Source organism: Streptomyces nymphaeiformis (assembly GCF_014203895.1).
GTDB classification, from domain to species: domain Bacteria; phylum Actinomycetota; class Actinomycetes; order Streptomycetales; family Streptomycetaceae; genus Streptomyces; species Streptomyces nymphaeiformis.
The window spans coordinates 169934-283121 of sequence record NZ_JACHJY010000003.1 but is presented as its reverse complement, the minus strand read 5'-3'; the positions used below and the strand labels follow the sequence as shown (position 1 = coordinate 283121).

Annotated in this window: 98 protein-coding genes and 2 pseudogenes (2 of these 100 cut by a window edge); 51 read left to right on the top strand and 49 right to left on the bottom strand. The window is 73.6% G+C overall.

Translation table 11 applies throughout. The features are described 5' to 3' along the window. On the bottom strand, positions 1–79 hold the 5' end (the start) of the coding sequence (locus GGE06_RS42465; protein ID WP_246532484.1) for a putative antibiotic biosynthesis monooxygenase. The gene continues 167 nt to the left of window position 1, outside the view; 79 of the gene's 246 nt are visible here — the first part of the coding sequence; its start codon is at positions 77–79; its stop codon lies beyond the left edge, outside the window. Positions 80–614: 535 nt separating this feature from the next. On the opposite strand from GGE06_RS42465, the gene GGE06_RS11505 reads away from it, so the two are divergent. Further along, positions 615–1085 (top strand): VOC family protein, encoded by a 471-nt coding sequence (locus tag GGE06_RS11505; protein ID WP_116162815.1) that lies wholly within the window; start codon positions 615–617, stop codon positions 1083–1085. Between the two features lie 54 nt (positions 1086–1139). On the opposite strand, the gene GGE06_RS11500 is transcribed toward GGE06_RS11505, so the two are convergent. The 3 genes from GGE06_RS11500 to GGE06_RS11490 all read right to left on the bottom strand — a co-directional run bounded on the left by GGE06_RS11500 (position 1140) and on the right by GGE06_RS11490 (position 4767). After that, a complete protein-coding gene (locus GGE06_RS11500) occupies positions 1140–2531 on the bottom strand; it encodes an FAD-binding oxidoreductase (protein WP_116162816.1) in 1392 nt (463 codons plus the stop codon). 142 nt (positions 2532–2673) lie between these two features. Further along, a complete protein-coding gene (locus GGE06_RS11495) occupies positions 2674–4143 on the bottom strand; it encodes a multicopper oxidase family protein (protein WP_184930745.1) in 1470 nt (489 codons plus the stop codon). A 159-nt stretch (positions 4144–4302) separates the two neighbouring features. Then, a complete protein-coding gene (locus GGE06_RS11490) occupies positions 4303–4767 on the bottom strand; it encodes a hypothetical protein (protein WP_246532483.1) in 465 nt (154 codons plus the stop codon). Positions 4768–4930: 163 nt separating this feature from the next. Here GGE06_RS11490 and GGE06_RS11485 point away from each other — a divergent pair, with 163 nt between their 5' ends. Together GGE06_RS11485 and GGE06_RS11480 are read left to right on the top strand one after the other, a co-directional pair. Next, positions 4931–6229 carry a sensor histidine kinase gene (locus tag GGE06_RS11485; RefSeq protein WP_184930744.1) on the top strand — a complete coding sequence of 433 codons (1299 nt, stop codon included), beginning with the start codon at positions 4931–4933 and terminating at the stop codon, positions 6227–6229. Next, positions 6214–6861 carry a response regulator transcription factor gene (locus tag GGE06_RS11480; RefSeq protein WP_116162822.1) on the top strand — a complete coding sequence of 216 codons (648 nt, stop codon included), beginning with the start codon at positions 6214–6216 and terminating at the stop codon, positions 6859–6861. The genes GGE06_RS11485 and GGE06_RS11480 overlap by 16 nt, the downstream gene beginning before the upstream one ends. 10 nt (positions 6862–6871) lie before the next feature. Here GGE06_RS11480 and GGE06_RS11475 read toward each other — a convergent pair whose 3' ends face one another. From GGE06_RS11475 to GGE06_RS11465, 3 genes are read right to left on the bottom strand one after another with little or no spacing between them, the layout of a single operon-like run. After that, on the bottom strand, positions 6872–7240 hold the full coding sequence (locus GGE06_RS11475) for a DUF952 domain-containing protein (RefSeq protein ID WP_116162824.1): 369 nt from the start codon (positions 7238–7240) through the stop codon (positions 6872–6874). Between the two features lie 28 nt (positions 7241–7268). Further along, a complete protein-coding gene (locus GGE06_RS11470; RefSeq protein WP_184930743.1) occupies positions 7269–8201 on the bottom strand; it encodes a LysR family transcriptional regulator in 933 nt (310 codons plus the stop codon). A gap of 20 nt (positions 8202–8221) precedes the next feature. After that, a complete protein-coding gene (locus tag GGE06_RS11465) occupies positions 8222–9226 on the bottom strand; it encodes a GlxA family transcriptional regulator (RefSeq protein ID WP_116162828.1) in 1005 nt (334 codons plus the stop codon). An 88-nt stretch (positions 9227–9314) separates the two neighbouring features. Here GGE06_RS11465 and GGE06_RS11460 point away from each other — a divergent pair, with 88 nt between their 5' ends. Further along, positions 9315–10253 (top strand): NADP-dependent oxidoreductase, encoded by a 939-nt coding sequence (locus tag GGE06_RS11460; RefSeq protein WP_116165689.1) that lies wholly within the window; start codon positions 9315–9317, stop codon positions 10251–10253. A gap of 31 nt (positions 10254–10284) precedes the next feature. Here the strand turns inward: GGE06_RS11460 and GGE06_RS11455 are convergent, their stop codons facing one another. Then, positions 10285–11061, bottom strand: coding sequence for a methyltransferase domain-containing protein (locus GGE06_RS11455; RefSeq protein WP_116162830.1), 777 nt, complete (start codon positions 11059–11061; stop codon positions 10285–10287). On the opposite strand from GGE06_RS11455, the gene GGE06_RS11450 reads away from it, so the two are divergent. The 3 genes from GGE06_RS11450 (at position 11060) to GGE06_RS11440 (ending at position 12899) form a co-directional block, all read left to right on the top strand. After that, the gene (locus GGE06_RS11450) at positions 11060–11608 is read left to right on the top strand and encodes a MerR family transcriptional regulator (protein ID WP_312883100.1); all 549 of its coding nucleotides are present in this window, start codon (positions 11060–11062) and stop codon (positions 11606–11608) included. The two genes, GGE06_RS11455 and GGE06_RS11450, sit on opposite strands and share 2 nt — an antisense overlap. Positions 11609–11657: 49 nt before the next feature. Next, the gene (locus tag GGE06_RS11445) at positions 11658–12497 is read left to right on the top strand and encodes a maleylpyruvate isomerase family mycothiol-dependent enzyme (RefSeq protein WP_116162834.1); all 840 of its coding nucleotides are present in this window, start codon (positions 11658–11660) and stop codon (positions 12495–12497) included. A gap of 102 nt (positions 12498–12599) precedes the next feature. Next, on the top strand, positions 12600–12899 hold the full coding sequence (locus tag GGE06_RS11440) for a DUF1876 domain-containing protein (protein ID WP_116162836.1): 300 nt from the start codon (positions 12600–12602) through the stop codon (positions 12897–12899). A 67-nt stretch (positions 12900–12966) separates the two neighbouring features. Here GGE06_RS11440 and GGE06_RS11435 read toward each other — a convergent pair whose 3' ends face one another. Next, entirely contained in the window at positions 12967–13569 is a 603-nt protein-coding gene (locus tag GGE06_RS11435) for a CBS domain-containing protein (protein WP_116162838.1), read from the bottom strand. Positions 13570–13721: 152 nt separating this feature from the next. On the opposite strand from GGE06_RS11435, the gene GGE06_RS11430 reads away from it, so the two are divergent. Then, on the top strand, positions 13722–14972 hold the full coding sequence (locus GGE06_RS11430; protein WP_184930742.1) for a YncE family protein: 1251 nt from the start codon (positions 13722–13724) through the stop codon (positions 14970–14972). Positions 14973–15043: 71 nt separating this feature from the next. On the opposite strand, the gene GGE06_RS11425 is transcribed toward GGE06_RS11430, so the two are convergent. The 5 genes from GGE06_RS11425 to GGE06_RS11405 all read right to left on the bottom strand — a co-directional run bounded on the left by GGE06_RS11425 (position 15044) and on the right by GGE06_RS11405 (position 20890). Then, entirely contained in the window at positions 15044–17116 is a 2073-nt protein-coding gene (locus tag GGE06_RS11425; RefSeq protein WP_184930741.1) for a galactose-binding domain-containing protein, read from the bottom strand. A gap of 122 nt (positions 17117–17238) precedes the next feature. Beyond that, positions 17239–17832, bottom strand: coding sequence for a TetR/AcrR family transcriptional regulator (locus GGE06_RS11420; RefSeq protein ID WP_116162844.1), 594 nt, complete (start codon positions 17830–17832; stop codon positions 17239–17241). A 94-nt stretch (positions 17833–17926) separates the two neighbouring features. After that, positions 17927–18649, bottom strand: coding sequence for a hypothetical protein (locus tag GGE06_RS11415; RefSeq protein ID WP_184930740.1), 723 nt, complete (start codon positions 18647–18649; stop codon positions 17927–17929). A 267-nt stretch (positions 18650–18916) separates the two neighbouring features. Beyond that, positions 18917–19597 (bottom strand): GntR family transcriptional regulator, encoded by a 681-nt coding sequence (locus tag GGE06_RS11410; RefSeq protein WP_116162848.1) that lies wholly within the window; start codon positions 19595–19597, stop codon positions 18917–18919. 66 nt (positions 19598–19663) lie between these two features. Next, positions 19664–20890 (bottom strand): CaiB/BaiF CoA transferase family protein, encoded by a 1227-nt coding sequence (locus tag GGE06_RS11405; protein WP_184930739.1) that lies wholly within the window; start codon positions 20888–20890, stop codon positions 19664–19666. Positions 20891–21117: 227 nt separating this feature from the next. Between GGE06_RS11405 and GGE06_RS11400 the strand changes: the two genes are divergently transcribed. Beyond that, positions 21118–22299, top strand: coding sequence for an acyl-CoA dehydrogenase family protein (locus tag GGE06_RS11400; RefSeq protein WP_116162850.1), 1182 nt, complete (start codon positions 21118–21120; stop codon positions 22297–22299). A 21-nt stretch (positions 22300–22320) separates the two neighbouring features. Here the strand turns inward: GGE06_RS11400 and GGE06_RS11395 are convergent, their stop codons facing one another. Together GGE06_RS11395 and yczR are read right to left on the bottom strand one after the other, a co-directional pair. Beyond that, positions 22321–22860 carry an FBP domain-containing protein gene (locus tag GGE06_RS11395; RefSeq protein ID WP_221517989.1) on the bottom strand — a complete coding sequence of 180 codons (540 nt, stop codon included), beginning with the start codon at positions 22858–22860 and terminating at the stop codon, positions 22321–22323. 108 nt (positions 22861–22968) lie between these two features. Beyond that, on the bottom strand, positions 22969–24438 hold the full coding sequence (gene yczR / locus GGE06_RS11390) for a MocR-like transcription factor YczR (RefSeq protein ID WP_116162854.1): 1470 nt from the start codon (positions 24436–24438) through the stop codon (positions 22969–22971). An 85-nt stretch (positions 24439–24523) separates the two neighbouring features. Between yczR and GGE06_RS11385 the strand changes: the two genes are divergently transcribed. Both GGE06_RS11385 and GGE06_RS11380 read left to right on the top strand, forming a co-directional pair. Continuing rightward, a complete protein-coding gene (locus GGE06_RS11385; RefSeq protein WP_184930738.1) occupies positions 24524–24709 on the top strand; it encodes a hypothetical protein in 186 nt (61 codons plus the stop codon). Continuing rightward, entirely contained in the window at positions 24706–25254 is a 549-nt protein-coding gene (locus GGE06_RS11380) for a universal stress protein (RefSeq protein ID WP_184930737.1), read from the top strand. Before GGE06_RS11385 ends, GGE06_RS11380 begins: the two co-directional genes overlap by 4 nt. 256 nt (positions 25255–25510) lie before the next feature. Here the strand turns inward: GGE06_RS11380 and GGE06_RS11375 are convergent. Next, positions 25511–26773, bottom strand: a pseudogene (locus GGE06_RS11375) (DUF6777 domain-containing protein); the annotation flags it as partial. 126 nt (positions 26774–26899) lie between these two features. On the opposite strand from GGE06_RS11375, the gene GGE06_RS11370 reads away from it, so the two are divergent. After that, positions 26900–28234, top strand: a complete 1335-nt coding sequence (locus GGE06_RS11370) for a streptophobe family protein (RefSeq protein WP_376773529.1) — start codon at positions 26900–26902, stop codon at positions 28232–28234. Here the strand turns inward: GGE06_RS11370 and GGE06_RS11365 are convergent. The 3 genes from GGE06_RS11365 to GGE06_RS11355 are packed head-to-tail and all read right to left on the bottom strand — an operon-like array spanning position 28218 to position 32524. Then, on the bottom strand, positions 28218–29198 hold the full coding sequence (locus GGE06_RS11365) for a serine/threonine-protein kinase (RefSeq protein WP_184930734.1): 981 nt from the start codon (positions 29196–29198) through the stop codon (positions 28218–28220). The two genes, GGE06_RS11370 and GGE06_RS11365, sit on opposite strands and share 17 nt — an antisense overlap. Then, positions 29195–29872: a hypothetical protein gene (locus GGE06_RS11360; RefSeq protein ID WP_184930733.1), complete on the bottom strand. Its 678-nt coding sequence runs from the start codon at positions 29870–29872 to the stop codon at positions 29195–29197. Before GGE06_RS11360 ends, GGE06_RS11365 begins: the two co-directional genes overlap by 4 nt. Before the next feature lie 30 nt (positions 29873–29902). Continuing rightward, positions 29903–32524: an FHA domain-containing protein gene (locus GGE06_RS11355; protein WP_184930732.1), complete on the bottom strand. Its 2622-nt coding sequence runs from the start codon at positions 32522–32524 to the stop codon at positions 29903–29905. A gap of 349 nt (positions 32525–32873) precedes the next feature. Between GGE06_RS11355 and GGE06_RS11350 the strand changes: the two genes are divergently transcribed. Beyond that, complete coding sequence (locus tag GGE06_RS11350; RefSeq protein WP_116165691.1) at positions 32874–33536, top strand: TetR/AcrR family transcriptional regulator; 663 nt, start codon at positions 32874–32876, stop codon at positions 33534–33536. Here GGE06_RS11350 and GGE06_RS11345 read toward each other — a convergent pair. Together GGE06_RS11345 and GGE06_RS11340 are read right to left on the bottom strand one after the other, a co-directional pair. After that, positions 33500–34306, bottom strand: a complete 807-nt coding sequence (locus GGE06_RS11345) for a class II aldolase/adducin family protein (RefSeq protein WP_116162868.1) — start codon at positions 34304–34306, stop codon at positions 33500–33502. The two genes, GGE06_RS11350 and GGE06_RS11345, sit on opposite strands and share 37 nt — an antisense overlap. Positions 34307–34480: 174 nt before the next feature. After that, on the bottom strand, positions 34481–35314 hold the full coding sequence (locus tag GGE06_RS11340; RefSeq protein ID WP_184930731.1) for a DUF3626 domain-containing protein: 834 nt from the start codon (positions 35312–35314) through the stop codon (positions 34481–34483). A 134-nt stretch (positions 35315–35448) separates the two neighbouring features. On the opposite strand from GGE06_RS11340, the gene GGE06_RS11335 reads away from it, so the two are divergent. Further along, a complete protein-coding gene (locus tag GGE06_RS11335) occupies positions 35449–36150 on the top strand; it encodes a ThuA domain-containing protein (protein WP_116162870.1) in 702 nt (233 codons plus the stop codon). 154 nt (positions 36151–36304) lie between these two features. Then, on the top strand, positions 36305–37702 hold the full coding sequence (locus tag GGE06_RS11330; protein WP_116162872.1) for an NADP-dependent succinic semialdehyde dehydrogenase: 1398 nt from the start codon (positions 36305–36307) through the stop codon (positions 37700–37702). Positions 37703–37714: 12 nt separating this feature from the next. Here the strand turns inward: GGE06_RS11330 and GGE06_RS11325 are convergent, their stop codons facing one another. Continuing rightward, a complete protein-coding gene (locus GGE06_RS11325; RefSeq protein WP_184930730.1) occupies positions 37715–38743 on the bottom strand; it encodes a PHP domain-containing protein in 1029 nt (342 codons plus the stop codon). Between the two features lie 10 nt (positions 38744–38753). After that, entirely contained in the window at positions 38754–40838 is a 2085-nt protein-coding gene (locus GGE06_RS11320) for a SpoIIE family protein phosphatase (protein WP_184930729.1), read from the bottom strand. Positions 40839–40964: 126 nt separating this feature from the next. Here GGE06_RS11320 and GGE06_RS11315 point away from each other — a divergent pair, with 126 nt between their 5' ends. Next, a complete protein-coding gene (locus GGE06_RS11315) occupies positions 40965–44456 on the top strand; it encodes a BTAD domain-containing putative transcriptional regulator (RefSeq protein ID WP_184930728.1) in 3492 nt (1163 codons plus the stop codon). Here the strand turns inward: GGE06_RS11315 and GGE06_RS11310 are convergent. Continuing rightward, positions 44439–45302 carry a siderophore-interacting protein gene (locus tag GGE06_RS11310; protein WP_184930727.1) on the bottom strand — a complete coding sequence of 288 codons (864 nt, stop codon included), beginning with the start codon at positions 45300–45302 and terminating at the stop codon, positions 44439–44441. The two genes, GGE06_RS11315 and GGE06_RS11310, sit on opposite strands and share 18 nt — an antisense overlap. 190 nt (positions 45303–45492) lie before the next feature. On the opposite strand from GGE06_RS11310, the gene GGE06_RS11305 reads away from it, so the two are divergent. Both GGE06_RS11305 and GGE06_RS11300 read left to right on the top strand, forming a co-directional pair. Further along, positions 45493–45696, top strand: coding sequence for a hypothetical protein (locus GGE06_RS11305; RefSeq protein WP_116162880.1), 204 nt, complete (start codon positions 45493–45495; stop codon positions 45694–45696). A 211-nt stretch (positions 45697–45907) separates the two neighbouring features. Continuing rightward, entirely contained in the window at positions 45908–47086 is a 1179-nt protein-coding gene (locus GGE06_RS11300) for an acyl-CoA dehydrogenase family protein (protein ID WP_116162882.1), read from the top strand. 9 nt (positions 47087–47095) lie between these two features. On the opposite strand, the gene GGE06_RS11295 is transcribed toward GGE06_RS11300, so the two are convergent. From GGE06_RS11295 to GGE06_RS11275, 5 genes are all read right to left on the bottom strand, one after another. Continuing rightward, positions 47096–47872: an alpha-ketoglutarate-dependent dioxygenase AlkB gene (locus tag GGE06_RS11295; protein ID WP_184930726.1), complete on the bottom strand. Its 777-nt coding sequence runs from the start codon at positions 47870–47872 to the stop codon at positions 47096–47098. Beyond that, on the bottom strand, positions 47856–49085 hold the full coding sequence (locus GGE06_RS11290; protein ID WP_184930725.1) for a hypothetical protein: 1230 nt from the start codon (positions 49083–49085) through the stop codon (positions 47856–47858). The genes GGE06_RS11295 and GGE06_RS11290 overlap by 17 nt, the downstream gene beginning before the upstream one ends. A gap of 14 nt (positions 49086–49099) precedes the next feature. Further along, entirely contained in the window at positions 49100–49381 is a 282-nt protein-coding gene (gene ppnP, locus GGE06_RS11285; protein ID WP_116162889.1) for a pyrimidine/purine nucleoside phosphorylase, read from the bottom strand. A gap of 149 nt (positions 49382–49530) precedes the next feature. Further along, positions 49531–50088, bottom strand: coding sequence for a YciI family protein (locus tag GGE06_RS11280; protein ID WP_116162891.1), 558 nt, complete (start codon positions 50086–50088; stop codon positions 49531–49533). Positions 50089–50140: 52 nt separating this feature from the next. Next, the gene (locus GGE06_RS11275; protein ID WP_116162893.1) at positions 50141–51031 is read right to left on the bottom strand and encodes a potassium channel family protein; all 891 of its coding nucleotides are present in this window, start codon (positions 51029–51031) and stop codon (positions 50141–50143) included. Positions 51032–51173: 142 nt separating this feature from the next. On the opposite strand from GGE06_RS11275, the gene GGE06_RS11270 reads away from it, so the two are divergent. The 3 genes from GGE06_RS11270 to GGE06_RS11260 all read left to right on the top strand — a co-directional run bounded on the left by GGE06_RS11270 (position 51174) and on the right by GGE06_RS11260 (position 55055). Further along, positions 51174–51698: a GNAT family N-acetyltransferase gene (locus tag GGE06_RS11270; protein WP_116162895.1), complete on the top strand. Its 525-nt coding sequence runs from the start codon at positions 51174–51176 to the stop codon at positions 51696–51698. Between the two features lie 226 nt (positions 51699–51924). Beyond that, the gene (locus GGE06_RS11265) at positions 51925–52839 is read left to right on the top strand and encodes an oxygenase MpaB family protein (RefSeq protein ID WP_116162897.1); all 915 of its coding nucleotides are present in this window, start codon (positions 51925–51927) and stop codon (positions 52837–52839) included. Next, positions 52821–55055, top strand: coding sequence for a serine/threonine-protein kinase (locus GGE06_RS11260; RefSeq protein WP_116162899.1), 2235 nt, complete (start codon positions 52821–52823; stop codon positions 55053–55055). The genes GGE06_RS11265 and GGE06_RS11260 overlap by 19 nt, the downstream gene beginning before the upstream one ends. Before the next feature lie 124 nt (positions 55056–55179). On the opposite strand, the gene GGE06_RS11255 is transcribed toward GGE06_RS11260, so the two are convergent. Continuing rightward, a complete protein-coding gene (locus GGE06_RS11255) occupies positions 55180–55842 on the bottom strand; it encodes a M15 family metallopeptidase (RefSeq protein ID WP_184930724.1) in 663 nt (220 codons plus the stop codon). Positions 55843–55913: 71 nt separating this feature from the next. Here GGE06_RS11255 and GGE06_RS11250 point away from each other — a divergent pair, with 71 nt between their 5' ends. From GGE06_RS11250 to GGE06_RS11235, 4 genes are all read left to right on the top strand, one after another. Next, positions 55914–57521 (top strand): phytoene desaturase family protein, encoded by a 1608-nt coding sequence (locus GGE06_RS11250; protein WP_116162903.1) that lies wholly within the window; start codon positions 55914–55916, stop codon positions 57519–57521. Positions 57522–57763: 242 nt separating this feature from the next. Then, on the top strand, positions 57764–58798 hold the full coding sequence (tdh, locus tag GGE06_RS11245) for an L-threonine 3-dehydrogenase (protein ID WP_116162905.1): 1035 nt from the start codon (positions 57764–57766) through the stop codon (positions 58796–58798). A gap of 3 nt (positions 58799–58801) precedes the next feature. Beyond that, the gene (locus tag GGE06_RS11240; protein WP_116162907.1) at positions 58802–60001 is read left to right on the top strand and encodes a glycine C-acetyltransferase; all 1200 of its coding nucleotides are present in this window, start codon (positions 58802–58804) and stop codon (positions 59999–60001) included. Between the two features lie 26 nt (positions 60002–60027). Then, a complete protein-coding gene (locus tag GGE06_RS11235; protein WP_116162909.1) occupies positions 60028–60951 on the top strand; it encodes a LysR family transcriptional regulator in 924 nt (307 codons plus the stop codon). A gap of 8 nt (positions 60952–60959) precedes the next feature. Here the strand turns inward: GGE06_RS11235 and GGE06_RS11230 are convergent, their stop codons facing one another. Continuing rightward, a complete protein-coding gene (locus GGE06_RS11230; RefSeq protein WP_184930723.1) occupies positions 60960–62780 on the bottom strand; it encodes a serine hydrolase domain-containing protein in 1821 nt (606 codons plus the stop codon). A gap of 117 nt (positions 62781–62897) precedes the next feature. Between GGE06_RS11230 and GGE06_RS11225 the strand changes: the two genes are divergently transcribed. From GGE06_RS11225 to GGE06_RS11215, 3 genes are all read left to right on the top strand, one after another. Further along, entirely contained in the window at positions 62898–64010 is a 1113-nt protein-coding gene (locus tag GGE06_RS11225) for an NAD(P)H-dependent flavin oxidoreductase (RefSeq protein WP_116162913.1), read from the top strand. Beyond that, complete coding sequence (locus GGE06_RS11220) at positions 64007–65566, top strand: acyl-CoA synthetase (protein WP_184930722.1); 1560 nt, start codon at positions 64007–64009, stop codon at positions 65564–65566. Before GGE06_RS11225 ends, GGE06_RS11220 begins: the two co-directional genes overlap by 4 nt. Before the next feature lie 91 nt (positions 65567–65657). After that, complete coding sequence (locus GGE06_RS11215) at positions 65658–66311, top strand: hypothetical protein (protein WP_312883099.1); 654 nt, start codon at positions 65658–65660, stop codon at positions 66309–66311. Here the strand turns inward: GGE06_RS11215 and GGE06_RS11210 are convergent. After that, complete coding sequence (locus GGE06_RS11210; RefSeq protein ID WP_116162919.1) at positions 66308–67147, bottom strand: nitroreductase/quinone reductase family protein; 840 nt, start codon at positions 67145–67147, stop codon at positions 66308–66310. The two genes, GGE06_RS11215 and GGE06_RS11210, sit on opposite strands and share 4 nt — an antisense overlap. Before the next feature lie 153 nt (positions 67148–67300). On the opposite strand from GGE06_RS11210, the gene GGE06_RS11205 reads away from it, so the two are divergent. After that, complete coding sequence (locus GGE06_RS11205; protein ID WP_116165693.1) at positions 67301–67705, top strand: MarR family winged helix-turn-helix transcriptional regulator; 405 nt, start codon at positions 67301–67303, stop codon at positions 67703–67705. Between the two features lie 55 nt (positions 67706–67760). After that, entirely contained in the window at positions 67761–68867 is a 1107-nt protein-coding gene (locus GGE06_RS11200; RefSeq protein WP_181924729.1) for a calcium:cation antiporter, read from the top strand. Here the strand turns inward: GGE06_RS11200 and GGE06_RS11195 are convergent. Beyond that, positions 68857–71298, bottom strand: coding sequence for a penicillin acylase family protein (locus GGE06_RS11195; protein WP_184930720.1), 2442 nt, complete (start codon positions 71296–71298; stop codon positions 68857–68859). The two genes, GGE06_RS11200 and GGE06_RS11195, sit on opposite strands and share 11 nt — an antisense overlap. A 156-nt stretch (positions 71299–71454) precedes the next feature. On the opposite strand from GGE06_RS11195, the gene GGE06_RS11190 reads away from it, so the two are divergent. Beyond that, positions 71455–72966 carry a fatty acyl-CoA synthetase gene (locus GGE06_RS11190; RefSeq protein WP_184930719.1) on the top strand — a complete coding sequence of 504 codons (1512 nt, stop codon included), beginning with the start codon at positions 71455–71457 and terminating at the stop codon, positions 72964–72966. Here GGE06_RS11190 and GGE06_RS11185 read toward each other — a convergent pair. Next, positions 72957–73340 carry a VOC family protein gene (locus GGE06_RS11185; RefSeq protein ID WP_116162927.1) on the bottom strand — a complete coding sequence of 128 codons (384 nt, stop codon included), beginning with the start codon at positions 73338–73340 and terminating at the stop codon, positions 72957–72959. The genes GGE06_RS11190 and GGE06_RS11185 overlap by 10 nt on opposite strands. Positions 73341–73363: 23 nt before the next feature. Next, positions 73364–74650 carry a phenylacetate--CoA ligase PaaK gene (paaK, locus tag GGE06_RS11180; protein ID WP_184930718.1) on the bottom strand — a complete coding sequence of 429 codons (1287 nt, stop codon included), beginning with the start codon at positions 74648–74650 and terminating at the stop codon, positions 73364–73366. Positions 74651–74937: 287 nt separating this feature from the next. Here paaK and GGE06_RS11175 point away from each other — a divergent pair, with 287 nt between their 5' ends. Beyond that, positions 74938–76359, top strand: coding sequence for a family 2B encapsulin nanocompartment shell protein (locus GGE06_RS11175; RefSeq protein ID WP_116162931.1), 1422 nt, complete (start codon positions 74938–74940; stop codon positions 76357–76359). Between the two features lie 70 nt (positions 76360–76429). After that, entirely contained in the window at positions 76430–77215 is a 786-nt protein-coding gene (locus tag GGE06_RS11170; RefSeq protein ID WP_116162933.1) for a GNAT family N-acetyltransferase, read from the top strand. 6 nt (positions 77216–77221) lie between these two features. Here the strand turns inward: GGE06_RS11170 and GGE06_RS11165 are convergent, their stop codons facing one another. Further along, positions 77222–77563, bottom strand: coding sequence for an ArsR/SmtB family transcription factor (locus GGE06_RS11165; RefSeq protein ID WP_116162935.1), 342 nt, complete (start codon positions 77561–77563; stop codon positions 77222–77224). 148 nt (positions 77564–77711) lie between these two features. On the opposite strand from GGE06_RS11165, the gene GGE06_RS11160 reads away from it, so the two are divergent. Further along, complete coding sequence (locus GGE06_RS11160; RefSeq protein ID WP_184930717.1) at positions 77712–78716, top strand: zinc-dependent alcohol dehydrogenase family protein; 1005 nt, start codon at positions 77712–77714, stop codon at positions 78714–78716. Between the two features lie 7 nt (positions 78717–78723). On the opposite strand, the gene GGE06_RS11155 is transcribed toward GGE06_RS11160, so the two are convergent. Next, positions 78724–79539: a pentapeptide repeat-containing protein gene (locus GGE06_RS11155; RefSeq protein WP_116162939.1), complete on the bottom strand. Its 816-nt coding sequence runs from the start codon at positions 79537–79539 to the stop codon at positions 78724–78726. 130 nt (positions 79540–79669) lie between these two features. Between GGE06_RS11155 and GGE06_RS11150 the strand changes: the two genes are divergently transcribed. Then, positions 79670–81190, top strand: coding sequence for an alpha/beta fold hydrolase (locus tag GGE06_RS11150; protein ID WP_184930716.1), 1521 nt, complete (start codon positions 79670–79672; stop codon positions 81188–81190). Here the strand turns inward: GGE06_RS11150 and GGE06_RS11145 are convergent. Next, on the bottom strand, positions 81187–82869 hold the full coding sequence (locus GGE06_RS11145) for an acyl-CoA synthetase (protein ID WP_116162943.1): 1683 nt from the start codon (positions 82867–82869) through the stop codon (positions 81187–81189). The genes GGE06_RS11150 and GGE06_RS11145 overlap by 4 nt on opposite strands. A gap of 172 nt (positions 82870–83041) precedes the next feature. Between GGE06_RS11145 and GGE06_RS11140 the strand changes: the two genes are divergently transcribed. From GGE06_RS11140 to GGE06_RS11105, 8 genes are all read left to right on the top strand, one after another. Beyond that, on the top strand, positions 83042–83842 hold the full coding sequence (locus GGE06_RS11140) for a crotonase/enoyl-CoA hydratase family protein (protein ID WP_184930715.1): 801 nt from the start codon (positions 83042–83044) through the stop codon (positions 83840–83842). A gap of 372 nt (positions 83843–84214) precedes the next feature. Beyond that, complete coding sequence (locus GGE06_RS11135; RefSeq protein WP_116162947.1) at positions 84215–85177, top strand: Zn-ribbon domain-containing OB-fold protein; 963 nt, start codon at positions 84215–84217, stop codon at positions 85175–85177. Further along, positions 85174–86229 carry a thiolase family protein gene (locus tag GGE06_RS11130; RefSeq protein ID WP_116162949.1) on the top strand — a complete coding sequence of 352 codons (1056 nt, stop codon included), beginning with the start codon at positions 85174–85176 and terminating at the stop codon, positions 86227–86229. Before GGE06_RS11135 ends, GGE06_RS11130 begins: the two co-directional genes overlap by 4 nt. Then, on the top strand, positions 86219–87388 hold the full coding sequence (locus GGE06_RS11125; protein WP_116162951.1) for a thiolase family protein: 1170 nt from the start codon (positions 86219–86221) through the stop codon (positions 87386–87388). Before GGE06_RS11130 ends, GGE06_RS11125 begins: the two co-directional genes overlap by 11 nt. Positions 87389–87417: 29 nt before the next feature. Continuing rightward, entirely contained in the window at positions 87418–87828 is a 411-nt protein-coding gene (locus tag GGE06_RS11120; protein ID WP_184930714.1) for an ACT domain-containing protein, read from the top strand. A gap of 106 nt (positions 87829–87934) precedes the next feature. Continuing rightward, positions 87935–91141 carry an ATP-binding protein gene (locus tag GGE06_RS11115; RefSeq protein WP_312883098.1) on the top strand — a complete coding sequence of 1069 codons (3207 nt, stop codon included), beginning with the start codon at positions 87935–87937 and terminating at the stop codon, positions 91139–91141. A 66-nt stretch (positions 91142–91207) separates the two neighbouring features. Continuing rightward, on the top strand, positions 91208–91708 hold the full coding sequence (locus GGE06_RS11110) for a hypothetical protein (RefSeq protein WP_116162955.1): 501 nt from the start codon (positions 91208–91210) through the stop codon (positions 91706–91708). 16 nt (positions 91709–91724) lie between these two features. Next, positions 91725–92090, top strand: a complete 366-nt coding sequence (locus tag GGE06_RS11105; protein WP_116162957.1) for an Hsp15 family ribosome-associated heat shock protein — start codon at positions 91725–91727, stop codon at positions 92088–92090. 91 nt (positions 92091–92181) lie between these two features. Here the strand turns inward: GGE06_RS11105 and GGE06_RS11100 are convergent, their stop codons facing one another. The 3 genes from GGE06_RS11100 to GGE06_RS11090 form a co-directional block, all read right to left on the bottom strand. Further along, positions 92182–94380 (bottom strand): terpene synthase family protein, encoded by a 2199-nt coding sequence (locus GGE06_RS11100; protein WP_184930713.1) that lies wholly within the window; start codon positions 94378–94380, stop codon positions 92182–92184. A 159-nt stretch (positions 94381–94539) separates the two neighbouring features. Then, positions 94540–96513, bottom strand: a complete 1974-nt coding sequence (locus GGE06_RS11095; protein ID WP_184930712.1) for an N-acetylmuramoyl-L-alanine amidase — start codon at positions 96511–96513, stop codon at positions 94540–94542. A 324-nt stretch (positions 96514–96837) separates the two neighbouring features. Continuing rightward, positions 96838–97965, bottom strand: a complete 1128-nt coding sequence (locus tag GGE06_RS11090; protein ID WP_116162963.1) for an aminoglycoside phosphotransferase family protein — start codon at positions 97963–97965, stop codon at positions 96838–96840. A gap of 233 nt (positions 97966–98198) precedes the next feature. Between GGE06_RS11090 and GGE06_RS11085 the strand changes: the two genes are divergently transcribed. Beyond that, positions 98199–99689: a DNA-binding protein NsdB gene (locus tag GGE06_RS11085; RefSeq protein WP_116162965.1), complete on the top strand. Its 1491-nt coding sequence runs from the start codon at positions 98199–98201 to the stop codon at positions 99687–99689. Between the two features lie 117 nt (positions 99690–99806). On the opposite strand, the gene GGE06_RS11080 is transcribed toward GGE06_RS11085, so the two are convergent. Then, positions 99807–101279, bottom strand: coding sequence for a PP2C family protein-serine/threonine phosphatase (locus GGE06_RS11080; RefSeq protein ID WP_184930711.1), 1473 nt, complete (start codon positions 101277–101279; stop codon positions 99807–99809). A 179-nt stretch (positions 101280–101458) separates the two neighbouring features. Here GGE06_RS11080 and GGE06_RS43395 point away from each other — a divergent pair, with 179 nt between their 5' ends. From GGE06_RS43395 to GGE06_RS11065, 3 genes are all read left to right on the top strand, one after another. Next, entirely contained in the window at positions 101459–103360 is a 1902-nt protein-coding gene (locus GGE06_RS43395) for a ribosomal eL19 family protein (protein ID WP_312883097.1), read from the top strand. Between the two features lie 98 nt (positions 103361–103458). After that, entirely contained in the window at positions 103459–104661 is a 1203-nt protein-coding gene (locus GGE06_RS11070) for a threonine synthase (protein ID WP_184930710.1), read from the top strand. Between the two features lie 37 nt (positions 104662–104698). Then, complete coding sequence (locus GGE06_RS11065; RefSeq protein WP_312883096.1) at positions 104699–105202, top strand: GNAT family N-acetyltransferase; 504 nt, start codon at positions 104699–104701, stop codon at positions 105200–105202. Between the two features lie 11 nt (positions 105203–105213). Here the strand turns inward: GGE06_RS11065 and GGE06_RS11060 are convergent, their stop codons facing one another. Continuing rightward, complete coding sequence (locus GGE06_RS11060; RefSeq protein WP_184930709.1) at positions 105214–105789, bottom strand: YdeI/OmpD-associated family protein; 576 nt, start codon at positions 105787–105789, stop codon at positions 105214–105216. Between the two features lie 131 nt (positions 105790–105920). Between GGE06_RS11060 and GGE06_RS11055 the strand changes: the two genes are divergently transcribed. Then, a complete protein-coding gene (locus GGE06_RS11055) occupies positions 105921–106859 on the top strand; it encodes a carbohydrate kinase family protein (protein ID WP_116162979.1) in 939 nt (312 codons plus the stop codon). Here GGE06_RS11055 and GGE06_RS11050 read toward each other — a convergent pair. The 3 genes from GGE06_RS11050 to GGE06_RS11040 all read right to left on the bottom strand — a co-directional run bounded on the left by GGE06_RS11050 (position 106837) and on the right by GGE06_RS11040 (position 109182). Continuing rightward, positions 106837–108126 (bottom strand): ATP-binding protein, encoded by a 1290-nt coding sequence (locus tag GGE06_RS11050; protein WP_116162981.1) that lies wholly within the window; start codon positions 108124–108126, stop codon positions 106837–106839. The two genes, GGE06_RS11055 and GGE06_RS11050, sit on opposite strands and share 23 nt — an antisense overlap. A 111-nt stretch (positions 108127–108237) precedes the next feature. Next, a complete protein-coding gene (locus GGE06_RS11045) occupies positions 108238–108597 on the bottom strand; it encodes a DUF805 domain-containing protein (protein ID WP_116162984.1) in 360 nt (119 codons plus the stop codon). A 225-nt stretch (positions 108598–108822) separates the two neighbouring features. Beyond that, entirely contained in the window at positions 108823–109182 is a 360-nt protein-coding gene (locus GGE06_RS11040; protein ID WP_246532478.1) for an SPW repeat protein, read from the bottom strand. Positions 109183–109563: 381 nt separating this feature from the next. On the opposite strand from GGE06_RS11040, the gene GGE06_RS11035 reads away from it, so the two are divergent. Continuing rightward, the gene (locus tag GGE06_RS11035; protein WP_116162989.1) at positions 109564–109932 is read left to right on the top strand and encodes a cupin domain-containing protein; all 369 of its coding nucleotides are present in this window, start codon (positions 109564–109566) and stop codon (positions 109930–109932) included. 66 nt (positions 109933–109998) lie between these two features. Here GGE06_RS11035 and GGE06_RS11030 read toward each other — a convergent pair whose 3' ends face one another. Then, positions 109999–110397 (bottom strand): hypothetical protein, encoded by a 399-nt coding sequence (locus tag GGE06_RS11030; protein ID WP_246532477.1) that lies wholly within the window; start codon positions 110395–110397, stop codon positions 109999–110001. A 145-nt stretch (positions 110398–110542) separates the two neighbouring features. Here GGE06_RS11030 and GGE06_RS11025 point away from each other — a divergent pair, with 145 nt between their 5' ends. Both GGE06_RS11025 and GGE06_RS42450 read left to right on the top strand, forming a co-directional pair. Further along, positions 110543–111985 carry a carboxylesterase/lipase family protein gene (locus GGE06_RS11025; protein WP_184930708.1) on the top strand — a complete coding sequence of 481 codons (1443 nt, stop codon included), beginning with the start codon at positions 110543–110545 and terminating at the stop codon, positions 111983–111985. A gap of 42 nt (positions 111986–112027) precedes the next feature. Beyond that, a pseudogene (locus GGE06_RS42450) lies at positions 112028–112363 on the top strand (transposase family protein); the annotation flags it as partial. 67 nt (positions 112364–112430) lie between these two features. On the opposite strand, the gene GGE06_RS11015 reads toward GGE06_RS42450, so the two are convergent. Continuing rightward, on the bottom strand, positions 112431–113188 hold the end of the coding sequence (locus GGE06_RS11015) for an MMPL family transporter (RefSeq protein ID WP_116165696.1). 1522 nt of this gene lie beyond the right edge of the window; the window shows 758 of its 2280 coding nt (coding positions 1523–2280); its start codon lies off the right edge, out of view; it ends in the stop codon at positions 112431–112433.

The following is a 113188-nucleotide window of genomic DNA, read 5'->3' as shown; positions in this document are numbered from 1 at the left end:
CCAGGGTCGCACTGATCGCCATCTTCCACCGGGGCGGCGCGGGCCGGGTCGATCCCGGCTTGGCGAACCAGGTCTCCATGCCGGTGAGCCTCCGCCGGGCGATCTCGGTGTGGTGGTGCCCCTGGCAGTCGGCGAACCAGGCGGCCCGCTCGGGTGACTCCTGCCAGGCCCGGCAGGCCTCCGCGTTCCGGAACCGGTGGACGAGGAACCAGGGGCGTCGCCGCCGGAGGAGCGGAAGAGCCCGTACCCGAGGTGGCCGGGGAACGTGGCCGCCGTGTCGAGGATGCCCTTCGCCCACACCTCGAAGGCCGCTTCGTGTCCGGGCTCCACCCGGCGGGCTATCAGCAGGGTCACCTCGCCGGTGTCGGCGGGCACGGTGGCGTGTTCAAGGCTGACCGCGGTCACAGATACTCCTCGTGATCACGTCGCGCCCGCCCTCACTCTACGCGGAGCCGGGCCGGGCCGGGAGGCACGGGCCCCCGCGCGGTCGGCCCTTCAGGGCATTCGGCGTCCCGGGCGCCGCGCGGCGTCGGAGCGGGGCCGAGGGTTCGGGATATCAGTGTCGGAGGCGGCGGTCGGCGGTGACCGCCACTGTCCGGAAAGGCGGGAGCCCCGTGGCCGTCCAGCCCATCCCCGAGGGATATCCGCGCGTCACGCCGTACCTCTGCGTCGACGGGGCCGCGGAGGCGATCGACTTCTACGTGTCCGTGCTCGGCGCGACCGAGCGGATGAGGATGCCGGCGCCCGACGGCAGGATCGGCCACGCCGAGCTGGAGCTCGGGAACGGGCTCGTCATGCTCGCGGACGAGTTCCCGGACATGGGCTTCCGCTCGCCGAAGTCCGTCGGCGGCACGCCCATCACCCTCCACGTGTACGTCGAGGACGTCGACGCGGTCTTCGCCGCGGCCCTCGCGCGGGGCGCCGAGGAACTGTCGCCGGTGAAGAACGAGTTCTACGGCGACCGCACCGGACAGATCGAGGACCCCTTCGGTCACCGCTGGAACATCTCCACGCACGTCGAGGACGTCCCCCCGGAGGAGATGGAGAAGCGGGCCGAGGAGGCCATGCGCTCCATGGAGCCCTGAGGACGGCACTCCGGGGAACCCTGAAGGGCCTCCCCGGAGTGCCGGCGGTCCGCGCTAGACCTCCGCGTCCGGGGCGATGTTCTGGTTGTGGTGGAAGACGTTGTCGGGGTCGTACGTCTTCTTCACCTCGGCCAGTCGGCCGTAGTGTCCCCGGTACGTCGCCCGGACCCGGTCCCGGCTCTCGTCCGCGCCGAGGAAGTTGACGTACGCGCCGCCCATCGACGTGGGGTGCAGGGCCTCCCAGTAGTCCACCGCCCAGGTGCGGAGCGCCTCCGCGTCGGACGGTTCGGTGCTGATGGCGCCGATCACGCCGGACCAGACCGCGTCCCGGTAGGCCCAGGCCGTGTCCATGGCTCCCACCCGGTGGGCCGCGCCGTCGACGGGGTAGAGGTGCATCGTCGACAGCTCGGTCGGGATGTTCTCCAGGAAGGTGCGGTGGACGTCGATCGCCTCCTCCGGGATGGCGTCGAAGAAGTCGCCGCGCCAGTACCACTGCAGGCCCTTCGGGATCAGGTCGTCGAACATCGTCTGGAGGGCCGGGTACGGGATCGGCGTCGCGAAGTGGAAGGCCGGCGGGGCCGGATCGGCCACCGCGGCGAAGGTCCTCGCGAGGCTCTCCTCGTCCGTCGGCCCCGTGCTGCACCAGACCACGCCGCACATCTTCTTGTGGTGGATCTCCTCGGGGAAGGGCGGTCCGGGAGCGACCGTCAGCGTGGCGAAGAAGCCGTTCAGCTCGTCGGGCGCCGCCGGCAGGAACTCCCGGTACCAGCGCAGCACCGCCCCGATGTGCTCCGGCTCCCACAGGGTGACGCCGAGCCCGACGTCGACCACCGGGTGCAGGGCGTACCTGAAGGACGTCGCCACGCCGAAGTTGCCGCCGCCACCGCGCAACGCCCAGAAGAGATCGGGGTGTTCGTCCGCCGACGCGGTGACGACCCTGCCGTCCGCGAGGACCACGTCCACCGCGAGCAGGTTGTCGACGGTCAGCCCGTACGCCCGGGTGAGGTGCCCGTGTCCGCCGCCCAGCGTCAGCCCGCCGACGCCGGTCGTCGACATGATGCCGGCGGGCGTCGCGAGCCCGAAGCCGTGCGCCTCGTGGTCCAGGTCCCCGAGCTGGCTGCCGCCGCCGACCAGGGCGGTCCGCGTCGCGGGGTCCACCCGCACCCAGCGGATGCCGGACAGGTCGATCATCAGCGAGCCGTCGACCAGGCACAGGCCGCCCCCGCTGTGCCCACCGCCGCGGACCGCCAGGTCCATGCCGGTCTCCCGGGCGTACCGCACCGCCGCCCGGACGTCCGTGGTGTCCGCGCACCGGGCGATGACGGCCGGCCGCCGGTCGATCATCGCGTTGTAGATCTGCCGGGCCTCGTCGTACCCCGCGTCCTCAGGGCCGATGACCTCGCCGCGCATCACCCCGCGCAAGGCCTCCACCGCCGTGCCGCCCATGGCCACTCCTTCAGGGCACCCCTGGCTGCCGGCCGTGCTACCCCTTCAGTCTCCCCCCGCCGCCCTGGGGCCGCGAGCCATGACGCACGACCCGCTCCCCGCGCCGTCGGCCACCGGCCGGGGCCGACGGCGCGGGGAGGGGTCACCGGACGCGGAAGGTGGCCATCATGCCCATGGCGGAGTGGTCGAGCATGTGGCAGTGGTACACGTAGTCGCCCCGGTACCCGTCGAACGTCACGTGGAGCTTCACCGTCTCGCCCGGCATCACCCGGACCGTGTCCTTCAGGCCCGTCTCCGTCGGGCCCGCGGGCCGCCCGCCGCGTTCGAGGACGCGGAACTGCACCAGGTGCAGATGGAAGTTGTGCGGGGCGCGCTTGTTGGAGTTGGTCACGTTCCAGACCTCGGACGACCCGAAGGCCACGGTGGTGTCGACGCGATCGGGGTCGTACATCCGCCCGTTGATGAACCCCCGGGGATCGGGGCGCCCGTCCTCGTCCATGCTGAGCTCGATGTCGCGGGTCACGGCGGCCTTGGGCAGCGCGGCGGCCGGCCGCAGGGTGCGCAGCACCTCGGGGACGCTGCTGGGGTCGTCGGCGGTGCGCACGACGTCGAACGCCAGCACCTTGCCGACCTGCTCGGGCCGGCCGGGGCCGGTGTTCGTGAGGACGAGGCGGGTGCCGACGGTGTGGCGGGAGAAGTCGACGACCACGTCGGCGCGTTCGCCGGGCGAGAGCGTGAGGACGGGCACGGCGACGGGGCGTTCGAGCAGCCCGCCGTCCGAGGCGATCTGGGTGAGCGGACTGCCGTCGGACAGACTCAGCGCGAAGAGGCGCAGGTTGGAGCCGTTGAGCAGACGGAAGCGGTACTTGCGGGCCGCGACCTCGAAGTACGGGGTCGGCCTGCCGTTCGCGAGGACGGTGGTGCGGTTCCGGTCGCTCATCGTGTACGCCAGCTGCCCCCGCTCGTCGAAGCGGGCGTCGCGGAGCGTGATGGGCACGTCGTACCGGCCCTTGGGCAGGGGCAGGCTCTGTTCGAGGTCGTCCGTGAGCAGATAGGTGCCGGACAGCCCGCGGTAGACGTGCTCGGCCTCCATGTGGTGGGCGTGGTCGTGGAACCAGAGCGAGGCGTGCGGCTGCCGGTTGGCGTACACGTACGTCCGCGCGGTCCCGGGCGCGAAGACGTCCATCGGGTTGCCGTCGGAGGCGGACGGGACGTTCCCGCCGTGCAGGTGGACGGTGACGGGCATGCCCAGGTCGTTGTGCTGGCGGACGAGGACACGGCGCCCGGAGCGGGCGTGGATGACGGGGCCGGGGAAGTGCCCGCCGTAGGTCAGGACGTCGGTGGCGATGCCGGGGAGGATCTCGGCGGTGGACCTGCGGATCGTGAGCTCGTAGCAGTCCACGGCACCCGTGGAGGAGAGCGGGCGCAGCACGGTCGGGACCGGCATGGCCGTGGTGAACGCGGGCGGCACGGGGTCCTTCGCACGGCGCGGGCCGGCCGGCGGCAGGGCCTCCGCCGCGTGCGCCTCGCCCCCGGCGAGTATGCCGGGGGCGAGGAGCGGCAGGCCTGCGGCGGCGAGAGCGCCGCCGAGCATGCTGCGACGGGTGATCATCTGCTTCCTCCCGGGAGATGGGCGGCCAGTGACGCCGGACGAGTGGCTTCCGGCGGGCCGGCCGACACCCTGTGAACCAGGTCTAACCGAGAGTGGAAGGAACCGCACACGGCGGCGGCGCCGACGTGACCCAAGCGGGTGGCCAGGTGCTTTGCGCGGTCATCGGCGCGACGGGGACGGCTTCACCCGGGGGAAGGCGGCACGCAGGGCGGAGCCGCGGGTGAGGAACGCGAGGCGGATGACGGGCAGCACGCAGACGGTCTGCATCACGGCGTACCACGGCGGGCACACGCCCGGGATCAGGTCGACGCCGATGATCGCGACCGGCAGGACACCGGCGAGGGTCCGCACCCGCTCGAAGGCCCGCCGGGATCCCCGGGAGGCGGAGACGACCAGGCGGTGGACCGCCACGGCGACCACGGGCAGCAGGACGGCCCGTACCCACATGAACGTGTTCACGGGATGGCCGCCGGCCGCCACCGCGACGACGGTGAGGAGGGAGAGGGCGCCGAGTGCGCCGTAGATCTTGACGCTCGTCCTCGCCGTGGCGAAGGCTCGTCGGGTGGGGGCACGGTCGAGCGGGGCGGCCGTGGACGGGGTGCTCGGGTTCAGGTCGGTTTCCATGTCACCGACCCTGCCGGGCGTCCGGCGGGGCCGGTATCCGTCTGGGCGCACGAGGGGGTGGGGCCAGACCCACTCCTCGGCCGACCGGGGGAGAGAGGGGCAGCCTCCGGTGCACAGTGGACGCACGGAGCGGATGCCCTGAACGGAAGGCGAAGGCGGAGGCATGAGACAGCTGGGCAGGTGGGCGGTGAGCGTCGGCGTGGGGTTCTTACGGGCGTGCGCCGTGGCGGGAGTCGGCATGCTCGTCCCGGCCGTGTGGGCGGCCGCCGTGGCGCTGGGCATCCGGTGGGGACCGGGCAACCCGTGGTCGTGGGTCGCGCCGGCCGTCCTGGTCTGCGCGGGCACACTGGCCCTGTCCCGGCCGGTCTGCCGGGCCGTCCGCGCCCTCGTCGCCCGGTGGACGGGCACCGTCGTTCCCGCCGGCTACCGGGAGGCCCCGCCGGTCACGCGGCTGTCCACGGGCTACTGGTGGAACGGTTTCGGCTACGAAAGCACCCGCCGCGACGCCCTCATGGACCAGCGGTGGCGCATCCGGTGGAACGACCCCGCGAACCTGCGCGACCTGAGGTTCACGGCGATCCTGCCGCTCACCGCGGGCCTGGTCGCACTCCTGCCACCGGCCGGGGTGGCCGCGGCCGTCCTCGGGTTCGCGGGCGGGTTCGGACCCGGATTCGGGTCCGGCCCGTCGGGGACTCCCGGCCGCCTCGTCGGAGCGCTCGGGCTGGCGACGGCCGTCGCCGTCTCCCCGTACGCCTGGCGGACGATCGAGCCGGTCGGCGTACGCTTCCTGCGTCCCTCGGCGGCCATGGCCCTGGCGGAGCGCGTGGAGCAACTCACCGCACAGCGCGCCGAGGCGACGATCGCCCAGGCCGCCGAGATCCGCCGGATCGAGCGCGACCTGCACGACGGTGCACAGGCCAGGCTCGTCGGCCTCGGGCTCTCCCTGGCGACGGCGGAGAAGCTGATGGAGACCGACCCCGACCGGGCGAAGGCGCTCATGCGGGAGGCGCGGGCGGGCGCCACCGCGTCCCTGACCGAACTCCGGGAACTGGTCAGGGGCATCAACCCGCCCGTCCTGAGCGACCGGGGACTCGTCGACGCCGTCCGCGCCCTCGCCCTGGACAGCCCGCTCGACGTCGCCGTCCGCGCGGACCTCCGCCACCGACCGGACCCTCCGGTCGAGTCGGCCCTGTACTTCGCCGTCGCCGAACTCCTGAGCAACGCGGTCAAGCACGCCGGGGCGACCCGGGTCCGGATCTCCCTCACCGAGGGCGCCACGGGCGCGGGAAGCGTCGCCGTCGAGGTCGCGGACGACGGCCGCGGCGGGGCCCTCGTCCGCGACGGCGGCGGCCTCGCCGGGCTGCGCCGCCGTCTCGCCGCCTTCGACGGCACCCTGGAGATCACCAGCCCGGTGGGCGGCCCCACCCTCGCGACCCTGGAGGTGCCGTGCGCATCGTCGTAGCCGAAGACCTCTACCTGCTGCGCGACGGAATGGTCCGGCTCATCGAGGCGTACGGCCACGAGGTGGTGGCGACGGCGGCCACCGGACCGGAGACGCTCCAGGCGCTGCGCACCTGGCGGCCCGACGTCGCCGTCGTCGACGTCCGCATGCCGCCGACGCACACGGACGAAGGCCTGCGGGCGGCCGTCGCGGCCCGCGCCGAACTGCCGGGACTGCCGGTCCTGATCCTCTCCCAGTACGTCGAGCAGCTCTACGCCCGTGAGCTGTTGGCCGACGGCTCCGGCGGGATCGGGTACTTCCTCAAGGACAGCGTGTTCGACGCCGACCAGTTCGTCGACGCGTTGGAACGCGTCGCGGCCGGCGGAACCGCGATGGACCCGGCCGTCATCGCCAAGCTGTTGGGCGGCGGGTCCTCGAACCGCCGTCTGGAGCGGCTCACCGAACGCGAGCACTCGGTCCTCGGCCTCATGGCCGAAGGACTGTCGAACCAGGTCATCGCCCAGCGCCTGTTCCTCAGCGAGAGCGCCATCGGGAAGTACACGACCTCCCTGTTCGGCAAGCTCGGCATCGTCGACGACGGCACCAACAACCGCCGGGTCCTCGCGGTCCTGGCCTATCTGAACAAGGACTGACCCCCTTCGGTCACGGTCGGCCGGTCTTCGCCAGCCCCGTGGCCAGGCCGTCCGCGTCCCGGGCGACCTCCAGGACGGCGTCGACGGCGGCGCGGTCGATCGGGCCGAAGACGTGCGGGAACAGGGTCTCCTCGGAGACACCGGGCGGCGGGGTGGGCGCGGCGGCCTCCCACTCCGTCCTCGCCGTGAGCCGGCTCTCGTCGAGGAGGAGGACGAGGAGCGGCCCGGTGACGCCGCGGAAGTAGGCGTTGACGACGGCGAGCGTGGTCGGCTCGTCGGGGGAGCAGTGCACGAACCCGTCCTCCGCGAGGGAGGCGGGGGCGTACGGCTCCTCCGGCCGGGCGGACCATTCGGCGGGCGTCACCACGTGGTAGATCATGCTCCGGTTATAGCAGCAGCGCCCGGCGTCACCAGGTGCGCCCGGCCTCGACGAGCACGTCCCTGACGCGGGTGACGTCGGGGTTGCCGGGCCGGCCCGGGCGCTGGACGAGGTAGCCGGTGTTGATGGGCGGGTCCTCCGGTTCGTGCAGGGACACGAGCGCGCCCGAGGCCAGTTCGGCCTGGCAGAGGTAGCGCGGCAGGACGCTGAAGCCCGCTCCGGCGACGACCGCCGCGAGCACCCCGCGCAGGTCGGGCACGGTCACGGCGGCGGGGCGGGAGAGGCGCGCCCCGAACACGTGGCGCCAGTAGCGGCGGGCTATCGGCAGGTCCTCGGCGTACGTGACGAGGGGGACGGGATGCAGCGCCGCCGGTCCCTCCAGGGCCAGCCGCTCCTTGACGCGGTCGGCCCAGACCGGGGCCGCGACCAGGACGAACTCCTCGTCGGTGAGCGGTACGGCGGTCAGCGCCCGCCCGCGCGGCCGGAAGGTGGCGATCACCAGGTCGTGCCGGCCCGCGCGCAGCTCGTCGAGGAGCGGCTCGGTCAGACCCGGGCTGACCCTGAGCCGTACGCCTTCGGCCGCCAGCGGGGCGAGGGCGGGCAGCACGCGGGCGCAGAGCAGTTCGGCGGGGCCCGCCAGGTGCACGGGGGCGGCCCGCTCGTGCGGTGCGGCCTCGTGCCCGGACACGGCGGCCAGCGCGTCGAGGGGCCCGGCCACCCGGGCCGCGAGCTCGTCGGCGACGGCGGTCGGGGCGACGCCGCGCGGCAGCCGCTCGAAGAGTTCGCGTCCCGTCTGCCGTTCGAGGGCGCGGATCTGGGTGGTCACGGTCGGCTGCGACAGACCGAGCAGCCCGGCGGCGGCGGTGAACGATCCGGAGCGGTGGACGGCGAGGAAGGTCCGCAGCAGGTTCAGATCGGCCACCGGCTGAACTGCTGCGCCATCGGAATCGTGATGTCTCACGGAGCGAAGCCTAACCAGGCCTATGACAGGGCGGCCTCGCCCCGGAAGGTGCGCCGGTACGCGAGCGGGGAGACGCCGATCGCCGCGTGGAGGTGCTGGCGCAGCGACGTGCCGGTCGCGAAGCCCACCTGGCCCGCGATGTCGTCCACGGCGAGGTCCGTGGACTCGAGGAGCTGCCGGGCGCGGGCCACCCGCTGCTGGATCAGCCAGCGGCCCGGGCTCATGCCCACCTCCTCGTTGAACCGGCGGGCGAAGGTCCGCAGGCTCATCCGGGCATGGGCGGCGAGCTCGCCGAGGGCGAGAGGCTCGTGCAGGTTCTCCAGCGCCCACTGCCGGGTCGCCGAGGTGTCGTTCGCGGTGGTCTCCGGCACGGGCTGCTCGATGTACTGGGCCTGCCCGCCGTCCCGCCAGGGCGGCACGACACAGGCGCGGGCCACGTGGTTGGCGACGGCGGCGCCGTGGTCCTTCCGTACGAGGTGCAGGCAGACGTCCACGCCGGACGCGGCGCCCGCCGAGGTCAGCACGTCGCCGTCGTCGACGAACAGCACGTCCGGGTCCAGGGCCACCTGCGGGAACCACTGGCGGAAGACGGCGGCGAGCGCCCAGTGCGTGGTGGCGGGGCGGCCGTCCAGGAGCCCGGCGGCGGCGAGGACGAACGCGCCCGTGCAGATGGACACGGTGCGGGCCCCGGCCGGCACGGAGGCCAGCGCCTCGGCGACCCCGGCGGGGAGCTCGCGGGAGAGGAGGGACAGGTCGAACGGCGGAAGGATGACGGTGTCGGCCGTACGGAGCGCCTCGGGGCCGTGCTCGACGGTCACCGAGAAGTCGGAGTTGGTACGGACGGGCCGGCCGTCCACCGAGCAGGTGAGGACCTCGTAGCGGTCGTCCACCGCGCCGAACACGCGGCTGGGGATGCCCAGTTCGAAGGGATAGACCCCGTCCATGGCGAGGACGACGACACGATGGCGATCACCCGCGACAGGGACCGGGGCAGGGCCCAGAGCGGGGCCCGTGGCAGAACTCATGGCAGGATCCCTTCGAAAGATGGCAATCATGCCATGGTACGGGGCGGGACGGCCCGCGAGTCTTGACGGCATGACGAACCACCCCACCATGCGAGCCATCAGCCAGGACACCCACGGCACCGCCGAGGTCCTCCGGGAGGTCGTGGTCCCGCGGCCCGTGCCCGGCCCCAGCCAGATCCTCGTCGCCGTCCGCGCGGCCGGCGTCAACCCGACCGACTGGAAGCACCGCGCGGGCGCCCTCTTCCTCGACCGCCTCCCCCTCGTCCTCGGCTGGGACGTCTCCGGCGTCGTGGAGGCCGTCGGCTACGGCGTGACCGTGTTCAAGCCCGGCGACGAGGTCTTCGGGATGCTGCCCTACCCGTACGGCGTCGGCTCCCACGCCGAGTACGTGACCGGCCCCGCCCGCGCCTTCGCCCACAAGCCGGCCGAGATCGACCACGTGCAGGCCGGCGCCCTGCCGCTCGCCGCCCTCACCGCGTACCAGGCGATCGTCGACACCGCCCAGGTCGGCCCCGGGCAGCGGGTCCTGATCCACGCGGCCGCCGGCGGCGTCGGCCACCTCGCCGTCCAGATCGCCAAGGCCCGCGGCGCGTACGTCATCGGCACCGCGAGCGCCCCGAAGCACGCGTTCGTCCGCTCCCTCGGCGCGGACGAGGTGATCGACTACCGCACCACCGACTTCGCCGAGGCCGTCCAGGACGTCGACATGGTCCTCGACCCGATGTCCGGCGACACCCGCAGCCGCTCCCTCGACGTCCTGCGCCCGGGCGGCACGCTCGTCTCCCTGCTGCCGCCCGCCGACCCCGACGAGCCGGCCAAGGCGGCGGCGCGGGGCGTCCGCGTGGAGACCCTCCTCGTCGAGGCCGACCACGCCGGCATGAACGCCATCGCCGCCCTCGCGGCCTCCGGCGCCCTCCGTCCTCACGTCGAGGCCGTGTTCCCCCTCGCCGAAGCCGCCAAGGCCCACAGCCTCGGCGAGACCGACCGCACCACCGGCAAGCTCGTCCTGACGGTGGACGGCCCCTGAACCCGGCTCACCGGCTCCGTCGAACCCGACTTCACCGGCTCCGTGTCCCGGAGGCCGTGAAGACGGGAACGGCCAGGAAGAAGCGGTCCGCGGCGGCGCGGGCGGCCTGGTCCGCGCTCCAGGCCGCCGCCTGCTCGCGGGTGACGGCCCCGCTCCGTACCGCCGACTCCGCCAGGCCCGTCGCGAGGGGGAGCCAGCGGGCGTCGGTGAGGACGGCGGTGGAGACCTCCACCGCCACCTCGCCGAACCCGTGGTCCAGGAGCAGGCCGCGGAAGCGGCGCGCGACGCGCGGTCCGGCGACCAGGTCGGCGCGCGCGTGCACGATCGTCCGGGTCAGGGCGCCGTCCTCGGCGTCCAGGACGCACGTGTCCCAGTCCTGTCCGGTGAGCACGGCCCGTCCGCCCGGCGCGAGGACCCTGCGGGCCTCGGCGAGCGCAGCCTCCGGATCGGGCAGTTCGTGGAGCACCTTGTCCGCACGGTACGCGTCCCACGCGCCGTCCCCGTAGGGGAGCGCGGTCGCCTCGGCTACGGCGAACGCGTGGTCCGGGTGCCGTCGCCGGGCCGCGGCGACCATCGCCCCGTCCCGGTCGACGCCGGCGGCGAGAGCCCCGCGCCCGCCGGCCTCCGCGACGGCCAGGCCCCCGCCGCAGCCGACGTCGAGCAGACGGGTGCCCGTCGTGATGCCCAGGAGGTCGTACGAGCGGGCGCGCAGCGCGGCCGCTCCCGGGGCGCGGTCGACGGCGTCGAGTACGGCGAGCAGGGCAGGACCGTGGTCGCGGCCGGAAGGGGCCGCAGGCGTGATGGACATGGCGACCACGCTCGTGGTTAATGCCGACATGAAGTCAAGCGGTGCACCTCCGACGGCTCCCACGCCCCCGACGACGGTGACGATCGGCGAACTCGCGGGCCGGTTCGGGCTCGCCACCCACGTGCTGCGGCACTGGGAGTCCGCCGGGCTCCTCGAACCCGCCCGCGACCCCCACGGCCGCCGCCGCTACGACGCCGCCCACCTCACCCGTGTCGCGGTCGTCCTCCGGGCCAAGGCGGCGGGTCTCGCCCTCGACGACATCCGGGAGCTGCTGCGGGCCGGTGATCCGGCCGTCCGCCGGCAGCGGCTCGAAGCGCACCGCGAAGAGCTGCGGCGCCGGGTGGCGGAGGCCCAGGCCTGTCTCGACCTGGTCGAATGCGCGCTGGGCTGCGCCCACGACGACCTCGCCGACTGCCCCCGCTTCCGGGAGGCCGTGGCCGCCACCGCCGGCGGCTCGGACCTTCCCGCCGTGGCCGCCACCGCCGGAGCCGAAGACCTCCCCGCCGTGACCGGTGCCGAAAGGCCTACTCGCTGGTACGGTCCCTGACCAGCCGGTGCTCCACGGGGAGCCGCCGGGCCAGGGGAGGGGCGGATCCATGACGCGGCGAACGGGCGGGGAGCTTTCCGGAGAGCCTTCCGGGGTGCTTCCCGAGGGGCTTGCCGAGGCGATACGCGGCACCGCCGACGACATCGCCGCGGTCCTGCGCACGGCGGAGCCGGACGGCTCACTGCTTCCCGTGCCGCGCTCCACCTGGACCGTCGGTGAGGCCGCCGCCCACCTGGCGCAGGCGAACGCCCTCATGGCCGATCTGGCCGCCGGCCACGAGCGCCCCTACGGCGACGGCACCCCCGACAGCCTGGCCGAGGCCAACGAACGCGCCCTCGCCGCCTTCGGCGAGCGGTCACCCGGTCCGCTCGCCGAGATGATCACGGACCAGGCCGCCGCCTTCCTCGCGAGCGTCGAGGAGCGCGACCCCGCCGAGCCGGTGTCCACGCCGCTCGGCCGTCTGAACCCGGCCGTCCTCGGCTCGTACCTGCTCACCCACATGCTCGGCCACGGCTACGACCTGGCCCTCGCCCTGGACCGTCCCCACATGCTCGACGCGCGCCGGGTCGAGCTCACGCTGCCGTTCATGGTCGAGGCGATGCCCCGGGTCGCCGACCCGGCCGCCGTCGCGGGCCTGACCGCGAGCTTCGCCGTACGGCTCCGCAGCGGTCCGAGCTTCGGCGTCACCGTCACGGACGGCGTGGTCCGGACCGGCCACGAGCCGCCGGCCCGGCCCGACTGCACGATCCTCACGGAGCCGGTCGCCTTCCTCCTCCTCGGACTCGGGCGGGTCGACCCCTGGCCGGTGATCGCCCGCGGCAAGGCGCTCGGCTGGGGCCGCAAGCCCTGGCTCGCCCCCCGCTTCCCCCGCCTCTTCCGCGCGCCCTGACCCCGTCCCCTGTGCATTCAGGCCCCCGCCGATGGATCCTGGAGGTATCGGAAGGGGCCGTGCCTCGGTTGCGCGCGACCCGGCGATGCGAGGAGGCGGACCATGAGCCGCACGCTGGAATGGACGGTCGGCGTGGAACTGACCGAGGACAGCGGCAGGACGAAGGCCGAGGCCCGGCTGAAGACCGGCACCTCGACCCTCACGGGACACGGCTCCGCCCGGTGCAACCCGGCGGACGTGGACGTGCCGGCGATCGGCGACGAACTCGCCGCGAGCAGGGCGATGAAGGACCTGGCGGGCAAGCTGATGAGGGAGGCCAACCGGGAGATGGAGGCGGTGGGCGCGGGGACCGTGCCCCAGCACACCGGCCCCGGATACGGCTGGCCGGAGGCGGTCTCCTGACGGAACCGCCGCCGTAGTGCCCGGAGCCCGACGGGACGGAGACGCCGCCGGGCTCCCAGGCCCTCTCTCAGGACGCGCCCGCGCCCTCCTCGTACGTCATCCGGTCCACGACCTCCACCACCCCGTCGACGGTCTCGCACAGGCGGACCAGGATCGGGCCGAGGCCCGGGCGCTCCAGGGTGCCGCTGAGCGTCACCCGGCCCTCGTCGACGTCGATGTGGACGGCCGAGGGCGAGAGCCGCAGGATGCGGACGATCACGTCCTCGCGGATCTCCTCCTGGATGGAGCGGTCCCTGCGCAGGAACAGCTGGAGCAGATCGCTGCGGCTGAGCACGCCGATCAGCCGGCCGTCCGCGTCCACGACCGGCAGCCGCTTCACCCGGTGCCGTTCCATCAGGCGGGCGGCCTCGACGGCCGTCCAGGAGGGCCGGGCCGTCACGGCCGGGCTCGACATCATGGCCTCCGCCGTGCTCGGCCCGTCCTTGGCCGTGTGCCGCCGCAGCAGGTCCGCCTCCGAGACGACGCCGACCGGCCGGTTCTCCTCGTCGACCACCGGGACCGCGGTGATGCCGTACTCGTCGAGGAGCCGTGCGATCTCCTTGAACGACGTCCCCCGCTGTACCGCGACTGCGGTGGGCGTCATCAGGTCCGCGACACTGCGGTGCCTCATCGTCCGTTCCGTCCCTTCTGCGTGCCTGCTTCCATGATCCCGCACCGGGCGGGACGGGCAGTGCGGAGGGGTGCGCCCCGGGGGCTTGTGGGCTCGACGTGACCATGGTTACCTCCGGTAAGTCGTCGTCGTGCCATGGAAGAAGGACCCCCATGCCCTCTCCCCGCCCGTCAGGGACCCGCCGCTTCCTCGGAGCCCTCGCAGCCGCCCTCGTGCTCGTCACCACCTCGGGCGGCACCGGAACCGCCGCCCCCGCCGGACTCCAGGAGGTGATGTTCGTCGGCAACAACTGGGACGGCACCGCCGACGTCATCGCCTCCCGCGGCGACTTCCACCGCGTCGGCCGCGTGAACGTGATCCCCGACAAGGAGGAGCGCCTCCGCGAGATCTACCTAAACCCGATCAAACTCGCCTACTTCCTCGGCGTCCGCAGCGGACCGGGCGAGGGTCACGACCAGTTCGTCGACGACATGTACGCGACCCCCGACGGTTCCGCCATGGTCGTCTCCCGCCCCAGCTTCGCCGACGTCGTCTCCCTCGACCTGCGGACCGGACGGATCAACTGGCGCTTCCCGGTGGCCGGTTACCGCGCCGACCACATGGCCGTCTCGCCCGACGGCACCTGCGTCGCGGTCTCCGCCTCCACCGCGAACACCGTGCACGTCCTGGACATCGCGACCGGACGGCAGCTGGGCTCCTTCAAGACCGGCGACAAGCCCCACGAGAACGTCTTCACCTCCGACGGCCTCCTCTGGAACATGTCCATCGGCGAGGTCACCACCGCGCTCGACGCACCCTGGCTCGACTGGACCAAGGGCGACCGGAGGATCACCGTCGTCGATGCCCGCACCTTCGAGACCGTCCGCGTCATCGACATGCGCGACCGCCTCGACGCCTTCGGCCGCGGCGACCTCTCCGACGCCGTCCGCCCGCTCGTCTTCACGCCGGACGAGAAGAAGATCTACTTCCAGGTCTCCTTCTTCAACGGCTTCCTGGAGTACGACGTCGACTCCGACCGCATCACCCGCCTCAAGAACCTCCCCGGCAACCCGGCGACCGACCCCGACCGGACCACCTGGGTCAACGACTCGCGCCACCACGGCCTCTCCATCAGCCCCGACGGCGACAAGCTCTGCGTCGCCGGGACGATGGACGACTACGCCACCGTGGTCGACCGCGCCACCCTCCAGGAGGGCCCGCTCGTCCCCGCCTCCAAGCCCTACTGGGCGACCGTGAGCGGCGACGGCCGCTCCTGCGTCATCTCCGAGAGCGGCGCCGACCGGGTCACCGCGATCGACTTCGCCACCGGGCGCCGGGTGACGAGCGTGGACGTCGGCGACCACCCGCAGCGCGTGCGCCTCGCCCGCGTCCCCGCCGACTGGACCGGCCCCACGGCGGGCTGACGTCCCGGGTACGACGGAAGGGGCCTGCCGGATCGGATCCGGCAGGCCCCTTCCGTCGTACTCCCTCAGGCTCAGGACCTGTTGACGGCCACCTCGTAGAGCGAGTAGCCCCAGTCAGTGGCCCGCTTCACCCCGTGGACACGCACGTAGCGCGCCGACTGCGAGTCGAACTCCGCCGTGTCGATGCCGCCGTCACCCGCGTCCGTGGACCACACGTCCCGCCAGGTCGTGCCGTCCTCCGACAGCTCGATCTTGTACGCGCGCGCGTAGGCCCGCTCCCAGTCGAGGGTGACCCGGCCGACCCGGCGCACCGAACCCAGGTCCACCTTCAGCCACTGGTCGTCGGACCACTCGCTGGCCCAGCGGGTCCCGGTGTTGCCGTCGACCGTGAGGCCCGGCGAGAAGTCCACGAACGGGTTCCACCACTCGGTGGTGGAGGCCGACACCGGGTGCCCGGCCGCCAGGTTCACACCCGGCTCGTGGTCCTCGGTCTTCTTCCACGTCGTCAGGTACGACTCCGCTCCCCGAGACAGGTCGTCCACGACGCTCTGACCGCCGGGGGAGAGCCGGATCTGCTCGACCCAGTCCGGCACGAGGCCGTTGTGCGCGGCGCCGTCGGTGTTGAGGTCCCAGGTGCGCTCACCGGTGACCTGGCGGTCGAGGACCGAGCCGCCGTCGAAGCTGCGGAACGGGTACTTCACCGCGTTCGGAGCGTCCGCGCCGACCGGGCCAGGATGGGCGCCGACGCCGTTCATGTCGGTGCCGTAGCCGAGGCCGACCCCGTACTTCTTGCGCAGCTCGGCCTTCTGGCCGGCCTCGCCGACGAAGCCCTGAGCGCTGCCCATGTACTGGGCGACGAATCCGCCGAGCCGGTAGACCCGGTCCGTCCAGTCCATGTCCATCCAGCTGTGGCTGGAGATGACGCCCGGGTACTCCTCGGCCTCCAGGATGTCGAGCGCCCGCCCGGCGGCCTTGACGCTCATGTGGTCGAGCTCCAGCATCATGCCGCGCTGGATCATGCCCTTCAGGGCGTACTCCCCGAGCCGCGTGAGACCCCGGGTGTTGCACTTGGCGTCGGAGTCGTACGAGGGGACGCTCACCCCGGCCGGCAGCTTCTCGGCCATCGCGGGCGGCGCGGCGGCGAGGCCGATCGGGTTGTCGTGCTGCGGGCCCGCGCACTTCTCGGTGGCCCAGAAGGTGCCGGTCGAGAGGAACTGGCCGATGTTGACCGCCACGCCCGTCGTGCCGCTGTCGAAGCGGACGCCGCACAACGCGTTGTCGAACTTGTGGCAGAGGAACATGCTGCGCACGCCGAGCGCGTACAGCTCGTCGAGGCCCTTGTCGATGTCCGCCTGACTGCACTGCGCGATGTCGAGGATCTGCTTGCAGCCGAAGGGCTCCGAGGTCTCCACGCCGAGGACGACGGCGAGCTTGCCCTGCTGGATCACCGAGCGGGCCTGCGCGGAGTCGGTCACGATGCGGAACCAGCCCTTGCCCGGACCGCCGTACATCTGGTCGATGTAGTCCTGCAGCTCGTAGCTCTTGCGGGCTTCGAGCCGGAGGGCGTCCATCTCGTCACAGCCGCGGTCACGCGGCAGGAGCGAGCAGATCAGGCCGTTGGTCACCAGGTCGTTGACCAGGACCCGCTGCCCGCCGCGCCAGGCCCGCTCGACCCACGCGTAGTAGTTCTGCTGGTGGCTCATCGAGTCGGGAGCGGGCCAGTCCTTGAACGTGGGCCAGCCGACCGGGTCGTGCTTCCCGTTGTCACCGCCCGTGAGGTGCTCGAAGAGCGCCCCCGAGCCGTCCGGGTAGTGCTCGGGGCAGTCCTTGAGGGCGTCGGCGACACCGGCCTGCGAGAACGTCGCCCCACAGATCATCCGGCCGCCGAAGCCCTCGTTGGACATCAGGTGGTTGTGCGCGTCGACGAAGCCGCGCACCTTCCCCTGCGCGTCCGTTCCCTTGAACGGCTCGCCCGTGACGTTGATCTGCGAGTCGGGCGCGGGTCGGGACGCGGGCTCCCACCACGCGCCGCCGGTCGCGGCGGCGGGGACGGGAGCGGAGCCGAACAGCACCGCGGCGAGGGCGATGAACAGCGCCAGGAGGGCGGATCTGCCGCCGTTCCCGCGCGAGAATGGTCGAGTCATGTTGAGCGATGCCTCCGGGCGGTGGGGGTGTACCGGCGCCCCGAGGATCGCGTTACCGTGGGTACGAGTCAAGAGTCCGGGTCAAATGACCTGTTGATGAATCGCGGAACCCCGATCGGGTTTCAACCCTCGATCAGGGATACGAGTTGATCGGCCGTCAGATCCAGGTGGTCGGCGGCCGCGCGTTCGTCGCCGAGGACCAGGAACTGCAGGGTGAGCCCGTCGATCGCCGCCGCCAGATACCGGGCAAGGACCTCCACGGGCACCGTGGGTTCGAGTTCCCGCACCTCGCGGACCTGATCGATCAGCGCCGTCGCCGACGCCACGTACTGCTCGTACTGGGCGCGCGCCAGATGCTCGAACCCGGGCTCCCGCAGCGCGTACTGGGTGAGGTCGTACGTCAGCATGTGCTCGCCCGGATGGGCCGTGACATGGTCCCAGTACGTCTGCAGCGCACCCCTGACGGTCTCGCGCAGCGTCGCGCCCGGCTCGACCGCCGACTTCACGCGCGCCACGTAGTTCCCGGTGATCGTCTCGATCGCGGCCTCCAGGAGCGCCTGCTTGGAGTCGAAGCAGTAGTGGAAGACGCTCAGTGAGACCCCCGCCTCCGCGCAGATCGACCGCGTCGTCGTCCGGGCGACCCCGTCCCTGGTCATCGCCCTGATCGCCGCCTCGACCAGCTGCCTGCGTCGTTCGGCCGACGGCATCCGCGCCATGGTTCCTCCTCGCGTCCGGCGCACAGGGTAACCGCAGCCTCCGCGCACCTCCCCCCGCCGGTCCCGTGCACGACGGGACCGGCCGGGAGAGCCGTCAGGGGGTGTACGAGGTGTCGCTGTGATGCAGTTCGGTCAGGGTGGGTTCCGTCACGCGGTACACGGCGGAGCGGCGGATCGTCACGGCGGCCGAGGGCTCGGAGTCCCCGCGCGTCAGGTAGACGACGGTCGCCCGACGTGGTGCCGGTGTCGAGACGTCGATCGACACCACGGGGGTGCGGTCGCCCAGCGAGACGGCTGCCACGGGCACCGGCGCGCCGGAGTCGTTGCGCCAGGTGACGAGGCCGTAGAACTTGCCCGTGCCGCCGGTGGTGACCTTGACGGCGGCCACGGCGTCCTCGGCGGCGTCGCCCGTCACGTCCCCGATGCCGCACTGCGGCTGAAGCTCGATCACCACGCCGTCGCCCTCCCACCGTCCGTCGGTGAAGGCGACCGTCCCGGCCGGGGCGTCGGGGAAATGGAAGGACGGTGTCTGCAGTGCCGCGTTCCGCAGCTGGTCACACGTCAGCGCGCCCGCCGAAGGCTCGTTGCCCGGCTGCGTCGGCTTCGCCGGCTCCTTCGACGTCGTCGGCGAAGGCTTGGCCGATTCCTTACCCTTCCCCGTCCCCGGCGCCTTCGAAGCTCCCGCGGACTTGTCGGGCTTGGGGTCCGCAGCCGCTCCGTCGCCTCCCGTGTCCTGGCAGCCCACCGTGACCGATGCCAGCAACAGGGTCGTGATCAGCCACGTTCCCCGTGTCGCCCGGCTTCTCTTCCCGTTCACCGCAGGACTCCCTTACGTCCGTCCGCGCCGTCCGCCCGCCGTCAGGCAGGTCCGAAGACGCGTTGTTCCGCACCGCGGTTGCGGGTGCGGGGCAGCGAGGAGGGCAGGGCGCCGTGGCCTGTACTCGTCCCCACGGCCGGAGATCATAAGCCTTCCGTTCTCCCGCCCCCGCCTCCCGAAGAGCCGCCGTGATCGACGGCACCACCCCACTCCCGCCCACCGGCGGGGCCGGTCCCGTACCGGGTTCGCCGGGTCCTCCGCGCGAGGTCAGTCCTCTTCCGGGGCCTTCACGTCAAGGACCTTGCGCAGCGCGGCCACCGCGTGGGCCCGGTGCTCGTCGAGCCAGCGGACGGTGTTCTCCTCGTCGCCGTGGCGGAGCGAGGAGATGACGGCGCGGTGCTCCCGTATGGCCTGCTTCCGGTGCCCGGACTCGGCGTAGTAGAGCGAGCGGTACGCGTCGGTGGCGTCCCACAGGGTGGCGATGAGGCGGACCAGGCGCGGCATCCCGGACGCCTCGACGAGGGTGAAGTGGAAGAGCCGGTTCGCCGCCGCCATCGCGGCCACGTCCCCTTCGTCGGCGGCCCGCTCCACGTCCCGCTGGATCCGTTCGAGCGCGGCGATCGTGCCGTCCGGCGTCCACCGCACGGCCATGCGGACCGCCTCGGTCTCCAGGAGCTGCCGGATCCGGTAGATCTCCTCCAGGTCGTTCAGGGAGAGCTCCGCGACGAAGTAGCCCCGGTGGACGTGATGGACCACCAGGCCCTCGGCCTCCAGGGCCTTCAGGGCCTCGCGCAGCGGCACCCGGCTCACCTCGAACCGGGCCGCCAGGGCCTCCTGGCGGATCGGCCCGCCCGGCCTGAGTTCACCGGTGGTGATGGCGCGCCGCAGTTCCTCCAGGACGAACTGCTGGGCGGTCTGCGGCCGCCGCCTCTGCTCCGCGCTGCTCATCGCCTGTGACCTTCCGTTCCCTCACGTCGCCGGCGGCGGACCCCGCCGCCGGTGCCGACCATCTTCCTACGCGCCGCCGTCCGCCGCTGACGGCCTGTGGACAACTCGTCCCAGCTCCGCCAGCACCCCGTCCGTGTGCTCGCCCAGGCGCGGGGGAGCGGTGCGGTAGGAGGGCGGGGTGGCGTCGAGCCGGATCGGGTTGGCGACCTGTCCGGGGCCGGCCGCCGACTCCGGGACGCGCGGCGCGAGCCCCAGCCGGTCGGCGAGCTCGAAGGCGGCCGCCAGGTCGTTGATGGGGCCGCAGGGCACGCCCGCCGCGGTGAGCTCCTCGAACCAGCCGTCGGCGGTACGGCCGGCGAGCGGGCCGGAGAGGGCCTCGACCAGCTCCTCGCGGTGGGCGACCCGGGCCGTGTTCGTCGCGAAGCGGGGATCCCCGGCGAGCTCCGGCCGGCCGAGCCGCTCGCACAGCGCCCCGAACTGCCGGTCGTTGCCCACGGCGAGGACGAGCGGCCTGTCCCCCGCCTCGAACACCTCGTACGGGGCGATGCTCGGGTGCCTGTTGCCCATCGCGCGCGGCACCACCCCGGCCCCGAGGTGCGCGGCGGCCTGGTTGGTGAGCGCCGAGAGGAGGGAGGTGAGCAGGGAGACCTCGACCCGCTGCCCCTCGCCGGTGCGCTCCCGGTGGCGCAGGGCGGCGAGCACCCCGAGGCCCGCGTGGAGGCCGGTGATGACGTCGACCAGGGCGACGCCCGCCTTCGTGCCCTGCCCGTCGGGTTCGCCCGTCACGCTCATCAGCCCGCCCATGGCCTGCACGAGCAGGTCGTAACCGGGCAGCCGGGCGCCCTCTGCGGTGCCGAAGCCGGTCACCGAGCAGTAGACGAGCCCGGGGTTGCCCGCCCGCACGTCCTCGTATCCGAGGCCGAGCTTCTCCATCGTGCCGGGGCGGAAGTTCTCGACGAGGACGTCCGCGCGGTCCACGATCGCGCGGGCCGTGGCGAGGTCCCCGGGGTCCGTGAGGTCGAGCGAGACGGAGCGCTTGTTCCGGTTCACGCCGAGGAAGTACGTGGCCTCGCCGGCGGCGAACGGCGGGCCCCACGCGCGCGTGTCGTCACCGGAGCCCGGCCGCTCGATCTTGATCACGTCCGCGCCGAGGTCGGCGAGGAGCATGGTCATGTACGGCCCGGCGAGCACCCGGCCGAAGTCGGCGACGACGATCCCGGACAGGGCACCGGCCGTCGGTGGCGTGCCCGGTGTGTCCGGTGCGCCCGGTGGGTCCGGCTGAGCTGCGCGCATGAGGCTTCCCTCGCTCCCGCTGGTGGATACCGGAGACTGGATCCGATATCCGGAGGTCGGATCCAGCCGATTGGAGATTGGATCCGGGCGATTGGATCCGGGTGGTTGGAGATTGGATCCAATCGGACCGTAGGGCTCGGGTGTGGGATTTTCAATACTGGATCCAATATCCGATCTGCCGCTACGCTTCGGCTCGCCGAGTTGCCACAGTCGCCAGGAGGCCGTCCGTGAAGTCGCCGTCCACCCCCGTCCACCCCTTCGACCTGCTCGCCATCGACGGACTCCTGACCGACGAGGAACGGGACATCCGGAACACCGTGCGCGCCGTCGCCGACCGCGAGCTGCGGCCGCACGTCGCCGGCTGGTTCGAGAAGGGCGAGATCCCCGCCCGCGAGCTGGCCCGCACCCTCGGCGGCGCCGGCGTGCTCGGCATGCACCTGGAGGGCTACGGCTGCGCGGGCACCAACTCCGTCGCGTACGGCCTGGCCTGCCTGGAGCTGGAGGCCGTCGACTCCGGACTGCGCTCCCTCGTCTCCGTACAGGGTTCCCTCGCCATGTACGCGATCTGGAAGTACGGCTCCGAGGAGCAGAAGCAGCAGTGGCTGCCGAAGATGGCGGCCGGCGAGTACATCGGGTGCTTCGGCCTCACCGAGCCGGACGCCGGTTCGGACCCGGGCGCGATGCGGACCAACGCCAAGCGCGACGGCTCCGACTGGGTGCTGAACGGCACCAAGATGTGGATCACCAACGGCTCGGTGGCCGACGTCGCCGTCGTCTGGGCGCGGACCGAGGACGGCGTCCGCGGCTTCCTCGTCCCGGCCGGCACCCCCGGCTTCAGCGCCCCCGAGATCAAGATGAAGCTCTCGCTGCGCGCGAGCGTCACCAGCGAACTGGTCTTCGAGGACGTGCGGCTCCCCGCCGACGCGATGCTGCCCGAGGCCCGCGGCCTCTCCGGCCCGCTCGGCTGCCTCAACGAGGCCCGCTTCGGCATCGTCTTCGGCGCGCTCGGCGCCGCCCGCGACTGCCTGGAGACGGCGATCTCCTACGCCAAGGACCGGGTCGTCTTCGCCCGCTCCCTCGCCTCGTACCAGCTGACGCAGCAGAAGCTCGCCGACATGTCCGTCGAGCTCGGCAAGGGCATGCTCCTCGCCCTCCACCTCGGCCGGCTCAAGGACGCGGGCACGCTCACCCCCGAGCAGGTCAGCGTGGGCAAGCTGAACAACGTCCGCGAGGCGATCGCGATCGCCCGCGAGTGCCGGACCATCCTGGGCGCCAACGGCATCACCCTGGAGTACCCGGTGCTGCGCCACGCCAACAACCTGGAGTCGGTGCTCACCTACGAGGGCACGAGCGAGGTCCACTCCCTGGTCATCGGCAAGGCGCTCACCGGCGAGCAGGCCTTCCGCTGAGCCCGGACACCCTCCGGTTCCTCAGCCCGCCGTCACCCGGTCGACGAACGCGTCCAGGTTGCCCGTCAGCCGGGCGACCTGCTCGTCGAGGGTGAGGGACTCCTCGTGGCGCCGGGCGCGCAGCTTCGGCTGCCGCCGGCCCCGGACGTAGAGGGAGCAGGCGAGGTCGGCGCAGAGGTAGATGCCGACCGTGTTCCCCTCGCGGCCGCGGCTGCCGGCCAGCGGCGCCACCAGGAGCGTGACGCCCGAGGACGCGTGCGCCGTCAGGCAGACCTGGCACATGCTGGACTTCACGGCACTGGTGCGTCCGGTGGCCGGGACCCGCAGGGTCACGCCGAGCGGCCCGTCCTCGCGCGGTACGACCAGGTGCGCCCGCAGGGGCGCGCCCGGGTCGACCCAGCCGAGGAAGTCCAGGTCCTCCCAGGGGAGTTCGGCGAAGTCGAGGGGCAGCTTGAGCCGCGCCGCCTCGCCCTTGGTGCAGTTCACGAAGGACGAGCGGATCTGTTTGTCGGAGAGCGCTTCCACTCGGTGGACCGTACACGGACCATCCCGGACGGGCATCCGAATATGAGGCCGCCACCGAGCCCGACCAGCCCACCCAGCCAGCCCGGCTCGCGCCGCCCACAGAGCCCGCCCGGCTCGCGCGGCTCGCGCGGCCCGCCGGGCCGGTCAGGCCACCCAGTCCGGCAGGGCCGGGTCGGCGACGTGCCCGGGGGCGTTCTCCAGGGCCGCCGCGAGCCGCTCCGCCGCCGGTTCGTACACGTCCAGGGGCAGCGTGAACGGGATCCGCAGCCGGTGCTCGTGCGTCCCCGGATCCACTCCGAACCGGGCCCCGCCCTCCACCCGCACCCCGTGCCGCAGGGCGCGGGACGCGAGGGCGGACGCGACCGGCCGGCCCAGGTCGATCCAGAGGCACATCCCGCCCGGCGGCACCTCCCACCGCCACTCCGGCAGATGCCGGGCCAGGGAGTCGCTCAGCGCGGACCGGCGCAGCCGCAGCTCGTCGAGGCGCTGCGGCAGGATCACGTCGAGACGGTCGATCAGGGCGACGGCCACCAGCTGGTCGAGCACGGAACCGGACAGGTCGGCCGTGATCCGGACCCGGGCCAGCTCGGTCACCACACGGGACGCGGCCCGCACCCAGCCGACCCGGAGCCCGCCCCAGCAGCTCTTGCTCAGCGAGCCGACGGAGATGATCTGCTCACCGTCGCCCCCGCCCGCAGCCGCGGCGAACGGCACCGGCGCGGGCACGTCGAGGGCGATGTCCGTCAACGTCTCGTCGACCACCAGCCACGTCCCGGTGGCCCGCGCGGACCGCGCGAGCTCCCGGCGCTGCTCCGTCGGCATGAGCCGCCCGGTCGGGTTGTGGAAGTCCGGGATCAGATAGGCGAGACGCGGCGCGGTCTGCCGGAGCGCGGCGTCGACGAGCCCGGAGTCCCAGCCTGCCTCCGTCACCGGGACCGGCGTCACCCGGAGCATGCGCCCCCGCATCGCGTCGAGGGCGTTCGTGTACGAGGGGTTCTCGGCAAGGACCCGGTCGCCGGTCCGGCCGAGCAGCGTGAGCACCAGCGAGACGGCCTGCTGCGCACCCGTCGTGACGAGGATCTGGTCCGGCAGGGTCGGCAGGCCCCGGGCCGTGTAGCGGTCGGCGATCGCGGCGCGCAGCGCGGGCAGCCCGTACGGGTGGTAGCCCTGCGCGCCGGCGTAGCGCGGCAGCTCGGCGGCGGCCGCCGCGAGCGCGGCGGTCAGCTCGGCCTCCGGCGCGTGCGGGGCGGCGAGCGCGAGGTCGATGACCGCGCCGGTGTCGTCCTGGAAGGCGCCGAGCGCGGTGGGCGCCTGCCCGTCCGGCAGTGCGGTCCACGTACCGGCGCCGCGCCGGCTGTGCGCGTAACCGCTCTCCCGGAGCAGGTCGTACGCCCCCGTCACGGTGGTGCGGCTCACGCCCAGGACCGCGGCGAGCTCCCGCTCGGCCGGCAGTCGCAGCCGCAGCGCCACCCGGCCGTCGAGCAGCGCCTCCCGTACGGCCCGCGCGAGCTCCCGGTACCCGAAGCGGCCGTCCGGGGGAGGGGTGAGCAGCGATGCGAGCTGGCGGCCCGTCAGGGTCCGGTCCGCGGTGTGGACCACACGTGCCACTGCCATGCCAATCACTCCTCATTGGCTCTGCTGTCCGGGCCAATAAGCCTACAGACTCCTCTCCAGTGGCCCTCATGGAAGGAAACGGTCGATGTTCGAACACTTCACCGACCGCGACGAGCGGATGTGGCAGCGGCGAGCGGAGGAGCGCGCGGCCCGCCCGGTGCCGATCGGAGCCTGGCTCCGGGCCCTGCGCGCGAGGACCGCGGCCCGCACCCCCGCGGAGCCCCGCGCCGCGACGCCGGCGCCCGGCGCCCACACCTGCGAACCGGCATGACCGGCCCGTTCCCGCGGGACGGCGGCCGGGTCGTCGTCGGGGTGACCGGTTCGCTCGCCTCACTCGCCGCTCTGCGGTACGCGGCCGCCCTCGCCCGCCGCGACGGAAGGGCGCTCCTGGCGGTGCTGGCCTGGGAACCTCCGGAGGGGGAGGCGTTGTTCGCCCGGATGCCGGACCGCGCCTGGGCGCGTCTGTGGGGCGAGGACGCCCGGCGGCGCCTGGAGGGCGCACTCGTCGACGGGCTCGGCGGCGCCCCCTCGGACCTTCCCTTCGAGGCGCGGGTGGTCCGGGGTGCCCCGGCGGGCGTGCTGTGCGCGGTGGCCGGCCGTCCGGGGGACCTGCTGGTCCTCGGCCGGGCGCCGGACGGGGGCCGGCTCGCCCGGCTGCGCCGGCGGCCGGTGCTGCGCGCGGTCCAGCGCCGTGCGCCGGGGCCGGTGCTGACCGTCCCGGGCCCGGTCCTCCTCCCGGGCGAGGCCCGGGTCCTGCGGCGGAACGCCCGTACCTCCGTACCGGAAGGACGGACCGGCACGGAGGTACGACCCTGACGACGCGGTCCTGGCAGGGCGCTCAGACGAGGGGCGTGGACCCGGACCCGGACCCGGGGCCGGGCGCCGGAGCCGAGGCCGAACCCGACGCCGAACCGGCCACGGAACGCGCCACCGAAGCCGATGCGGAACTCGAAGCGGAAGTGGAACCGGAACCCGGCTTCGAAGCCGACGGGAGTCGCGACCCCAGCGGCGACAGCGACGCCACCGGCGGGACCGCCGCCGCCGACTGCTCAGCCGGTTGCTGCGGTGGCGAGCTGTCCGAGGCCGGTTCCGACGCCGGGCTCGACGAATCCGTCGCCGGTGACGAATCTGTCGCCGGTGACGAGTCCGTCGGGCCGGAGGAATCGGACGACGGCGACTCCGGGGAGGACGTCGACGTCGACGGGGAGAGCGTCGAGGGGCACGGCGACGGGGTGACACCGTTGCTCGGCGTCGGGGTCTCCCCACCCGTCACCGTCACGCACGGCACGGGCGACGAGGGGGACGAACTGGAAGTGGAAGGAGAAGTGGACGTGGACGGCGCCGGAGAGAGCGTGGCAGGCGGAGGAGGCGTCGGCCTGTCGTGATTCCCCGTGTCGCCGTGGATCCGCGCGAACCAGCCGTCGTCCTCGGTGTCGTACACCACGAAGACGTTCACGACGGTCACCGAGGGCGCGACCACGACCACCTGCTGGGAGCTGTAGCCCGGCCACGGGGTGCCGGTCGTGCGCGGTGCCTTCTGCGCCACCGGGCCGGTGAGCGGGTTGCCGCAGGCGCAGCGGACCCGCGGCACGCCGTGGCCGTCGACCATGACCGCCGTGCCGGCCTGGAGCACCGACTGGTAGGCGGTGGCCGCGCCGTCGCGGAAGCCGTGGTTCGTCACCCGGGTGTCGACCCGGAGCTGAAGCGGGGTCAGGGACCGGAGATACGCGGGGACGTCGCCGGCCGGGACGCCGACGACCGAGGCGAAGGCCGCGTTCTTCGCGGGCTCGGCGGAGAGGTAGCGCACCTGCTGTTCGACGTCGCAGCTGGACACCGACCGCGTACCGCCGTACAGGCCGGGCGCCGATCCCGACACCTCGGGCACGGTCGAGGCGGTGCGGGGCGGCAGCGAGGGCGGCGGTGCGGAACCGCCGTCGGTGCGGGCCGTCGACCGGGTGAACGGGTCCGGGCCGGTCGCGGCGGCGTTCTGCAGGAAGACCTCGCCACCGCCGGAGCCCGCCGTGCCGCCCTTGTCGTCGGGGCGGTTGGTGAGGACGACCGCCAGCGCGGCGGCGGCCACGAGCACGGCCGTGATCGAGGCGACCTTCGGGACGGAACGCCACCAGGGGCGGCCACCACCCTTGCCGCCGCCCCCGCCCCCGCTTCCCGAGTCACCGCCACCGGAGCCGCCCCCGCCCCCCGAACCGTCGTGGGGCGGTCCGGGCGGCGGCGGGGGGCCGGCGCTTCCCGGGCGTGTGCTCGGACCCGAGAGGGGGCCCGAGGGGGGACCTGCGGGGGGAACCGACGGAGGGCCGGACGGCGGGTGGGAAGTCACGTTTTTCCCTTTCTTCCGTTCCGCGCCCATTGTGTGCGCCGAACGGTGCCCACCCGCAAGCGGAAGCACGCGGAAGCCCGAGCCGCCCGCAAGCGGGCACCCCGCCCCGGTACTAGCGTGGGCAGCGTGACGAGCAGTCGGCTCCCCGCCCCCGCGCGGACACCCGCGACCCCGACCGGGCTCTACGCCCGCGTCGTCCTCCAGGCCCTGGCCGCCGTGGTCGCCGGGTTCGTCGCGATGGGCGTCTTCGCCGGGCTGGGCCTCTGGGCCGCGGGCGCCGCCGACCTGCCCAGCGGCTTCGCGTCCGTCCTCGCCGCGGTCGTCGTCATGGCCTCGGGCGGCCAGGTGGAACTCTCCGGCGACGCGGGCGCCCTCGCCGGCACCCAGGCCGAACTGACCGCCATGCCGCTCACCGTCACCCTGGTGGGCGCACTGGTCACCGGTTTCTGCTTCCTGCGCCCCCTGCGCCACCACGCGGTGACCAGCGCCCGCGAACTCCTGCTCCGCGCGGCGAGCGTCGTCGTGCTCTGGCTGGCCGCCCTCGCGGGCCTCTCGGCCCTCGCCCGCCACGACTTCCCGATCACCATCGGCGGCGGCAACGCCGAGGACTCCCTCATGGACCTCTTCGGCCAGCTCCTGGACGCCGTGAACCCGACCGTCGGCTTCCGCACCGACCTCGGCCCCACCCTCTTCTACGGGCTGCTGTGGATCCTCGGCGTGCTCGTCATCGCCCTCCTCGTCTCCCGCAGGACCCCGCTGCCGTCCCGGCTCCTCCGCTACCAGGAACCCGTCCGGCCCGCCGCCTTCGCGATGCTCCTGCTGCTCCTCGCGTACGTCGTCGTCGGCCTGGTCATCGGGATCGTCGTCGCGGCGACCAAGGGCCATGTCGCGGAGACCCTCGCCGTCCTCCTCCTGGGCCTCCCCAACATCACCTGGCTCGCGTTGGGCGTCGGCATCGGCGGCTCCTGGCAGGGCAAGGCGGAAGGCCCCTTCGGCCTGCCCATGCCGGAGATCCTCGACACCGTCCTGCGGAGCAAGGGCGACAGCCCGGACCTCTCGACCGTCGACCTGTCCTCGCTCGCCGCCCAGGACGCGCGCGCGTGGTGGCTGCTGCCCGTCGCCGCCGTCCTGGTGCTCGGCGCCGCCTTCGTGGCGGCCGTCCGCTCCCCGGCCCGGATCACGCTCTGGCAGCACTCCCTGCACCTGGGCATCGCCTTCGCGCTCACCATGCTGGTGGCCGCACCGCTCACCCTGGTCGAGGCCCGCTTCGGCCTCTCGGTCATCGGCATCGGCGACCTCGCCTCGCTCGGCGGCGAGGTGATCCTCCGCCCGGACGTCTGGAAGACGGCCGGCTTCGCACTCCTGTGGGGCCTGGCCCTCGGATTCCTCGGCGGCCTCCTCGCCTCCCGGGTCCACCGCAAGGGCGAGGTCGACCGGACAGGCCCTAGTCCAGGTCCCTGAACACCGGCCGCGCCCACGCCGGCGGAGCGGGCGGCGCGCCGAGCCGGTCCGGCTCCGGCGGCACCACCACCGGGCCGCCGCCGCCCGCGCCCGTCAGGACGGCACGCAGCTCGGCGACGAACTCCAGGCACGTCCCGTACCGCTCCTCGGGCGTCTTCGCCAGCGCCCTGGCGAACACCGCGTTCGCCGCCGACGGCAGCCCCGGCCGCACCTCGGAGAGCGGCGGCGGCGGATCGTACTGCTGCGCCCACAGCACCGCCCAGTCGGTCTCGCGGCGGAACGGCGGCGCCCCCGTCAGGGTCTCGAAGACCACGCACGCCAGGCTGTAGACGTCGCACCGGCCGTCCACCGGCTTGCCGGAGATCTGCTCGGGCGCCACGTAGTCGAGCGTCCCGACGAACTCGCCCACCGTCGTGAAACCCGTGAGGGACAGCGACTTCTTCGTCAGCCCGAAGTCGGTCAGGTAGACGTGCTCCGGGTGGTCGCCGTCGGTGCCCTCGGCGACCAGGATGTTGCCCGGCTTCACGTCCCGGTGCACCAGGTCGTGCGCGTGCGCCGCGTCGAGCGCCGAGGCCACCTGCACCGCGATCCGGCCCGCCTTCACGGGCGGCAGCGGCCCCTCGCGGTCGAGCAGGGCCACCAGGTCCTGCCCCGCCACGTACCGCATGGCGATGTACAGCACGCCCTCCGTCTCGCCCGCCTCGAAGACCGGCACGATGTGCGGGTGGTCGATCGAGGCGGCGACCCGCGACTCGTGCGCGAAGCGCTTGCGGAAGGTGTCGTTGCGGGCCAGTTCGGGGGCGAGCAGCTTCAACGCCACCGTCCGGTCGAGGCGCAGGTCGAGGGCCCGGTACACGACCGCCATGCCGCCGCGCCCGATCTCGCCCTCCACGCGGTAGCCCGCGATCTCCTTGCCGACCAGCCCCGAGGGCCGCCCCGCCGGGATCTCCGGGTCCCCGGTCATCGGCCCTCACCCGCCGGTCCGTTCGGCCCCACGACCTGGGTGGGCGGCGGCCCCGCCGCCACCGCCGGGTCTACCTGGGGCACGACCTGCGTCGGCTCGTATCCCGGCGACGGCGCTCCGGCCCGCTCGCGGGCGTCCTCGACGGCGTCGTCGGGCGCCTGCGCGGGAGCGGGCGCCGCCGAGGCCGCGTACGTACTGAGCCCGATGCCGTCGCAGTACACCCAGCGCTCGTGCTCCGCGTCGTACAGCCACACCGACTCGCCGTCGACGACCACGCCGACCCGCAGGCCGCGGGTCCGCAGCCGGAAGCCCTCGCCGTCGAGACGGCCCGCGCCCAGCTCCTCCGCCGCCCGCCGGTAGCGGCCGAGCGCGTCCTCGGCGCGGGTGACGAGCGGCCGGGGATCGGCGGTCCTGGTGAGCGGCCGGCCCGCCGCCGGAGGGTCGTCGGGCACGCTCACGAGGAGGCGCGCGTCCACCCACGCGGTCCAGCCGTTGGAGCACAGCACCCGCCCCCAGTCGCCGGACCGCTCCACGAGGCACACCGGCAGGAAGGCGTCGAGCGGCGCCGTGGGCAGCCCCGGATCGGGCGCCTCCCAGGCGGAGAGCCCGGAGCGCGGCACCACATGGGTGGGCCGGAAGTCCGGCACGTCGTACTCGGGTACGGGGACGCTCACGCGCTCACCTCCGGCACGGGGGCCATGGGGCTACCTCCGCATGACGACCGGCTCGTGGCGGCGCAGCAGCCGCGCCACGACCAGGCCGAGGACGAGACAGAGCACCACCATCATGCCCATGTCGAACAGCCAGGCCTCCGCCGTGTGCCGCATCAGCGGGTCGGCGGTCTTCTCGCCCGGCGCGATCTTCCCGATGTCGATCGTCGCACCCATCGCAGCGAACGCCCACCGCGAGGGCACCAGCCAGGCCAGCTGCTCCAGGACGGGCGTGCCGCGCACCTTGAGCAGCGCCCCGCAGAACACCACCTGCACGATCGCGAGGAGGACGAGCAGCGGCATCGTCACCTCCTCCTTGCGGACGAGGGCCGAGACCAGCAGGCCGAGCATCATCGCCGTGAACGCGAGCAGCGCGACCGCGAGGGTGATCTCCACGAGCGGCGGCATCAGGACGCCCTTGCCGCCGGGCACGTTCAGCGGTACGCCGATCAGGGCCACCAGGGTCAGCACCACGGCCTGCACGACGGTGATCGAACCGAGGACCACCACCTTGGAGGCGAGATAGGCGGAACGCGAGAGGCCGACGGCTCTCTCGCGCCGGTAGATCGTGCGCTCCTTGACCAGTTCGCGCACGGCGTTCGCCGCGCCCGTGAGGACGCCGCCCACGCAGAGGATGAGCAGCACGTTCATCGTCGACTCGGGGTTGAGGCTGCCCTCGGAGAGCGCCCGGGCCATCGCGCCCATCACGAACGGCAGCGCGATCATGATGGCGAGGAAGGTCCGGTCGGCGGAGAGCGCCGCCGCGTACCGCCGTACGAGCGTCCGCAGCTGGGAGCCCCAGCTCTGCGCCTTCGGCGGCGGAGCCGGCTCCGCTTCCCCGACCCCGGCCGGGGAGGCGGGTACGGGGACGTCGGGGCGGACCGTCGCCTCCGCGATGTACCGGCGGTGGAAGAGGGAGGACCGGTACTGCCCGGCCCAGTCGCGGTCCCGGTCGTTCTCGAAGGCCTCGAAGGCCTCCGGCCACTGCGTGAAGCCGAAGAAGCCGAGCGAGTCGGCGGGCGGCCCGTAGTACGCGACCCGGCCGCCCGGCGCGAGCACGAGCAGCCGGTCGCAGACGTCGAGGCTGAGCACGCTGTGCGTGACCACGACGACCGTGCGGCCGTCGTCCGCGAGCCCGCGCAGCATGTGCATCACGGAGCGGTCCATGCCCGGGTCGAGCCCGGAGGTCGGCTCGTCCAGGAAGAGCAGGGAGGGCTTGGTGAGCAGTTCGAGGGCGACGCTCACCCGCTTGCGCTGACCGCCGGAGAGGCTGTGGATCGGCTGCTCGGCGCGCTCCACGAGTCCGAGTTCCCGGATCACCTCGTCGACCCGGGCCCGCCGTTCGGCCGCGACGGTGTCCTCGGGGAAGCGCAGTTCGGCCGCGTATCCGAGGGCCCGGCGGACGGTGAGCTGGAGGTGCAGGATGTCGTCCTGCGGGACGAGCCCGATGCGCTGACGCAGCTCGGCGTAGTCCTTGTAGAGGTCACGGCCGTCGTAGAGCACCGTGCCCCGGTCCGCCGGGCGCTGGCCCGTGAGCGCGCCCAGGAGCGTCGACTTCCCGGCGCCGGACGGCCCGACGACCGCGAGCAGGCACTTCTGGCCCACCGGGAACGACACCTCGTCGAGCAGCGTACGGCGCCCGCGGTCGACGGTCACCGCGAGCGACCGCACGTCCAGCGAGACCTCGCCGGTGTCGGTGAACTCGACGAGCTGCCCGCCGATCAGACAGAACGCGCACCTGCCGATGCCGACGATGTCCTCGGGTGTCACGCGCGCGTCCACGACGGGGGCGCCGTTGAGGAAGGTGCCGTTGTGACTGCCGAGGTCGTGGATCCAGTACGTGCCGTCGGGATGGGCGCGGAGCTCGGCGTGCCGCCGGGAGACGACCAGGTCGGCGACGACGACGTCGTTGTCGGGCGCGCGCCCGATCCGGATGCTGTGGGCCGGCAGCGGCCGCACGGACGTGGGCTGCCGGAAGGTCCCGGTCGCGGCGGGATACGAGACGGAGGGTGGCCGGAGCATCTTGGGCCCCGGCCCGGGGGCGGGCTCCGGGGCGGGCTCCGGCCGGAAGCCGACGGCCGGCGGCTCCGGCAGGGGGAGCGGCTGCGCCTCGGCCGGGAACCCCTCCACGACTGCCGGGGAGGGCGGGGCCTCGGGCGCCACTTCCCGTACGGCCTCCGGGGGAGGCGGGGGTGGCAGAAGAGGAGGGTCGCCCGGCTCCCGTACGACGGGGGGCGGTTCCGGTGCGACCGGTCGTCTCGGTACGTCGCGCGGGCCCGCGTCCCGGGCCGGGGCGCCCGTCGAGAGCACCGCGCGTGGTCCGTCGGCCGGATGCCCGAACCGTACGACCGTCCCGGGACCGACCTCCCGCACGGGGGCGACCCGCAGGCCGTCCGCGAACGTGCCGTTCGTACTGCCCTCGTCCGCCAGGGTCCAGTGGCCGCCGGCGGCGCTGAGCACCGCGTGGTGCCAGGACGCCCGGGCGTCCGCGAGCACGATGTCGCTGGTGGGGTCGCGCCCGATGCGATAGACGCGGCTCGGGTTCATGAGCGTCGCGTCCCCGTCGATCTCGAGGACAAGATCGGGCGCCGCGGGCACGACGGGCCGCTCTGCCATGCGTGAATTTTATCCGCCGCTGCCGACGGCCGCCCGGGATGAAGCCGTCGGTGCCGGTCGCAGTCCGGGGAAGGAGACGTCTGCGCTGGTCACCGTCCGGGAGGGAGGTGTCGATGCCGGTCGCCGTCCGGGGAGGGAGGCGTCTGCGCTGGCCGCCGTCCGGGAGGGAGACGTCGATGCCGGTCGCCGCCGGGCAAGGGGACGCCGGCACCGGTCGCCGCCGGGTAAGGGGGCACCGATGCCGGCCGCCGCCGGGGCGGAGCCGTCAGGACTCGTCGCCGCACGTGAAGGCGACGCCGGTAAGGTGGGCGTCCGCCGCGCGAGCGGCCCGATCGAGGAGGACGCACCCGTGCCGAAAGGTGTCACCAGGCGGCGGCCCCGCACCCGCGCGGCGCTCCTGAAGGCCGCCCTGGAGACCTTCGCCGAGCACGGCTTCCACGCGACGACGATCGAGCAGATCTGCGAGGCCGCCGGCTACACCCGGGGCGCGTACTACTCGAACTTCGCGAGCAAGGAAGAGCTCTTCCTCGCCCTCTTCGACGAGCACAGCGAGCGGACCGTACGGCGCCTCGCCGAGTCCATCGACGCGCTGACCCCCGACGAGTACACCCTGACCCGGCTCGCGGAGCTCGCCGCCCGCGTCGAACCGGACGAGCGCGCGTGGTACCTCGTCACCACCGAGTTCACCCTGCACGCCATCCGCGACCCGCAGGCCGCCTGGGTGCTCGCCCGCCACGACGAGCGGCTGCGGGCCGAGATCGCCCGCGGCCTCACCCTCGTACTGCGCCGGGCCGGGCGCGAACTGACCGTGGAGGCCGACCGGTTCGCCCGCCTCCTCATCGCCCTGCGCGAGGGCGGTCTCGCGCAGAGCTACGTGGAGCCGGCCGAGCTCCCGCCCGGCACCCTGGAACGGCAGTTCCTCGTGCCGCTCCTGGAGGCGACGACCCGCGAGCTCCCCGGCCCGGGCCCCGAGGGTCAGTCGAACAGGTCGGGGTCGGACGCGGTGATCTGATCCCACAGCGGGCGCGCCTGGAACCAGCCGGCCAGGTGCCCGCCGATCTGCCCCCGGGTGAGCAGGGCCGTCTCGCGGTCGATGAGCTGCGGGGTGCCCGCCGCCATCGCGAGGAGCTGCGCCTGGCAGGAGCGCTCCATGGTGACGAACCACCACACGGCCTCGGCGACCGAGTGGCCGACGGTCAGCAGCCCGTGGTTCTTGAGGATGACCGCCTTGTGGTCGCCGAGGGCCTTCGCGACCCGCTCGCCCTCCTCGGTCTCGTTCACGACGCCCCGGTAGTCGTCGTAGATCCCGTGGTCCTCGAAGAACGCGCAGGCGTCCTGGGTGATCGGGTCGAGCGGGATGCCGAGGCTGGAGAAGGCCTTGCCGTGCAGGGAGTGCGAGTGCGCGGCGGCGACCGCGTCGGGGCGGGCGGCGTGGACCCGGGAGTGGATGACGAACGCGGCCCGGTTCACCGGCCGGCGCCCTTCGAGGACGTTCCCCTCGTGGTCGACCAGGATCAGGTCCGAGGCCTTGATCTGGGTGAAGCTCATGCCGAACGGGTTGACCCAGAAGGCGTTCGGGTCGCCGGGGTCGCGGACCGTGATGTGCCCGGCGACGCCCTCGGAGAAGCCGAACCTCCCGAAGATCCGGAACCCGGCGGCGAGCTGCTCCTTGCGGTACGCGCGCTCCTCCTCGACGGACTCGAAGGTGGGCGGCAGCGGGATGACCGCTCCGTCGGGCAGGGGCCCGACGGCGGCGGCGATCGCGGGAGGCACGGTGCTCATGGCGGCTCCTCGGTGAGCGTGACGCGGGGGTGGTGCACGGCGCGCCAAAAGATACAGAGATGTATCCGATACGCCAATGCATCGGTTGACGTTGTGGCGTACGGCTCAGCCGGCGGGGTCCGGAACCGGGGGGCGGCGAACCCCGGCTCACGGCACCCGGCTCCCGCTCCGCCGTCAGCTCGTCGGCTTCCCGAAGCTCGTCGGCGCCCCGAACCGTGCCAGGTAGTGCCAGACCTTCTTCACGTCCTGCTGGTCGTACCGCCCCGACGCCGCCGCCTCCTGCACGATCCGCGGGTCGAGCGCCCAGTCGACGGCGATCCGGGCCGCGAGCTCCACGTACTCCGGCCCCCGGAAGTCGGGGTACCGCCGCAGCTCGTCGACGGAGACGCGGAAACCCCCGTGCCACTCCACGGGACACGGCAGCCGCCGCGCCGCCTCCTCCACCTCCGTACCCCGGTGGCTCGGGTCCAGAACCAGTGCCTCCACGTCCCGCCCGATCACGACGGGGCCGTGGACCTGCGCCTCGATGTAGTCGTCGAGCGGGTCATGGTCGTCGGCCTCGGCGAGGGCGATCAGCCGCATCCGGGACGCGACGCCGAAGTCCTCGGGCTCCAGGAAGCTGTCCGGGTAGCAGAAGCTCGCGCGTTCCGCGGCGGCCGCCGTGAGCCGCAGATGGGCGGAGCCGAAGCGGGGAGCGGCACCGAAGGGGCGGCGGCGGAAGTCGAGGGCGCCGTACACCGGGCGGGTGTCCGCCGGGGCCGCGTCGTACGCTCCGCCGAAGATGCGGCTCTCCCAGCGCCAGCGGTCCCCGCCGGGGCGGGCGGTGAGGCCGCCGTTGCTCGTACCGGTGACGAACTGGGAGCGGTAGACCCCTTCGTCCGCGAGCCGGTCCAGGAAGTGCGGATGGAAGTTGAGGGTGACCCGCAGGCCGGGGTCGAGCGGATCGCCGGTGGAGCGGTCGGCGACGTGGGCGAGGGCCTGCCGGGCATGATCGTGGAGGGGTGTCATCGGTGCAGTGTGCGGGAGGGGAAGGGGTTGCGGCTCGCGGTTTTCGATGGCTACGGTCGCGGAGCGAGGGGGGAAAGCGCTTTCTCCCTCTCTGGAGGACCCACCCGCCCCGCACCCGCCCTGGAGCCCACCGCGTGACCACCGCCGACGTCCTGATCTACACCCGCACGGCGGGATACCGCCACGACTCGATCCCCGCCGGCGCCACCGCCCTCGCCGAGCTGGCGGCGGAGCTGGGACGGGCGGCCGAGGTCACCGAGGACCCGGCGGCCTTCACCCCGGAACGCCTGGCGGGCTGCGCCGCCGTCGTCCTCCTCTCCACGACCGGCAACGTCCTGACGCCCGAGGGGCGCGCCGCCTTCGAGGCCTACCTCCGGGGCGGCGGCTCCCTCCTCGCCGTCCACGCGGCCGCCAACGCCGAGCCGGACTGGCCCTTCTACGGCGAACTGCTCGGCACCCGCTTCGACGGCCACCCGGAGATCCAGCCGGGCACGGTCCTCGTCGACGACCGCGACCACCCGGCGACCGCGCCGCTCCCGGAGCGCTGGGACTGGACGGACGAGTGGTACAACTTCACCTCGGACCCCCGGGATTCGGGCGGTTCCGTACGGGTCCTCGCCCGGGCCGACGAGACCACCTACCGGGGCGGCACGCACGGCGCCGACCACCCGCTGGTCTGGTGCCGGGGGATCGACCGGGGCCGCTTCTTCTTCACCGCCCTGGGCCATGCGCCGGAGACGTACGGCACTCCCGTCTTCCGGGCCCACCTCAGGGGAGCCCTGACCTGGCTGACGGCCGGTCACGGCAGCGGCGGCTCGCCCGCAAGGTCCTCCTGACGACGCGGGCCGCCGGAGGGGCCCGAGCGGACCGCCGGTGGCCGGGTCACCCCACCGCGTCACCCCTGTTGCGCCCCGCCCCCGGGAGAGCGGAAGGTTACGGACGGGGGCCGACAGCAGGAAGACGGGGGCCGATGGCAGGAGGAGACACGTCATGGGCATCGCCACCGTGAACCCGGCGACCGGCGAGACGCTGCGCACCTACGACGCCCACGGGCCCGAGGAGGTCGAGCGGCGCATCGCCGCCGCGCACGAGGCGTACCGCCAGTACCGCACGACGTCCTTCGCCGAACGCTCCCGGCTCCTGCGCGTCGCCGCGACCCTCCTCGACGAGGACAACGAGGACATCGCCCGCACGATGACCGTCGAGATGGGCAAGCCGATCGCCGCCGCCCGCGCGGAGGCCGCCAAGTGCGCCAAGGCCATGCGCTGGTACGCGAAGAACGCCGAGCAGCTGCTCGCCGACGAGCACCCGGCCGAGAGCGACGTCCAGGACTCCGGCGCCGACGTGGCCCGGGTCCACTACCGGCCCCTCGGCCCGATCCTCGCCGTCATGCCGTGGAACTTCCCGCTCTGGCAGGTGATCCGCTTCGCCGCGCCCGCGCTCATGGCGGGCAACACCGGCCTCCTCAAGCACGCCTCCAACGTGCCGAGGACCGCGCTCTACCTCGGCGACCTGTTCCGCCGCGCCGGCTATCCCGACGGCTGCTTCCAGACCCTCCTCATCGGCTCCCGCGACGTCGAGGCCGTCCTGCGGGACCCCCGCGTGGTGGCCGCCACCCTCACCGGCAGCGAACCGGCCGGCCGGGCCGTCGCCGCCGTCGCGGGCGACGAGGTGAAGAAGACCGTCCTGGAACTCGGCGGCAGCGACCCGTACATCGTCATGCCCTCGGCCGACATCGTCGGAGCCGTGAAGACCGCCGTCACCGCGCGCGTGCAGAACAACGGGCAGTCCTGCATCGCCGCCAAGCGGTTCATCGTCCACCGCGACGTCTACGACGACTTCTCGGAGCGCTTCACCGCCGCCATGAACGCCCTCACCGTCGGCGACCCGCTCGACGAGTCCACCGACGTCGGCCCCCTCGCCACCGAGCAGGGCCGGGCCGACGTGGAGGCGCTCGTCGACGATGCCGTCGCACGCGGCGCCACCGTCCTGTGCGGCGGACACCGCCCGGAGGAACCGGAGCTCCGGAGCGGCTGGTACTACCGGCCCACGGTCCTCACCGGCATCACCCCGGACATGCGGATCCACCACGAGGAGGCCTTCGGCCCGGTCGCCACCGTCTACCCGGTCAGCGACATCGAGGAGGCCGTGGCCGTCGCCAACGACTCGCCGTTCGGCCTGAGTTCCAACGTCTGGACGCGCTCCCAGGAGGACATCGCGTTCTTCGTCCGCGACCTGGAGGCGGGCGGCGTCTTCGTCAACGGCATGACGGCCTCGCACCCGGCGCTGCCCTTCGGCGGCATCAAGCGCTCCGGGTACGGACGGGAGCTCTCCGGCCACGGCATCCGAGAGTTCTGCAACGCGACCACGGTCTGGCAGCGCGCCTGACCCGCCGCCGGTTCAGGCCGCCGCCCACTCCAACAGCCGTTCCGCCGGCCAGGTGTTGACCACCCGGTCCGGCGGGACCCCGCACTCCTCCGCCCGCGCACAGCCCAGGATCTGCCACTCCAGCTGACCGGGCGCGTGGGCGTCCGTGTCGACGGCGAAGTACGTGCCCGCCGCGACCGCCGCCCGCAGCAGCCGGCGCGGCGGATCGAGGCGCTCCGGACGGCTGTTGACCTCCACCGCCGTCCCCGACCCGGCACAGGCGGCGAAGACGCGCTCCGCGTCGAACTCCGACTCGGGCCGCAGCCGTCCGCCCGCCACCAGACGTCCCGTGCAGTGTCCGAGCACGTCCACCAGCGGGTTGCGCACGGCCCGTTCGAGCCGGCGGGTCATCGACCGGGCGTCCATCCGGAGCTTCGAGTGGACCGAGGCGACCACCAGGTCCAGGCGATCGAGGAGCTCCGGTTCCTGGTCGAGCGAGCCGTCGTCCAGGACGTCGCACTCGATCCCGGTGAGCAGCCGGAACGGCGCCCACTCCTCGTTGAGCCGGGCCACCACGTCCAGTTGCTCCCGCAGCCGCTCGGGGGACAGGCCCCGCGCCACCGTGAGCCGCGGCGAGTGGTCGGTGAGCACCGCCCACTCGTGACCCAGCGCCGCCGCCGCACGCCCCATGTCCTCGATGGTCGCGCCGCCGTCGGACCAGTCCGAATGCAGATGGCAGTCGCCGCGCAGAGCCGCCCGCAGCGCCTCGCCGCCGCGCCCGTCCGACCCCGCCGGTCCGAGCGAGGCCTCCAACTCCTCCTCCAGGTGCGCCAGGTACTCCGGCACCCGCCCCTCCAGGGCCTCGCGCACCACCGCCGCCGTCTTAGGGCCGACGCCCTTCAGCGACTCCAGGGTGCCCGCGGCCGCGCGCCGCCCCGCCTCGCCCTCGGGCAGGGCGGCGACGGCCGTGGCGGCCGTACGGAAGGCGCGCGCCTTGTAGCCGGGCGCCCGGCCGCGTTCGAGCAGGAACGCGATGCGGTTCAGGGCGGCCACGGGATCCACGGCAACCTCCTCACCCACCACCGGGGGCGGACTCGGCACTCACCGGCGCGGGCCCGATCTCGCACCACACCGCCTTGCCCTCGCCCCGCGGCTCCACACCCCACCGCGAGGCCAGCGCGTCGACCAGGAGCAGCCCCCGGCCCGAGGTGGCGGCCTCGCCGGGGGTGCGCCGCCGGGGCCAGGCGCTCGACCGGTCCTGCACCGAGAGCCGTACCCGCCGCACCGGCTCCGGCAGCACCTCCAGGGTCAGCACCGCCCCGCCCTCGGTGTGCAGCAGCACGTTCACGAGGAGCTCGCCCGTCAACAGCTCGGCGTCGTCGACGAGTTCCGGCATGCCCCAGTCGCGCAGCGCCTGCCCGACGGCCGCCCGCGCGTCCGAGAGCCCCTGCGGGTCGGCCTGGTGGATGTACTGGTGGATGCGCGGCGCCCGGGGCGTGCCCGGGTCCGGGCTGCGCCGCAGCACCAGGAGCGCCACGTCGTCCCCGGAGCCCCACCGCTCCCAGAGCCGCTCGGAGAGGTGGTCGGCGAGCGCCTCCGCCTGCGGCGGACCGCTGCTGATCGCACTCGACAGCGCGGCGAGACCGGACTCGATGTCCGAGCCGGGCTGCTCGACGAGCCCGTCCGTGCACAGCACCAGCGTCTCACCGGGTACGAGGTCGAGCCGCGTCTCCGGGAACTCCTCGTCACCGAACACCGTCGCCAGGCCCAGCGGGAGCCCGCCCCGCAGCTTCGGCTGCCCGACCCGCCCGTCGGTGTGCCGGATCAGCGGACCCAGATGCCCGGCCCGTACGGCACGCAGGGTGCCGCTCGCCAGGTCCACCTGTGCGTACGTGCAGGTCGCGAAGCGGTTGGTGTCCAGCTCGGCGAGGAACCGGGAGGCCCGGGCGAGGACCGTCGACGGGGCGTGCCCCTCACCGGCGTACGCGCGCAGGGCGATCCGCAGCTGCCCCATGATCGCGGCGGCGTGCGTGTCGTGACCCTGCACGTCGCCGACGACGATCCCGACCCGGCCGCGGGGCAGCGGGATCACGTCGTACCAGTCGCCGCCGACCTGCCGTCCGCTCCACGCCGCGTGGTAGCGGACCGCGATCTCGCCGCCGGCGAACTGCGGGATCCGGCGCGGCAGCATCGTCGCCTGCAGCCCGGTGGCCAACTCCCGCTCCTCGTCGAAGAGGATCGCCCGCTGGAGCGACTGGGCGACGATCGCCGCCAGCCCGAGGGCGAGGTTGCGCTCGTCGGCGTTGAACGAGGTGCGGCCCCGGTAGAACAGCGCCATGCCGCCGAGCGAACGCGCCTGCGCCACGAGCGGGAGGTAGCACGCGGCCCGGAACTCCAGGCGCGCCAGGTACGGGGCGAGTTCGGGGAAGTCCCGCCCGAGCGAAGGGAACGAGGAGACGAACCGGGGCCGCCCGCTCAGTACCGCCTCGGCCAGCGGCAGTTTCCGGTCGAGCCGGCGGCTGCGGAAGTCGTTGAGCACGTCGGTGGACTCGCCGCTGAGCGCGATGAGGTTGAGCGAGCCGTTCTCGACGAGGCCGAGCGCGAGACCGTCCGCGCCGAGCCGGGCGAGGCCGCCCGGACCGGTCAGGGCGGCCGTCACGTCGTCCACCGTCACCGCCCGCGACAGCGCGTTCGTCGTCCGCTCGACGATGTTCGTCTGGACCTCGCGCCGCTTCTCCAGCTCCTGCACGAAGGCGAAGTGCGCGACCTCGGCGGTCGTGTCCCGCACGACGCCGACGATCCGCCGGGCCCGTCCGTCCGACGAGCGCAGGATCCGCGCCTGCACGTGCGTCCAGTGGGGTGATCCGTCGGCCTGCGGGATCGGGAAGTGCGCCGTGTACGAGACGGCGCCGCCCTTCACGGCCTGCCGTACGACACCCTCCAGCTTCTCCCGCTCGTCGGGGTCCAGACGCGCCACGATCGACGTCGGCCGCCCGTCGAAGGCGCCCGGGGTCACGCCGAAGACCAGCAGCCCGGACTCGTCGACATCGATGGTGCCCGTGTCGAGATCCCAGTCGAAGCTGCCGGTCCGGTTCATGGCGAGCCACTCGGCGGGCCCGATCTCGCCACTGCGCGTACGCCGGTCGTCATCGGTCATCCTCCCCATTGTCGAACCAGCACCCCGCCGACGCCATGGCGGTGACACGGCGTGGCGCGAGTTCGCCGTCCCGGAGGAACCCGGGGGCGTCGCACCCCGGCCACCGCACCGGGGCAGAATGGGCCGGTGCAGCCGCCCTACCGCGTTCTCGGTCCCTGCCAGGCCTTCCGTACCGACGACGGGACGGAGGCCGTACTGAGCGGTGCCAGGCTCCGCGCCCTCCTCACCGCGCTCGCCGCGGCCGGCGGGCGCGCGGTCGGCCCCGGCACGCTGATCGACCAGGTCTGGGCCGACGGCGACCCGGCCGACGACCAGGACCGTACGGCCGCGCTCCAGGCCCTCGTCGGCCGCCTGCGCCGGGCCCTCGGCCGCGAGGCCGTCGTCTCCGCCCCCGGCGGCTACCGGCTCGCCGCCGACCCGGACTCCGTCGACCTGCACCGCTTCGAACGGCTCGCCGTCGAAGGAACCGCCGCCCTCGCCGCCGGCCACGCCGAACGGGCCGCCGCGCTCCTCGACGAGGCCCTGGGGCTCTGGCGCGGCCCCGCCCTCGCGGACCTGCCCGGCCGGGACGCCGACCCCCTGGTCGTACGGGTCGAGCGGCGGCACGCCCAGGCGCGGCGCGACCGGCTCGCCGCCGACCTGGCCCTCGGGCGGGCCGACGCCGTACTCGCGCCCCTCGCCGCGCTCGCCGCCGGACAGCCCTTCGACGAACCCCTCCAGGCCCTCCGGATCCGCGCCCTGCGCGCGGCCGGGCGGCCCGCCGAGGCCCTCGCGGCGTACGAGGAGGTACGCGCGGCCCTCGCGGACCGCCTCGGCACGGACCCCGGTCCCGAACTGCGCTCCCTGCACGCTGAACTCCTCACCGAGGAAGGGCCCGTGAGGCCCGAGCGTGCGGTCGGCCTCCCCGCCCGCCTGACCTCCTTCATCGGCCGGGCCGACGAACTCGGTTCGCTCGCCGCCGCCTGGCACGGGCGGCGGCTCGTCACCCTCACCGGGCCGGGCGGCGTCGGCAAGACGCGGCTCGCCCTGGAGGCGGCCGGCACGTACGAAGGGCCCGTCCACCTCGCCGAACTCGCCTCCGTACGCCAGGAGTCCACGGTCGGCGCCGCCGTCCTCACCGCGCTCGGGGCCCGCGAGACCCAGCTCTGGCACACGCCGCCCGTCACCCCGGCCGACCCGAAGGACCGGTTCGCCGCCCTCGTCGAGCACTGCGCCGGGCGCCGGATGCTCCTCGTCCTCGACAACTGCGAGCACGTCGTCGCCGAGGCGGCGGACCTCGCGCAGGCGCTCCTCACGCGCTGCCCGGGCGTGACCGTCCTCGCCACGAGCCGCGAGCCCCTGGGGGTGCCGGGGGAGGAGGTGCGGTCGCTGGGTCCGCTGCCCACGGACATGGCGCTCCGGCTGCTCGGGGAGCGCGGCGCGGCCGCGCGACCGGGGTTCGCGGTGACGGAGGACCAGGAGGCGGCGGAGGAGGTCTGCCGCCGGCTCGACGGACTGCCCCTGGCGATCGAACTGGCGGCGGCGCGGCTGCGGATGCTGTCGGTACGCCAGATCGCGGACCGCCTCGACGACCGCTTCCGCCTCCTGACCTCCGGCGCGCGGACGGTCCTGCCGCGCCAGCAGACCCTGCGGGCGGTGGTGGACTGGTCGTGGGACCTCCTCGACGGGCCCGAACGGGCGGTGCTGCGACGGCTTGCGGTGTTCACGGGCGGGTGCGACCTGCGGGCGGTCGAGGCGGTGTGCGCGGGGGTGGGGGTTCGGGGCGTCCGGGATGCTCCGGGCGCCGACGTGCCGGGCGCCGACGTGCCGGGCGCCGACGTGCCGGGTGTCGACATGCCAGGCACCGACATGCCGGGCGCCGACGTGCCGGGTGTCGACATGCCAGGCACCGACATGCCGGGTGTCGACATGCCAGGCACCGACATGCCGGGTGTCGACATGCCAGGCACCGACATGCCGGGCGCCGACGTGTCCGCCTCCGACGTCCTGGATATCCTCGGCGCCCTCGTCGACAAGTCGCTCGTCGTGGCCGCGCCCGACGGCGGCGGCGGGATGCGGTTCCGCCTCCTGGAGACCGTGGCCGAGTACGCGGGGGAGCGGCTGGACGAGGCGGGGGAGCGGGCGGCGGTCGAGCGGCGCCACCTCACGTACTACCGGGAGCTCGCCCGCCGGACCGACCCGGAACTGCGCGGTCCGGACCAGCTCGCCGCCCTCGCCCGCTTCGAGCGGGAGCACGACAACCTGCGCGGCGCCCTGCGGACGGCCGTGGCGCTCGGCGACGAGCAGGAGGTGCTCTGCCTCGTCCACGTGCTCAGCTGGTTCTGGCAGCTCCGCAACCACCAGGTCGACGCCCGCACCTGGGCCGCCGAGGCCGGCCGCCTCGGCCCCGACCCCTTCCAGGAGCCCGTCCGCCCCGCCGGGCCGCTGGAAGGCCGCTGCGTGGACGTGCCGCCGCCGTGGACCGGCGAGCGGTTGTGGGAGGCACGGCGCGGCGGCCGGCTGTACGCCCTCGCGACCGAGGGCGTCGACGCCGGCACCCTCGAACGGCCCGAGACCCGTGCCCGGCTCGCCGCCCTGGTTGCCGCGTACCGCCCCGGTCTCCCGCAGACCTGCCGCCAGCCGGGCACGATGTGGTACTTCGCCCGGCTCATGACCGGCGAGCTCACCGGCCTCGACGAGACCCTGACGCTGATCGTCGACGCCGGCCGTGCCCACGGCACCGGCTGGGACCTGGGCTTCGCGCTCCTCATGCGGGCCAAGCTCGTCGGCGGGGACGGCGCCGACGCCGCCGAGGCGCTCGCCCTCTTCGAGGCCGCGGGCGACTCGTGGGGGATCGCGGAGTCCCTCGCCGCCCGGGGCGAGGCGTACGAGCGCGAGGGCCGGCTCGCCGAGGCCGCCGCAGACTTCGAGGGGGCCACCGAAGCCGCCGCCCGCGTCGGTGCGCGCTCCCAGGTGCCGGTGTTCAGGGCCCGCCTCGCGGCCGTACGGCTCCGGCTCCGCCCGGAGGGGGACGCGGCGGCCGAGCGGCTGCTGGCCGAGGCCGCCGACGAGGCCGGGCAGTGGGGCGCCGACGCCGCCGGTGCCGCCCGGACGCTGCTCGCGCAGCACTACGGAAACACCGGCCGCACCGGCCTCGCCCGTGCCCAGCTCTCCCTCCTGGAGGAGGAGTTCGGGGAGGTCACCCCGGGGCTCTTCCGGGGTCTCGTCGGCGGGGCGTGGGCGTGGCTCGACTGCCTCGACGGCGCCCACGACCAGGCCCTGTCACGCCTCGCGCGGGCCGTCGTGGACATCGAGACCCTCGCCCACCTGGTCGCCCCGTACCTCCTCGTCGCCCAGTTCGGGACCGCCGCCTGGGCCCGGGGCGGACGCGGCGCGCCGGGCGACGCCGAGACCGGAGCCCGGCTCCTCGGCGCGTACGACACCCACGCCGGCCATGACACGGGCGGCGGCTTCCGTCCCTTCACCCCGGAGACCGAGGCCGCGATCCGCGCCCGCGCCGAGGCGGTGCTCCGCGCGGCCCTGTCCCCGGAGGCGTACGGCCGTGGGTACGAGGAGGGCGCGGGCCTCTCCCTGAGGGCGGCGGCCGCCCTGGTCCGGGAGTCAGGCCCCGTCGAGTGACAGGCGTTCGCGCGCCTCGGCCAGGTCCTCCGGGGTCGGCGCGTCGTCCTGGGCGAGACGGCGGCGCCAGTACCCGGTGAAGTGCACCGACCGCCGGTCGACGCCCCGCTCCTCCACGAGGTGCCGCCGCAGCCCGCGCACCGCCGAGGCCTCGCCCGCCAGCCACGCGTACGGCCGGCCGCCCGGCAGGGTGTCCGCCCGCACGGCCGCGGCCGGCGAGTCGCCGTCGCGCAGGCGGCGCACGGTCAGGTCGCCGGCCGTCGGCAGCGGCTGCTCCTCGGCCGCGTCGGGCAGCTGGAGGTACGCGACGGCCCGGTGTCCCGCCGGCAGCGCGGCGACGACCGTGGCGAGCGCGGGGAGCGCGCAGGCGTCGGCGTACAGCAGCGTCCAGTCGCCCGCGCCCGGATCGACGGGCACCGCGAAGGCCGCCGACGGCCCGAACATGCCCAGTGCGTCCCCGGGGCGCGCCGACCGCGCCCAGCGCGTCGCGGGACCGGCGTCCGTGTCCTCCCCGTGCTCCCCGTGCTCCCCGTGGAGGAAGAAGTCGACGTCGACGGTTCCGGCCCCCGGGTCGTGCGCCCGGAGGGTGTAGCTCCGCATCCACGGGCGCACTTCCTCCGGGAGCGCCGCGTAGGCCCCGTACCAGCGCATCGCGTCGCCGTCGGACCCGGGCTCGGGCAGGACCGGCTCGGCCTGGCCCGGCCGGGGGAAGAACAGCTTCACCTGCTGGTCGGGGCCCGCGAGGGCGAAGCCGTCGAGACTCGGGCCGCCGAGGGTGACCCGCCGCATGCGCGGGGTCACCGGGCGGACGGCGGTCACCCGAAGGCGGTGCAGGGGCAGGGGCATCGTCGACTCCTCGGTTCGAACGGGTTCGGCCCCCACGTTCCCGGGCCCCGTCGACACGCCGCCGACACCCCGCCGACACGCGGTCACCGCCGCCAGGGCCCCCGGACCGGCCGCCCGCGTCGGCCCCGGATGCGCGCACGGGGACCGGACACGAGAATGGCGAGTGCCGGACGAACACGTAGGAGGCGGCATGAACGCTGAGCCCGACAAGACGTCCATGGGGGAACGCCCGACGCCCGACAGGATGCTGCACGCCGGTTCGGAGGGCGAGATCACGGCGGAGGACCTGGTCCTCGCCTCCGGCCGGGACGTGAACGAGAAGACCCTCGCCTGGGCGGAAGCCCGCATGGCGAAGAAGGGGCGGCGCACCTCCATGGACGAGCTCCTGCCATAGGACCTGTCCGGCCTCCGGGCCGGTCCTCTCGCTCATCCCCTCTCACGGGCCCCGGCTCGGTCGCCGTACCGAACCGGGGCCACGGGCGTCCTGGAGGCGTCCCGAGGCTTCCGCATTTGTGGAACACGTTCTACCGTGTCCGCCGTCGCGCGTCGCACCGCATGAGGACGCCACAGGTAGCCGCCGCCGGACGCCGCCACGGGAGGACGCCATGCACCTCGAGTACACGCCCGCACAGAACAGCCTGCGCGCCGAGCTGCGGGCGTACTTCGCCGAGCTGGTCCCGGACGACGTCCACACCCGCTACGCGGACCCGGCCGCCCAGAAGCGCTTCTACCGCGAGACCGTGCGGCGCCTCGGCACCGACGGCTGGCTCGGGGTGGGCTGGCCCACCGAGTACGGCGGGCGCGGCCTCACCCCCATGGAACAGTTCATCTTCTTCGACGAGGCCGCGCAGGCCGGCGTGCCGCTGCCGCTGATGGCGCTGAACACCGTCGGCCCGACGATCATGCAGTACGGCACGGACGAGCAGAAGGCGTACTTCCTGCCCCGGATCCTCTCCGGCGAGATCGACTTCGCCATCGGCTACAGCGAACCCGACGCGGGCACCGACCTGGCCGCCCTGAAGACCCGCGCGGTGCGGGAGGGCGACACGTACGTCGTCAACGGGCAGAAGATCTGGACGACGAACGGCGACACCGCCGACTGGGTCTGGCTCGCCGTCCGCACGGACCCGGACGCCACGCCGCACAAGGGCATCACCATGCTCCTGGTGCCGACGAGCGACCCCGGCTACTCCTGCACGATCATCAACACGCTCGCCTCGCACGACACCACCGCGAGCTACTACGACGACGTCCGCGTCCCCGTCTCCCGCCGTGTCGGCGAGGAGAACAAGGGCTGGCGGCTCATCACCAACCAGCTCAACCACGAGCGCGTCACCCTCGCCGCGCACGGCACCATGGCGATCCGCGCCCTCCACGACGTCCAGCGCTGGGCCGCCGACACCACGCTCTCCGACGGCCGCCGCGTCATCGACCTCCCCTGGGTCCGCCGCGCCCTGGCCCGCACCCACGCCCGCCTCGACGCGATGAAGCTCCTCAACTGGCAGATGGTGAACGCCGTCCAGCACGGCACCCTCACCCCCCAGGACGCCTCCGCCGTCAAGGTGTACGGCTCCGAGGCCCGCCGCGACGCCTACGCGGCCCTCATGGAGGTCGTCGGCTCGGCGGGCGCCCTCAAGGAGGGCTCGGCGGGCGCCGTCCTCCACGGCGAACTCGAACGCGGCTACCGCTCGGCCGTCATCTTCACCTTCGGCGGCGGCAACAACGAGATCCAGCGCGAGATCATCTCCTGGATCGGCCTGGGCATGCCCCGCGTCCGCCGCTAGGTCCGCGGCTCAGACGGGCGGGAGCAGATCGCTGTCGCTGACGGTGTACGTCAGCGGGGGGTAGACGAAGTCCGTCTCGCGGTTCTCGCGGCGCCGTAGTCGGTAGAACTCGGTCCTCTGTTCGTCGTCGGCCGGCACGAGGCGCGCACCCTGCGGGAGGTGTGCGTGTCCGTCGCGAAACCGGAGCGAGGTTTTCGACGTGCGGAACGTGACACCCAGCCAGGGGTTGTCCGCCGTCTCCGTCCGGGCGGGCGCGGTCCACACGATTCTGTGTTTGAGGCGCCGGTTCGCGGCGACGGAGAACGCGACGACACTGTTGTGGGCGAGAGGGATCTCGGACTTCTCGCCTTCGGCCCCCTTCGATTCGAAGACGAGCTTCCTCGTCGGGCCTGCTTCGGGGCGCTCGTAGCAGGAGAAGACGGCGATGAACGAGTCGTCGGCCAGGTCGAGGGCCTGGTCGGAATGGCTGCCCATCGTCTTGTAGGCGTTCGTGTAGCTCTCGATGAGGGCGTTGTTGAAGCCGACGGGAAGTGCCGCGCGTTCTTGGATCTGCTGCGCCAGCCGTTCGTGCACCGGGCCGAAGCGCTGCGCCGGGTTTCCGTATCGAGTGGTGGTGCGGACGAGAGGCACGCCGCCCGTCTCGTCGATCCTGGTGAGGGTGGCGCCTCGTCTGCCTTTGCCCAGGTCTTCCCAGCGGGTGGACGCGGACAGCTCCGCGAAGAGGTTCTCCTCGGTCGGCAGGGCGTACGAGAGGATCTCGTCCGCGATCCTAGGCTCGGGGGGCAACGTAGTCTCCCGTGTTCATGCTGAAGAGGAATCGGTCGCCGTAGTCGATGAAGGACGTGGACCTGTTCTCCTCGGCGTACAGCGTGCGCAGCTCGTCCATGCCGGCCGGCGTGGGGGGTTCCAGCCTCACCAGGCCTTCGGCCCTCTTGAGGAACGTTTCGCCGCCCTTGTGGACGGCTTCGGTGCTCGAACAGCGCACCACGTATCCCAGGCGGGTCGGGAGCAGTGCGGCGTCCAGCGTCGAGGGCCGGATCTCGTGCGTGTACAGGCGGTTGGTGGACAGCGGCACGAAGAACACGGAGCCGGGGTGGAGGGTCACGCTGAACTGCGCGGGGAGCGCCGCCCCGTCGCGTTCCGCGGTGGGGTCCTTGAGGTGGAAGCGGAGTCGGGTCAGCCCGCTGACACCCTTCACGCCGTAGTCGAAGGCGTCCCCGGCCAGGGGCTCCAACCCGTCGAGCCGGTCGTAGAACGTGCAGAAGGCCATGACGCCGTTGACGGGCATGTCCTTGGTCTTGTCGGCATGGGACGAGATCTTGGCCTTGGACTGCTTGCGCCCGGCCGTGGCAAGGGTGTTGTGGTAGGTCTGGGCGAGGACGTGATTGAGCGGCGCCTGGTCCCGGAAGACGGAGGCGGCCTCGCGGTTCAGGGCCTCGACGATGTGCGTGTCGGTCGGGCGGAAGCCCTCGGTCGGCCCCGAGAGGTTCGTGGAGCACCGGAGCAGGCGGAAATGCAGCTCGTCACCGTCCTGGGTGACGGGCGTCAGGTAGATGCCGCTGCGATGCGCCGTTCCGGGCTTGGTGGACTCCGTCAGGGACTGGAACTCGTGCTCCGTACGGATCCGTTCGAAGTGATCGGTGCCGAGTCCGAAGAACCGGCGGTAGTACACGCCGACGCCGTGTACGCGGAGGGGGACCCGGCCGAGGTCGACGAGGTTCCAGGACGCGTCGAGGTCCTCGTGCCGGCCGTGCGACAGCTCCCGGACGACGAACACCCGGGCAGCCGCATCCAGCCGGCGGCCGTTGATCCCGGACACGTCGCCACACAGGTAGACGGTCTTCTGCGCGAGGTCGGGCGAACCGGAGGCGAGATCCTCCGGCGTGATCACGGACCCGAAGAAGTCCTTGGTCAGGTCGTCGTCCTTCAGCGCCGACGGCGCGACCAGGATGTTGTTCGCGTCCTCGATACGGGCTTCTGCCGTGGTCACGGTCCTCATCACCGTCCTGGTGTTCAGCGGTATTCGCAGAGGTAGGCGGTCTCCACCGCCACCTTGAGCTGGAACCGGCTCTCGCCGGGAACCTTGAAGTGGGACCCGGCGGCGTACGTCTCCCACTCGTCGGCGCCGGGCAGCCTGACCGTCAGGGCGCCGCTGACCACGTGCATGATCTCCGGCGCCGCGGTGCCGAACTCGTACTCTCCGGGAGCCATGACGCCGATCGTCGCCGGGCCCTCCTCCTGGGTGAACGCGATCGACTTGACCGTGCCGTCGAAGTACTCGTTGACCGTGAACATGGGCGTCCTCGTGTGAGTGGAGCGGATGGGGCGGCCGGCGACATCGTGTACCGGCCACGGGTAGGGGAACCTTAACGGCGCGGGAGCGGTCGGCCGGTCGCCCGCCCGGTTTCATCTCACGTGCTGGACGGAGCTGTTCGGCGGGACGATCAGGTCGTCGGGCGGCCGCCGAAGGACCAGTCGTGGACCTCGACGTCGGCGTACCGGTCGGGGGTCCGCAGGACGGCCGCGGCCGTCGCCGCGTCCGGGGCGCGGACCAGGGCCGCCGTGCCCACCCAGGTGTCGCCGTCGTCGGACAGCAGGGGGCCGTACGCGATCAGGTCCTCCCGGTCCGCCGGAGGGGTGAGGTCGACGGGCTCGCCCTCCCCGAGGCCCAGGACCAGGTAGCGGTTGCCGCCCTCGCGGCCTCCGGGGAACTCCCACATCGTCCGCCCCAGTGTGTTGCGCCACCGCCGCAGCAGGACGTCCCGGTACACACCGGCCTGGTAGTTCGGCTCGTCGAAGGCGAACGCCCGGGCCGCGGCCGCGTCGGGAAGGTCGACGATGTGCACGCTCCCCGTGCACTTCTCGCCCGCCGCGTCGAAGGTCGGCCCACGTGCGATCAGCTGCTTCGCGAAGCCGTCCATGTACGCCCAGTGCGCCTCCAGGAGGGCCTTCCTCAGGGGCATGGACGCGGACCGGTCACGGTGGTGGCAGAGGAATTCCATGGGCCCAGGATGTGCTGCCCGGAGCGGTCACGTCGAGGGAATAAGGGCCGCGTCACGGCCCGTGACGCGCACTCGTCCAGGAGCGGCCGTGGTCCGCCGCGTACGCCTTGAACACCTCGTCGGGAGGACCGCCCGTGCGCAGGAAGCGGTCGTCGAGGACGGTGGCCAGGTCGTCGAGTGCCGTGCGCAGGACCGACGCCGAGAGCCGGACGTCCGGATGGCGGGCCCGCTCGGCCCGGTCCGCCAGGCCCACGGCGTCGCGGAGCCGGGCGGCCAGGGAGATGCTCTCCTGACCGTCGTAGAAGTAGTACGACTCGGCGTACTGCAGGAAGTCGACCGTGACCGTCGCGAAGGCGGAGGCCAGGCCGTCCAGGAGCGCGGCACCGCCGTCGGAGTCGAGGACCTCGACCGTGAGGCGGTTGCGGCCCAGATGGGACAGGCGCAGCGCGAGCGCCCGGCGGCGGGCGAGGGCCGGATAGATGCCGAGGACCCAGGCGACGGTCGCCGACAGCAGGGCGAAGCCCACCAGGGCCTCCACCGGGGCGAGGATGCGCAGCCACTGCGAGGTCGGGGCGATGTCGCCGAGCCCGAGGGTGGCCAGGGTGACCAGCGAGACGTACAGCGCGTCGACCGGGCCCGCGTGCTCGGCGGGGACGAGGCCGGGGGCGTACGAGAAGTCGTCCGGCATGTGGGGCCAGTAGATGAGCCCCCAGCCGACGGCGATGACGAACGCCCAGACGGTGACGACCGCCATCATGCCCACGGGCCCCGCCAGACCGACCGGCCGCCACCGCGGCCCGTGATGGGCCGAGAGCCGCCAGACACCCAGCATCACCAGCCGGCTCAGGCCGCCGTGCCGGGTCGGGTGCCAGATGGTGTGGAAGACGTCCCGCAGGATGAAGAGGATCAGCGCCGCTCCCGCGAGGACGGGCAGCCACGTCATCCCGGAACCGTCCGCCCCGCGCAGGTCCGCGCGGGCGGACCGAGAAGCTTGCTGGCCATGCTTCGAGGATGCGCGGCCGGGCGCCGCACCGCACGGGGACGGCGGCCGCACGCCCGACGCCGGCCTGTGCCAGCATGGGCGGATGTCGAACGAGGCGCTCGTCGAACCCTGCGGACCGACCCTGGTGGTGCCCCTCGGCGCGGAGCACGCCGACGCGGTCGTCGCCATCTACCGGGCCGGCGTCGACGAGGGGAACGCCACCTTCGAGACCGCCGCCCCCAGCTGGGAGCGGTTCGACGCGGCCAAGCTGCCCGAGCACCGCTTCGCCGCCGTCGACGGGACGGGGCGCGTCCTCGGCTGGGTCGCCGTCGGCAAGGTCTCCGAGCGGAGCGCGTACGACGGCGTCGTCGAGCACTCGGTGTACGTGCACCCCGACGCCCGCGGCCGGGGCGTCGCCTCCGCGCTCCTCGACGCACTCGTCGCGTCCACCGAGGCGGCGGGGATCTGGACCATCCAGGCCGGCATCTTCCCCGAGAACGCCGCCAGCCTCGCCGTCCACGCCCGCGCCGGCTTCCGGGTCGTCGGCACCCGCGAGCGCATCGCCCGGCATCACGGCGTCTGGCGCGACACGGTCCTCGTCGAACGCCGCAGCCCCCACGTCGACTGACCGGCGAGGCACCCGAGGCGTCGGCCGGGCCCGCGTCGTCGTCGACCTGTCCTCCGCCACCGCCGACCGGGCCGAGGACTTCCTCGGATTCCTCCGCACGCGCGTGTGGACCGGCCCCGCACGGGCCCCGGCCCTCGCCGGTGCGCCGCTGACGCGCGTCCTCACCGTGGAAGAGGGCCGGTCCTGACCGGTTCCCCGGGGCCGGTTCCGGCGTAGCCTGAGCGCCATGAGGCAGGACGCAGACCCCGGGCTCTTCGGCCCCCGCTCCGTGACCTGGCAGCTCCACAGCGACCCGGTGATGTGGATCGCCGGCGTCCGGGCCCTCTGGCTCCAGGCCCTGCACCCCGTCGCCGTCCGCGGCGTCATGATCAACAGCAGTTTCCAGGAGGACCCCTGGGGCCGGCTGATGCGGACCGCGAACTTCGTCGGGACCCTCAGCTACGGGACCACCGAAGCCGCCGAGGCGGCCGGCGCGCGGGTCCGGCGGATCCACCGGCTGCTCGGCGTGGACGACCCCGAACTGCTGCTCTGGGTCCACTGCGCCGAGACCGACTCGTACCTCTCCGTCGCCCGCCGCTCCGGGATCCCGCTCACCGACGCCGACGCCGACCGGTACGTCGACGAGCACCGCACCTCGGCCCGGCTCGTCGGCCTCGACCCCGACACCGTCCCGGCGTCCACCGCCGAGCTCGCCGCCTACTTCGAGGGGGTGCGCCCCGGACTCGCCGCCGGCCCCGACGCCCGGACCGTCGCCGACTTCCTCCGCCGCCCGCCCGTCAAACCCGCCCTGGTACCGGCGCGCGAGGTGATCTGGCGGCGCGTCACCGCACTCGCCCACGACACCCTGCCCCCCTACGCCCACGCCCTCTACGGCCACCCCGCCCCGCCTCCGGAGACCGTCACCCGCAGGCTCGTCGCGACCGCCAACCTCCTGCGCTGCATCCCCGCCCGCCTGCGCTGGCGGCTGCCGCCCCGGCACATCCTGCGCGCCGTGGACCGGCTCGGCCCGGAGACCCGTCCCGACCCGTACGCGTACCCCGCCCCGTATTCACTGTCCGACCCGGCGGCCATACTGGAGGAGCCGAGAAGGCAGTACGGATTCGACGGGGGCGGCAGCACACGATGGGGGACTCCAGACTGATCCAGGGCCGGTACCGCCTGCACGAGGTCATCGGTCGCGGAGGCATGGGCGAGGTGTGGCGCGCCACCGACGAGGCGCTCGGGCGCGGCGTCGCCGTGAAGTGCCTCAAACCGCTCGGCCCGCAGCAGGACCCGCAGGTCCTCGCCGTGGTGCGCGAGCGCTTCCGCCGCGAGGCCCGGGTGGCGGCCGCGCTCCAGCACCGGGGCATCACCGTCGTGCACGACTTCGGCGAGTACGAGGGCGTGCTGTTCCTCGTCATGGAGCTCCTGGAGGGGCGCAACCTCAGCCAGCTCCTCGTCTCCAACGACCAGCAGCCGCTGCCCGTCCACGACGTCGTCGAGATCGCCGACCAGGTCGCCGACGCCCTCGCGTACACGCACCGGCAGGGGATCGTGCACCGCGACCTGAAGCCCGCGAACATCATGCGGCTGCGGGACGGCACGGTGAAGATCTGCGACTTCGGGATAGCGCGCCTCGGCGCCGACATGGGCTTCACCTCCAAGCTCACCGGGACCGGCATCGCCATGGGGACGCCCCACTACATGTCCCCGGAGCAGATCGGGGGCGGCGGCGAGATCGACCACCGCAGCGACCTCTACTCACTGGGCTGCGTGCTGTACGAGCTGGCCACCGGCGCGCCGCCGTTCGACCTCGGCGACTCCTGGGCCATCCTCATCGGCCACCGGGACACCGTGCCGACCCCGCCGCGCGCGATCCGCGCCGAGCTGCCCGACTACTTCGACCGCATCGTCGTCGACCTGCTCGCCAAGGTCCCCGAGGAGCGGCCGTCCGACGCGGGCGACCTGCGCCGCCGGATCGTCTCGGGCCGCTTCGGCACCGCCTCGTTCCCGCCGCCGGCCGAGACGCCCGCGCCCCCCGCCCTGCCGCTGACCGTCCCCATGCCCGTCCCGCTCCCGGAGGAGCCCGCCCCGGCGCCCGCGTGGGTCCGGGGGATCACCGGAGGGCACCGCCCGGCGGCCGTCACCGGACCGCGCCCCGCCGCCCACGATCCCGCCGCCGCCGTCCTCACCACCGAGTGGACCACCGCCGCACCCGACACCACCCCGCCGCCCGCCCCCGAGCCCCCGGCGGAGCTGGTCGCGGTGCTCGCCGGCCGGTTCCGCGCCGGGATGGGCCTCGGCCGGCTCGGCCGCTGGGACGAGGCCGAGTCCGTACACCGGTCCGTCGCCCGGGACCGCGCCCGCACCCTCGGCGAGGACCACCCCGACACCCTGACCAGCCACTACGAGGTCGGCTTCGCCCTGGCCAGGCTCGACCGCCCCGCCGACGCCCTGCACGTCTTCGGCAGGGTCGCCGAGGCCCGCGCCCGCGTGCTCGGCGACGACCACCCCGACACCCTCGCCGCGCGACAGGAGCGGGCCTACGCCCTGGGCCGCCTCGGACGGCACCCGGAGGCGTACGAGGTGTACGGCGAGGTGCTCGCCGCCCGCGAGCGCACCGTCGGCCCCGACCACCCCGACACCCTGCGCTGCCGCCACAACATGGCGTTCACCCTCGGCCGCCTCGGCCGCCTGGAGGAGTCGTACCGCACCGCCCACGAGGTCGCCGAGGCGCGCGCCCGACTCCTCGGCGAGGCGCACCCCGACACGCTCATGACCCGCCACGAGGTGGCGTACACCCTCACCCGCCTCGGCCGAGGGCAGGAGGCGCTCGTCCAGTACCGCGCGGTCGCCGACGCCCGCGCCACCGCCCTCGGGCCCGACCACCCCGACACCCTCGCCGCCCGCTACGAGACCGGCGTCTGCCTCGGCCGGCTCGGCCAGGCCGCCGACGCCCTCGACCTCTGCCGCGACCTCGTCGCCGCCCGCACGCGCGCCCAGGGCCCCGACGGTCCCGAGACGCTGCGCGCCCGCCAGGCCCTCGCCGTCAACCTCGGCCGCCTCGAACGCTGGACGGAGGCGCTCGCCGAATCCCAGAGCGTGCACGCCGACCGCGAGCGGGTCCTCGGCGCCGACCATCCGGACACGCTCACCAGCCGCTGGGAGACGGCCGTCGCCCTCGGCCGGCTCGACCGCTGGGAGGAGGCGCGGGAGTGCCACCGGGCGATCGCCGCCACCCGCACCCGGCTCCTCGGCCCCGCACACCCCGACACCCTCGCCGCCCTCGACGACGAGGCCCACTGCCTGGAACGCCTCGGCCGCGACGCCGAAGCAGCCGCCCTCCTCCTGAAGGCGGCGACCCCGCCGGGGGCGTGACGTTCGGTCGGGGACGCGACGGACGGTCGCGTGCCGGGCCGCCGGAGGCGTGACCGCCCGCCAGGGGCGTGACCGTCCGCCGGAGGTGCGACGCCGGTCGGCGGGCGGGCGGTCCCGGACGCGGTCAGCCCAGCCGCGCGAGCTCCTTCGGCCCGTACGGTGCCGCCGCCGCGCCCGTCGCCAGTGCCCAGTACCGGTCGCCGTACGACCAGTGCCACCACTCCGTCGGGTAGTTCACCAGGCCCGCCGTCGTGAGCACGGAGCCGAGCAGCTCCCGGTGGGCGCGCGCCTCCTCGGAGATGCCCTCGGCATGGGTGTAGCAGGCGCCGCCGCTCTCCTCGGGGTCCGCGTTCATCCGGGTCCCCAGGTCCAGTTCGCGCCCGTCGGCGTCGGCCAGCGTCAGGTCGACGGCCGCCCCGGCGCTGTGCGGGGCGATCTCGGGCGGGGACACGTACCGGCTCGCCGCCGTGAGGATCCGCTCCTCGGGCCACGCGGGGTGCAGCGCCCGTAACTGGCCCGCGTACTCCTCGAAGTACGCCCGCTGGAGCGACGGCGGACGGTACCCCTCGACGAACAGCAGCCGCAGGCCTCCCGGCAGCAGCTCCTGCGCCGCGAGGAGCCGCTCGACGACGCCCTCCCGCAGATGCGCGAACGCGTCCGCCGGGTCCTGCTTGCGCGTGTCGACGAGCAGCGAGCCGACGCCGCGGACGTCCACCAGGCGCTCACCGCACTCCGTCACGGGTATCGCGGCGACCTTCGGATCCGACATCAGGATGATCTCCGTCATGCCGTGATCATGACGGATCACGACCGGACGGCGGGGTTCCCCCGGCACACGGGCGCGTGTGAGCATGAGCCATGACCGCCCCTGATCCACTCCGCGACGCCCAGGACCCCGCCCTCCCCCAAGCTCTCGACTTCGCTCGAGCAGGGAGGGACCCCCGGTACGACGCCGTCGTCGTCGGAGGCGGGCACAACGGGCTGGTCGCCGCCGCCTATCTGGCCCGCGCCGGACGCTCCGTCCTCGTCCTGGAGCGGCTCGGCTCCACCGGCGGGGCGGCCGTGTCGACGCGCCCGTTCGCCGGGGTCGACGCCCGGCTCTCCCGGTACTCGTACCTCGTCTCGCTCCTGCCCGACAAGATCGTGCGGGACCTCGGGCTGCGGTTCGCCGTGCGGAAACGGTCCGTCTCGTCGTACACCCCGAAGGGCGACGGCGGCCTCCTCGTCGGCGGCGGACCCGATCGCACCCGGGCCTCGTTCGCCGCGCTCACCGGCTCCGACCGCGCGTACGAGGCCTGGCAGGCGTTCTACGCCCGCACCGGCGAGGCCGCCCGCCGGATCTTCCCCACCCTCACCGAGCCCCTCCCCACCCGCGAGGGGCTGCGCGCCCGAGTCGACGACGCCGACACCTGGCGGATGCTCTTCGAGGAACCCCTCGGCGTCGCCGTCGAGCGGACCTTCGCCGACGACCTCGTCCGGGGCGTGGTCCTCACCGACGCCCTCATCGGCACGTTCGCCGCCGCCCACGACCCCAGCCTCCTGCAGAACCGCTGCTTCCTGTACCACGTCATCGGCGGCGGCACCGGCGACTGGGACGTGCCCGTGGGCGGCATGGGCGCGCTCACCGACGCGCTCGCGGACGCCGCCCGGGCCGCCGGGGCCCGCATCCTCACCGGCCACGAGGCCACCCGGATCGAGACCGACGGGCAGCGCGCCGCGATCACCTACCGCACCGCCGACGGTGAGGGCACCGTCGAGGCCGGCCGGGTGCTCGTCAACGCCTCCCCGCAGGAGCTCGCCGCCCTGCTCGGCGAGACGCCCCCGTCGGCCCCGGAGGGCGCCCAGCTCAAGGTCAACATGCTGCTCACCCGGCTGCCGAGGCTCCGCGACCGCACGGTCGACCCGCGCGAGGCCTTCGCCGGCACCTTCCACATCGCCGAGGGGTACGGGCAGCTGGCCGCCGCCCACGCCGAGGCCGCCGCCGGGCGCCTGCCCTCCGCGCCGCCCTCCGAGATCTACTGCCACTCGCTCACCGACCCGACGATCCTCGGCCCGGAACTCGCCGCCTCGGGCCACCAGACGCTGACCCTGTTCGGCCTGCACACCCCCGCCCGGCTGTTCGCCGACGACAACGACGGCACGCGCGCGCAGCTCCTGAAGGCGACCCTGGCCCAGCTCGACGCCCATCTGGACGAGCCGATCGCCGACTGCCTCGCCCTCGACGCGGAGGGCCGCCCCTGCATCGAGGCGAAGACGCCGCTCGACCTCGAACGCGAACTGCGGCTGCCCGGCGGCCACATCTTCCACCGCGACCTCTCCTTCCCGTACGGGGACGAGGACACCGGCCGCTGGGGCGTCGAGACCCGGCACGCCAACGTCCTCCTGTGCGGCGCGGGCGCGATCCGCGGCGGGGGAGTGAGCGGCATCCCCGGCCACAACGCGGCGATGGCGGCGCTGGGGCGCTGAGGCACGGCGTACAAATCCCGACGGGCCGGACGGAGAGCCCTCACGAGAGGTGGTCTATCCGTTCGGCCCCGTTGACGTCGCCCTTCCCCCGCCTGGGGTGTGAAGCTGATCTGCGAGCGCGCTTAAGAAATCCTCGATGGACCGCAAGCCTCGCGTACGGAAGATTCTCTTCCAGGGATCTTGGGCGCACAGTCGTGCCCGCACCCTCACATCACAGGACACGCACGTCGGGAGCCGTTGCATTGAAGGCGCTGGTCAAGCTGAACGCGGAGCCGGGACTCTGGCTCACGGACGTGCCCGAGCCGGAGACGGGTCCCGGCGACGTCCTCATCAAGGTCAAGCGGACCGGTATCTGCGGGACCGACCTGCACATCCGCTCCTGGGACGGCTGGGCGCAGAAGACGATCGCCACGCCGCTGACGATCGGCCACGAGTTCGTCGGCGAGGTCGTCTCCGTCGGCCGTGACGTCGCCGACATCAACGTCGGCGACCTGGTCAGCGGCGAGGGCCACCTCGTCTGCGGCAAGTGCCGCAACTGCCTGGCCGGCCGCCGCCACCTCTGCCGTGCCACCGTCGGCCTCGGCGTCGGCCGCGACGGCGCCTTCGCCGAGTACGTGGCGCTGCCCGCCTCCAACGTGTGGGTCCACCGCGTCCCCGTCGACCTCGACGTCGCCGCGATCTTCGACCCCTTCGGCAACGCCGTGCACACGGCCCTCTCCTTCCCGCTCGTCGGCGAGGACGTCCTCGTCACCGGCGCCGGCCCGATCGGCATCATGGCCGCCGCCGTCGCCAAGCACGCCGGCGCCCGCAACGTCGTCATCACCGACGTCAGCGAGGAGCGCCTGGCCCTGGCGCGCAAGACGGGCGTCTCGCTCGCCCTCAACGTCGCCGAGCAGACCATCGCCGACGGCCAGCGCACCCTCGGGCTCAAGGAGGGCTTCGACGTCGGCCTGGAGATGTCCGGCAACCCGCACGCGATGCGCGACATGATCGCCAACATGACCCACGGCGGCAAGATCGCCATGCTCGGCCTGCCCGCCGAGGACTTCGCCGTCGACTGGGCGAAGATCGTCACCTCCATGATCACGGTCAAGGGCATCTACGGCCGCGAGATGTTCGAGACCTGGTACGCGATGTCGGTGCTCCTGGAGGGCGGGCTCGACCTCAGCCCGGTCATCACCGGCCGCTACGACTACACCGACTTCGAGGCCGCCTTCGACGACGCGGCCTCCGGCAAGAGCGGCAAGATCATCCTCGACTGGACCACGGGAGCCTGACCCATGTTCGATTCCGTACGCGACTCCGTCCGCGCCACCCTCGAAGAGATCGAGCAGGCCGGACTGCACAAGCCCGAGCGGGTCATCGGCACCCCCCAGTCCGCGACCGTCGAGGTCACCTCGGGCGGCCGCCCCGGCGAGGTGCTCAACTTCTGCGCCAACAACTACCTGGGCCTCGCCGACAACCCCGAGATCATCGCCGCCGCCCACGAGGCGCTGGACCGCTGGGGCTACGGCATGGCCTCGGTCCGCTTCATCTGCGGCACGCAGGAGGTGCACAAGGAGCTGGAGGCCCGCATCTCCTCCTTCCTCGGCCAGGAGGACACGATCCTCTACTCCTCCTGCTTCGACGCCAACGGCGGCGTCTTCGAGACGATCCTCGGCGCCGAGGACGCGGTCATCTCCGACGCCCTCAACCACGCCTCGATCATCGACGGCATCCGCCTCTCCAAGGCCCGCCGCTTCCGCTACGCCAACCGCGACATGGCCGACCTGGAGCAGCAGCTCAAGGAGGCCACGCAGGGCGGCGCCCGCCGCAAGCTGATCGTCACCGACGGCGTCTTCTCCATGGACGGCTACGTCGCCCCGCTCGACGAGATCTGCGACCTTGCCGAGCGCTACGACGCCATGGTGATGGTCGACGACTCCCACGCGGTCGGCTTCGTCGGCCCCGGCGGCCGCGGCACCCCCGAGCTGCACGGCGTCATGGACCGCGTGGACATCATCACCGGCACCCTCGGCAAGGCCCTCGGCGGCGCCTCCGGCGGTTACGTCGCGGCCCGCGCCGAGATCGTCGCCCTGCTGCGCCAGCGGTCCCGCCCGTACCTCTTCTCGAACACCCTCGCCCCGGTCATCGCCGCCGCCTCCCTCAAGGTCCTCGACCTGCTGGAGTCCGCCGGCGACCTGCGCGAGCGCCTCAACGCCAACACGGCGCTGTTCCGCTCCCGCATGACCGAGGAGGGCTTCGACATCCTCCCCGGCGACCACGCCATCGCCCCCGTCATGATCGGCGACGCCGCCGAGGCCGGCCGGATGGCCGAACTGCTCCTGGAGCGCGGCGTGTACGTGATCGGCTTCTCGTACCCGGTCGTGCCGCAGGGCCAGGCCCGCATCCGCGTCCAGCTCTCCGCCGCCCACTCGACGGAGGACGTGAACCGGGCCGTGGACGCCTTCGTCGACGCCCGGGCCGCCCTGCGCGGCTAGTGTCCGCAGGCTGAGACACTAGGGGCATGATCGAAGCGCGGCGGTTGCACATCCTCCGTGCGGTGGCCGACCACCGCACGGTCACGGCGGCAGCCGCCGCGCTCTATCTCACCCCTTCCGCGGTCTCCCAGCAGCTCGCCGCCCTGGAACAGGAGACCGGCCACCGCCTGGTGGACCGCAGCGCCCGGGGCGCGCGCCTCACCCCGGCCGGCGAGATCCTGCTGAGCCACGCCAACGCCGTGCTCGCCCAGTTGGAGCGCGCCGAGGCCGAGCTCGCCGCCTACGGCTCCGGCGACGCCGGTACGGTCACGGTCGCCGCGTTCGCCACCGGCATCGGGCTCGTGGTGGCCCCCGCCATCGCGGCCCTCGCCCGCACCGCGCCCGGCATCCGGGTCCGGGTCCGGGACGCGGAGGGCGACGAGAGCCTGCTCATGGTCCTGGACCGGCAGGTGGACGTGGCCGTCGCCGTCGAGTACCGGGGCGCGCCGGGAGAGGACGACGACCGGCTCACCCGCGTCCCGCTCTACGCCGAGCCGTTCGACGCGGTCCTGCCGCCCGGCCACCCCCTGGCGGCCGGCGAACGGGTCGCGCTCGGCGACCTCGCCAAGGACACCTGGATCGGGCAGTCCACCGGCAACCCCTGCCACGACGTGACCGTCCTGGCCTGCGAGTACGCCGGGTTCGCCCCGCGCTTCGCGCATGTCTCCGACGACTTCCGGGCCGTCGCCGCCCTCGCCTCGGCCGCCGCCGGAGTGGCGCTCGTGCCGCGCTCGGCGCTGCGCGGGATGGACCTCTCCGGCGTCGAGGTCCGCCCCGTGGACGGGGTCGCGCCCACCCGCCGGGTCTTCGCGGCGGTACGGCGCGGAGCCGAGGAGCACCCCCTGATCAGCCCGCTCCTGACGGAACTCCGCACGGCGGCGGCACCGGAACGGGCGGAAGTCGAGCACTGACGGTCCGGTCAGTCCTCCGACGCCGTCCACCCCACCGCCTCCACCCGCGCCCCGTCCGCCGGCCGGGCCTCGTCGAAGAGCGGGAGCCCGGCGGCGTCGAGGACCCGCAGCCCGTCCACGTACACCCCGCGCCCGACGTACCGCTTGTCCGTCGCGTACCGCCAGCGCAGCCGTACGGGAAGGGCGCCGGCCTCCGGGAGCTCGGCCGTGAGCCGGTGCCAGGCCCGGCCGGACCAGCCGCTCACCGCCCCGGTCGGGTGCGGCTCCGGTTCCTCCCCCGGGCGTACGGTGACGAACGGCACCGGCTCCCAGGTCGCCCCGCCGTCCCGGGAGGCCTCCAGGACGGCGGTGTCCGCGGCCGGTTCGGTGTCCCACCACAGCGCGCACGCGAAGCGGGCGGCGCCCGGCACCGGGGGCAGGGTGAGCGTGCCGACGGCGTTGCCGTCCATGCCGGAGAACCAGGAGGTACGGCCCCGGACGGGCCGCACCGGCACGGCCCTGGCCAGCCGGTCCGCCGTGGCGACGCGCGGCGCGGAGCCCGAGCGCCAGCTGCGCACCGGGTGCACGGAGTTGCCGAGCACGATGAGGAACGCGTCGGTCGTCGGGTCGAGGACGAGGCTGGTGCCGGTGAAACCGGTGTGCCCGGCCGTGCGCGGAGTGGCCATCGCGCCCATGTACCAGTGCTGGTAGAGCTCGAAGCCGAGCCCGTGCTCGTCGCCGGGGAAGGCGGTGTTGAAGTCGGTGAACATCAGCTCCACCGAGGCGGGGGAGAGGATGCGGGCCCGGCCGTACGCGCCGCCGTTGAGCAGGGTGCGGGCGAGGATCGCGAGGTCCCAGGCGCGGGAGAAGATCCCGGCGTGGCCGGCGACGCCGCCGAGGGCGTAGGCGTTCTCGTCGTGGACCTCGCCGTGGACCATGCCCCGGTCGAGGCCGGACCAGGGCGGCCGGGCGTCCTCGGTGGCGGCGATTCCCGGCCGCCAGGAGAGCGGCGGATTGAAACGCGTGCGGTGCATCCCGAGCGGGGCGGTGATCTCGTCGTGGAGCAGGACGTCCAGACCGCGACCGGTGATCTGCTCCAGGATCAGCTGGAGCGTGAACAGGTTGAGGTCGGAGTAGAGGTACGCGGAGCCCGGCGGGTGCGCCGGGGTCTCCGCCCACAGCAGCCGCAGCTTCCCCTCCCGCGTCGGCTCCCGGTAGAGCGGGATCCAGGACCGGAACCCGGAGGTGTGCGTGAGCAGCTGCCGTACGGTGACGTCCTGCTTCCCGCCGCCCCCGAACTCCGGCAGGTACGCGGTGACCCGTGCCTCCAACTCCAGTGCCCCGCGCTCGATCTGCTGCACCGCCAGGATCGAGGTGAACAGCTTGGAGACCGACGCCAGGTCGAAGACGGTGTCCTCGGTCATGGGGATCCGCCGTTCCGGCGGCAGCTCGATCCCCGTGTCGGTCTTCTCGTCGTACGCGGAGTACCGCACGGCCGAGCCGATCGCCCGGTGCAGGGCGACGGTCCCGCCCCGCCCCGCGAGCAGGACGGCGCCCGCGTACCAGGGGTGCGCGGGGGACGGCCCGAGGAAGCGCTCGGCCTCCGCGACGAGCCCGTCCAGATGCGGCGCGAGCAGCCCGGCCCGCTCGGCCGAGCCCCGCCGCAGCGTGGTCCGCCGCGCGGCCGATCCCGACCCCGGCTGAGGTCCGGCCGAAGCCGAAGCCGAAGCCGAAGCCGAAGCCGCCGCCCCCGGCACCGCACCGATCATCAGCGCACCTCCGAGGGCCAGCACCCCGCCGCCGAACGCGCGGCGGCTCGGCCCTCCGTCTCGTCCCGCATCCTCCGTCATGCCCACCCTCTCCCACGCGGAGCGCCGGCGAAACACGGACGCACCGGCCGCAAAGAATCTGACGATGCATCAGAAAACCTCTTCCCTCCGTCGCGCCGCTGCGGCATCCTGCCGCCCATGAAGACGGAGCTGAGTCGCACCCTGGGAATCGAGCACGCCATCTTCGGCTTCACGCCCTTCCCCGCGGTGGCCGCCGCACTCACCAGAGCCGGCGGGTTCGGCGTCCTCGGCGCGGTCCGCTACACCGCGCCCGACGACCTCGCCCGCGACCTCGACTGGATGCAGGAGCACACCGACGGCCTGCCCTACGGCCTCGACGTCGTGATGCCCGCGAAGAAGGCGGTCGAAGGGGTCACCGAGGCCGAGATCGAGGCCATGATCCCCGAGGAGCACCGGGCGTTCGTCCGTGCCACCCTCGCCAAGCACGGCGTCCCCGAACTCGCCGAGGGCGAGGCCTCCGGCTGGCGGATCACCGGCTGGATGGAGCAGGTCGCCCGCAGCCAGCTCGACGTGGCCTTCGACTACCCCATCAAACTCCTCGCCAACGCCCTCGGCTCACCGCCGCCCGACGTCGTCGCCCGCGCCCACGACCACGGCGTCCTCGTCGCCGCCCTCGCCGGCAGCGCCCGCCACGCCCGCCACCACGCCGACGCCGGCATCGACGTCGTCGTCGCCCAGGGGTACGAGGCGGGCGGCCACACCGGCGAGATCGCCTCCATGGTCCTCACCCCCGAGGTCGTCGACGCCGTCTCCCCGCTGCCCGTCCTCGCCGCCGGCGGCATCGGCAGCGGCGAGCAGATCGCCGCCGGACTCGCCCTCGGCGCCCAGGGCGTCTGGCTCGGCTCGATCTGGCTCACCACCACCGAGGCCGAGCTGCACTCCCGCGCCCTCACCGCCAAGCTGCTCGCCGCGGGATCGGGCGACACGGTCCGCTCCCGCGCCCTCACCGGCAAGCCCGCCCGCCAGCTCCGTACCGAGTGGACCGACGCCTGGGACGACCCGGCGGGACCCGGCCCGCTCCCCATGCCCCTCCAGGGACTCCTGGTCGCCGAGGCCGTCTCCCGCATCCAGAAGTACGAGGTCGAACCGCTCCTCGGCACCCCGGTCGGCCAGATCGTCGGCCGGATGAACTCCGAGCGCAGCGTCCAGCAGGTCGTCGACGAGCTCACCCGAGGCTTCGAGAAGGCCGTCGACCGCATCAACCGCATCGCCGGACGGAGCGCGTCATGAGCACAGGAAGCCAGGCCCCCACCGGATTCTGGGCCCAGGCCGCCGCCGACCCCGGCCGTACGGTCCTCGTCGCGCCCGACGGCGAGGAGTGGAGCGCCGGCCGGCTGCACGCCGAGGCCAACCGTCTCGTCCACGGGCTGCGCGCCGCCGGTCTCGAACGCGGCGACGCGTTCGCCGTCGTCCTGCCCAACGGCCCCGAGTTCTTCACCGCCCATCTCGCCGCCACCCAGGCCGGGTTCTACCTCGTCCCCGTCAACCACCACTTCGTCGGCCCCGAGATCGCCTGGATCGTCGCCGACTCCGGCGCCAAGGTCCTGGTGGCGCACGAGCGGTTCGCCGAGGCCGTGACCCCCGCCGCCGACGAGGCCGGCCTCGCGCCCACCCACCGGTACGCCGTCGGCACGGTCCCCGGCTTCCGCCCGTACGCCGAACTGCTCGACGGACAGGACGGATCCGCGCCCGAGGACCGCACCCTCGGCTGGGTCATGAACTACACCTCCGGCACCACCGGCCGGCCCCGGGGCATCCGCCGCCCGCTGCCCGGGAAGCTCCCCGAGGAGACCCATCTCGGCGGCTTCCTCGGCATCTTCGGCATCCGGCCCGCCGACGGCAACGTCCATCTCGTCTGCTCGCCGCTCTACCACACGGCCGTGCTCCAGTTCGCGGCCGCCGCCCTGCACATCGGCCACCCGCTCGTCCTCATGGACCGGTGGGCGCCCGAGGAGATGCTCCGGCTCATCGACCGGTACTCCTGCACCCACACCCACATGGTGCCCACCCAGTTCCACCGCCTGCTCGCCCTCCCGGCGGACGTACGGGAGCGGTACGACGTCTCGTCCATGCGCCACGCCATCCACGGCGCCGCGCCCTGCCCCGAGCACGTCAAGCGGGCGATGATCGACTGGTGGGGCCGCTGCGTCGAGGAGTACTACGCGGCCAGCGAGGGCGGCGGCGCCTTCGCGACCGCCGAGGAGTGGCTCAAGCGGCCGGGGACCGTCGGCCGGGCCTGGCCCATCAGCGAACTCGCCGTCTTCGACGACGACGGGAAGCGGCTGCCGCCCGGCGAACTCGGCACCGTCTACCTCAAGATGAACACCGGCGGCTTCCAGTACCACAAGGACGAGGCGAAGACCGCGAAGAACCGCATCGGCGACTTCTTCACCGTCGGCGACCTCGGCGTCCTCGACGAGGACGGCTACCTCTTCCTCCGCGACCGGAAGATCGACATGATCATCTCCGGCGGAGTCAACATCTACCCCGCCGAGATCGAGGCGGCCCTGCTCGCCCACCCCGCGGTCGCGGACGCCGCCGCCTTCGGGATCCCGCACGCCGACTGGGGCGAGGAGGTCAAGGCGGTCGTCGAGGCGGCCGAGGGGCACGAGCCGGGGGACGCGCTCGCCGCCGAGATCCTGGCCCACTGCGCGGACCGCCTCGCCGGCTTCAAGCGCCCGAAGTCGGTCGACTTCGTCGCGGCCATGCCCCGCGACCCGAACGGCAAGCTCTACAAGCGCCGCCTCCGCGACCCGTACTGGGAAGGCCGTGAGCGCCCCCTCTAGGGGGGGACGTACCTCTGGTGGACGCCCGTCCGGTTAGGGTGCGGCGGACCAGTGGTTCGGCGAGGCGTTCGAGGGGTGCATGGAACAGCGGGTGCGTGTGCACAAGGCCAGGCTGGGCGGCGTCGAGGTCAGAGTCATCCGGCCGGATCCGGTCCGGTCGCGCCTCGCCCTGCGCGACGACGGCCACTGGCTGTCGATGTACGTGGACCGGGGCGGTGCCGAGCAGCTCACCGCGCTGTGGGGGCTGGCCGCCCGGTCCGCCAGGTCCCTGATCCACCTGCCGATCCGGGCCAACGCGGTCCCCGACGGGGCCGCGGTGGAAGGGGAACCGGTGGCGCTCGACCTGGTCCTGGTCCACCACAGCCTGCAGTTCCCCACCGCCTCGTGGAAGGAGGTACGGGCCCGGCTCGGTGCGGGCAGGCCACACACCGCCGCCACCCCGGACGGTGACTTCCCCGACGAGAGCGCCGTCGACCACGAGCGCAGGTACTTCTCGACGTTCCGGGACCACCTCGGCTTCGACATCGCCGCCCACACCCTCTTCGTCGTGGGCAGCGCCACCGCGTTCCGGGAGCACGGCTCCGCACTGCGCGGTCTCGTCGACGAGGCGCCGTCCCACCGGCACCGCCATCCGGGTGCAGGGCACTTCTGCGTGGAGTTCGGCTCCGGCCCGTGGACGCGTCCGAGGACCCGCCGGAACGTGCCGGGTGCCCTCCACATCCAGTACTGCGAGGACTGGCGCTAGCGCTCCGGGGCCAGGGCCGGGAGGAGCTGGGACTCCTCGTACGCGAAGTGCTCCTCCAGGTTCGTCGCCAGGCGTTCGACCTCGGTGCGCAGGGTCGCCGGGGCGGCGCCCGAGGTCAGCAGGGCCTCCAGCTCCCCGATCGCGCGGGCGACCGCCTCGTGCTCCCGGCGCATCCGGTCCAGGGACTCGGCGAGCTCCGGGAACTGTCGCTCCAGGAGGTCGAAGACGCCGTCCTCGTTGTGGTGGTGGGCGCCGAGTGCGCCGCAGAAGCTGAGGCAGTGGCGGGCGAGCCGGCCTCCGAGCGTCGGCGCCGGGGAGTCCAGGCCCTCGCGGAGCGCGGCGAGTTCGGCGCGGAGCTCGTCGTGGACCTCGACGAGGTGGGCGGCGATCGCCCGGTGCCGCGCCGGGTCCGTGAGGTCCACGCGGTGCAGGGCCACGACGGGGATGACCCGGTCGGTGCCGGCCTGGTAGGCGGCGAACGCGGGATCCCGGTCGCACTGCTCCGCGTACAGCCGGTCCCGCTCCTCGCCCTCCGTCACGACCGCCCGGGCCGCGAAGCGTTCGACGGTCCCCTCGGGGGTGCCGAGCTCGACGGTCACGCGGGCGTCGGCGCGGAGGTTGTGGAACCAGGCGGGGTGCCTGGGCCCGCCGGCGTTCGAGGCGAAGACGAGGAGCCGTGCCCCGTCGCGTACGTACACGGCCGGATGGGTGTGCGGCCGGCCGCTGCGGGCGCCGGTGGTGGTGAGGAGGAGTAAGGAGGCGCCTTCGAACATCCCGCCCACGCGGCCGCCGTTGGCGCGGAACTCCTCGATGACCCGCCCATGGAAATCGGACATGACGGTGCCCTTCGGTAGCATCGATCACGACAGATCTATTTGCTTTGAAAGCAAAGCTAAATCGGAGGATGCAGGGTGTCAATCGCGGACAACGGCGACCGGCGTGCCGACGGCCCGGACGTCGACGAGGCCGTCCGTACGCTGCTGCTGCTCATGCCCCGCATGGTCGGACGGGTCAAGCGGATCAGGATCCCCGAGGAGCTGCAGTCCCTCACCCTCGCGCCCCGCCACCTCTCCCTCCTCGCCTACCTGCTCTTCGACGGGCCGCTCGGCGTCAACGAGCTCGCCGCCCGCCTCGAGGTCGCCCCGACCACCGTGAGCCTGATGGTCGGCGACCTCGCCAAGCAGGGGGTCCTGGAGCGGACCGAGGACCCCGCCGACCGGCGGCGGAAGATCGTCTCCATCGCCGAGGCCCACCGCCCCGCCATCGACGGCTGGCTGGGCCGCAGCGCCGGCGCCTGGCGCGCGGCCCTCGCGCCCCTCGGCCCGGCCGAGCGCAGGATGTTCGTCGAGACCCTCGCCGCCTACGAGAACGGCCTCGCCGATCCCGAGGACTGAACGAGAGGACTGAACGAATCGGGCGCAAAGGCCCTCTTGTGGCAATATGCGGATCATGAGTTCGACGGTGACGGCAAGGGCACGGCAGTGGACCACCTGGGGGCCGGTGGTGGCGGCGCTTGTGCTCGCCCTCGCCTGGGGGCGCGAGCTCCCGGGCTTCGCGGTGGGGATCGTCGTCGTCTGCCTGTTCGCGGGAGTGCTCTCGGCGGTCCATCACGCCGAGGTCATCGCCCACCGCGTCGGCGAACCCTTCGGCTCCCTCGTCCTCGCCGTGGCCGTGACGGTCATCGAGGTCGGACTGATCGTCATGCTGATGATCGGAGGGGGAGACAAGGCGACGAGCTACGCCCGGGACACGGTCTTCGCCGCCGTCATGATCACCTGCAACGGCATCGTCGGCCTCTCGCTGCTCGTCGGCGCGCTGCGCAACCGGGTCGCCGTCTTCAACGCGGAGGGTTCCGGCGGCGAGCTCGCGATCGTCTGCACCCTCGCGACCATGACCCTCGTCCTGCCGACCTTCACGACGAGCCACCCGGGCCCCGAGTTCTCCGCCGCACAGCTCGCCTTCGCCGCGGTCTCCTCGCTCCTCCTCTACGGGGTGTTCGTCGCCGTCCAGACGGTCCGGCACCGCGACTACTTCCTGCCCGTGCCACGGCCGGACCGGGGGATCCCGGAGTCGGCGGACGAGCACGCCGCGCCGCCCACCGCCCGCGACGCCTGGTTCAGCCTCGGCCTGCTCGTGGTCGCCCTCGTCGCCGTCGTCGGCAACGCCAAGCTGGTCTCGCCCACCATCGAGGACGCCGTCGCGTCCGCGGGCCTGCCCAAGGCGGTCGTCGGCGTCGTCATCGCCATGATGGTGCTGCTCCCCGAGACGCTCGCCGCCGTGCGCGCGGCGAGCCGGGACCGCATGCAGACCAGCATGAACCTGGCGTACGGCTCGGCCATCGCCAGCATCGGCCTGACGATCCCCTCGATCGCGCTCGCCTCGATCTGGCTGGACGGGCCCCTGATCCTCGGCCTGGGGCCCCTCCACATGGTGCTGTTCGTGCTCACGGCCGTGGTGAGCGCCCTGACGGTGGTGCCGGGACGGGCCACCCTCCTTCAGGGCAGCGTCCACCTCTCGATCTTCGCGGCCTTCGTGTTCCTGTCGTTCAGCCCCTGACGACCTCCACCTTCAGCGCGGGCGAGCGCAGGATGTCCTTCTCGCAGAACCGGGAGGTCACCCAGCGCTCGCCCGCGAACAGCCGGGTCTGGTCGCTGTAGTGCGGGGACGCCGGGTTCGACGACTGGGAGTACGAGAGCAGGGTGCGGGCCACCGGGCACCGGCTGCCGTCCCAGCCCACCGCCTGCACGTGGCTGGTCCCGTGCGCGACCTCCACGTAGCCGCCGCCCGCCGCGTTCCACACGGGCTCGGCCTTGTTCCAGATGCCCAGCGACTCGGTCCCGCCGCTCACCGGGATCCGCTCCCCGTTCCGTACGACGAACTGGTGGGCGCCGAGCGGCGCGTCCAGCGCGATGCCCGCCGCGCGCAGCTCGGCCGCCGCGGCCGCGAGGGCCTTTCCGAACTCCGGGAGTCCGGTGTTCAGGGTGTTCGGGGTGCGGACCGGGTCGGCGGCCGAGAACGGCACCTTCCACTGGTCGGCCGGCTTCACCGTGCCGGTGAACTTCCGCCAGAACCGGTCGAAGAGCAGCGCGCCCCGGCTGTCGGTGTTCACCGTCCGGTCCCAGTCCCCGATCACCCGGCAGACCTCCGGGTCCTCCGGCAGCGCCGACGTACAGGCCTTCGCCGCGTCGGCGGCCGCCATGTCACCGGCCGGGGCACGGTTGGCGAACTGCTGGCGCTGGAGGTCGGCCACCGTGAGCCGGCCCCGGTCCGCCATCGCCGTCACGTCCTCGATCCCGCCCCGGGTGCGCAGCGAGCGCGGTGTCGCGACCGTGCCGAAGATCCGCTCGTAACCGGTCAGCGGCCGGTCGGCGTTGGCGAGCCAGGCGCTGTCGTTGGAGTTCTCCACGTACGGGGTGTCCCGCAGGACCGGCATCCGCGCCGGCCCGAAGACGCCCGGCTGCACCGCGTCCGGGTCGGAGCCGAGTGCGCAGTCCGACCGCGAGCCGTCGAGCACGGCGACGCCCGAGGCCGGGTAGGTGGCCCGGCCGAGCGGGGTGGAGCAGCGCGCGGCGAGCTCGTCGGTGATCCGGGGGAGCACCTGCGACTGGGTGAAGAGGGAGTGCCCCGCGGAGTCCGCCGCGATCGTGTTGACCCAGGGCAGCCCCTGGGTGCGCCGGAGGGTGTCGACGATGTCCTGCGTGGACCGGGCCCTGCCGAAGCCGAGCGCGGTGTCGGAGCCGCGCAGGTTGGCGGCGTTGGGGTCGTTCAGCGCGTACGCGGTGGTCGCGGTCCACGGCAGGGGCAGCTGTGCGCCGAGGCCGCCGACGACCGGTCCGTACCGGGTCCACCACTGGGTACGGGTGACGGGGGCGCCGTCCTTCACCGCGACGGTCACCGCGCGCGGGGTCATCCGCTCCGGCTTCCCGTCCACCAGATAGGCGGTCGGGTCGCCGGGCGCGAGCGTCAGCTGGTGGAGGCTGAGGGGGACTCCGGTGGCGACGGTGTGGCTCCAGGCGACCTTGTCGTTGAAGCCGATGTTGACGACGGCGGTGCCGAGGAGGGAGGCGCCGGAGACGTTCAGTTCGCCCGGGATGGTCTGCTGCGACTGCCAGAAGCGGCGGCCGCCCTGCCACGGGTAGTGCGGGTTCCCCAGGAGCAGCCCGCGCCCGTTCGCCGTGGTGGCGCCGGAGAAGGCGACGGCGTTGGAGCCCATCGTGGCGTTCTCGGGAGCGAACAGCTCGCGTGCGGCCTCGGCGGCGTCGTCCGGATCGGGGACGGCGTCGGAGGCGGCGGTGCCGGCGGGCGCGGCGGGACCCGGGGAGCCGGTGCCGGCGGGCGGGGCGGCCGGGGGAGAGACGGGCGGCCGGGCGGCCGTGATGCCGTCCACGGCCCTGCCCTGTCCGCCGAGCACCGAGACGGCGAAGCCGCGCCGGGCCACGTCGAGCGCGGTGACCGGGTGGACCCAGCCGGCGTCCGCGCAGGCCGGGTCGGTGATCCGGTTCTTCCGCAGCCAGGCGTTGTAGCCGGCCGCCCAGCCGCGCATCAGCTCCTTCAGGTCCCGGCTCGGTCCGGCCGGCGCCGGGGTGGCGAGCAGGTCCTCGACCGTGCCCGCGTCCTTCACGCCACGGAAGTACAGGTCGCTGGAGAGGTTCGTGCCGGCGGAGGACAGCGAGCCGTCGGGGGCCGCGTCCGGGCCGAAGTACCGGGAGCGTTCGCCGTTCACGGTCAGGAAGCCGTCGGCGAGGACGCAGACCTGGTCGGCGGCCTGGGCCCAGCCCGTGCCGAAACCGAGGTTCGCGTAGTCCCTGGCCACGATGTGCGGGATGCCGTACTCGGTGTAGCGGATGACGGCCGACAGACCCCGGTCGGCCGGGCGGTCGCCCCGGTCCCCGGAGTCGGCGGCCGCCGCGCCGGGCAGCGAGGCGGTGACGACGGCGAGGGCCGCGCCGGCGAGCGCCAGGTGTTTCAGACGGGTGCGGAGGTGCAAGATGCCTCCCAACGGGCAGACGGGCACTGCGGATCGGACCATGCACGCAGCTGCCCGCCCCCGTGTCAACATCCCGTTCGGTATCCGAGGTCCCGTCATGCGGGGCGCGCCGCACGGTACTTGACCTTCCGCACGTCACCCGCCGAGGATCACCGCATGGATCGACTCCTCAGCCGTACCGTCGACGGTGTCCTGCGCGCGAGCGCCCGGCGCGTGCCCGACCGGATCGCCGTCCGGTACGCCGACCGCACCTGGACGTACGCGGAGCTGGACGCGGCCGTCACCGCCGCCGCCGCCGTCCTGCGGGAGCCGCACCACGGCCTGGCCCTGCCGGAGTACGCCCGGGTCGCCACGTACGGCCACAACTCCGACGCCTACCTCATCGCGTTCCTCGCCTGCGCCCGGGCCGGGCTCGTCCACGTGCCGGTCAACCACCACCTGACCGGCGAGGACCTCGCGTACGTCCTGGAGCAGTCGGACAGCTCGCTCGTGCTCGCCGACCCCGCCCTCGCCGGCCGGATCCCCGAGGGCTTCGCGGTCAAGGCGCTGCGGGACGCGCCCGGTTCGCTGCTCGACGCGCTCGCCGGGGCGGAGGAGTACCTCACCGACCGGGACGCCCGCGACCTCGCCCAGCTGCTCTACACCTCGGGCACCACCGCACTCCCCAAGGGCGCGATGATGACCCACCTCGCCCTCGTCCACGAGTACGCGAGCGCGATCGAGGCCCTCGACCTGAGCGAGGACGACCGGCCGGTGCACGCGCTGCCGCTGTACCACTCGGCGCAGATGCACGTCTTCCTGCTGCCCTACCTCGCCGTCGGCGCCGAGAACACCATCGTCGACGCACCCGACCCGGCCGTCCTGTTCGACCTGATCGAAACCGGCCGCTGCGACAGCTTCTTCGCCCCGCCGACCGTCTGGATCGGCCTCGCCAACCACCCCGAGTTCGCCACCCGCGACCTCTCGGCCCTGCGCAAGGCCTACTACGGTGCCTCGATCATGCCGGTCCCCGTCCTGGAGCGGCTGCGCGCCCGGCTGCCCGGGCTCGCCTTCTACAACTGCTTCGGCCAGTCGGAGATCGGACCGCTCGCCACCGTCCTCGGCCCCGACGAGCACGAGGGCCGGATGGACTCCTGCGGCCGCCCCGTACGCCACGTCGAGGCCCGTGTGGTAGGCGAGGACGGCGAGGACGTCCCCGACGGCACCCCGGGGGAGGTCGTCTACCGCTCCCCGCAGCTGTGCGAGGGCTACTGGCGCAAGCCCGAGGAGACCGAGGAGGCCTTCCGGGGCGGCTGGTTCCACTCCGGGGACCTCGCGGTCCGCGATGCCGAGGGCTACCTCACGATCGTCGACCGGGTGAAGGACGTCATCAACTCCGGTGGCGTGCTCGTCGCCTCACGCCAGGTCGAGGACGCGCTCTACACCCACCCCGGGGTCGCCGAGGTGGCCGTGATCGGCCTCCCCGACGAGCGGTGGATCGAGGCGGTCACGGCCGTCGTCGTCCCGCGCGGGGACGTCACCGAGGCCGAACTCCTCGGCCACGCCCGCGAGAAGCTCGCCCACTTCAAGGCGCCGAAGCGGGTCTTCCTCGTGGACGCCCTTCCCCGCAACGCCAGCGGCAAGATCCTCAAGCGGGACCTGAGGGACCGCTTCGGCGGTCAGCTCTGACCCTTCTCCTCCATCACGCAGAGGATGTTGCCCTCGCTGTCCTTGAACCAGGCGCCCCGCATGGTGCCCGCCTCGGCCACGCCGTCGACCGTCTTGAGGTCGGGCAGGTCGTAGTCCTCGAACGTGACGCCCTTGGAGCGCAGCGTCGTCATCTCCGCGTCGAGGTCGGCGACCTTCCAGCTCGCCAGGGTGTGATCGGCCTTGCCGCCGTACGGCGTCTCGTAGAGGCCGATGGTCGTACCACCGCACTCGTACCTGGTGTCCTCCGGCGCGTCCTTCGTGAGGGGCAGACCGAGGGTCTCCGAGTAGAACTGCTTGGCCCGGTTCATGTCACTGACCGGAATGATCGCGGCTATGGGGGAGTCCGACAGCATCGCAACCACCTCCTCCCCCCAGGCTACGCGCCCCGGAGGTCCACGATCCGCTTGATCTTGCCCACCGAGCGCTCCAGCGTCTCCGGGGCGACGACCTCCACGGCCACCGAGACCCCGACCCCGTCCTTCACCGCCGCGGCGATGGTCCGCGCCGCCTCCGCGCGCTCCTCCGGCGTCGCGTCCGGGCGGGCCTCGGCGCGCACGGTCAGGGCGTCGAGCCGGCCCTCGCGGGTCAGCCGCAGCTGGAAGTGGGGGGCCACGCCCGGGGTGCGGAGCACGATCTCCTCGATCTGGGTGGGGAAGAGGTTCACCCCGCGCAGGATGATCATGTCGTCGCTGCGTCCGGTGACCTTCTCCATCCGGCGGAAGACCCGCGCGGTCCCCGGCAGCAGACGGGTGAGGTCGCGCGTGCGGTAGCGGATCACCGGCATCGCCTCCTTGGTGAGCGAGGTGAAGACCAGCTCGCCCTCCTCCCCGTCGGGCAGCACCTCGCCGGTGAACGGGTCCACGACCTCCGGGTAGAAGTGGTCCTCCCAGATGTGCAGGCCGTCCTTGGTCTCCACGCACTCCTGCGCCACGCCGGGGCCGATGACCTCCGACAGGCCGTAGATGTCGACCGCGTCGATCGCGAACCGCTCCTCGATCTCCTTGCGCATCTCCTCCGTCCACGGCTCCGCGCCGAAGACGCCCACCTTCAGCGAGGTCGACCGCGGGTCCACGCCCTGCCGTTCGAACTCGTCGAGCAGCGTCAGCATGTACGAGGGGGTCACCATGATGATCTCGGGCCGGAAGTCCTGGATGAGCTGCACCTGGCGGGCCGTCATGCCGCCGGACGCCGGGATCACCGTGCACCCGAGGCGCTCCGCGCCGTAATGGGCGCCGAGCCCGCCGGTGAACAGGCCGTACCCGTACGCCACGTGGACCTTGTGGCCGGGGCGCGCCCCGGCCGCGCGCAGGGAGCGGGCCACCACGTCGGCCCACATGTCCAGGTCGGCCTCGGTGTAGCCGACGACGGTCGGCCGGCCGGTGGTGCCGCTGGAGGCGTGGATCCGCCGGATCCGGGACTGGTCGACGGCGAACATGCCGAAGGGGTAGTGGTCGCGCAGGTCCGACTTGGCGGTGAACGGGAAGCGGGCCAGGTCCGCGAGCGTACGGCAGTCGTCCGGGGTCAGCCCGGCCGCGTCGAAGGACCGCCGGTAGAAGTCCACGTTCTCGTACGCGTGGTGCAGGGTCGCGCGCAGCCGCTCCAACTGGAGGGCCGCCAGCTCCTCGCGCCCGAGCCGTTCGCCGCTGTCCAGCAGTTCCGTCATGCGCCACTCCTCCGCCGTCGTAAAACGGACAACCGATCATTCGGTTGATCCGTTCCGGGTCAGTAAAACCGGAGGTACCCGGGGCTTGGCAAGGGGGTGGACGAACTTTTCCCGACCGTGCGCCCGCCCGGACGGCGGAGCGCGCACGGCGCTCGCGGGGCGGCCGCCGCCACGTGGCGCTCCCACCCGTTCGCGCCGCACCCGGAAGAGGGACACCACGGTGCGTTACACCTGGACGCGGAGAGTGACGCACGAGTCCCGCGAACGCCCCAGAAAGCGAGTCACCCATGTCGGTCGACACCGAACCGGCGGCCACCCCGCCCGCCGTCGAGCTCCGCCAGGTCCAGCTCAGCCTCAGCACCGCAGCCGCCCGCAACCTCGCCACCACCACCAAGTCCGAGCCCCAGATGCAGGGCATCAGCTCCCGCTGGCTGCTCCGCACGCTCCCCTGGGTGCACACCCCCGGCGGTGTCTACCGGGTCAACCGGCGCCTCTCGTACGTGGTCGGCGACGGCCGCGTCACCTTCGTGAAGAGCGGCTCCCGGGTCGAGGTCATCCCCGCCGAGCTGGCCGAACTCCCGCTGCTGCGCGGCTTCGACGATCCCACCGCGCTCGGCGCGCTCGCCGACCGCTTCGTCCAGCAGGAGTACGAGCCCGGCCAGGTCGTCGTGGAGGCCGGCGGGAACGCCGACCACGTCTACCTCATCGCCCACGGCAAGATCGAGAAGCTCGGCACCGGACAGTACGGCGACGAGACCGTCCTCGGCCGGCTCGGCGACGGCGACACCTTCGGCGGCCAGGTGCTCGCCGGGGACGGGACCTGGGACTTCACCGCCAAGGCCGTCACCGCCGTGACCCTCCTCGCGCTGCCCCGCACGGCCTACCTGGCCGTGGCCGAGCGGTACGAGAACCTCCGCGACCACGTCCAGGGCGGCGGGGTCAACGGCCACCAGCGCTCCACCAACCCGTTCGGCGAGGCGGCCATCGAGCTCAGCGCCGGCCACGTCGGCGAGGCCGTGCTGCCCCACGCGTACGCGGACTACGAGCTCAGGCCGCGTGAGTACGAACTCAGCGTCGCCCAGACCGTTCTGAAGGTCCACAGCCGCGTCGCCGACCTCTACAACCAGCCGATGAACCAGACGCAGCAGCAGCTCCGTCTGACGATCCAGGAGCTCCGCGAGCGCCAGGAGCACGAGCTCGTCAACAACCCCGAGTTCGGTCTGCTCCACAACGCCGACTTCGACCAGCGCATCCAGACCCACTCGGGCCCGCCGACCCCGGACGACCTCGACGACCTGCTCAGCATGCGCCGCGACACCGACTACATCTTCGCCCACCCCCGGGCCATCGCCGCCTTCGGCAAGGAGTGCAACAAGCGCGGTCTCGTGTTCGGCACGGTCGACGTCGAGGGGCGCCCGATGCCGGCCTGGCGAGGGGTCCCCATCCTGCCCTGCGGGAAGATCCCGGTCACCGACCGGCAGAGCTCCTCGATCATCGCCGTCCGCACCGGCGAGAACAACGAAGGCGTCATCGGCCTCCACCAGACCGGCCTGCCCGACGAGATCGAGCCCAGCCTCAACTGCCGCTTCATGGGCATCGACGAGAAGGCGATCATCTCCTACCTCGTCTCCGCCTACTACTCCGCCGCCATCCTCGTACCGGACGCGGTCGGCATCCTGGAGAACGTCGAGGTCCGTCCGCGCGCCTGACCCGCCGACCGGGCGGGGCGCCGGGCAAATCCGTTGCCCGGCGCCGGACGCCGGTGCTGGAGTGGCCCGCATGGAATCCCAGCACCTACGTGACCTCCACGACCTCCAGCTGCGCCGCGAGGCCCGCCCCGACGGGCCCGGCTGCCGCGTCGAGCGCGTCGGCGCCGTCGTCCGCCAGACCGGCCCCGCGCACGCGTGGAACGGCGTCCTCTGGTCCGGGCTCGACGCGCACGACGGGCCCGGTGCGGACGCCGCGATCGCCGCGCAGATCGCGCACTACCGCGCCGCCGGCCTGTCCTTCGAGTGGAAGCTGTACGCGCACGACACCCCCGCCGACCTCGGCGACCGGCTCCTCGCGGCGGGCCTCGCCCCCGACGACTCCGAGACCGTGATGGTCGCCGAGGCCGCCGCCCTGCCCCGCGGGGTCCCGCTCCCGGAGGGCGTCGAACTCCGCGCGGTCACCGACGAGACCGGGGTCCGCCAGGTGGTCGAGGTCCACGAGCGGGCCTTCGGCACCGACAGCTCCCGCCTCGGCCGGCAGCTGCTCGACCGGCTCGCGGCCGACCCCGGCACGGTCACCGCCGTCGTCGCCCTCGCCGCGGGGGAACCCGTCAGCGCCGCCCGCATGGAGCTGTACCCCGGCACGGACTTCGCGGGCCTCTGGGGCGGCGGCACCGTCGAGGGCTGGCGCGGCCGCGGCCTCTACCGCGCCCTGGTCTCCCACCGCGCCCGCATCGCCGCCGAACGCGGCCACCGCTACGTCCAGGTCGACGCGGCGGACACCAGCCGCCCGATCCTCCGGCGCCTCGGCTTCCTGACGCTGACGACCACGACGCCCTACGTGTACGAGGTCTGAGGCCGCCTACCCCTCGTCGTGGCCGGTCACCACCGCGCGCAGGAGTCCCGGGAAGCGCTCCTCGAACTCCTCGCGGCGCAGCGCGTTCATGCGGGAGGTCCCCGCGTAGTGCTGGCGGATGAGGCCGGCCTCGCGCAGGACGTGGAAGTGGTGGGTGGCCGTGGACTTGCTGACCGGCAGGTCGATGGTCCCGCAGGACAGGTCCTCGCGGGCCGCGTACAGCTCGGCGACGATCCGCCGCCTGACCGGGTCGACCAGGGCCTCCAGGACCTGCTGCAGGCCGATGTCGCGCATGTCGGGGTGGGGCGGGACGCGGTCCCGTCGGCCGGTGCCTGTCGCTGCTGTCATCGTCGTGTCGCCTCCGGGAGCATCGTACGACAGGCGTCGAAGTTTCATGACCATCGAAGTTTGACAGTGGTCGAACCTTGCGCTTGGCTGGGGCACGGCGGCGGAGCGGCCCGCCCGCCGCCGTCACCGAACGGGGAGGGGAAGCCCGATGAGCAAGGCCAGGACGGTGCGGTTCCACGAGTACGGCGGCCCGGAGGTGCTCCGCCTGGAGGACGTGGAGGTCGGCGAGCCCGGCCCCGGCGAAGTCCTCCTCCGGATCGAGGCCATCGGCGTCAACCGCGCCGAGGCGCTCTTCCGCGGCGGCCACTACATCGAGCCGGCCCGGAGCTTCCCCGCCCGCCTCGGCCTGGAGGCCTCGGGTGTCGTCGAGGCCCTCGGGGAGGGGGTCGACGGGTTCGCCGCCGGGCAGGCGGTGAGCGTCGTGCCCTCGTTCTCGATGAACGACCACGGGGTCTACGCCGAGCGCGCGATCGTCCCGGCCTCCTCCCTCGTGCCCCGCCCCGAGGGGCTCGGCCCCGTCGAGGGCGCCGCCGTGTGGATGCCGTACGTCACGGCCTACGGCGGACTCGTCGAGGTCGGCGGGATGCGCGCGGGCGACACCGTCGTCCTGACCGGCGCCTCCAGCAGCGTCGGGCTCGCCGCGATCAGGACCGCGCACCGGATCGGCGCCACACCCCTCGCCACCACCCGCACCCGGGCCAAGAAGGACGCCCTGCTCAAGGCGGGGGCGGCCGAGGTGATCGTCACCGACGAGGAGGACGTCGCCGAGCGGGTACGGGACCTCACCGGCGGGCGCGGCGCCGACCTGGCCTTCGACGGCGTCGCGGGCCCCGGCCTCACCGACCTCGTCGGGTCCGTCGCCCCCGGCGGCACCGTGCTGCTCTACGGAGCCGTGAGCGGGCTGCCGACCCCGTACCCCGGCTTCGACCTCGGGATGCCCGCCGTCTCCCTGAGGACCTACACGATGCCGGAGACGACCAGGGACCCGGAGCGGCTGCGCCGGGCCCGCGCCTTCGTCGAGTCCGGACTGCGCACCGGCTTCTTCGAACCCGCCGTCGACCGCACCTTCACGCTCGACGAGATCGTCGCCGCGCACCGGGCCATGGAGGCCGGCCGGCAGGTGGGCAAGATCGTCGTGACCGTGCCCGAGTGAGGGACCGTCAGGCGGTCCAGTGCGCGGGGCGGTCGAAGCCCTCGGGGAGGCGGGTCGCGGCGTTTCCGCGCGCCGAGTTCAGCTGGGGCTGCGTCAGGAACAGCGCGCCCGTCAGATCCGCGTCCGACAGATCGGCGTCCCGCAGGTCGGCACCGATCAGGTCCGCGAGCGACAGGTCCGCCCCCGTCAGGTCGGCGGCGATGAGCAGCGCCCCGCGCAGGTCCGTGCCCCGCAGCTTCGCCCCGCGCAGCCGCTTGCCGATCAGGTCCGCCCCGCGCCGGCTCTTCGGCCGCCCGCCGGCCGTGGCGCGGACCAGCTCGCTCGTCCGCAGGAGCAGCGGGTTGACCTCGGCGCGCACCGGGCCCACGTCCAGCTTCTCCAGGGCGTCCGGCGTGCCGCCGGTGAGCTCCTCGACCCGGGCCAGCGCGGCCCGCAGCTCGGCGTGGACGGGGCGGGCCGTCGGCAGGGCGAGGGCCTCCGTGAGGTAGCGCAGCAGCTCGTGCAGCTGGCGCACCACCGGGAAGACCTCGTACATCTGCCGGGCCGTCTCCGGAGCCTCGCGCCAGGACACGCCGCCGAAGGTCACCTGGGAGACCTGCTGGCCGGCGCCGAAGCAGTCGTACACCGTGCAGCCCTGGAAACCGCTCGGCCGCAGCCGCGTGTGGATCCCGCAGCGGAAGTCCTCCTGGAGGTTCCGGCAGGGCTCGCCCGACGACTTGTTCACGGCGAAGTCGGCCGACTTGGCGAAGGGCAGCGCCACACAGCACAGGCCGAAGCAGTTCGCGCAGTCGCCGCGCAGGGTGGATTCCCGGGTGTCGGGCACGGTGGAACGGTTCCTTCGCGGTTCGGGGACGGTCCTCCACCGTATCGCGCCGCCGGTCCGCCGCTCCCGGCACGGCGCTCACGGCGAAACCGATTGCGAAGATCCACCCGGGCCGGTGAGGATCGGCGGCATGCCGACGTTCACGACCCATGACGGGACCCAGCTCGCCTACCGCGTCCAGGGGGAGGGGGAGCCGCTCGTCTGCCTGGCGGGCGGGCCGCTGCGCGACGCCCGCTACCTCGGTGACCTCGGCGGACTCGCCGCCCACCGCACCCTCGTCCTGCTCGACGCCCGCGGCACCGGCGCGAGCGCCGCCCCCGCCGACCCCGGCACGTACCGCTGCGACCGGCAGGTCGGCGACGTCGAGGCCCTCCGCGCCCATCTCGGCCTGGAACGGATCGACCTCCTCGGCCACTCCGCCGCCGGCAACCTCGCCGTCCTGTACGCCGCAGCCCACCCCGAGCGGATCCGCTCCCTCGTCCTCGTCACCTCCCTCGGACGCGCCCTCGGCGTCGGGACCACCGACGAGGAGTGGGACAAGGCCGTAGAGGTCTTCGCCGACCGGGACTGGTACCCGGAGGCCAGGGCCGCCCTCGACAGCATCGGCCCCGACACCCCGCTCCGGCGCGAGTACGAGATCACCGCCCCCTTCGCGTACGGCCGCTGGGACGCGGCCGCCCGGGAGCACGCGGCGGCCACCGACCGGGAGACGAACTGGGAGGCCGCACCCGCCTACCACGGCGAGGGCGCCTACGACCCCGAGGCGACCCGCCGCGCGCTCGGCGCGCTCACCGCGCCCGTCCTGATCGTGGCGGGCGAGTACGACGCGGGCCCGACGCCCGCCAAGGCGGCCGAGGCCGCGGCGCTCTTCCCGCACGCGGAGCTCGTCGTCCAGCCGGGCGCCGGACACTTCCCCTGGGTCGACGACGCCGAGGCCTTCGTCCTCCCGGTCGCCGCCTTCCTCGACCCGGCCGTCCGCACCGTCACCGTGGACGGCGTACGGCTCGCCTACCGGGTCGCGGGACCCGAGGACGCCCGGCCCGTCGTCCTCGTCCACGGCCGCGGCGAGAACAGCACGACGTGGAGCGGGATCACCGCGGACCTGGCCGCCGACCACCGGGTGTACGCCCTCGACCTGCCCGGCCACGGACTGAGCGACCGGACCGGCCGCTACGGCTTCGAGGACTTCCGCGACGACCTCGGCGGCTTCCTCTGGGCCCTCGGCCTCGCCGGCGCCACCGTCGTCGCCCACTCGATGGGCGCCGGCGCCGCGTACCTCCTCGCCCAGCGCGAACCCGGCCTGATCGGCCGCCTCGTCCTGGAGGAGGCCCCGGCCTTCGTCCCCCTCGACCCGCCGCGCCCGGTGGCCGAGCGCCCCGAGGGCCCCCTGCCCTTCGACTGGGCCGTCGTCACGTCCACCGACGCCGAGCTGAACGCCCCCGACCCGGCCTGGCGCGAGGGGCTCACCGCGATCACGGCCCCCACCCTCGTCGTGGCCGGCGGCCCGACCAGCCACGTCCCCCAGACCCAGCTGGCCGAGCTCGCCGACCGCATCCCGGACGCCCGCCTGGTCACGATCGAGACGGGCCACCTCGTCCACGACGCCCGGCCGGCCGAATTCCTGGCCACGATCAGGGGGTTCGGACTCTAGGCGCCTTCTTCCGCGTCCGCCTCCACCGCCACCGCGCGGGCCCAGCGGTAGTCCGCCTTGCCGCTGGGGGAGCGCTGGATGCGGTCGGTGAGGACCAGCTGACGGGGGACCTTGTAGCCCGCCAGCTGCTGCCGGCAGTGGGTCTGGAGGGTCTCCAGGTCCAGCGGGCGGGCCTCCGGGCGGAGTTGGACGACCGCGGCGACGTGATTGCCCCAGCGGGCGTCCGGGACGCCGGCGACCAGGGCGTCGTACACGTCGGGATGTGACTTGAGCGCCTGCTCGACCTCCTCCGGGTACACCTTCTCGCCGCCCGTGTTGATGCACTGGGAGCCGCGGCCCAGGACGGTGACCACCCCGCTCTCGTCCACCGTCGCCATGTCGCCGAGCAGGACCCACCGCACCCCGTCCCGCTCGAAGAAGGTCTCGGCGGTCTTCGCCGGGTCGTTGTAGTAGCCGAGCGGGACGTGCCCGCGCTGCGCGAGCCGGCCGGTCTCGCCCGGTGCGACGGGGACGCGGGTCGCCGGGTCGACGACCTGGGTGCGCTCGTTGACGTGCAGCCGGAAGCCCTTGGCCGGGCCGGAGTCGTCGGTGGCCCGGCCGTTGGAACCCGACTCGGTGGAGCCGAAGTTGTTGAGCAGCGTGACGTTCGGCATGAGCTCCTGGAGCTGCGCCCGCACCGTCTCGGACATGATCGCCCCGGAGGACGAGAGGCTGAAGAGGGCGGAGAGGTCCGTGCCCCGCAGCGGTCCGCGCAGTGCGTCCACGAGCGGGCGCAGCATCGCGTCCCCGACCAGGGAGATGCTGGACACCTTCTCCTTCTCCAGGGTGCGCAGCACCTCCTCGGGCACGTACTTGCGGTGCAGGACGACCCGCTGCCCGTAGTTGAGGGCGATGAACGCGGTCAGCGTGGAGGTGCCGTGCATGAGGGGCGGCGCGGGGAAGAAGGTGATGCCGGCGCCGCCGGCCGCGACCCGCTCCGCCAGCTCCTCGGGGCGCTTCACGGGCTCGCCCGCGGGGTCGCCCCCGAACAGCCCCGCGAAGAACAGGTCCTCCTGGCGCCACAGGACACCCTTGGGCATGCCCGTGGTGCCGCCGGTGTAGATGATGAAGAGGTCGTCGGGGGAGCGGGGGCCGAAACCGCGATCCGGAGAACCGGAGGCCTCCGCGTCGGCGAACGGCACGCAGTCGAGCGCCGGGGCGTCCTCGGACGGGTCGCTGTGCTGCGTAGCAGCTCCTTGAGGGGCGGCGGTCGGGCGACGGGTGGGACCCACCCTCACGAGGTGCCGCAGCTTCTCCGTCTGCGGCAGCGCCGCCGCGACCCGGTCGGTGAACTCGGCGTCGAAGACGAGCGCGGCCAGGTCGGCGTCCCGGTAGAGGTAGACGAGCTCCTCCTCCACGTACCGGTAGTTCACGTTGACCGGCACGATCCGCGCCTTGAGGCAGGCGAGGACGGTCTGGAGGTACTCGACGCCGTTGTACAGGTGGAGGCCGAGGTGTTCGCCGGGCCGGATGCCCGCGTCGGTCAGGTGGTGCGCGATCCGGTTGGCGGCGGCGTCCAGCTCGGCGTAGGTGAGCCGCCGCTCCTCGCCGGTGCCCGGATGGTCGACGTACACCAGCGCCTCGCGGTCGGGGACCACGTCGACGACCGATTCGAACAGGTCGGCAAGGTTGTACTCCACCGTTCCTCCTGACCCCGGTTCGCTGGTTCACACGGACGTGGCGGTCATTAGAGCGCCGACCGCTCGCCGGGGGAAGGGGGTGCGCAGAAGAATCTGACTGAGTGTCAGAAAACTATTGAACTGGGCCCGCGGCTCCTGCAACCTGTTCCAGAACTGGAGACGGGAGACCCCCATGGGCGGCACCGAACACCTCAGCGTCCGGCGCGAAGGCGCCACGCTCGTCCTCACCTTGAACCGGCCCGAGGCCAAGAACGCCCTGTCCTTGCCGATGCTCGTCGGCCTGTACGACGGGTGGCTCGAAGCCGACGCCGACGACACCGTCCGCTCGGTCGTCCTCACCGGCGCGGGCGGTTCCTTCTGCGCCGGCATGGACCTCAAGGCGCTGGCCGGGAAGGGAATGGAGGGCGAGCAGTACCGGGACCGGATGAAGGCCGACCCCGACCTGCACTGGAAGGCGATGCTCCGCCACCACCGGCCCCGCAAGCCCGTCATCGCGGCCGTCGAGGGGTACTGCGTCGCCGGCGGCACCGAGATCCTCCAGGGCACCGACATCCGGGTCGCCGCCGCCTCCGCGACCTTCGGCCTCTTCGAGGTCCGGCGGGGCCTCTTCCCCATCGGCGGCTCCACCGTCCGCCTGCCCCGGCAGATCGCCCGCACCCACGCCCTCGAAATGCTCCTCACGGGCCGCCCGTACAGCGCCGAGGAGGCCGCCGCGATCGGCCTCGTCGGCCGCGTCGTCCCCGACGGCACCGCCCTCGACGCCGCCCTCGACATCGCCGAACGCGTCAACGCCTGCGGGCCGCTCGCCGTCGAGGCGGTCAAGGCCTCGGTGTACGAGACGGCCGAGCTGAGCGAGACGGAGGGGCTGGCGGCCGAGCTGAAGAGGGGATGGCCGATCTTCGACACGGCGGACGCGAAGGAGGGGGCGCGGGCGTTCGCGGAGAAGCGACCGCCGGTGTACCGGAGGGAGTGACCCTTCCCCCACCCCACCCCTCCCCGAAACGGGGGGCTCCGCCCCCGGACCCACCCGTGAACCGGGCTCCGCCCCGGACCCCCGGTCTTGGGGCTTCGCCCAGACCTCGGTCGTGGGGGGCTCCGCCCCGGACCCCCGCCTCAAGCTCCCCTACGCCTGGCGGCGTGGGGATCCCGGCGGGGCTGAAGTCCCCGCCCAGCGGGCGGGAGTTCAGCGCGCCCGGCGTTTGAGGGCGAGGCCGCAGGCCGTGCGGGGGGCTGGGGGCCTGCCCCCAGTTCGGGAAGGGGCGGGGTGGGGAGAAGGCCCCGCGCAGCGGCCCCACCCGCACCCCACACCCGTCCGCCCGCCCACCCCCACCAGAGGAGCCGTCCCATGACAGCAGCCGCACCCCCGCCCGGAGCCCTCCAGGCGCCCCTCGTCGTCGAGTTCCCCTTCACCCGTTCCCTCGGCCCCGTCCAGTCCGCGTTCCTCACCGGACTCCGCGAGCGCACCGTCCTCGGTGTGCGCACCGAGGCGGGTGGCGTGCTCGTCCCGCCCGTCGAGTACGACCCCGTGACCGCCGCCGAGCTCCGCGAGCTCGTCGAGGTCGCCGCGACCGGCACCGTCACCACCTGGGCCTGGAACCCCGAGCCCCGCCCCGGCCAGCCCCTCGCGACCCCCTTCGCCTGGGTCCTCGTCCGCCTCGACGGCGCCGACACCGCCCTGCTCCACGCCCTCGACGTCCCCGGCCCCGAGGCCGTTCGCACCGGCCTGCGGGTGCGGATCCGCTGGGCCGCCGAACGCGCCGGCGCCATCACGGACATCGCCTGCTTCGAGCCGTACGAGAGCAGCCCGCAGGACGACACCACCCCGCACGACGGCCGGTTCGAGGAGCCCGTGACCGGCATCGTCGCCCCCGCCCGCCTCGACTACACGTACAGCCCCGGCCGCGCCCAGACCCGCTATCTGCACGGGCTCGCCGAGCGCCGCACCGTCGGCGAACGCTGCCCCTCCTGCGCCAAGGTGTACGTGCCGCCCCGCGGCGCATGCCCCACCTGCGGCGTCGCCACCACCGACCAGGTCGAGGTCGGCCCCCGCGGCACCGTCACCACCTTCTGCATCGTCAACATCAAGGCGAAGAACCTCGACATCGAAGTCCCGTACGTCTACGCCCACATCGCCCTCGACGGCGCCGGGCTCGCCCTCCACGGCCGGATCGCCGGCATCCCCTACGACGAGGTCCGCATGGGCCTGCGCGTCGAACCCGTGTGGAGCGAGGACGGCCGCTACCCCGACCACTACCGGCCCACCGGCGAGCCCGACGCCGACTACGACACGTACAAGGAGCTGCTATGAGCCGGGACGTGGCGATCGTCGCCTTCGCCCAGAGCGACCACCGGCGGCACACCGACGACCTCTCCGAGGTCGAGATGGTGATGCCCGTGCTGCACGAGGTGCAGCGGCAGACCGGCCTGAAGGCCGCCGACATCGGCTTCACCTGCTCCGGCTCCTCCGACTACCTCGCCGGGCGCGCCTTCTCCTTCACCATGGCCCTCGACGGCGTAGGCGCCTGGCCGCCGATCTCCGAGTCCCACGTCGAGGCCGACGGCGCCTGGGCCCTCTACGAGGCCTGGGTGAAGCTGCTCACCGGAGAGGCCGACACGGCCCTCGTCTACTCCTACGGCAAGTCCTCGCCCGGCTCCGTCCGCGACGTCCTCACCCGCCAGCTCGACCCGTACTACCTCGCCCCGCTGTGGCCCGACTCCGTCGCCCTCGCCGCCCTCCAGGCCCAGGCCCTCATCGACGCCGGGGAGACCGACGAACCCGCCCTCGCCGCGATCGCCGCCCGCAGCCGCGAGGACGCCCGCACCAACCCCCACGCCCAGCTGCCGGGAGCCCGCCCCCAGGGCGGATACGCCGTCCAGCCCCTCCGCACCGGCGACTGCCCGCCCGTCGGCGACGGCGTCGCCGCCGTGATCCTCGCCGCCGGCGACCGGGCCCGCGAGCTGTGCGAGCGCCCCGCCTGGATCCGGGGCATGGACCACCGGATCGAGGCCCACTCCCTCGGCGTCCGCGACCTCACCGACTCGCCCTCCACCCGCCTCGCCGCCGAACGCGCCGGAGCCTTCGAACGGCCCGTCGACACCGCCGAACTCCACGCGCCCTTCACCTCCCAGGAGGTCGTCCTGAGGAAAGCCCTCGGGCTCGACGACAGCGTGACGGTCAACCCCTCCGGGGGCGCCCTCGCCGCCAACCCCGTCATGGCCGCCGGACTGATCCGGCTCGGCGAGGCCGCCGCCCGCATCCACCGCGGCGAGTCCGACCGCGCCCTCGCCCACGCGACCTCAGGACCCTGCCTCCAGCAGAACCTCGTCGCCGTCCTGGAAGGGGAGACCCATGCCCGGTAAAGAGCCCGTCGCCGTCGTCGGCATCGGCCAGACCAAGCACGTCGCCGCCCGCAGGGACGTCTCGATCGCCGGACTCGTCCGCGAGGCCGCCCTCCGCGCCCTGGAGGACGCCGAGCTGACCTGGGCGGACATCGACGCCGTCGTCATCGGCAAGGCCCCCGACTTCTTCGAGGGCGTCATGATGCCGGAGCTCTACCTCGCCGACGCCCTCGGCGCGGTCGGCAAGCCCATGATCCGCGTCCACACGGCCGGATCGGTCGGCGGCTCCACCGCCCTCGTCGCCGCCAACCTGGTCTCCGCGCGCGTGCACCGCACCGTCCTCACCCTCGCCTTCGAGAAGCAGTCCGAGTCCAACGCCATGTGGGGCCTCTCCCTGCCCGTCCCCTTCCAGCAGCCGCTGCTCGCCGGCGCCGGCGGCTTCTTCGCCCCGCACGTGCGCGCGTACATGCGCCGCACCGGCGCCCCCGACACGATCGGCTCCCTCGTCGCGTACAAGGACCGGCGCAACGCGCTCAAGAACCCGTACGCCCACCTCCACGAGCACGACCTCACCCTGGAGAAGGTCCAGGCCTCCCCGATGCTCTGGGACCCGATCCGCTACTCCGAGACCTGCCCCTCCTCGGACGGCGCCTGCGCCATGGTCCTCACCGACCGCGCCGGAGCCGACCGCGCACCCCGTCCGGCCGCCTGGGTGCACGGCGGGGCGATGCGCAGCGAACCCACCCTCTTCGCGGGCAAGGACTTCGTCTCCCCGCGGGCCGGCCGGGACTGCGCCGCCGACGTCTTCCGGCAGGCCGGCGTCACCGACCCCCGGCGGGAGATCGACGCCGTCGAGATGTACGTGCCGTTCTCCTGGTACGAACCCATGTGGCTGGAGAACCTGGGCTTCGCCGAGGAGGGCGAGGGCTGGAAGCTCACCGAGTCCGGGGTGACCGAGCTCGACGGCGACCTGCCCGTGAACCCCTCGGGCGGGGTCCTCTCCACCAACCCCATCGGAGCCTCCGGGATGATCCGCTTCGCCGAGGCCGCCCTCCAGGTACGGGGGGACGCCGGCGCGCACCAGGTCGAAGGCGCCCGCCGGGCCCTCGGCCACGCCTACGGCGGCGGCGCCCAGTTCTTCGCCATGTGGGTCGTGGGGGACACCCCGCCCACCGGCTGAGCCGCGGCGGGGCGCCTACCCTGACCTCCATGAACGCGGAACGCGACCTCACCCGGCTCCTCGCCGGCATGCGCCCGGAACTCGACCCCGGCCGCTACGTCTTCACCACGGTGGACGGCCCCGCACCCGCCGGGGTCGCCCCCGTCGTCACCGTCACCGAACCCGAGGGCCTCACCCTCGTCGTACGCCAGGAGGAGGCCGACTCCGCAGGCCTCGCGTACGACTACGCGGCCGGCTGGATCACGCTCCGGGTGCACTCCGCGCTCGACGCCGTCGGACTCACGGCCGCCGTCGCGGGCGAGCTCGCCGCGGCGGGCCTGAGCTGCAACGTCGTGGCCGGATTCCATCACGACCACCTCTTCGTCGAACACGACCGCGCAGGTGAGGCGTTGGACGTTCTGGCCCGGCTCTCGGAGCGGTCGGCCCTCTTGGCCGAATGACGGTCACAAGCGGCCCCGCCGGGCGTACGCTGGGGCCTTCGCGGGGCCAGTAGCCCGGTCCTCCCGGACATGCGCCGGGCGTGCGCCCTCGGTGTGGGGGTGGAACGTGGCGCGACAGGGTGACCGGCCGACCCGTCGGGGATTCGGCCTCTTCGAACGCGAAGCGGCGCTCGACGCGGCCGAGGACGCACTCGACCTCCTGACGGGACTGACGGATCCGGCGGGGCTGCCCGGATGGGCCGCCGTCACCGGCGAGCCGCCCCGGTCCGAGCGGATCCCCGCCCCTCGCGAGGCCGCCGGCCCGCACCTCGTGGTGGTCCCGAGCGGCCCCCACGCGCGCGTGGACGGCGAGTCCGCGACAGCGCCGGGACCTCACGCGCGTGCGGCCCGCGAGGCCATGACCGTGCGGGCGCCCCGCCCCCGCGTGGACGGCGAGACGGTGACCTCCGGATCCGCCGACGCCGACGCCGACGCCGACGCCGACGCCGACGCCAGGGCCGATGCCGACGCCTACGGCTCCGGCGCCCCCGCCCGCCCCCGCGCCGCCGCCCGACGCGGAGGCGTGCTCGCCTACGCCGCTCCCGCCGGGCTCGGCAAGACCACCCTGCTCGCCGAGATCCGCCGCCGCGCCGCCGCCCGAGGCTGCACCGTGCTCTCCGCGCGCGGCGGCGACCAGGAGCAGCGGGTCGCCTTCCACGTGGCCCGGCAGCTGCTCCAGCCGCAACTGGCCCACGCCTCCGACACCGAACTGCGCGAACGCCTCGGCTCCTGGTACGACATCGTCGGCCCCGCCCTCGGGCTGCGGGCCGCCGGCGAGGGCGCGCCGCCCGACCCCCAGGGCCTGCGTGACGGCCTCGACTGGGTCCTCACCCACCTCGCCGTGCGCCGCGACCCGCTCGTCGTCGTCCTCGACGACGTCCACTGGGCCGATCCCGAGTCCCTCGGCTGGCTCGCGGCCTTCGCCCCGCGCGCCGAGGAGCTGCCCATGCTCCTCGTCGCCGCCTACCGTCCCGACGAACTCCCCGACGAGGGCAAGGAGTTCACCGGACACCGGTCCGGACAGCGGCCCCACGGGCTGGCCCCGCTCACCTCCGCCGCCGTCGCGCACCTCGTCCGCGACCGCGTCGGCGCCCACGCCGACGACGCCTTCTGCCGCGACTTCTGGACCGTCACCTCCGGCAACCCCTTCGAGGCCGTCGAACTCGCCGCCAAGGTCCGCGACCGCGGCCTCGAACCGACCGCCCACGGCGCCCGCCACCTGCGCGACCTCGCCGCCGCCCTCAAGGGCAGCGGACTCGTCACCCGCCTCGAACGCCTCGGCGCCGCCACCGTCCGCCTCGCCTGGGCCTGCGCCGTCCTCGGCACCGAGATCTCCCCGCAGCTCGCCGGGGCCGTCGCCGGCCTCGGCGGAGAGGCGGTCGCCGACAGCGCCGCCCGGCTGCGCGAGGCCCGCGTCCTCGCCGGGGCCGAAAGGGCCGAAGGAGCCGACGAACACCTGGAGTTCGTCCACCCCCTCATCGCCACCACCGTCTACCGCTCCATCCCCGCCGCCACCCGCGTCGCCCTGCACGGCCAGGCCGCCTGGTGCGTCGTCGACGCCGGGCTCGGCCCCACCGCCGCCGCCCGGCACCTCCTGGAGACCCACCCCGAGGGCGACCCCTGGGTCGTCCAGCAGCTGCGCGCCGCCGCCGGGGAGAACCTCCGCGCCGGAGCCCCCGACGCGGCCCGCCGCTTCCTCGCCCGCGCGCTGCGCGAGCCGCCCGCCGCCGACGACCGCGCAGCCGTCCTCTACGAGCTCGGCTGCTCGTCCCTCCTCACCGAACCCGCCACCACCGTCAACCACCTGCGCGCGGCCCTGGAGGAGCCCGTCGCCGACCCGGCGCTCCGGCACGGCATCGTCTACCGGCTCTCCCAGGTCCTCGCCCACAGCGACCGGCTCGTCGAGGCCTCCGAGCTCCTCGGCCGCGAGGCGGGCCGCACCACCGACGCCCGCAGCCGGCTGCGGATGCAGGCCGAGAAGTTCATGTGGGACGCGTTCCGCGCCGACGAACCCGAGTCGCCCGCCCGCTCCCGCCGCCTCGCGGCCCTCGCCGACCGGCTCACCGGCCGCGACCTCACCGAGCGGTACGTGATCGGCCTGCGCGCCTGGGACGCCACCCTCCGCGCCGAACCCTCCGCCACCGCCCTCCGCCACGCCGAGCGCGCCCTCGAAGGAGGCCTCAGCTGGGCCGACGAGAGCCGCGGCTTCGAGGTCCCGGTCCTCACCGCCCTCACCTTCCTCTACGCCGACCGCCCCGGCCGCGCCGAGGAGCTCTTCGCCGCCGGCACCGCCGAGTTCGAGCGCCAGGGCTGGCGCGGGGCGCACCTCTCCTTCGCGTACACCCTCCTCGGGTACATCCGCCACCGGCGCGGCCGGCTCGTCGAGGCCGAGGACTTCGTCCGCGCCGGCCTGCGCCTCGCCGAACGCGTCGGACCCCGCACCCCCGCCCAGTGGTACGCCGTCGGCGTCCTCATCGAGGTCCTCCTCGCGCGGGGGCGTACGGAGGAGGCCGCCAGGATCGCCTTCGACCACGACTTCGGCGAACCCTTCCCCGCCGCCGTCACCTTCCCCGACTCCCAGACCGTCCACGCCGAACTGCTCCTCGCCCGGGGTCGCACCGACGAGGCCGCCGCCGAGCTCGCCGCCGTCGGCCGCCGCCTCGACCCGCGCGGCATGCGCAACCCCGCCTGGTGCCCCTGGCAGCTCCACCTCGCCCTCGCCGAGGCCGCCACCACCCCGGTCCGGGCCCGCCGCACCGCGGAGGACGCGGTCGCCCGCGCCCGCCAGTACGGTGCGCCCTCCGCGATCGGACAGGCGCTCCGGGTGACCGCCGAGGTCTCCGAGCCCTCCGCGCGGGTGAAGCTCCTGGAGGAGTCCGTCGACCGGCTCGACCAGTCACCCGCCGCGTACGAGCTGGCCCGCTCCCTCGTCGCCCTCGGCGCCGCCCTGCGCCGCACCGAACGCGCCGGGGAGGCCGCCGAGCACCTCTACCGGGGCCTGGAGACCGCCCAGGACTGCGGCGCCGACGGCCTCGTCGACGAGGCGCGCGCCGAGCTCGCCGCGGCGGGGCTCCGCCCCCGCGCCCTGCACCCGGCGGGCACGGACGCGCTCACCGCCCGTGAGCGGACCGCCGCCGAGCTCACCGTCCGCGACGAGGACGCGGCCGCCGCGCTCGGCATCGACACGACCACCGTCGGCAGGCTCCTGTCGTCCGTCTACCGCAAGCTAGGCACCGACCGCTCCGGCCTGGCCCAGGCGCTGGGGCGCCGCTGAGAGGCGCCGACCGGAGGCGGCCGCCCGGCGCGTCGCGCCACGCGCGGAGGCACGTACCATGGCCGTATGTCCTTCCTCCGCCGCCGCAGCGCCGCCACACCCGCGGGCCCGGACTTCGACGTCCTGGCCATGGATCCGGGGGACTGGCCCGGCAATCTCGGCGCCGGCCTGCTGCCCGCACCCGACGGCTCCTGCCAGGGCGTGTTCCTCCGCTACGACCTGTTCGGCGGCCGGGGACCCGCGATGATCATCGGTAACCTCCCCGAGGGCTCCCCGGCGCGCGAGCTCGCCGACGGCCAGATCCCCTTCGAGGTCGCCCAGCTCCTCGTGGCCCTGGAGAACGACGAGCCGGTCGAGGTCCTCGACACCGAGGACATGCCCGTCATGCAGGGCGACAACCTCCTCATCGTGCGCCGCCTCAAGCTCTCCGAGAGCCGCATCTCCTGCGTCCAGTTCGACCGCAGCGACAACGTCCTCGTGACGATCGCCAGTTGGGACCGGCCGATCACCGACGACCTGTACGCGCTGCTCAAGCCGCTGCCCGCCGAGCTGTTCCAGCAGGGCTGACGGGGGAGCGGGGCCGATGAGCGCGCGCGTCGACGCCTGGATCTGGGCGGTCCGGCTGACCAAGACCCGCTCGCAGGCCGCGGCCGCCTGCCGGGCCGGACACGTCAAGGTCAACGGCGAGCGGGTCAAGCCCGCGCAGGCCGTGAAGCCCGGCGACGAGGTTCGGATCTACCACGGCGGCCGGGAGCGGATCGTCGAGGTCAAGGAGCTCCACACCAAGCGGATCGGCCCGCCGGTCGCCGCCGAGGCGTACGTGGACAACAGCCCGCCCCCGCCGCCCCGTGAGCACGTCGCGGTCGCCGCCGTGCGTGACCGGGGCGCGGGCCGCCCCACGAAGCGCGAGCGCCGCGAACTCGACGAACTGCGCGGCCGTCGCCCCTGAGGCGAAGTGCGGGGCCGTCGCCCCTGATCCGTCGACTCGTCGACCCGAAGGCCTCCGGGAGTCCTCCCGGAGGCCTTCGGCGTACGTCGGGTCAGCGGGGTCCCGTGCCGAGCAGCTCCGTGATCCGGGCCGCCGAGGTGCCGAGACCCCTCGGCCCCCGCAGCAGCAGCGGGCCGCCGCTGCCCGCGCGGACGTCCTCCGCGCCGTAACGCCGTACCTTCCGGTGCCAGTTGAGGACGCCCGCGAGCCAGTCCTCCAGCTCCCGCAGATACGCCTCGAAGGCCGCACGGCCCGCCGCGTCGATCCCGAAGTCCTCGTACAGCAGCGGGATCTCACGCTGCTTCAGGGTCTCGTACTGGCGCAGCCGGCCCCGCATCAGGTCGTCGACCATCGACACCGCGGTCGGGTAGTCGCAGTCGAAGAACTTCTGGAGCACCAGGACGCCGTTGTGCACCTCGCCCTCGACCTCGATCTCCTTCTGGTACGAGAAGAGGTCGTTGACGAGCGTCCCGTAGTCCATGACCGAGTTCTCCAGGCTGCGCACCGTGCCCGACCGGAACAGCTCCGGCGGCAGCGCCGCGTCCTGCCGCAGCCGGCACAGCAGCGTGGTCAGCTCGGAGCCGAAGGTGCTGCGCCGCATCTCGATGTAGTCGACCGGGTCGGGCACCCGGTGCTGCACCGTGTTGTGCATCTCCCACATCCAGCTGTCGAGCATCGCGTCGAGCGCGGTCCGCAGCCGCGCCCGCGCCTCGGGCGCCATCGGCGTGGCGGTCCGCTCCCAGATGTCGGCGAGCGAGCGCTCCAGCGGGTTCACCGCGCGTGCCGCACCGGCCGCGGGCTCGTCGAGCGGCATGCACGCCTTGAGCCGCTCGGTCTGCTCCTTCGCGCCGGCCAGACCGCCCGTCCGCCCGAAGAAGGCCGGGTAGTAGTCGTCCGCGTAGGTGCCCCAGGTCAGCCAGTCGGCGCTGAGCGACAGTTCCTCCAGGGACGCGTCCGGGTCGAGGCCCGCCGCGCACAGCGCGAGGTCGAAGCCCTCCGCCATCGGCCGGTCCCAGAGGTCGTCGAGGAGGCCGAGGCGCTCGGCCCAGTCCACCGTGTGCCGCGCCGCCTCCGGGTGGTGGGGGTTGATCGTGAGCGGGTACGGCAGGTCGAACTCGGGCAGCAGCGAAGGACCCACGTGCTGGTGCGGGGCATGCGTGAACGCCCGGTGCCGCGCCGCCGCCGGCCGGCCGAAGAGGGTGCGGATGTCGAGCGCGGAGGTGCCGATGATCCCGTCCAGGTGCGAGGGACCGCCGACCATGCCCTCGTTCATGTAGCGGCTGGAGCGCATGTGCCACTCGTGACCGCCGGACTGCCAGTCCTGGAGTCCCTTCGCGTACGCCGCGACGGCCGCGCACTCCTCCGGGCTCAGCCCCTTCTCGGCGGCGAGCAGCGGCACCTCGGTGAGCGCGGTGTTCTCGAACTGCTGGACCCGCGAGGTCAGCAGGTCGTTGACGGCGTTCGCCGCCTCCTGGGTCGTGCAGCCCAGGAACCGCTCCAGGACGAGGACGCCGTTGCTGTTCTCGCCCTCCTCCTCCACCTCGCGCTGGTACGAGAAGAGGTCGTTGCGCAGGTGCACGGCGTCCGAGAAGGCGTCCCTGAGCACCCGCAGCGGCCGGGAGTACGCCACCTGGGCGGGGACCTCGGCCCCCGCCGCGTACTCGACGAGACCGGCCGACCAGGGCGCGCCGCCCACCTTGCGGCGCATCTCGATGTACTCCAGGGGGTTGGCCACCCGCCCGTCGTTGATGTTGTCGAGCTCCCACAGGGACTCGTAGAGCAGGTGCTCGGTCGCCTCCGCGAACCGCACCCGCCAGCCCTCGGACATCGAGGGGACCGTCCGCTGCCAGAGGTCCGCGAGACCCGCTTCGACGGGGTTGGTCGGCTCGGGCATGCCGGCCGCCGGGTCCGCCGGCATGAACAGGGGGAGCCGGTCCAGATAGGCCTTGCTGCCCGCACGGTCCTGGGTGCGCTTGAAGACCTCAAGGAAGTGGTCGTCGAAGAAGAAGACCCAGGTGTACCAGTCGGTGACGAGGTTCAGCGCCTCCTCGTCGCAGTCGGGATGCGTGTACGAGCAGAGCAGCGCGTAGTCGTGGGACTGGAGGTCCTCCTCCTCCCAGACCCCGGAGCCCTCCAGCATCCCCATCTCCCGCGCCCAGTCGCAGGTGTGCGTACGCGCGGCCTCCAGGTGGGGATTGAGCCGGGCCGGATACGGAACATAGAAATCCGGCATGACGAAGGGCTGAGGCATTTCCTGGGGGGCCTTCCGGTGAGCTGGGCGATGACCGGCCCCAGCCTTACCCCTCGTCCAAGGGGCGCACGCGCTCTCCGGAATAGTCGTATGAACGCCGACGGGGTGGTGCCGGACCCCGCGTCCGGCACCACCCCGCACCTTCCGGCCAGGCTGCCGTCAGCCCTGGGAAACCCGCACGTCAGCGGCCTTCACGAAGGCGACCCGGTGGCCGAACTGGATCTGGTAGTACTCCTCCTGGCCCCGGACGACCGTGTGCCCACTGGGATCGAACACCGGAGCGAAGTAGTACTCGCCGGGGGTCTGGCCCCCCACCACGTACCGCTGACCGGCGAGCAGCTTGTACGGCAGCGGCGACACCGACTGCACCGGCACACCCGCCGGATACGCCGAGGCCTCCGGATACGCCCTCCCGTACACCGGCACCTGCGCCAGTCCCTCCCGGGGCGTCAGGACCTGCCCCCGGACGTTCACCGCCGTCGGCTCCGCCACCGGGTTGCTGAACCACGCCTTCTGCCCGAGGTACCAGACCGCCGTCCAGTCCCCCCGGCGCTCCGCCACCGCGAAGCTCTGCCCGGTCGAGGCCCGCGCCCCCGTGTCGTTGACCCCGGTGGTGGAGTCCTGCCCGCCGGGCCGCAGACCGATGTCCTTCACCAGGGGCGCGTCGGCGCTCGGCTCGGTGTGCAGGCGCACCGCCCCGCTGCCGTGCGGCACACACGCCTGCCCCGCCGTCACACAGCCCGTGTAGACCGGCTGGTGGGACTCGTAGTCGGGCCGGATCGTCACCACGCCCGCCTGCGGACCGGCGCTCGGGGTGATCGGACGGCCGAGCAGCTGGAAGTAGTGCGCCCAGTCCCAGTACGGCCCCGGGTCCGTGTGCATGCCCTTGATCGAGGACGTCACCGTGCCCGGCACGTTGTCGTGGCCCAGGACGTGCTGCCGGTCCAGCGGGATGTCGTACCGCGCGGCGATGTACCGCACCAGGCGCGCCGACGACCGGTACATCGCCTCCGTGTACCAGGAGTCCGGCGAGGTCAGGAAGCCCTCGTGCTCCAGACCCACCGACTTGGCGTTCACGAACCAGTTCCCGGCGTGCCAGGCCACGTCCTTCAGCGGCACGTGCTGGGCGACGTGCCCGTCGGAGGACCGCAGCGAGTACTGCCAGGACACGTACGTCGGGTCCTGCACCAGCTTCAGGGTGGTCTTCCAGTCGGCCTCGGTGTCGTGGATCACGATGTAGTCGATCGACTGGGAGACGGGCCGGTTCGCCTTGTCGTGGTTGCCGTAGTCGCCGTCGCCGAACTCCTCGTACGGCGCGGGGATCCACTCGCAGGCCACCGAGGCCGGGCACTCCACGGGCCCGGCGGCCGGCCGGCGCAGCCCCAGGCCCGCCACCTGGCCCGTGGCGGGCGCGACCGCCGGGGCGGCCGGGAGCGTCACCACCTGCCCGCTGTCCGTCGTCCGCGTCTCACCGCTCCGGATCACGTCGAAGACGTCGTTCGCGTACGTCGTCGCCGTCGCCGAGTCGTCCGCGCCGGAGAACCGCGCCACCGCCCCGTACCAGTCGGCCGGGTCCGCGCTCGCCGGAAGACCGGCCTCGCGCTGCGCCGCGGCGAGCAGCGCCGCCCCGCCCTCGATGTTCGCCGCCGGTACGGTACGCAGCTCCTCGGCCGGGATCCCGGACAGCGAGGACGCCCGCTCCAGGGTCCGCAGCCGCTCGGGCAACTCCTCGGCCGCGGGCGCCGGGACGTCCCCGCCGGCGCGGGCCGGGCGGAAGTCGTCGCCCCGGGCGTCCTCCTCGCCCTCCGAGTGGTGCGGGACGGTCCCGGTCAGCGCCGTCACCGCGTCCGTCAGGTGCATCGGACCGTAGCCGCCGGTCACGCTCGGCGCCCCGCCGTGGGTGTCCCACCGCGACTGCAGGTAGGAGACGGCGAGCAGCACGCTCTCGGGCACGCCCTGACGCTCGGCGGCCCGGGCGAACTGCCCCTGCAGGACACCCGCCTCGGGCACCTCGGCGCCGGCGGGCGGGGCGGCGGACAGCAGGGGAAGCAGCAGGGCGGTGGACGCCAGGGCGCCCGCCGCCCCCCGTACACGAGTCGGGGAAGGGTGTCTGCGCGCAGCGGAACGGAGCAAGGCGGCCTCCAGAGGCAGGGGGTGACACGGGGGCGTGCGGGGCCGAACCCGTACAGGGGTATCGGCTCCCGGACGCTGCGTCAATCACACCCGCACGAAAGGAAGTTCCCACGTCAGGGCGGGAATGGAGGCCATGTGGCGGAGTTTCGCGGAGACGGGTCCCGGGCCTGGGACGCGTCAACGGACTGGACCAATGGAGGGAATGGACCAATGGAGCGGTTCTCGTGGCGGGGACGGTACGGACAAGCCGATGCGCCGCGTCCCGGTGTGTCGGCACCGGGCTCACGGCGCATCGCCCCCGTGTGGTCGGCCGGACCCGCCCCTTCAGCGCGTCCCGACCGCCGCGCGCACGGCCCGCCGTGCCAGCGCGCAGTCGTCGTGCAGCCGCCTCAGCAGCAGCCGCTGTTCCTCGCCGGGCGCCAGCGCCCCCGAGGGCACCGGCACCGAACCGGCCGGCGGAGCCTCCTTCATCGTGCGCTGCACCGCCGTCTCGTAGGTACGGATCTCCCGCGTCAGCACGATCATCAGGTTCACCAGGAAGGCGTCCCGGGAGGCCGGGCCCGCCTGCTGGGCGAGCTGACTGATCTGCCGCCGGGCCAGCGGCGCGTCACCGAGCACCGCCCACAGCGTCGCCAGGTCGTAGCCGGGCAGGTACCAGCCCGCGTGCTCCCAGTCGACGAGGACAGGTCCTGCCGGGGAGAGCAGGATGTTGGACAGCAGGGCGTCACCGTGACAGAACTGGCCCATGCCCTGACGGCCGCCCGCGTGCGCCAGACCGTGCAGCAGCTTCTGCAGGTCGTCCCGGTCCCGGTCCGTGAAGAGCCCGAGCTCGTGGTAGCGGGCGATCCGGGCGCCGTAGTCCAGCGGGGCGTCGAAGGTCCCGGCCGGCGGCCGCCAGGCGTTGAGCCGGGCGATCGCACCGAGCGCGGCCCGCACGTCGGCCCGGGGCGGGGCCTCGACGGGGTGGCGCGAGAGCGCCGCCGCCCGCCCGGGCATCCGCTCGATCACCAGCGTGCAGTTCTCCGGGTCCGCGGCGATCAGCCGCGGTGCCCGCACCGGCGGACGGTGGCGGACGAAGGAGCGGTAGGACGCTATCTCGTGCCGGAACCGCTCGACCCACGCGGGGGAGTGGTCCAGTAAACACTTGGCGACCGCCGTCATCCGCCCGGTCGTCCCGACGATCAGTACGGAACGGCCGCTGCGCCGCAGCACCTGCACCGGGTTGAACTCCGGGCAGATCCGGTGGACCGACGCGATCGCCATCTTCAACTGCGCCCCCTGGGGGCCGGACAGATCGATTCTCCCGCTGACCGGCTGGGTACCGGTGCCGCCCGCCCAGCGCCTCGGCCGGACGGCCTGGGGCGCGGGGGCGAGGTACGGTCCGGCGCCTGCCGGGACGATGCGGTGCTGCGGCCGGGGCGGGGCGGACACGGAGGACGATGCTGTGTACATGGAGGTGACAGATCCCTTCGTGCGCCGACGAATTGCGTGCGTCGCCCCGCCCGCCCCCGGTCCGCACCCTGGGGAATGAGGGCCGGTCGGCGGGGCGGGGTGGCGCGTTCCTACCTGACACCCGGGCGCGGGTGGCGGAACATCTCGCGCACCCTGGCGAAGCCTGGCGAATTGTCGCCAGGCCTATGACAGCGGGCTACTGTCAACTCAGCCGAGAACCTGGGGGCTTAGACGTGACCGGACAAACCAACACCCGCCTGGCAGACCTGTTCGGCCTGGCCGGCTGGTCCAAGGGCGAACTCGCGAGACTCGTCAACCGGCAGGCGGCGGCCATGGGCCACCCCCAGCTGGCGACGGACACCTCGCGGGTGCGGCGGTGGATCGACCGGGGCGAGACCCCGCGCGATCCCGTGCCCCGGGTGCTGGCAGCACTGTTCACCGAGCGACTCGGCCGTGTCGTGACCATCGAGGACCTCGGGTTCGTACGACACGGGCGTGCCGGAAAGAAGCAGGACGTCAGGAAGACGGAGAACCCTGACGGGCTGCCCTGGCCCCCCGATCGTGCGGCGGCGGTCCTCACCGAATTCACGGGAATGGACCTCATGCTCAACCGACGCGGCCTGGTGGGCGCGGGTGCCGCGCTTGCCGCCGGCTCCGTACTCAGCAACGCCATGCACGACTGGCTGCAGACCGACCCCACGCGCACGGGCGTCGCCCCGCGAGCCACCGATCCCCTCCACGCCGACCCCGCTGGGTTCGACCGCTACGAGGCCGCCCCCATCGGGTCGGAGGAGATCGAGGCCCTGGAGCACTCCGTCATCGTCTTCCGCGCCTGGGACGCCTCCCGGGGCGGCGGGCTGCAGCGCAAGGCGGTCGTGGGCCAGCTCAACGAGGTGGGCGGCATGCTCGCCTACCGCCACGCCGACCACCTCCAGCGGCGCCTGTGGGGCGTCGCCGCCAACCTCGCGGTCCTCGCGGGCTGGATGTCCCACGACGTCGGCCTCGAACCGACCGCGCAGAAGTACTTCGTCATCGCCGCCCACGCGGCCCGCGAGGGCGGCGACCGGCCCCGGGCCGGCGAGGCGCTGTCCCGGGCCGCCCGCCAGATGGTGCACCTGGGCCGGCCCGACGACGCCCTCGACCTGATGAAGCTCGCCAAGGCGGGCTCGGGCGAGCGGGTGCTGCCCAGGACCCAGGCCATGTTCCACACCATCGAGGCCTGGGCGCAGGCCTCGATGGGGCGGGGGCAGGCGATGCGGCGCACCCTCGGCGAGGCCGAGGACCTCTTCGTCTCCGACACGGGCGAGGAGAAGCCGAGCTGGATGCAGAACTTCGACGAGGCCGACATGCACGGCATGCAGGCGCTCGCCTACCGCACCCTCGCCGAGCACGACCCGGCCGCCGCGATCCCCGCGCAGCGGCACGCCAAGCTGGCCATCGAACTGCGCCACGGCGGACACGAGCGGTCGAAGCTCTTCGACCACATCTCGCTCGCCTCGGCCTGCTTCATCGCCGACGACCCGGAGCAGGCCGACCGGTACGCCCGGCTCGCCCTGATGTCCATGGGGGACACCTCGTCCCACCGGACCTGGGACCGGCTGCGGGAGATGTACCGGCTGACCGGCCAGTACGCGGGCTACTCGAGCATCGAGAGCCTGCGCGAGGAGATCGAGCTGGCCCTCCCGAGGTCCCCCGTCAACCGCCCGAGGACCGGGCAGGCCTGAGCCTCCCGGTCCTACGGGACGGGGAGGCTCAGGCCGTCGGGGCTCGATCGGGGCTCGGTGGGTTTCGGCCCGTCGGGTGGTTGGACGGCTTCGGGCTCGTCGAGTGGCCAGGCCGTCTCAGGCGCGGCGGGCGACCCGGACCACCATCACGCAGGCGTCGTCCTCGCGTGACTCCTCGCCGAACTCCTCCACCACCGCGCGCACACCGTCCTGCGCGTCGCGCGCCTCCGCGAGCCGGGGGCCGAGGGCGAGCAGCCGTCGCGTGCCCGTGTCGTCGTCCGCGCCGGTGCCGCGGGTCAGCCCGTCGGTGTGCAGGACAAGGAGGTCACCGGGGAGCAGTCGGGTCTCGGCCTCGCCGTAGGCGGCGCCGGTCGTCGCCCCGAGCAGGACGCCCTCGGGCCGCCGCAGCGTGTGCCCCGTCCCGTCGCGGAAGAGCAGCGGGGCGGGGTGTCCGGCCTGCGCCCAGGCCAGGGTCTGGGCCACCGGGTCGTAGCGGCAGCACATCGCGCTGCCGAGCGCGGGCTGTCCGGAGGTCTCCAGGAGCTGGTTGAGGTGGCCCATCAGCGCGGCGGGGCGGATGCCGGCGACGGCCATGCCGCGCAGCGCGCCGAGGAGCATGGCCATGGAGGAGGTCGCGGCGACCCCGTGGCCCGTCAGGTCGCCGACGGTGAGCAGCGCGTCCCCGTCGGGGAGTGCGAGTGCGTCGTACCAGTCGCCGCCGATCAGACCGGTGCTGGCGGCCGGGAGGTAGTGCGCGGCCACGTCGAGCGGGGCGGGGCCGTCGTGGGCGAAGCGGAGCGAGCCGCGCCACGGCGGGAGGACCGCCTCCTGGAGCTCGACGGCGACCCGTCGCTCGGTGAGCTCGATGTGGCGGCTGCGCTCCAGGCTGTCCCGGCTCTCGCGGACGGTCCGCTCGCTGCGCCGCAGCTCGCTGACGTCGCGCAGGACGGCCCACATGGAGGCGGTGCAGCCGTCGGTGTCGAGGACGGGCTCGCCGGTCATGTGCACCGTGCGCACCCGGCCGTCCGTCCGTACGATCCGGAACTCGCCGTCGATCGGCTTCCCGTCGATCAGGCAGTCCGTCACCATGCTCTGCAGGACGGGCTGGTCCTCGGCGAAGACCATCGTGGGCATCTCGTCGAGCGACATCGGGCCGCTCTCGCGGAGCCGGCCGAAGATCTGGAAGAGCTCGTCGGACCAGCTGACCTCGTCGGTGAGCAGGTTCCACTCGGCGCTGCCGACCCGGGAGAGCAGCGAGCCGGTCCGGGGCGGGGCGGCCACGCCGTACGCCGTGCCGGGGGCGGTGTCGACGGGGACGTCGATCTCCCCGGCCGCGTCCACGAGGCTCGCGCTCGCCGGGACTCCGGCGCGGAGCTGGCCCAAGTGGGCGCCCAGGTCGTCGAGTTGATGGACTGCCAGGTCGCACAGGGCGCGCTGCCACCGCTGCTGGGGGTCGTCCTCGTCCGCCACGGCGTCCCGGCGGACGGCGTCCACCTCGCCGCGCAGGCGGCGGGTCTGTGAGATCAGCGCGTCCACCGCGCCCGGCTCCGGCGGCTGGGCGGGGCGATCCGCGAACAGATGGGACGGCATGTCGTACTCCGATACAGGCGCGGCGCGGCCAGGTGTGGAAGGTGGCCCGTAGACGACTGTTGCACAGCCCGGCACAGCCCGTAAGGGATTTGGCAACACTCGATCCGGTGGTGCTTCCGTCATATGCCAAAGGCCCGGCGATTATCGGACAGGCCACGACCCGTTACGGTGCTGGGGTGGTGAACGACGACGCAAACAGCACGGTGGGCGCGGGTGCGACGGTCACGGGCGGGCCGGCCGCGGGCGGTTCGGACGTGCGTACGGGGGCGGGTCCGGGAGTGCCGGGGGCTCTTGCGCCCGGCGCCGTGACGGGTGTGGCGGGCACGGCTGTGGGCGGTCCGGACGTGCGTACGGACGCGGGTGCGGCGGCCGCGAGCGCGTCGGTCACGAGTCCGGTGGCCGTGAACGCCGTGGGTACCGCCGTTCTACTCGCCGCCGCGCCCGCCGGCCGGGGCCGCGCCATGGACGCCGCCTCCGTGCTGCCGGCGCTCGCCGCGGTGCCGCCCGGGGTCCTCACCGGCACCACGGCCGCCACGGTCGTCGAACTCGCCGACCCGCTCGACCCGCAGACCGTCCTCACCCGGCTGCGCGCGGCCGCCGCGAGCCCCGGCCCCCTGGTCGTCTGCCTCGCGGGCCAGCTCCACCTCGACCGCCGCCAGCAACTGCCCCATCTCGCCCTCGCCCGCACCACGCAGGCGACCCTCCGCTACACGGCGCTGCCCTGGCACTGGCTCGCCGGCGAACTCGGCGTACGGCAGCCCGGCACCACGACCGTCGTCGCGGACCTCGCGGCCGACCCGGACGTCTGGCAGCGCCTCACCGCGGCGCCCGGACTCCTGCACCTGGGGCCCGGCCCCCTCCTCTACGGGCGTGTGGTGCCCGCCCCGCGCAGGGGTGAGCCCACGACCCCCGAGTACCTGCGGGCCTGGGCCGAACTCTGGCGCTCCGGAGCCCGGTTGACGCCGGCGTCGGCACACGCGGAGGCGGCGGCGCGGGCGACGACGGTGTCCCCGGCACCGGAACCGGTGTTCCTGACACCAGGGCTCGCGCCTCCGGGGGCTCCAGCGGCCGGACCGGAGACGCGCCACGCGCCTGCGCCGGGGTCCGTACCCTCGCCCGGCCCGGCACCGGCGCCCGGCCCGGCGACTGGGCCCCCGGCAGCTTGGGCACCGGCGCCCGGCCCGGAGGCAGTGCACCCGGCCGGTACGGCGCCCGCGCCCGCTCCGGGAGCTGTGCACCCGGCCGGTACGGCGCCCGCGCCCGCTCCGGGAGCTGTGCACCGGGCCGGTACGGCAGCCGTGCCGGGTCCGGGAGGTGTGTATCCGGCCGGTACGGCAGCCGCGCCCGGCCCGGGAGACGTGCACCCGGCCAGTGGGGCAGTCGTGCCGGGTTCCCCAGTCGTGCACCCGGGCGGTGCGGCACCTGGGCCCGGTGCGGGAGCTGCGTACCCGGTCGATACGGCAGCCACGCCCGGTGCCGCAGCCGTGCGCCCGGCTCGTACGGCACCGGCGCCCGGTCCGACGGCCGTGCCCCCGGCCCGTACCGCACCCGCGTCGGTCTCCGCACCTCCACCCGCGCCGGTCTCCGCACCCGTTCCCGTGACCCGGCCCGCGCCCGCGTTCCCGCCGGTGCCGGCGCCCCCGCCCGCCCGTGCGCACGCGTCGGCGGGCGCCGCCGTCGACCCGCACCCCGCGATCCTCTCCGCCGCCATGGCGGGCCGGCACGGGGAGGCGGCGGCGGTGGCGGCTGCCTGGGAGCACGAGGCTCTGCGCCGTCACGGACCCCGGTCGGTGGAGGCCGTGCACTGGACGGAGGTACGGGCCGACCTCGCCCGCCTCGCCGGGGAACCGGCCCGCAGCTGCGAACTCTGGATCGCCGCCGCCGAGGCCCGGCTCGGGCTGCACCAGCGCCCGGACGACCCCGACGTCGAAGGGGCCGTCGACCGGGCCCACCACCAGTGGGAGCACATCGAGGACCCCGGCCGCGCCCGGGCCATCGGGCCCCTCCTGGTCGACCTCCGCCGACGGGTCCCCGGCCGCAGGCCCGGCGCGCTCGCCGCGCTCACCCGCCGCATGGGCTGAGCGGCCGGGACGGGGCGAGGGGCGGCGGCCTCCGCCCGCGCCCGTACGGCCACGACGGAAAGCAGGCCCCGATCTCCCCTCCTCGGAAGGACCGCCCCATGACCTCGCTCGCCCTCGCCCAGCGTTCGCTCGCCGATCCGTCCGTACGCCACCCGCTGTGGCCTCCGCTCACCCGGGGCTGCCCGGTCACGTCCACCGAGGACGTGGCGTACCCCCTCGACATCGACTACGACTACGACCGGGTCCCCGCCGACCTGTTCAAGGGCCCGGCCGCCCACGGCCTGGAACGGTGGGCCCCACTGCTCCCGCCCCTCGCCGCGCCCGGCCTCGGCGAGGGGAACACGCCCCTGGTCGAACTCCCCGACGGCGTCTGGATCAAGGACGAGTCCCGCAACCCCACCTGGAGCCACAAGGACCGGCTCAACCGGGTCGCCGTCAGCGCCGCCGTCGCCTCGGGCGCGCGGGGCGTCGTCGTCTCCTCGTCGGGCAACCACGGGGCCGCGGCCGCCGCCTACGCGGCCCGCGCCGGTCTGCCGTGCGCCGTCTTCACCTCCCCGTACGCCCCGCCCGCCGTCGCCTCCCACCTCCGCGCCTACGGGGCGACGGTGCTGACCGTCCCGTACGAGTCCGTACGCCCGCTGATGCGCCGCATCGTGGACGAGCTCGGCTTCCAGAGCGTCAGCAGCGTCACCGACACCGCCCACACCGGGCACCCCTTCGGGCCCGAGGGCTACAAGACGATCGCGTACGAGATCGCGCTCGACCTCGGGCGCGCGCCGGCGGAGGTGCACCTCCCCTGCGGATACGGCGAGTTGCTCTTCGGGGTGGCCAAGGGCTTCCAGGAGCTCGCGCGGCTGGGCGTCACCGACTCCGTGCCCCGTGTGTACGCGGTGGAGCCCGCAGCGGCCGGTGCCCTCACCGAGGCCCTGCGCACCGGCCGGCCCGTGGCCCGCGTGCCCGTCGGTCCGACCACCGCGTACGCCATCGACTGCGAGATCAACAGCTACCGGGGCGTCCTCGCCGTCCGCACGACCGGAGGCGGCGCACGCGCGGTGACGGACGATCAGATGGCGTCCGCACGAGCGGAGTTGGCGGCACAGGGCATCTGGTGCGAGACCTCCTCCGCCGCCGGCCTCGCCGGCCTCCGCGCCCAGGGGCCCCGCGAGACCGGAGGACCGGTGGTGTGCGTCGTCACCTCCAGCGGCTACAAGGACGTCGCCACGGCGAAGGAGACCTTCGCGCCGACGGCCCCGGACTGGGATCCGATCAAGGAGGCCCTGACCTCCACGCGACCGTCCTGACGCCGGGTTCCGGCCCGGGCCTGAGATGATGGGAGACGTGACCGTCTCCCCGCACCCCGCCCACCACGTCGGCCCGCTCGTCACCGCGCGGCTGGTGCTGCGGCGCGTCCGGAGCGGGGACGTGGCCGCCGTGACGCGGCTGTGGACCGACCCGCTCGTGCGGCAGCACCTCGGTGGTCCCGTCATCGAGTCGGTCGTCCGGATCCGGCAGCGGCGGATCGTGGGGGCGCCCGGGTTCCACGCGGTCGTCAGGGCCGAGGACGGTGTCCTCGTCGGTCTGGTCACGGTGGAGGACGGCGCGCGGAACGGGGAGACGGAGGTCTCGTACCAGTTCCTGCCCGAGCACTGGGGGCAGGGGTACGCGCGCGAGGCGGTGGACGCGGTCGTCGCCCGCGTCCTGGAGGGCGCGCCGAGCGTGGTCGCGCTCACGCAGGAGGCGAACCATCCCTCGCGGCGACTCCTGGAGGCCGTCGGTTTCGAGCACGCGGAGTCGTTCGTGGAGTGGGACGCCCGCCAGGTGCTCTACCGGCGGCGCGCCTGATCGGTGTCCCGTCAGGGACGCCTTCCCGCGGCCGGTGCCGCCACCGCCCGTTCCCGTCGCGCCGCCCGGGTCTTCGCGGTGCGGGCCTGCCAGAGGCTGAGGATCACCAGGTAGCGGTCGGTCTTCCCCAGGGCCTCGAAGGCCTCCGCGGCCCTCGGCTCCGCCGCCAGGGCCGCCGCCAGGTCGTCCGGGACCGTCGCGTCCTTCTGGGAGGGGTACGCGGCCTCCCACCGGCCGTCGGCCTGCGCCGCCCGCACCTCGGCGAGGCCCGGCTCCCGCATCCGGCCGGCGGCGGTCAGCGCCTCGACCTGGCGCACGTTGACCCGGGACCAGAGGCTGCGGGGCCGGCGCGGGGTGATCTTCTGGAGGTGGCTCCGCTCGTCGCGGGCCATGCGCTTGCCGGTGATCCAGCCGTACGCGAGCGTGCCGTCGAGGATCTCCTCCGCGCTGGGCGAGGCGAGGTCCGAGTCCTTGCGGGCGAGCAGCAGCCAGATGCCCGGGGTGTCCCCGTGGTGCTCGTCCAGCCAGGCCTCCAGTTCCTCCCCGCCGCTGAACGCCATGACCGAGAGCCCCTCGACCGTCTCCATCGGATCGTTTCCTTCCCGCCGTCGGACGTCCCCGGGGCCACGATAGGAGGCCGGCGGCACGTACGATCTGCGGATCGTCCCCAGGGCACCCGTACACCCGTTTCCAGGTCGTCCCCTAGGAGTTCCGTCCCATGTCCTTCCTGGTGATCGGCGAGTGCGTCGCCGACATCGTCCGCGCCCCCGAAGGATCCGGCGCCGCCGACCGCGTGCACCCGGGCGGCAGCCCCGCCAACGTCGCCTACGGCCTCGCGCGCCTCGGCCGGGACGTCATGCTGCTCACGCAGCTCGCCGACGACGCCGACGGGCGGCTGATCGCGGACCACCTGAAGGGCGCGGGGGTACGGGTGGAGGTCGGCGGCGTTCCCGTACGGACCCCGTCGGCGGCCGTCGGGCTCGACGCGCACGGCCGGGCCACGTACACCTTCGACATCGCCTGGACGCTGGAGAGCGGCGCACCGCCGGCCGAGGCGCCGACGCACGTGCACATCGGCTCGATCGCCGCCGTCACCGCTCCCGGCGCGGCCACCGTCCTCGCCGAGGTCGAGCGGCTGCGCGACCGGGCCACGGTCAGCTACGACCCGAACGTGCGGCCCGCGTTGATGGGGGACCACGCCGAGGCCGTCGCACGCGTCGAGCGCTGTGTCGCGCTGAGCGACGTGGTGAAGGCGAGCGACGAGGACCTGGCCTGGCTGTACCCCGGGGCGGAGCCGCACGAGGTCGCCGCCCGCTGGCGGGCCCTCGGCCCGGCCGTCGTCCTGATCACCCGGGGCGCGGCCGGCTCGACCGTCTTCACCGGGCGGGAGACGATCACCGCGGAGGCGCCGCCGGTCACCGTCGTCGACACCGTCGGCGCGGGCGACTCCTTCATGTCCGCCGTACTCGACGTCCTCGCCGGGCGCGGGCGGGAGACCCTCGCCGGGCTCGGTGCCGAGTATCTCGCGCGGCTGCTGCGCAGAGCGACCGCGGCGGCGGCCGTCACCGTCTCCCGGGCCGGCGCCCAGCCCCCCGACCGGGCCGAACTGGACGCTGCCGGGGAGCGGTTCACCGTCAGGTCCGCGCGTGTGAGGTGATGTCCGCGGCGAACTGCTCGACCATCTCCGGCGTGACCGTCGGCCGGCACTCGGCGATGGCCTCCAGGTAGTCGGCCGTGCTCGCGCCGGGCGCCGGAGCGTCCCCGCCACGGCCGCCGACCGCGACCAGGTCCCGCTCGAAGGAGGCCTGGGCGGCGATCCGCGCCGCGTGCTCGATGTCGGCGGGGGTGAACAGCTCGCTCGCGAGGACCAGTTCGTCGATGTCGACGTCCGTCCGGCCGTCGGTGTAGCGGGCCCAGATCGCCGCCCGCGCCGCCTTGTCCGGCGTACCGATCGGGATGAGGTAGTCGAAGCGTCCGGGCCGCAGGAACGCCGGGTCGAGGGAGCGGATCGAGTTGGTCGCGCAGACGAGCAGCCGCTCGTCCCGCTCCCGGAAGCCCGGTATCAGCTTCAGGAGTTCGTTCGTCACCCCGTGCATCCCGCCCGGCTGGGCGGGCTCCGAGCGGACCGGGGCGATCTCCTCGACCTCGTCGATGAAGACCAGGACCCGCTCCAGCTCGGCGATCCGCGCGAACGCGGACCGCAGCGCGGCGGCGAGGTTCCCCTCGTCGGCGAGGCGGGACGGCAGGATCTCCACGAAGGGCCAGCCGAGCCGGGAGGCGATGCCCCGCGCGAACGTGGTCTTCCCGGTGCCGGGCGGGCCGAACAGGCAGACCGCGCGCGGCGGCCGCACGCCGTGCCGGTTGGCCCGCTCCGGCTCGGCCAGGGGCAGCACCACACGGCGCTCGATCAGGTCCTTCTCCCGCTCCATGCCGGCCACCTTCGCCCACAGGTCGCCGGGGAGCAGCCGCCCGCCCAGGTCGTCGAGGAGCCCGGCGGCGGGGCCGTGCAGCGGCTCCACCTTCTCGAAGTACGCGACGGCCGGCTGGCGCGTGTACCCGGCGTTCAGCAGGCCCTCGCCGAGGAGCTCCTCCTCCGGCAGGACGTACGCGATGCGCCCGACGCGGGCCGCGACGAGCCGCCGCTCCAGCTCCACGAGCAGGGCGCTGGCGAGGCCGCGGCCCCGCCACGCCGAGGAGATCGCGATCCGCATGACCCAGGCCCGCTCGCCGGAGACGCAGGCGAGCGCCGCACCGATGGGGGCGCCCTGGTGCACGGCGACCACGGCCGGTTGGCGGGTGGTGAGGGCGCCGATGCACTCGGCGAGCGAGAAGACGGACTCCTGCCCGAGTTCGGCGGTGGTGTCGATCAGATGGACGACGGCCGCGAGATCGCTCTCGCGGTAGTCGTGGATGTGCCAGTTCACCGGTGGTACCGCCCCTCGTTCGCTGTGTTGCGGCGAGGCTAGGCGGAGCGCTGGGGCGAGGGCCTGCGCCGCCGTGCACAAGGCGGCGCGTCCCATCGCTCCGTACCGGCTCTATGCAGCGGCCGGAACCGCCTTCGGGTCCGGGCCGTAGGCGTTCTGCCGCTGCTCGCCCTCGGTGGCGAGGAAGACGATCAGGACGATGCAGCCGACCAGCGGAACGAGGGCGATGAGGAGCCACCAGCCGGAGCGGCCGGTGTCGTGCAGACGGCGGGTCATCACGCCCAGGTGCGGCAGGAACACGGCCAGGAAGTAGACCGCCCAAAGGAGCGGGAAGGTGCCGATCGCCAGGTCGATCGCCACGACGACGACGACCGCGATCGCGTTGACCAGGAAGAACATCCAGTGTTCCGTGCGGCGCGCACGGCCGCTGAACACCGCGTACTTCTTGAGCACGTCGAGATACCAGTTCACTTTGTCCCCCGAGGACTGGGTGTACGAGCGGGAGGCCGGCCCTGTGGGGCAGGCCGACGAAGAACCTATGCGGCGGAAAGCACGGGGGTCAATCGGTTCTCGGACGTCCGCGGTTCACGCGCGGAAGGTGCGTCGACGCGGTGAACGGCGGCACCTCCGGGAGAGGAGATGCCGCCGTTCCGGGGAGAGGATCGACGAAGGTCCGGGAGTCGGACGATCAGAACGTCACGTCCGCCTCTTGGTCATGAGAATTCCGCCGGCCGTGAGGGAGAACAGGCAGACGCACGCGCCGGTGATCACGTTGCTGAGCACCGTGCCCGTGTCAGGGTGCCGCGAGACCACCCACGGCGCGACGATCAGCCACGCGCCCAGGAGCAGGACGACGAAGTTCAGGTCCTGCGACCGTTCGGGAGCCATCGACATGCACAGGCCGAGCCCCGCGAGAGCGATGCCGACGACCAGGTTGGTGATGGCCAGCTCCGGTCGGGCGGCGGAGAAGTGGACCGTCCAGGCGGAGATCGCGGCCCATAGACCGGCGAGGATCACGAGCTCCTCGACGGCCGCGACACCTCTCGTCTGGAGCATGCGGGCATAACGGTCCCGCATTTCCGACGCATCGGGGTGTCCCGCGATATCACCGGGACGGTGGGAGAGGTCGGCCATGTGACTCGCCTCCTTCTGGCGTCCTGCATGTCTGGCCGCACTGCGGCAATTGCGCCGCTGCTTCATTGTGCTCTTATCTGGCCTTTATGTGTAGGTCTGTCCGGTGGGGATGTGCACAGAAAAGGAGTCGTGGATGTGCGTGGATCCGCCAAAAGGTCATTTCCGGTCAATGAAAATTCAGCGCAAAGTCGAGCCGTTCTTCGCATCGCTATGCACATGGCCCCGGGCGGTGGCCGTGACCGCTCCGGCGTAGCCTGGAAAAGGACTCGGGGACCGGATCTTTCCACCGCCCGGGAGTGCGCGATGGCCGGCATCGTACGGAAGAGCTTCGACTCGGCGGACGAGACGCGTCCCTTCGAGGACGGCAAGGGCAGGCTCGACCTGCTCATCGGCGACGGTGGCTCGGTGGGCCGGGCCGTCTTCGAGCCGGGCTGGCAGTGGTCCAAGCACGTCAAGCCCATCGCCGGCACCGACAGCTGCCAGGCGTCGCACGTCGGATACGTGATCAGCGGCCGGATGAAGGTCGTCATGGACGACGGTGAGACGACGGAGTTCGGGGCGGGCGACTACATGGAGGTCAAGCCCGGCCACGACGCCTGGGTCCTCGGCGACGAGCCCTGCGTGGCCCTCGACTGGCTGGGCTTCACGGACTACGCCGTGCCGCAGTCCTGACGGTCTCTCCGCTCGGCGGCGCCGCGGGGCGGGACGGTGTTCGCGTGAACGTCCGGCCAGTGAGGCCTATCCGTACGCGTCCGTGACGCAGTCGGCGGCGCAGCGCCAGTGCTCGAACCTGCGGCGGAGCGCCGCCGCCGCGTGTGGCCGCTCCACGTCCGCGTGGCCGTACCGCTCCTCGGCCGTCCGCATCACCGCCGTGACGGTGACGATCGCCGGCTCGCCCTCGCCGGCGGACCGGCGGGCCTCCGCGATCACGTGGTCGGCCGCCCGCTGGAGGTCCCGGGCGTACTCCCGCTGGGCGACGGTCCGCGCCCGTGAGGCGGCGAAGGGCCGTACGGCCCGGCCCTTCCAGATCGCCCCGGCGGCCATGAGGCCCGCTCCGGACAGGAACAGGAGCGCCCAGCCCACGGCGCCGGCGTCCCACTTCATCGCCGCCGCCTTCCCCTGGCCCAGCGTGTTCATCCCGAGCCTCCGAGTCTAGGGGCCGCCGCTTCCGCTGGGGGATCTCGCGCGCCAGCCTCCCGACACAGAGGATTGACACGTGTAAGCAGGCGGTGACAGGCTCGGGCTCCGGCCCCGTGTGCCCGCGCAGAAGGAGCAGCACTCCATGAGCACCACCGTCACCACCGACCGAGGACCCGTGCGCGGCGAGCGCCGTGCGGACGGGACCCTGCGTTTCCTGGGCATCCCTTATGCGCAGCCGCCCGTCGGCGACCTCCGTTTCGCGGCCCCCGTGCCGCCGGAGGCCTGGTCGGAGCCGCTGGACGCGACGGCGTACGGGCCGACCGCGCAGAAGCGGCCGTTCGCGGACGTCACGACGATCCCGGAGCCGTCGATCCCGGGCACCGGGGTGCTGAACCTGAACGTGTTCACGCCGGCGGCGGACCCGGAGGCCGGTCTGCCGGTCCTGGTCTGGATCCACGGCGGCGGGTACGTGGCGGGCTCGGCGGCGAGCCCCTGGTACGACGGTGCCGCCTTCAACCGGGACGGCGTCGTGGTCGTCTCCGTCGGCTACCGCCTCGGGATCGAGGGCTTCCTGCACCTGGAGGGCGCACCGGACAACCGCGGCGTACGGGACTGGATCGCGGCCCTGGAGTGGGTGCGGGACAACATCGCGGCCTTCGGCGGCGACCCGGCGAAGGTCACGGTCGCCGGCCAGTCGGCGGGCGGCGGCGCCGTGCAGACGCTGCTCGCGGTCCCCTCGGCGCAGGGCCTGTTCCGGGGCGCGCTCTCCGTCTCGGGCGCGGTCCTGCGGCCCGACGGCCCCGAGGTCGCCCGCGCGGCGGCCCGGCTGTTCACGTCACGCACCGGCGTCCCGGCCACGGCCGCCGCTCTGCGCGACCTGACCGACGACGAACTCCTCGACCTCCAGGACCTGATGTCCGCACCGGGCCCGGACCGCGAGGGCCTGCCGCCGATGCTGGCCCTCGCCCCCTTCGCGGACGGCGAGCTGATCCCCGTACCCGTCCTGGACGCCCTGACGACGGGTGAGGCCGGCGCGGACGTACCGCTGATGCTCGGCTTCACCGCGGACGAGTTCACGATGATTCCCGGACCCGGCCCGGACGCACCGCCGCTGCCCGTCCTGCTCGGCGGGCTCGGCCTGGACGCGGCCGGGGCGGACGCCTTCACCGAGGAGTACGCGGAGGCCGGCGAGGAGCGGTACTTCGGGCAGGCGCTGACCGACACGGTCTTCCGCGCCCCGAACCTCGCCGTCGCGGACGCCCGCGCCGCGCGGGAACGGCCCACCTGGTTCTACGAGTTCCGCTGGCGCTCGCCGGGTCTCGGGCTCGCGTTCCACTGCCTGGACCTGCCCTTCGCCTTCGACCTCCTCGACGCCGAGGGCGTCGCGGCCGTCGCCGGCGACGAGCCGCCGCGCGCGCTCGCCGACACCCTGCACCGGGCCTGGGTCGGCTTCGTCACCGACCAGGACCCGGGCGCCGACTGGCCGCGCTACACCGCCGCCGAGCGCGCCACGATGATCTGGGACGCGGAGTCCCGGGTCGCCTCGGACCCGGTGCACCGCGTCCGCGACATCTGGCTCGGCTGAGCCGCCGGGCCGCGCCAGGGCCTGTCCGGCCTGAGGGGGACGGACAGGCCCTGGCGTCCGCAGGCGTTCACCCTGACCACAGGCCGGGCGGCGGATGGCCCGCAGTCCATCCCCGTCCTGCGGATCCGCGCCCACCTGCGTAAGCGCCGTATCAAGGCGGTCATCCCGGAGGAGAAGGGCTCCAGAGATGGCCGACCCGTCAGCCACGACGCCGGTCTCCACAAGGAGCGGAACACCGTCGAACGCCTGATCAACGAGCTCAAGGCATGGCGAGGCATCGCCACCCGATACGACAAGACTCCCGACGGCTACCTCGCCGGTCTCCACCCGCGCGCCTCGATGATCTGGATCAAGGACCTCACCAGGACCACCCGATGATCACGACTCGATATGTCCCTGGGTGACGCGCTGAGGTGCCGGACGCCAAGGGCGGGCAGGAGTTGAGTCAACGGTCAGCCAGCCGTGGACGCGGAGCCTCACCCGTGGATTCCGCGTCGGTGTCGTCGGTGCCGACCGGGCCGCGGGGAAGCGTCCGGTCCAGCCACTTCGGCAGCCACCAGTTGGTCCGGCCGAGGAGTGTCATGGTCGCCGGTACCAGCACCATGCGTACGACCGTGGCGTCGATGAAGATCGCGGTGGCCAGACCGAGCCCGAACATCTTGGTGGAGGGATCGTCGGCGACGGCGAAGGACAGGAAGACCGCCACCATGATGAGGGCGGCCGAGGTGATGATCCGGGCGGTGCGCGAGACGCCCTCGACGATCGCCGTGCCGTTGTCGCCGGTGCGCAGGTACTCCTCGCGTACGCGGGAGAGGAGGAACACCTCGTAGTCCATCGACAGGCCGAACAGGATGGCGAAGAGGAACATCGGGATGAACGACACGATCGGAACCGTCGCCTCCAGTCCGATGAGTGCGCCTCCCCAGCCCCACTGGAAGACCGCGACCATGATGCCGTAGGCCGCGCCGATGCTCAGCAGATTCAGCAGGACCGCCTTGAGCGGTACGAGGACCGAGCGGAAGATCAGCATCAGCAGCAGGAACGACATCGCCAGCACGGCGGCGACGAACACCGGCAGACGTTCGCTGGTGCGTCGGCCCACATCGGACAGGCTCGCTGCGGCCCCGCCGACGTGCGCCGTGGCCGGGCCGTGCCCGATCGCCGCGGGCAGCACCTCGGCGCGCAGCCGGGCGATGGTGTCGG

Excerpts from the sequence above, each read along its gene's own strand:
- GGE06_RS11500 (WP_116162816.1), bottom strand. The coding sequence starts at position 2,531 with ATGGGCGGCACGGCGGTGGAGGCCTTGCGCGGGGTGATGCGCGGCGAG.
- GGE06_RS11495 (WP_184930745.1), bottom strand. The coding sequence starts at position 4,143 with ATGATCACCCGTCGCAGCATGCTCGGCGGCGCTCTCGCCGCCGCAGGC.
- GGE06_RS11490 (WP_246532483.1), bottom strand. The coding sequence starts at position 4,767 with ATGGAAACCGACCTGAACCCGAGCACCCCGTCCACGGCCGCCCCGCTC.
- GGE06_RS11485 (WP_184930744.1), top strand. The coding sequence starts at position 4,931 with ATGAGACAGCTGGGCAGGTGGGCGGTGAGCGTCGGCGTGGGGTTCTTA.
- GGE06_RS11475 (WP_116162824.1), bottom strand. The coding sequence starts at position 7,240 with ATGATCTACCACGTGGTGACGCCCGCCGAATGGTCCGCCCGGCCGGAG.
- GGE06_RS11465 (WP_116162828.1), bottom strand. The coding sequence starts at position 9,226 with ATGAGTTCTGCCACGGGCCCCGCTCTGGGCCCTGCCCCGGTCCCTGTC.
- GGE06_RS11460 (WP_116165689.1), top strand. The coding sequence starts at position 9,315 with ATGCGAGCCATCAGCCAGGACACCCACGGCACCGCCGAGGTCCTCCGG.
- GGE06_RS11450 (WP_312883100.1), top strand. The coding sequence starts at position 11,060 with ATGGCGACCACGCTCGTGGTTAATGCCGACATGAAGTCAAGCGGTGCA.
- GGE06_RS11455 (WP_116162830.1), bottom strand. The coding sequence starts at position 11,061 with ATGTCCATCACGCCTGCGGCCCCTTCCGGCCGCGACCACGGTCCTGCC.
- GGE06_RS11445 (WP_116162834.1), top strand. The coding sequence starts at position 11,658 with ATGACGCGGCGAACGGGCGGGGAGCTTTCCGGAGAGCCTTCCGGGGTG.
- GGE06_RS11440 (WP_116162836.1), top strand. The coding sequence starts at position 12,600 with ATGAGCCGCACGCTGGAATGGACGGTCGGCGTGGAACTGACCGAGGAC.
- GGE06_RS11435 (WP_116162838.1), bottom strand. The coding sequence starts at position 13,569 with ATGAGGCACCGCAGTGTCGCGGACCTGATGACGCCCACCGCAGTCGCG.
- GGE06_RS11430 (WP_184930742.1), top strand. The coding sequence starts at position 13,722 with ATGCCCTCTCCCCGCCCGTCAGGGACCCGCCGCTTCCTCGGAGCCCTC.
- GGE06_RS11425 (WP_184930741.1), bottom strand. The coding sequence starts at position 17,116 with ATGACTCGACCATTCTCGCGCGGGAACGGCGGCAGATCCGCCCTCCTG.
- GGE06_RS11420 (WP_116162844.1), bottom strand. The coding sequence starts at position 17,832 with ATGGCGCGGATGCCGTCGGCCGAACGACGCAGGCAGCTGGTCGAGGCG.
- GGE06_RS11410 (WP_116162848.1), bottom strand. The coding sequence starts at position 19,597 with ATGAGCAGCGCGGAGCAGAGGCGGCGGCCGCAGACCGCCCAGCAGTTC.
- GGE06_RS11405 (WP_184930739.1), bottom strand. The coding sequence starts at position 20,890 with ATGCGCGCAGCTCAGCCGGACCCACCGGGCGCACCGGACACACCGGGC.
- GGE06_RS11395 (WP_221517989.1), bottom strand. The coding sequence starts at position 22,860 with ATGCCCGTCCGGGATGGTCCGTGTACGGTCCACCGAGTGGAAGCGCTC.
- yczR (WP_116162854.1), bottom strand. The coding sequence starts at position 24,438 with ATGGCAGTGGCACGTGTGGTCCACACCGCGGACCGGACCCTGACGGGC.
- GGE06_RS11385 (WP_184930738.1), top strand. The coding sequence starts at position 24,524 with ATGTTCGAACACTTCACCGACCGCGACGAGCGGATGTGGCAGCGGCGA.
- GGE06_RS11380 (WP_184930737.1), top strand. The coding sequence starts at position 24,706 with ATGACCGGCCCGTTCCCGCGGGACGGCGGCCGGGTCGTCGTCGGGGTG.
- GGE06_RS11365 (WP_184930734.1), bottom strand. The coding sequence starts at position 29,198 with ATGACCGGGGACCCGGAGATCCCGGCGGGGCGGCCCTCGGGGCTGGTC.
- GGE06_RS11355 (WP_184930732.1), bottom strand. The coding sequence starts at position 32,524 with ATGGCAGAGCGGCCCGTCGTGCCCGCGGCGCCCGATCTTGTCCTCGAG.
- GGE06_RS11345 (WP_116162868.1), bottom strand. The coding sequence starts at position 34,306 with ATGAGCACCGTGCCTCCCGCGATCGCCGCCGCCGTCGGGCCCCTGCCC.
- GGE06_RS11340 (WP_184930731.1), bottom strand. The coding sequence starts at position 35,314 with ATGACACCCCTCCACGATCATGCCCGGCAGGCCCTCGCCCACGTCGCC.
- GGE06_RS11330 (WP_116162872.1), top strand. The coding sequence starts at position 36,305 with ATGGGCATCGCCACCGTGAACCCGGCGACCGGCGAGACGCTGCGCACC.
- GGE06_RS11320 (WP_184930729.1), bottom strand. The coding sequence starts at position 40,838 with ATGACCGATGACGACCGGCGTACGCGCAGTGGCGAGATCGGGCCCGCC.
- GGE06_RS11310 (WP_184930727.1), bottom strand. The coding sequence starts at position 45,302 with ATGCCCCTGCCCCTGCACCGCCTTCGGGTGACCGCCGTCCGCCCGGTG.
- GGE06_RS11305 (WP_116162880.1), top strand. The coding sequence starts at position 45,493 with ATGAACGCTGAGCCCGACAAGACGTCCATGGGGGAACGCCCGACGCCC.
- GGE06_RS11300 (WP_116162882.1), top strand. The coding sequence starts at position 45,908 with ATGCACCTCGAGTACACGCCCGCACAGAACAGCCTGCGCGCCGAGCTG.
- GGE06_RS11290 (WP_184930725.1), bottom strand. The coding sequence starts at position 49,085 with ATGAGGACCGTGACCACGGCAGAAGCCCGTATCGAGGACGCGAACAAC.
- ppnP (WP_116162889.1), bottom strand. The coding sequence starts at position 49,381 with ATGTTCACGGTCAACGAGTACTTCGACGGCACGGTCAAGTCGATCGCG.
- GGE06_RS11280 (WP_116162891.1), bottom strand. The coding sequence starts at position 50,088 with ATGGAATTCCTCTGCCACCACCGTGACCGGTCCGCGTCCATGCCCCTG.
- GGE06_RS11275 (WP_116162893.1), bottom strand. The coding sequence starts at position 51,031 with ATGACGTGGCTGCCCGTCCTCGCGGGAGCGGCGCTGATCCTCTTCATC.
- GGE06_RS11270 (WP_116162895.1), top strand. The coding sequence starts at position 51,174 with ATGTCGAACGAGGCGCTCGTCGAACCCTGCGGACCGACCCTGGTGGTG.
- GGE06_RS11265 (WP_116162897.1), top strand. The coding sequence starts at position 51,925 with ATGAGGCAGGACGCAGACCCCGGGCTCTTCGGCCCCCGCTCCGTGACC.
- GGE06_RS11260 (WP_116162899.1), top strand. The coding sequence starts at position 52,821 with ATGGGGGACTCCAGACTGATCCAGGGCCGGTACCGCCTGCACGAGGTC.
- GGE06_RS11255 (WP_184930724.1), bottom strand. The coding sequence starts at position 55,842 with ATGACGGAGATCATCCTGATGTCGGATCCGAAGGTCGCCGCGATACCC.
- GGE06_RS11250 (WP_116162903.1), top strand. The coding sequence starts at position 55,914 with ATGACCGCCCCTGATCCACTCCGCGACGCCCAGGACCCCGCCCTCCCC.
- GGE06_RS11240 (WP_116162907.1), top strand. The coding sequence starts at position 58,802 with ATGTTCGATTCCGTACGCGACTCCGTCCGCGCCACCCTCGAAGAGATC.
- GGE06_RS11235 (WP_116162909.1), top strand. The coding sequence starts at position 60,028 with ATGATCGAAGCGCGGCGGTTGCACATCCTCCGTGCGGTGGCCGACCAC.
- GGE06_RS11230 (WP_184930723.1), bottom strand. The coding sequence starts at position 62,780 with ATGACGGAGGATGCGGGACGAGACGGAGGGCCGAGCCGCCGCGCGTTC.
- GGE06_RS11225 (WP_116162913.1), top strand. The coding sequence starts at position 62,898 with ATGAAGACGGAGCTGAGTCGCACCCTGGGAATCGAGCACGCCATCTTC.
- GGE06_RS11220 (WP_184930722.1), top strand. The coding sequence starts at position 64,007 with ATGAGCACAGGAAGCCAGGCCCCCACCGGATTCTGGGCCCAGGCCGCC.
- GGE06_RS11210 (WP_116162919.1), bottom strand. The coding sequence starts at position 67,147 with ATGTCCGATTTCCATGGGCGGGTCATCGAGGAGTTCCGCGCCAACGGC.
- GGE06_RS11205 (WP_116165693.1), top strand. The coding sequence starts at position 67,301 with ATGCCCCGCATGGTCGGACGGGTCAAGCGGATCAGGATCCCCGAGGAG.
- GGE06_RS11200 (WP_181924729.1), top strand. The coding sequence starts at position 67,761 with ATGAGTTCGACGGTGACGGCAAGGGCACGGCAGTGGACCACCTGGGGG.
- GGE06_RS11190 (WP_184930719.1), top strand. The coding sequence starts at position 71,455 with ATGGATCGACTCCTCAGCCGTACCGTCGACGGTGTCCTGCGCGCGAGC.
- GGE06_RS11185 (WP_116162927.1), bottom strand. The coding sequence starts at position 73,340 with ATGCTGTCGGACTCCCCCATAGCCGCGATCATTCCGGTCAGTGACATG.
- paaK (WP_184930718.1), bottom strand. The coding sequence starts at position 74,650 with ATGACGGAACTGCTGGACAGCGGCGAACGGCTCGGGCGCGAGGAGCTG.
- GGE06_RS11175 (WP_116162931.1), top strand. The coding sequence starts at position 74,938 with ATGTCGGTCGACACCGAACCGGCGGCCACCCCGCCCGCCGTCGAGCTC.
- GGE06_RS11170 (WP_116162933.1), top strand. The coding sequence starts at position 76,430 with ATGGAATCCCAGCACCTACGTGACCTCCACGACCTCCAGCTGCGCCGC.
- GGE06_RS11165 (WP_116162935.1), bottom strand. The coding sequence starts at position 77,563 with ATGACAGCAGCGACAGGCACCGGCCGACGGGACCGCGTCCCGCCCCAC.
- GGE06_RS11160 (WP_184930717.1), top strand. The coding sequence starts at position 77,712 with ATGAGCAAGGCCAGGACGGTGCGGTTCCACGAGTACGGCGGCCCGGAG.
- GGE06_RS11150 (WP_184930716.1), top strand. The coding sequence starts at position 79,670 with ATGCCGACGTTCACGACCCATGACGGGACCCAGCTCGCCTACCGCGTC.
- GGE06_RS11140 (WP_184930715.1), top strand. The coding sequence starts at position 83,042 with ATGGGCGGCACCGAACACCTCAGCGTCCGGCGCGAAGGCGCCACGCTC.
- GGE06_RS11135 (WP_116162947.1), top strand. The coding sequence starts at position 84,215 with ATGACAGCAGCCGCACCCCCGCCCGGAGCCCTCCAGGCGCCCCTCGTC.
- GGE06_RS11130 (WP_116162949.1), top strand. The coding sequence starts at position 85,174 with ATGAGCCGGGACGTGGCGATCGTCGCCTTCGCCCAGAGCGACCACCGG.
- GGE06_RS11125 (WP_116162951.1), top strand. The coding sequence starts at position 86,219 with ATGCCCGGTAAAGAGCCCGTCGCCGTCGTCGGCATCGGCCAGACCAAG.
- GGE06_RS11120 (WP_184930714.1), top strand. The coding sequence starts at position 87,418 with ATGAACGCGGAACGCGACCTCACCCGGCTCCTCGCCGGCATGCGCCCG.
- GGE06_RS11110 (WP_116162955.1), top strand. The coding sequence starts at position 91,208 with ATGTCCTTCCTCCGCCGCCGCAGCGCCGCCACACCCGCGGGCCCGGAC.
- GGE06_RS11105 (WP_116162957.1), top strand. The coding sequence starts at position 91,725 with ATGAGCGCGCGCGTCGACGCCTGGATCTGGGCGGTCCGGCTGACCAAG.
- GGE06_RS11100 (WP_184930713.1), bottom strand. The coding sequence starts at position 94,380 with ATGCCTCAGCCCTTCGTCATGCCGGATTTCTATGTTCCGTATCCGGCC.
- GGE06_RS11090 (WP_116162963.1), bottom strand. The coding sequence starts at position 97,965 with ATGTACACAGCATCGTCCTCCGTGTCCGCCCCGCCCCGGCCGCAGCAC.
- GGE06_RS11080 (WP_184930711.1), bottom strand. The coding sequence starts at position 101,279 with ATGCCGTCCCATCTGTTCGCGGATCGCCCCGCCCAGCCGCCGGAGCCG.
- GGE06_RS11070 (WP_184930710.1), top strand. The coding sequence starts at position 103,459 with ATGACCTCGCTCGCCCTCGCCCAGCGTTCGCTCGCCGATCCGTCCGTA.
- GGE06_RS11060 (WP_184930709.1), bottom strand. The coding sequence starts at position 105,789 with ATGGAGACGGTCGAGGGGCTCTCGGTCATGGCGTTCAGCGGCGGGGAG.
- GGE06_RS11055 (WP_116162979.1), top strand. The coding sequence starts at position 105,921 with ATGTCCTTCCTGGTGATCGGCGAGTGCGTCGCCGACATCGTCCGCGCC.
- GGE06_RS11040 (WP_246532478.1), bottom strand. The coding sequence starts at position 109,182 with ATGCTCCAGACGAGAGGTGTCGCGGCCGTCGAGGAGCTCGTGATCCTC.
- GGE06_RS11035 (WP_116162989.1), top strand. The coding sequence starts at position 109,564 with ATGGCCGGCATCGTACGGAAGAGCTTCGACTCGGCGGACGAGACGCGT.
- GGE06_RS11030 (WP_246532477.1), bottom strand. The coding sequence starts at position 110,397 with ATGAACACGCTGGGCCAGGGGAAGGCGGCGGCGATGAAGTGGGACGCC.
- GGE06_RS11025 (WP_184930708.1), top strand. The coding sequence starts at position 110,543 with ATGAGCACCACCGTCACCACCGACCGAGGACCCGTGCGCGGCGAGCGC.